We start from the raw sequence: 103,937 nt of genomic DNA on the forward strand, positions 1-103,937 counted from the left end.
TCTACCACGTCGTTGGTGGTGCCCGTCTTGCCATACAGGTCGGGCCGTTTGAGCGTGGCCTGGGCGCGCGCGGCGGTGCCTACGCGCGTCACATCCTGGAGCAAGCTGGACACCAGAAACGTGTTGCGCTGCGGTACGGTGCGCAAGGACTCGTCCAGCGCCTGTGCAGGGGCCTCAAACACCACCTCTCCATTGGCGCGGGTGATGCGTTTCACAAACTGCGGGGAGATGCGGTAGCCGCCATTGGCTAACACGGCATAGGCACCGGCCAACTGCAGCGGGTTGGTCGACCCGGTACCCAGGGCCTGCGTGAGGTCGGCAGGTTGGCGGTCTACATCGAAACCGAAACGGCTGGTCCAGTCCCGCGCGCTCTGGGGCGAGAGAAATTGCATGAGGCGGATGGACACCAGATTTTTGGAGCGGGCCAGCGCGGTGCGCAGGGTGATGGGGCCATCGGTGCTGCCATCGTCGTTTTCCGGCGCCCAGTCGCCCACATTCTCCAGGGGGGCGTCATTGACCAGGGTGTCGGGCTGCACACCGTTTTCGATGGCACCGGAATAGATGAAAGGCTTGTAGCTGGAACCCGGCTGACGCCAACCCTGGGTCACGTGGTTGAACTGGTTGCGGTGAAAGTCAAAGCCACCCACCAGCGCACGCACCTCGCCGTTGAGGGGGTCCATCGCCACGAAGGCCCCTTCGGTCTCGGGCCACTGCACCAGGGCCCAGGTCTTGCCCTGCTGCACCACACGCACCACCGCACCGCGGCGCACCTTCAGCTTGTTGGAAGCAGATTCCGCCAGACCACTCTGCGCAGCACGCAGACCCGACCCCTCCACCTGGACGGCCTCGCCGGAAGCCAGCACCACGGTCACGGCCTTGGGCGTGGCACGGGTGACGATGGCCAGGCGCAGGTCATCGTCGTCGTCAAAGTCGGCCAGGGCCTGGGCCACCGCAGGGTCATCGTCCTTGAGTGCCGGGGCCAAGGCCTCAAAGCCCTCGGGACCACGCCACGCCTGGCGCAGCGAGTGTTCTACCAGCGTGCGGCGCAGCGCCTTGTAGGCCGCCTGCTGCTCAGTCGCACGCAAGGTGGTGGTGACATTCAGGCCTGTGGTGTAGCTCAGCTCACCGAACTGGGCGTAGACCTGCTGGCGCACCATTTCGGCCACGTACTCGGCATGCACCTCCACATCATTGAGCTTGCGCACCACCAGCTTCTCCAGCAGCGCCGCAGCGTACTGGCCACCGTCAATCACGCCTTGCGAGCGCATGCGTCCCAAGGCCACCAGCTGACGCGCGCGAGCCCGCTCCAGGTTGTGGATGGGGTTGGCGAAATAGGGGTTTTGCGGCAAGCCCGCCAACATGGCGCACTCGGCCGCTGTGAGGGCCGACAGGGTTTTTCCAAAGTAGGTTTGCGCCGCGGCTTCAAAGCCATAGGAACGCGCGCCCAAGTAGATCTGGTTCATGTAGAGCTCCAGGATCTGGTCTTTGCTGAGCTGCGACTCGATCTTGAAAGCCAGCATGGCTTCCTTGAGCTTGCGCTCCACCGTGCGGGAACGGCTCAGGAAGAAGGTGCGCGCCACCTGCTGCGTGATGGTGGATGCGCCCTGCATGCGCCCACCAGTCACGATGGCCAGCGCCGCGCGGGCCATGCCCACGGGGTCCAGGCCATGGTGCGAGTAGAAGCGCGAGTCTTCCACCGCCAGCAGGCTGTCCTTCATCAGCTGCGGGATCTGGTCGACGCGCTGGTAGACCCGTTTCTCGGAACCAAAGCCACCAATCTCCACGCCATCGGCCGTGAGCACGCGCAGCGGCTGCTTGGGCTGGTAGTTGGACAGCGAGGAGGTGTCTGGCAACTGCGGGTACAAAAACGCGATGGCCGACAGCAGGAACGCTGCAGCGAGCACGGCAAGCACCAGGCTGATTTTCAGGACACGCATGGGCCAGGGGCCCCAGGGAATGGTTGGCATAGAGATGAGAAAGGTGAGGCCGCATTATGGGCAGGAGCCACCGCGGCCTTGTATGCAGGCTGCTGAAGCACCACCTGCGCTACGCGGGCGTCGTCAGATTTTCCAAGGTCGGCTGCAAGTCGGGGTAGGCAAACCGGTAGCCCGCATCCACCAAACGCTGGGGCACGACCCGTTGCCCATCCAGCAGCAGCTCGGCCATTTCGCCAGCAGCCCAGCGCAAGGGGGCCGCTGGCAAATGCAGCCAAACCGGCCGGTGCAGCACTTTGCCGGCCGTGCGGGCGAACTCGGCTTGGTTGACTGCACCAGGCGCCACCGTGTTGTAGACACCCTGCATGCCAGTGTCCACCAGGGCCCGGGCCATGATGTGCAGCACATCGTCGCGGTGGATCCAGCTCATCACCTGCTGCCCATCGCCCAGGCGGCCACCCAGACCCAAGCGGTGGGGCAGCAGGAGAGGCGGCAGTGCGCCACCCGGCCCCAACACCACCCCGAGACGCAGCACCACGAGGCGCACGCCCTGGTCCGCAACGGGTCCGGCCGAGGCTTCCCACTCCTGGCACAAGGTCGACATAAAGCCCCGCCCCGGCGCGCTGGCTTCGGTCAAGCGCTCGTCCCCACTGCGCACGCCGTAATAGCCAATCGCTGACGCCTGTATCCAAGTGGTGGGCTTGTGCTCGGTACGGTTCAGCCATTGCAGCAGCGACTGCGTCACGCCGACGCGGCTGGCCAGCAGCAGCGCCTGGCGCTTGGGGCTCCACCGTGGCCCAAGCACCGGGGCGCCGGCCAGGTTGACGACGGTGTCAAAGGCATCTTCCGCACCCAGCGCTGCGATGGAAGGCACACACCGGACACGCGCTTGAAATTGCTTGGTAGCGCGGGCAGGGTTGCGGGCCAGCAGGGTGACCGCGTGGCCCGCGTCCAGCAGCTGGTTCACCAATGCAGAGCCAATGAATCCGGTGCCACCGGTGACCAGCACGCGCTGGGCAGGCAAGGCCTGGAAGGGGTTGGGGGACGATGTCATGCGCGGTCCAGTCTCCAAAGCCACACCAGCGGCGGCACCATGATCAGCAAGGCAAAGCTGTCCACCGCCACATGGATCCACACTTGCGCCTGCAGCGAAAAACCGATGTCCTGCGGCGCCCACAGGGCCAGCCCGGCCAGCAGCCATGCCCAGGCCGCCGCACTGCGCTGGCGGTTGCCAATGTGCACCAGCGCCAGCATCCACAGCGCGGTGCTCTGCATGGTCGCGGCGAACAGCGAGATCCACCAGACCTGCTGGGCCCGCGCCGCTGCGGGTGCGGCGCCCGACCAGAAATACTGCTCGATGCCCAGGTGGTAGCTCTCCAGCAACGGCAACCGGGCTATCCACGGCAGCAGCACCGCCACCACCACGTGGCCAACTGCCACCGCGTACATCCAGCGGACCAGCCATGGGCGTGTGGAAGAGGGATCGTGGGTACGCATGGAAGGTCTCGAAAAAGTAACCGGGCTAGTCTTTGAAGAAGGGGTTGCCAATGGCACACGAGCCGCCGTCGCACGCGGGCGCCCGGCGGTAGCCGAGCCAGCGCGAGAAGCGGTAGCGGTTGCGCGCAAAGCCGCGGTACAGCAGGGCCAGCAGCTGGCGCAAGCCCGGCACCCGCAGCGGCCACACCAGCCAGCCCCGGCCGACCAGCGTGTAGGCAGCCAGCAGGCTGTCGATGCCCACCAACACGACGCCTTCACGGGTTTGGCTGTGCATTTCGCGGTTCAGGGCCGCCATGTCCACGCCCAGCGGGCGGGGGTCGAAGCCCGGTGCCGCGATGTCGACAAAGCCCAGAATCCCAAGGCGGTCCCAACGGCTCAGGCGCTGCATTTCTGCGGCACAGAATGGGCATTGCCCGTCGAAGTACAGCACCAGCGCGGGCGTTGTCATGCTTTGGCGTCCTTGTCAGGTCCCAGAAACTGGGCGATCTTGCCGCCGGTCTTGAGCAGGCGCTTCAAGGTGGGCGTGGGCAGGCGCTTGAAGTCGTCGTAGGCGCCCATGAAGAGTTCCATGAACTCCAGCATGCCGTCCATCTTGGCCCGGGTGCCGGCGTCCAGCAGCGCGTCGGCCTGCGACTGGGCCGCACATTCCCGCAGCACCAGCAGCGTGGGGTCCAGCTCGCGCTTCTTGCGCTCGTCCATCACCACGCGAAAGATCTCCCAGATGTCCTGGTGCGCCACATAGTGGTCGCGCCGGTCGCCGGCGATATGGGTCACGCGCAGCAGGCCCCAGCCCTGCAGTTCCTTCAGGCTGTTGCTGACGTTGGAACGTGCCACGTCCAGCGTGTCGGCAATGTCTTCGGCATGGAGGGGTTGGGCGCTGCAAAACACCAGCGCATGGATCTGCGCCACCGTGCGGTTCACCCCCCAGCGCGAACCCATTTCGCCCCAGTGCAGAACGAATTTTTGGGTGGTGGGGCTGAGGTCCATTGATTTCTCTAATTTCTGTCGTTGCAGAAATTAGAGAACGAAACGCGCCATCCGTCAAGCGGCGTTATGCGCCCGCCAGATGGCCCAAGGTGAACGCCTCTTCGAAGATGGAATAGCCCGCCCAGTCGCTATGGGCGAAGCGCAGACGATCTTGGGCAAGCGTGAATTGCTCTTTTTTTGATAGCTGCTTGCGCATATTCGACGGGGGCTGGAAGCCAATTTGGCCTGCAACCGATGGCGCCGGGATGGCCATGGCGTGGCCATAGCGGGTCAGCTCCATGCGCGTGGTCTTGGCGGGCAGGTCCGGGTGGGCCGTGGCCAGTTCGGCCAGGATGGTGTCACGCCAATGGGTCCACGGCTGCTCCAGCAGTTGTTTGCGTCCGGCACTGGGGCCACCGGCCACATCGCCCAGCGCGCGGTAGTGGGTAAGCACGGTGGCTGCAGGTACCGGGTGCAGGCTCTGGTGCATGGCATCCACATAGCCCAGTCCGCCACCGGCTTCGGTGTAAATCACGTTGTCCCAGCTAGGCGCCGCACCGGGCCGGTCGTGCAGCGGTTCGCGGATATGGATGTTGGCCACCAGCCAGGGCGCGTAAACCACGCGCTGTGCGGCCTGGCGTAGAAAGTCGGGCGCACCTTCCACCACGCGCGCCGCCGCAAAAATGGGCAGCGCCACGATGGCCTGCTGCGCCTGCCAGCGTTCCACCTGCTGCGTGGCGGTGTTGAAGGCGTCCACCTCCACGCCGTGCCGGCCCTGCGCCACGCGCAGCACCACACAGCCCGTGCGCAAGCGCTCGCCCAATGGTGCAGCCATACGGCGCGTGAGCCAAGCGTTGCCCTCGGGCCAGGTGAGCAGGCCCTCACGCTCGGCCAACTCGGCCCCCGGCGCATGGAAGCCGTGGCGGCTGGCGAAGTAGTGGATGCCCGCCCAGGCCGACACCGTCGCGATGCCAGCGCCGTAGTCATCGCGGCAGCAGTAGTCCAGGTACCAACGCAGGTGTGGGTCGGTCAGGCCGTTCTGTTCCAGGTACGCTATGAAAGTTATAGCTGCCAGCGCACGTTTCACGGGGGCTGGCGGCTTGTTTTGTATGGGAATCGTCCACGAGACCGCCTGGCGCAGCTGCTCCACCAGCGCCGAGAACCTGCGGTATTGGGCCAGCGTGGACTCGCCCACGCCTTGCACCGGCAGCAGTCCGTCCTGCCAGGCGCCGTGGAAGAACAAGCGCTCCTGCGGGCTGTGACAGAGGTGGCGTTCGTCGTACTGCCAGCGCCCCGCCACGCGCTGGCGCAGGCCCAGTTCTTCCAACAAGTCTTGCACGGCGGGCGCATCGTCGCCGGGCAAGGGCAGGTAGTGCGCGCCCAGTGGACAGGCGATACCGTTTACCGCGCCGCCGCGCGCATTGCCGCCCGCGCTGTCTTCCAGCTCCAGCAACGCAAAGTCGTCTTGCCCGCGCAGGCGCAATGCGCGCGCGGCCGCCAGCCCCGCCACGCCACCACCGGCAATGACGGTGTGCGTGCGGCGCGTGACGGCGGGCGCCGGCCAGGCCGTGGTGTCACGCAGTTGGTGGCCGCGGGCGTGGGCTATGCCAGTGAAGCCACCAGTGATGTCTGTTTGCGCGGAACAGGCCACCAGCGGCACGGCGGCCGACGCCAAAAAGTGGCGGCGTTGCATCACTTCGCCACCCTGCCCCATTCTTCTTCGTACGTCGTCACCAGCACCTGGTTCGACAGGCGGTTCACCTCGGTGGGCACGCGGCCCATGTCCTGCGGAAAGTCGAACAACAGCGGCAGGCTGGGCACGTTCAGAAAGCGCAAGCCTGCGGGCAGGGCCGTGGGCATGCGCCAAGGGCGCCGGCTGGCGAGCACAAAGCCCCACTCGCCGAAGCTGGGCACATGGGCGTGGTAGGGCGTGGCGGTCAGGCCTACGGACTCGATGGTGGTGACCACGGTCCAGAAACTCTTGCGCGCGATGAGCGGCGAGGTGGTCTGCACCACCGCGTAGCCACTGGCGGCCAAGTGCTTGTCCAGCAGGGCGTAGAAGGCGTTGGTGAACAGCTTGCCAACCGAGAAGTTGGTGGGGTCGGGAAAGTCGACCACGATGACGTCGAACACCGCGTCGGTGCCCTGCAGCCAGGTGAAGGCGTCGGTGTTGATGACTTTGACTTTGGGCGAGCGCAGCGACTCGCCATTGAGCGCGGCCAGCTCGGGCGTCTGGGTGAACAGCGTAGTCATGGCCGGGTCCAGCTCCACCAGCGTGACCTGCTCCACGCCCGGGTATTTCAGAATTTCGCGCACGGCCATACCGTCGCCGCCGCCCAGCACAGCGACCTTCTTGGGCGCCGCGCCGCTGGCCGAGAACGCGGCCATGGCGGGGTGAACCAGGGCCTCGTGGTAGCGGTATTCGTCGCGCTGGGCAAACTGCAGGTTGCCGTTGAGAAACAGGCGGTAGCCCATGCGGCCCTCACCGGGCGCGTAGGTCACCACGATGCGCTGGTAAGGCGTGGTCTGCGCGATGACGGCTTTGTCCTGGTACAGCTTGTCTTCGGCCCAGGTGGTGATGTGGTCGGCCACCACCATGCCCGCACCCAGCAGGGCCAGCGTGGCGGCGCAGGCCCAGGCATGGGCGGCAAAGCGGCGCAGCTCATGGCGGAACAGCCACAGGGCCCACAGCGCCACCACCGCATTTAGCAGCCCAAACAGCAAGCCCGTGCGCACCAGCCCCAGCTTGGGCACCAGCAGCAGCGGAAACGCCACCGACACCACCAGCGCGCCCAGGTAGTCAAACGTGAGTACCTGCGAGACCAGATCCTTGAGCGCCACGTTGCGCTTGAGGATGCGCATGACCAACGGAATCTCCAGCCCCACCAGAATGCCCACCAGCAGCACCATGGCGTAGAGCACGAAGCGAAACGACCCAGGCAGCATGGCATGCGCTACAAAAAGAGTAGCCGGCAAAGCACCACCGGCAAGGGCCACCATCAGTTCTATGCGCAAAAAGTGGGCGCTGAGCTGGCGCTCGAAGAAGCGCGACAGCCAGGAACCAATGCCCATAGCAAACAGGTAGGCGCCGATGACGGTGCTGAACTGCAGCACCGAATCGCCCAGCAGGTACGAGGCCAGCGCACCGGCGGCCAGCTCGTACACCAGCCCGCAGGCCGCCACCACAAACACCGAGGCGAGCAGGGCCACCTCCACAGGGCGCGGCCCGGCAGCGTGAGAAGACACAGGTTTCACCGCCGGGCCGCCCCAAGGTGTGGACTTGGGGTTTTGCCAAACGCGCCCCTTCGGGGGGCAGCGACCCGCGCAGCGGTGGAGCGTGGGGGCATCAATGAATAGCAGCCGCCACGATGATGCAGATGCCCAGCGACATGGCCGCCACCACCAGCGCCAGCGCCTTGTTTTGCTTTTCCACAATCTCCAGCCACAGGTTGTAGGGCGTGATCTTGTCGATGATGATGAAGCTGATCCAGAAGATCAGCACCCCCATCACCGCATACAGCACCGAGCCCAACACAACATCCGGTTTCAGCCAATCCATGGTCATCTCCTTGAAAATTCCAACATCTATTTGTGCCCACCGCCCGACGAGAACCCGCCGAACGAGCCACCCGAGGTACGGTAGCTGCTGCTGGTGCAGTTCTCCACATTCGGGTCGCAATCCGATGAGCAGCGCGACATGGCCAGGAAGATCAGCACCACCACGATGAAGATCCAGAACTCCTGGCGCATAAGCGGGTTGTTGGTCGACACCAGCGGCCCCACGTCCGTGCGCTTGAGCAGGTCCTGCTTGTCTTTCAACTTGAAGGCCATCGCCACCGTTGCACTGTCAATGGTGCTGCCCACCGACCAGGTCAGCTCGTTGGCCGACTGTTCCAGCGACAGCAGGTTTCTGCCGCTGCTGTAGTCGCGGTTCTCGGTCACCTGGTCGCGCCGCACCTGCCAGTAGAACTCACCCACCACATAGTTGGTGCGCGCGGTGTAGCGCTCCTTGAGCTGGTAGTTGGTGCCCAGGTACTTGGCGGTGAGCTGGTTGCTGCTGACCTCCGGCGCCCCGGTGGCAGGGCGCACCAGGCTCCAGCCTTCGGTGGAATCCACCAGAAAGATGAAGCCGCGCTTGGCGTTGTACAGCAGGTACTCTTCCCAGCCAAAGTGTTCGTCCGGGTCGCTGGGGTCGGTACCCATGCGGTGCTGAAAGCCCACCACTTGCCACTGTGCCCCCTGCAACATGCCCGTGGTGCCCAGCGGGATCAGCGGCTGCACCGGTTCGTCCTGGATGGCGTGTTTGAGCTCGCCACCAATGCCTTGCGACAGGTCGATGATGCTGTTGCATGAGCTGCAGCTCATGCTTTGGCTACCCGCCAGCTTCACGGTCAGCGTGGCGCCGCAGTTCGGGCAGGCAAACTGCCTGCCTTTCTCATCCTTGGCCGATTCGTCTTTGAGGCCCGTGAGCTTCAGATCCTCCAGCAGCACCGACTTGCCCATGCTCACGCTGGGTGGCTGGCTGCTGTAGTCCACACTGAGCACCTCACCCACGCCCTTGGCATCCACCGCCTGGCTGCGCAGCTCCACCATCGCGAAACTGGTGCCCAGCGCGGGCAGGCGCGGCAGCTCGCCCTGCGCAGCAATCAGAGCGACCGATTGGTTGGAGGCGACGGTGAACGATTTGCCATTGATGGCCGTGGTAGCGCCCACGCGGAAGCGCTCGGCCGGCGGCATCTCGCGCTGCACAGCCTGCGCCGTGGTGAACACATAGGCGCCGTTGTCTTCGCTCAGGTACGCACTACTGCCGTCACCCAGCACCGCATGCCACTCGGTCCAGGTACCTTCGCCGTATTTGTACTGCAGCCGACCCAGCAGCGTGAAGCTTTGGCCGCTCCAGGTACCACCGGCCTGCAGTTGCAACGGACTGTGGTCATCGAACAGCTCGGCCATCTTGCCGATGCGCTGCAGCACATCACCATTGCGCACCACCGTGCTCTGGCAAAACGCACAGACCGCATGCGTGCTCTGCGCACTCAGGAAACTGACGGGCGCGCCACACCCCGGGCACGGTGCCCGGTAGGCGCGCTGCGGGGATTCAACCGCCATGCTTTGGGCGGCTTAGACGAGCTTCTTGAGCAATTCCGCCTTCTTGGCGTCGAACTCTTCCTGCGTCAGGATGCCTTTGGATTTGAGGTCCCCCAGTTTCTCCAGCGTGGCCATCACGTCTTCGGGCTTCACCCCGGCCACCTGTACCGCAGCAGCAGGCGCCGCGTTGCCTTGCAAACCAGCGGCCAGGTTCTGCGCCAGCACCTGACCCAAGGCCACACCGGCCCCCAGGCCCATGGCATCGCCCGCCACGCCGCCGCCAGAACCCGCGCCCTCGGCGAATTTGGGGATGGCCTGTGCGGTCTGGTACTGCATGAACTTGCCCATGTCGTTGCCGACCATGCCCATACCGATCTTCTGGTCCAGGATCTTCTGCAGCTCTTCGGGCAGCGAGACGTTTTGCACCGTCATGCCTTCGAGCTTCAGACCGATCTTCTCGAACTCGGGCGCGAGCTGGCGGGTCAGTGCCTGCGCAAAACTCAGCTGGTTGGCTGCCAGGTCCAGAAACGCAATGCCGCTGCCAGCCACCGCGTTGCTGATGTTCTGCAGCACCAGGCCACGCAACTGGCCATCGATGTCGGCCGTGGTGTAGCGCTCACGCGTGCCCGAGATTTCGGTGTGGAAGAGCTTGGGGTCCGCAATGCGGAAGTTGTAATTGCCAAAGGCACGCAGGCGCACGGCGCCAAAGTCTGCATCGCGGATGGTGATGGGCTGGGGCGTGCCCCACTTCTGGTCGATCTGTTGGCGCGTGCTGAAGAAGTACACATCGCTCTTGAAGGGGGACTCGAACAGCTTGTCCCAGTTCTTCAGGTAGGTCAGCACCGGCAGCGTCTGTGTGGTCAGCTTGTGGGTGCCGGGGCCAAACACGTCGGCGACTTTGCCCTCGTTGACGAAGACCGCCACCTGCGACTCGCGCACGATGAGCACACCACCATTCTGAATTTCCATGCCCGCCATGGGGAAGCGCCAGGCCAGCGTGCCGTCGTCTTCCTCAGTCCATTGAATAACGTCAATAAACTGTTTCTTGATGAAGTCCATCAGTCCCATGGCCCGCTCCCGTTGGTAATTTGGAGCGGAAATGATACTTCTCGTGCGTGGCAACACCAAACCAACCACTTGGCACCTCAAAGCAAGAGGTCAATCCGTCAACCAGGCCCTGGCGAACTCTTCCTGCGCTGCGGGGAAGTACTCGATCTGGAACGGCACCATGGTGTTGAACAGGAACAGCAGCGCGTTGTCGCGCCAGCGCAGGTCCCCCACCACGGCCAGGCGAATGATGTGGCGCTTGATGTAGTGGTCCACATCAATGTCATCCCAACGAACGAAGGCCTCCAGATTGGAGAAGCCCGGCTCCAGCCGGATGGTTGCCAGACAGGGCCCATGCTGCTGCATGAGGTCGTGCACCTGGCGCTTGCTGGCATCGACTTCGGCACGGCGCATGGTGCCACTGACCCGGATGGTGACCAGGTTGGGCGCTTCAAATTCGACGAGAACAGTCATCGCGAGTTTCCAACGTTGTGGGTATCGGCAAAACGCCAAGCGCCCATTCTCACGCATCGCCCTGCACTGGGCTATGCTTTGAAGCCCCTAACAATGGACCCACGCCTTTGTCTGCCCCAACTCCCTCCCCGCTCGCGCACCCGGCCCCTGCCATCGTGCTGGCCGCCGGCCGCGGCGAGCGCATGCGCCCGCTGACCGACACCTGCCCCAAACCCCTGCTCGAAGTGCAGGGCAAGCCCTTGATGCAGTACCACCTGGAGGCGTTGGCGCAAGGCGGCTTTGGCAGCGCGGTGGTGAACACCGCCTGGCTGGGGGAGCAGATTGAAACACGCTTTGGTGATGTTTTAGACCTGCAGCCCGCGTCAAATATAACCAATCAGCTATTAAAAACAGAGCAAATTGCCTTGTACTACTCGCACGAAGGGCGCGACTTTGGCGGCGCACTGGAGACCGCGGGTGGCATTGCGCGTGCGCTGCCGCGGCTCAACACGGTGTTTTGGTCCATGGCAGGCGACGTGTATGCGCCCGACTTCGCGTTCACCCAGGCCGCAGTGGACCGCTTTGCGGCCAGCGGCAAGCTGGCGCACCTGTGGCTGGTGCCCAACCCGGCCCACCACCGCAAGGGCGACTTTGGGCTGGAGCAGGTGGACGCCCACGGCGTGGGCTTGTGCACCGACCCGCCCGCCGACAGCAGCACCCAGCGCTACACCTACAGCACCTTCGCGCTGTTCCGCCACGCGTTGTTTGCCGCGCCCTGGTGCGACATTCCCGCCGGCAACCCGCAGGGCATCAAGGCCCCGCTGGCCCCGCTGCTGCGCAAAGCCATGGCGCAAGCACAGGTGAGCGCCGAGATTTACACTGGTCGCTGGACCGATGTCGGCACGCCCGAGCGGCTGGCAGAACTCAACACCTGACACCATGACACACCCACTGACTGCAGACTACGCCCAACGCCGCGCCACGCTGGCCGCCCGCATTGGCAAGCACGGCGTGGCCGTGCTGCCCACCGCACCCGAGCAGCAGCGCAACCGCGACGCGGACTTTCTGTTCCGCCACGACAGCTACTTTTACTACCTGACCGGCTTCACCGAGCCCAAGGCCTGGCTGGTCATCACCGGCGACGGCAAGACCACACTGTTTTGCCAACCCAAAGACCTGGAGCGCGAGATCTGGGACGGCTTTCGCCTGGGGCCCGATGCTGCGCCGGAACTGTTGGGCGTGGACGCCGCCTACTCGGTGGACGAGCTGGACCAGCGCATGCCAGCGCTGCTCGATGGTGCCGATGCCGTCTGGTACCCCTTTGCCACGCACAAGGGCCTGGAAACGCGCGTGGACGGCTGGCTCAGCGGCCTGCGCGCCCGCGTGCGCTTTGGCGCGCTGACGCCCGAGCAGACGCGTGACCTGTGCGGCCCGCTGGACGAGATGCGCCTGGTGAAGGACGCTTACGAGCAGGACACCATGCGCCGCGCCGCGCAGATCAGCGCGGGCGCCCACATCCGCGCCATGCAGCTCAGTGCCCGCATGCTGCGCGAAGGCAAGGACGTGCGTGAGTACCACCTGGACGCCGAGCTGTTGCACGAATTCCGCCAGCACGGCTCGCAGTACCCGGCCTATGGCTCCATCGTCGCCGCGGGTGCCAACGCCTGCGTGCTGCACTACCGTGCTGATGCCGGCGCCGTGCGCGATGGCGAGCTGGTGCTGATCGACGCGGGCTGCGAGCTGGACGGCTACGCCAGCGACATCACGCGCACCTTCCCGGCCAACGGCAAGTACAGCGGCCCGCAGCGCGCGCTGTACGACCTGGTGCTGGCCTCGCAGATCGCCGCGGTGAACGCGACCAAGGCCGGCGCCCGCTTTACCGACCCACACGAGGCCACCGTCAAGGTTCTGGCGCAGGGCATGTTGGACCTGGGCCTGCTGAACAAGAACACCGTGGGCAGCCTGGACGATGTGATCGAAAGCCGCGCCTACTTCCAGTTCTATATGCACCGCACCGGCCACTGGCTGGGCATGGATGTGCACGACTGCGGCAGCTACACCGAACCCAGCGAGCTCGGCCAGGGCAGTATGCGCAAGGATGCGCTGACCGGCGCAGAGATCATCAATCGCCCGGCACGCGTACTGCGCAGCGGCATGGTGCTGACGATTGAGCCCGGCATCTACGTGCGCCCGGCGCCCGGCGTGCCAGAGCAGTTCCACAACATCGGCATTCGCATCGAGGACGACGCCATCGTCACCGACACCGGCTGCGAACTCATCAGCCGCGGCGTGCCGGTGGAGCCGGACGCAATTGAAGCGCTGATGCGCGGCTAGTCCGCCGGGGCTTATTGCGCGGACGCGTCACCCGCCTCGGCGGCGCGGTGCACTTCTTCCCAGTGGCGTTTGGGCAGGTGGCCCAACAGGCGCTCCACGACGGTCTCGACGACCTCGGCCGTGATCTCATGACCCAAGAACGGGATCACATCGGCCGTTACATCCGCGCCCAGACTGATCAGGTGCTCGGCGGCCGACACGGTGTAGCCATAGTGCATGACCGCGTCGCTCTTGCCATGCACCATGTGCAGCGTGGTGTGGGCATGGGGCAACTGTGGCAGCTGGGCAAAGCGGCCGGACAAGGCCACCACACGACCTGCCAGGTGCTGGGCCAATTGGGTGGCTTCCAGCGACATGATGGCGCCCTGCGAAAAGCCCACCAGGGCCGTGGCCTCGGCGGCAACGCCGCTCTGGGCCTGCCAGCGCTGCACCATCTTCACAAATTCGGGCATGGCCTCCGCCACGCGGGCGGGGCGGTTTTCTTCGGTAATCTCGCGCACCGAAAACCACTGGTAACCCTGGCCAAAGTCGGACACATGGGGCGCCTGGATGCTGACGATGAGCGCATCCGGAAAGGCGGCTGCCAGCTGCTGGCCCAGTGGCACCAGGCCCTGGGGTGTGGCGCCCACGCCGTGGTTGAGCAGAAACAGTTGTTTGGCAGGGCCTGCAGGTTGTTGGACGACGATATCAGCCATGGTGTGCCTCCTGGGTGTGGCCGTGGCCGCGCAGGGTGATGCGCGCGAACACAAACGCCACGATAGCCGATCCCGCAATGCCGGCAACCATGGGGCGCGCGGTGCCGTCCGCCAGCACGCCGGTCACCGCCATCACCACAGCGCCCGTGACGAACTGCAAGGTACCCATCAGCGCGGAGGCCGTACCGGCAATCTCGCCATGCTCGTCCAGCGCCAGCACGGCCGTGGTCGGCACCACCAGCCCCAAAAAGCCGTAGCCGATGAACATCATGACAATCATCACGTCCAGCCGATCGATACCGGCGAGGTTCACCGCCAGCAGCAGCGTCATCATGGCGGCATAGCCCACCACCGCAAACTTCACCAGGCGCACCAGGCCAAAGCGGGCGCTGAGCTTGCCGGTGAACTGCGAAATGCCGATGAACGAGGCCGCATTGGCCGCAAACGCGATGCTGTACTGGCGCGGCGTCAGGCCATAGTGGTCGATCAGCACAAAAGACGAATTGGCCAGATAGGCAAAGAAACTGGAGATGCCGAAGGCACCGATGAACACCAGCCCCAGGAAGTGCTTGTCGCGCAACAGCACGCCGTACGCAGCCAGGGCGCTGCCCACGCTGCTGTTCACGCGTTCCTCGGCAGGGCGGGTTTCGGGCAGGCTGGTGGCCAGTAGGATCAGGCCCAGCACGGCGGCTACGGTCACGGCCCAGAAAACGCTGCGCCAGCCCACGGTCTCGATGAGCACACTGCCGGCCAGCGGCGCCAGGATGGGCGACACGCTGAACACAAGCATGAGCAGCGACATCAGGCGCGCGGCGTCATGGCCAGTGTGCAGGTCGCGCACCACGGCGCGCGGCACCACCATACCGGCGCAGGCACCCAGGCCCTGGATGAAGCGCAGCACCACCAGGGTATGGATATCGGGTGCCAATGCGCAGCCCACGCTGGCCACGGCAAACAGCACCAAGCCAAAGTACAGCGGCGCCTTGCGGCCCACCATGTCGGACACCGGGCCATAAATGATCTGGCCAATGCCCAGCGCGATGAAGAAGGCCATGAGGCTGGCCTGCACCGCGCCCATGGAAGCGCCCAGGCTCTGCCCAATGGAGGGCAGGGCGGGGAGGTACATGTCGATGGCGAAGGGGCCGATGGCCGACAGCAGGCCAAGCACCAGGGCGGTGCCGAGGAAGGAAGTTTTCATAGGGGCGAGAGCATACCCCCGCCCCTCCAACCTGCGGGGGCCTGGGGGTACTGCAGCACAGGCCTTAGTTGGCTTTCAGGAAATCGCCCACTTCCAGGAGGATGAGCTCGTTGTCGTCGGCCTTGTTGGGCTCACGGCTACTAGAGAAGGGCAGGTTGTTGTCGTTGCCCACGATGATGTGGGTGGCGTCCACCACGTCCACGTTCTCGATGGTGAAGAAAGGGAAGGCCAGCACGCCATTGGTGAGCGGCTTGCGCGCCAGCGCCTTCGGATCGGCAATGGCCATGAGGTCGATGTAGCCCACTTTGCGCAGCGGGCCGCCCACATTGGCCTCGTTCAGCTCCACCTTGTAGACGCGCTTGAACTTGGCGATGTCATGGAAGCAGTCAGTGCGCTTCTGGCCTTCGGGGCAGGCCTTGTCGGCCGTACCTTCGCCGTTGTCGCGCTCGATGATGAGGCCCATGCTGTCGTTGACCATGTTGAAGTCGCCAATGGCATTGCTGTTGGCTTCCAGCAGGTACTTCCAGTGGCGGCCGGTCCAGCGCTCGGCCTTCACATCAAATTCCAGCACGCGCAGGTACTGCTTGCCATCCAGCGCCTCATAGGCCTTGGTCGCGTCGTCCCACACGGCGCCTTCCAGCAGCGCATAGAGCTTGCTGCCATCGGGCGAAGAAGCCATGCCCTCAAAGCCCTTGGAGCGGCGCACCTGAAATTTCACCTCGCCACCGGGCGCGCCGGGCGTGGTCACTGCGGGGTGGTCGGGGGAGCGCACCACCTTGCCGTCCACTAAGGTCTCGAAAACGGCCTGCACCTTGCCCTTTAGGTCGGCCTTGATGAGGTAGGGGCCAAACTCGTCGCCAATCCACAGCGCGCCACCGGCGAACTGAAAGCTCTCGGTGTCAAAGTCCGAGCCGGTCAGGTAGCGCTGCTTGGTGCCTTCGTGGACGATGCGAAACGGCACTTTCTTGTCCGGGTCGTGCAAAAAGATGGTGCCCAGGTGTTTGAAGTGGCCGGTCTTGAAGTCCACCGTGTAGTGGTTCAGGTAGAGCATGGCATCGGGCGAATTGGCCTTGGTGCCAAAGCCGTTGTCGGTGATCAGCCAGTAACTGCCGTCGTGCATGCGCTTGATGCCGGAATGGCCCTGCAGTGGCTGGCCCTTGAACGGCAGTGACACACCCGTGGGGCGCCCGCCGGACAGGCCTTCCACGCTGCCCAGTTTGTCCACGCGCTGGCCAGTGGTGAACTTGCCGCTGATTTGCAGATCTGCCGGTGCGTCCTTGGGCGCAGGGATGAAGCTGTAGGCGGGCAGCACGGCGTGGCCGGCCAGAGTGGCGGGGTAGGCCTGCTGGGCCTGGGCCGGCAGCACCAGCGTGCTGAACACTGCAGCCGCCAGGGCAAAGGGATAGCGCATGGGAAAGTCCTCCGTGGAAAAAGGAGGCAGTGTTCCCGCGCCATGTGACAAACCGGTGAAGGCGGCACGTCGCATGATAGCTACTATCAATGTATTAGTAAAAGTCGATTTGTATTTTCGTGTGGCTGTCCCTACCATTGCGTCCATGGCTGCAGAAATGGTTTCTGTAGCACCCAATAACCAGGAGAGCACCATGTCCATCGCCAGCCGCCCCGAGATCAAAACCTTCGCCAACCTCGAATCCGCCTTTGCCGGCGAGTCCATGGCACATATCAAGTACCGCTACTTCGCCAAGCTGTCGCGGGAGATGGGCGACGAGGCCACGGCCCGCGCCTTTGAGGAAACCGCCGACCAGGAAGTCATGCACGCCTTTGGCCACCTGGACCTGCTCTACCCCAAGGCCAGCATGACACCGGCCAAGGCACTGCAGATCGCCATCGACGGCGAGACCTACGAGTACACCGAGATGTACCCCGGCTTTCGCGCTACAGCCGAGGCGGAAGGCAACGCCGCCGCCGTGGCCGAGATGAACGAGCAGATCGAGGAAAGCAAGGTGCACGCGGCACAATTCAAGGCCACGCTGGAGAAAGCCCAAAAGCGCTTTGCCGCTCTGGCCCGTGTGGAAGAGCGCCACGCCGCCCACTACAAGGCCCAGTTGGCCAGCCTGAGCACCTGAGTCACACCGTCATCACTATAAATTTGATAGCTACTCGCGCATATTTTGCGCGGGCTAGCGCCTTATTTAACCCATAACTTGAATCGAGAACCCCATGAACACCTACATTTGCATCGTTTGCGGCTTTGTGTACGACGAGGCCGCCGGCCGTCCCGAAGACGGCATTGCCCCCGGCACCGCCTGGGCCAGCGTGCCCGACAGCTGGGAGTGCCCGGACTGTGGCGTGGCCAAGGCCGACTTCGAGATGGTGGCGCTCTGATCTAGACTCGCTGCTTCCTTCCACCTGAACGCCTCTGAGCCCACCGCATGAGTGACCTGACCCCTTCCCAGCCCGCCACTTCCGCCCCCCTCCTCATCATCGGCGCGGGCTTGGCCGGCTGGACCACGGTGCGCGAGTTCCGCAAACTGGACACCACCACCCCCGTGGTGCTGGTCACTGCGGACAGCGGCGACTTCTACGCCAAACCCACACTCTCCAACGCCTACGCCCAGAAGCGCACGCCGGCCCAGCTGGTGAGCACACCTGCGGCCAAGATGGTGGAGACACTCAATGTCACGTTGCTGGCCCAGCACCGCGTGGAGTCGCTGGACACGGTGGCGCGCAGCGTGGTGCTGTCCCACGGCGGCCAGATGCAGACCCTGCACTACAGCCGCCTGGTGCTCGCCACAGGCGCCCAGCCCATCCGCATTCCCGTGGGCGGTACAGCGGCAGACCAAGTCAAGTCGATCAACAACCTGGACGACTTCGGCGCCTTCCACCAGGCCCTGGGCCTGGACCCCAGTGCCGCGGAACCTGCAGCGCCCAAGACCGTGCTCATCATGGGTGCGGGCCTGATCGGCTGCGAGTTTGCCAACGACCTGGTGCACGCCGGCGCCACCGTACATGTGGTGGACCCCGCCGCGCGCCCGCTCTCGCTGCTGCTGCCCGCAGAAGCGGGTGAGCAACTCAAGGCGGCCCTGGAAGCACTGGGGGTGGTCTGGCACTTTGGTACAACGGTCACCGCGGTGGACACGGCAGATGTCGGCCTGCAGGTGCAGCTGGCCGACGGAAGCCAGGTCGCCGTGGACATGGTACTTAGTGCCATCGGCCTGCGCGCCGACACCATGCTGGCAGCTGCAGCAGGCTTGGCTTGCGAGCGCGGCATTGTGGTGGACGACCTGCTGCAGACCTCAGCCCCCGGCGTCTACGCGCTGGGTGACTGCGCGCAGTACGCATCGGCCGGGCAGCGCACGCTGCCCTACGTGATGCCGATCATGAATGCGGCCAAGGCCCTGGCCGCGACACTGGCCGGCACGCCCACCACCCTGGTGTTTCCGCTCATGCCCGTCAGCATCAAAACCCCCGCACTGCCCATCGTGGTGGCTGCGGCACACCCAGCCTCGGCGGGCGCATGGACGGCAGGCGACGGCGAGGGCATCTGGCAGTTCATGGGTGCCGACGGCACCCAGCGGGGCTTTGTGCTCACCGGCAAAAGCACAGCCCGCCGCATGGAACAAAGCAAAGCGACGCTGCCCTGAACAGCTGGGAATAACCCCATTCTTTATTCGCATAAAGTTAGCCTTCTCTGCAGCCGTGCTGCTGCGGTCGAGGTCTACAATCCAAAGCCCATGACCGAGCCGGGGGACATGCGCGTTTGCTAGAGCCCCTCGCCGCAGAGGACCTTTAATGCCCCAGCAACCCGCGCCCCTCGTCCCCCATCCCCCTGTTTCCAATTCGGCCGAAAAGAAGGCCCAGCTGCGCCAGGCAGCTCTGGAGTACCACGAGTTCCCCACGCCCGGCAAAGTGGCCATCTGTGCGACCAAGCAGCTGATCAATCAGCATGACCTGGCGCTGGCCTATTCGCCCGGTGTGGCAGCGCCCTGCGAGGAAATCGTCAAGGACCCCAACAACGCCTTCAAGTACACCAGCCGCGGCAACCTGGTGGCCGTCATCAGCAACGGCACGGCCGTGCTGGGCCTGGGAGACATCGGCCCGCTGGCCTCCAAGCCGGTGATGGAAGGCAAGGGCGTACTGTTCAAGAAGTTTGCCGGCATCGATGTGTTTGATCTGGAGATCGACGAGAAGCACGACCTGGACAAGCTGGTCGACATCATTGCCTCGCTGGAGCCCACCTTTGGCGGCATCAACCTCGAAGACATCAAGGCGCCCGACTGCTTTTACGTCGAACGCAAGCTGCGCGAGCGCATGAAGATCCCGGTCTTCCACGATGACCAGCACGGCACCGCCATCTGCGTGGGTGCTGCCATGCTCAACGGCCTCAAGGTGGTCGGCAAAGACCCCAAGAATGTCAAGCTGGTGACCTCGGGCGCCGGTGCGGCTGCGCTGGCCTGCCTGGGCCTGTTGGTCAAGCTGGGCATTCCGCGTGAAAACATCTATGTGACCGATCTGGCCGGCGTGGTCTATGAAGGCCGCACCGAACTGATGGACGAGGACAAGGCCCAGTTCGCCCAGAAGACCGACGCACGCACGCTGCGCGAAGTGATTGCCGGCGCCGACATCTTCCTGGGCCTGTCCGCCGGCGGCGTGCTCAAGCCCGACATGGTGGCCTCCATGGCGGCCAAGCCACTGATCTTTGCGCTTGCCAACCCTACGCCCGAAATCCTGCCCGAGGAAGTAAAGGCGGTGCGCGACGACGCCATCATGGCCACCGGCCGCACCGATTACCCCAACCAGGTCAACAACGTCTTGTGCTTCCCCTACATCTTCCGCGGTGCGCTGGATGCTGGGGCCTCTACCATCACGCTGGAGATGGAGATTGCCGCGGTACACGCCATTGCCGAGCTGGCCCAGGCCGAGCAGAGCGAAGTAGTGGCCGCGGCCTATGTAGGCGAGCAACTGGCCTTTGGCCCCGAGTACCTGATCCCCAAGCCGTTTGACCCGCGCCTGATGATGAAGATCGCGCCGGCCGTAGCCCAGGCCGCAGCCGACAGTGGCGTGGCCCTGCGCCCCATTCAGGACATGGATGCCTACCGCGAAAAGCTGCAAAGCTTTGTCTACGCGTCCGGCACCACCATGAAGCCCATCTTCACGGCCGCCAAAAAGGCGCTCAAAAAGCGGGTGGCCTATGCCGAGGGAGAGGACGAACGCGTGTTGCGCGCTGCCCAGATCGTGGTGGACGAAGGCTTGGCGCTGCCCACGCTGATTGGCCGCCCCAAGGTGATTGCCGAACGCGTAGAGAAATTCGGTCTGCGTCTCAAGGAAAACGTGGACTACAACGTGGTCAACGTGGAGCAGGACCACCGTTACCGTGACTTCTGGCAGACCTACCACCGGATGACCGAGCGCAAGGGCATCACCGTCCAGGTGGCCAAGATCGAAATGCGCCGCCGCCTGACTCTGATCGGCTCCATGCTGCTGCACAAAGGTGACGTGGATGGCCTGATCTGTGGCACTTGGGGCACCACGGCCCTGCACCTGCACTACATCGACCAGGTGATCGGCAAGCGCGCTGGTGGTGGAGGCCGCACGGCGCCACATGTGCCCATCTATGCCTGCATGAACGGCCTGATGTTGCCCAACCGCCAGGTGTTTCTGGTGGATACGCATGTGAACTACGACCCCACGGCCGAAGAGCTCTGCGAGATCACGGTCATGGCGGCCGAGGAAATGATGCGCTTTGGCTTCAAGCCCAAGGCCGCCCTGTTGTCCCATTCCAACTTTGGTAGCAGCAACGAACCCAGCGCCATCAAGATGCGCACAACCCTGGCACTGCTACAACAGCGCGCGCCATGGCTAGAGGTGGACGGCGAAATGCACGGGGACGTGGCGCTGGACGGAGCCGCCCGCAAGGTGCTGATGCCCAACAGCAATCTGCACGGCGATGCCAACCTGCTGGTGCTGCCCAACATCGACGCGGCCAATATTGCCTACAACCTGCTCAAGACTGCGGCCGGTGGCAACATTGCCATTGGACCCGTGCTGCTGGGGGCCTCCAAACCGGTGCATGTTTTGACGGCCAGCACCACGGTGCGCCGCATTGTGAACATGACGGCACTGACCGTGGCTGACGCAAATGCCACCCGTTAAAGGTTTTGGTAACAGTTAGCACACACTTTACTTTGTAAAGACCCCGCAGGCCTTGCTCATTTCTTGAGCAAGGCCTTGCTTTTTTGTGCTGAATCCACGACACTACATCCTTGCTTTTCGGGGTTTACCCGCGGTAGTCACATAAGGATTCAGGGTGCGCAAGGGTGTATTCAAGTTAGTACTTACTGGCTTGGTTTTGTCTGCCGCGGTATGTGCAGACCTCACCTTCGCCAAAGACGCACCTTGGCCATCAACCACTTCCACCGTGGAAGTGGGCAGCCTTCCAGCCCCTGCCCGCGCAACCTATGCGCTGGTCCGGCAAGGCGGTCCATTTCCCTACGCCAAGGATGGCGTGGTCTTCGGCAACCGGGAGCGTTTGTTGCCCTTGCAAAAGCGTGGCTACTACCGGGAATACACCGTGAATACACCGGGATCTTCGGACCGGGGAGCACGACGAATTGTGTGCGGAGGCCCAGCCACCGTACCAGATGCCTGTTACTACACGGCCGATCACTATGCGAGTTTTCGCAAGATCGTGCCCTGAATTGAATTTTGTACTTTGAGAAAGAGAATCGGGGATGGATACGCCACTTCGAACTGTCAGAACGAATATCGTTCAATCAATCCGTGCGTTCCGCGTGTCGGATTTGCAGGAAGCCGCCCAAGGTTTGGGACATCACTTTCTGTACGCCAACCTGGCTAACGCGCAGACCAAGCAGGATGTGCTGGACATGATTGGCCAGCAATTCATGTTGCCGGCTACCGTCAGCAAGAATTTTGACGCGCTGTACGATAGCATGACCGACCCGGTGCACAAGTCGGGCCCACAGCCTGGCTTCATCGCCGTGCTGGAACACATTCCGGCGAACGTGAAGTTCGACAAGGAAGCGCGCGAGCAGCTGCTGGATATTTTCCGCGACACCGCTGACTACTGGGGAGACCGGAAGATACCGTTCCGATGCTTCTATTCTTTTCTGTAGCCCGTTCTGCACACACCAGCCAAGCAGAACGGGCGAACGAGGCAAGCAGCGAGGCCGTGTCCACCGAGGTGGTCGGCGTCGAAGTGACTACCGAAGCCGGCGAGAAGATGCCCACCGACAAGTTGTTGGACGTCTCTCCCCTGGCGCTGCGCATGAGCAGCCCCTTCAACGCAGGGTACTGGCTGGCAGCCGCGTAAGCGGGAAGCCCCCACATTCCTGCCGGGCGGTTCGCCGCCCAAAACCAAGCCTGTCCTCGCGACAGGCTTTTTTTTGGACGCTGTACTATTGCGGCAAACAAAGAGACACTCGTTGGCATGGGCATCCTGGCAAGGCTTTTACCCAAGGCGCTGAAGCGCAGGCTTTTGGCCGCCTTGTCTGATGGGGATGACAAGTTCTCCCGGGTGTTCAACACCAGTGCAGAGTGGATTGTCATCACCCGGCTGGACGACAGCACGATTGCCGATGCGAACACCGGGTTTGAAACCATTAGCGGCTACCGGCGGGAAGAAGTGATAGGGCACCGCATGGCGGACTTCAACGTTTGGGCCCAGCCGGCCCAACGCACGGTACTGGTGGCCGAAATGCTGCAAAACGGTTCGGCCCGCAATCACTTGGTGACCTTGCGACGGCGCGACGGCGCGCTGCGCGACTGCATGGTCAACTGTGCGCTGATTGCGCTGGACGGCACGGACCCCTCCCACGCCGTGTGGATAGCGCGGGATATCACTGAACACAACGTGGTCTACGAGCAGTTCAAGGCGGCTTTTCGGCTAACCCCGGATTTCATGTCCATTTCGCGCATGGACGACGGCAAGTATGTGGAAGTGAATGCCGCATTCGAGCGCATCACGGGCATCAGCCGTGCCGATGCAATCGGCAAGACCTCCACCGAACTGCGTATCTGGGCCGAACCCGAAAAGCGACGCGACCTCACGCACCTGCTGCGGGCCGAAGGGGCCGTGAGCGACTACGCCATGGCGCTGAACGTGCGCGATGGCCAGGTGCGCGAGGCTTTGCTCGATGCTGCCTCGTTCGAGTCGCGCGGCGAACGCTACATCATCGCCCTGCTGCGCGATGTGACCGACGAACGTCGTGCGGCGCGTGCCTTGCAAGAGAGCGAGTCCCGCTTTGCGCGGCTGTTTGAGCAGTCGCCGCTACCCATGTGCTACTCCAGCACGCAGAACAACTTTCAGACCACGCAATGGAACCTGGCCTGGTTCGATGCTTTCGGCTTCGATCCGGTACAAGACCAAGGCAAGTCTGGCCTGACATTGGGAGTCTGGGTCAACCCGGAGGACCGCGCGCGCTTGCTGGACATGACAGTGCAGGGCACGGCCTCTACCGACGTGGAGGTGCAGATGCGACGCCGCGACGGCGAACTGCGCTGGATCTCGCTCTCCACCCGGCTGTTTGAGGAAATGAACCGCACCATGGTGCTCTTCACCTACTTTGACATCACTGAGCGGCGACGCGCGCAGCAAGACATTCTTGAACTCAACACCCAGCTCGAAGCCCGCGTCGCGCGGCGCACCGCCGAACTGCAAGGCGCCAACCATGAGCTGTCCGAGACGCTGGACACCCTGAAGGTGGCACAGGATCACTTGGTCCAATCGGAAAAACTGGCCGCGTTGGGTGCCTTGGTTGCCGGCGTGGCGCATGAACTCAACACCCCCATCGGCAACGGCTTGACGGTGGCCAGCTCGCTGGAGCACCGCATCCGCGACTTCCGCCATCTGGCTGCCACCGGGCTGCGCAAGTCAGACCTGCAGGGCTTTCTGGACGACATGCAGCTGGCCTCGGACATCATGGTGCGCAACCTGGGCCGCTCCGCTGCGCTGGTAGCCAGCTTCAAGCAAGTCGCTGTGGACCAGACCAGCTCACAGCGGCGCAAATTTGACCTGGCCGCGGTGGTGGGTGAAATTCTGGTCACGCTCAACCCGGCAATCCGCAAGACGGCCTGTACCGTGAGCACCCGGATTGATGCGGCGCTAACCATGGACAGCTACCCTGGTCCGCTGGGCCAGGTGCTCACCAACCTGATCAACAACGCGGTGTTGCATGGCTTTGAGCCCGCGGAGGAAGGCAAGATTGAAGTACAGGCCTGGGCCAAAGACAGCCAGCATGTGGTGATTGAAGTGCGTGACAGTGGACACGGCATCCAGAGCGAAGACTTGCACCGGGTGTTCGACCCCTTCTTCACCACGCGACTGGGCCAAGGTGGATCGGGGCTGGGGCTGCACATCGTGCACAACCTGGTGGGGAGCGTACTGGGTGGGCGCATTGAAGTACAAAGCCGGCCGGAAGCCGGTGCCACCTTCACGATCACCCTGCCGATGACTGCACCCGAGCGGGTGGACGCGACGGCCGCGCCTATCAGCGACGGCTAGCCCAGCTGCTGTACCAGGCCCACGTATTCGTCCACTGGCACTTCCTGGGCACGGCGCTGCATGTCAAAGGTGCCCGCAAAACCCTTGTCTTCCAACCAGCGACCCAGCGTGTGGCGCAGCAGCTTGCGGCGCTGGCTGAAGGCCACCTGCACCATCTCGGAAAACAGGGCCTGATGGATCGCCGGCGGCTGCGCCAAGGGCACCATGCGCACCACGGCACTGTCCACGCGCGGCGGTGGATCGAAACTTTCGGGCGGCACAAACAGCACATCTTCCATGGCGTAGCGCCACTGCAGCATCACACTGAGGCGGCTGAAGTCCGAGGTGTCGGGCTGCGCCACCATGCGGTCGATGACCTCTTTTTGCAACATGAAGTGCTGGTCTTCAATCACGTCCACATGGCCCAGCAGGTGGAACAGGATGGGCGTGGAAATGTTGTAGGGCAGATTGCCCACCACGCGCAGCTTCCGTTTGGATACGGGAGCATCCGAAGGCGCTATGCTTTTGGTAGCTACTGGAGCAATATCAATGCGGGCAAAGTCCACATTCAGCACATCAGACTCAATCACCGTCAGTTGGCCATGACTGCGCAGGCGCTTGGCCAGATCGCGGTCCAGCTCGATCACGGTGAGGTGCCCTAACCGCTCCACCAGAGGCTGGGTCAACGCCGCCAAACCGGGACCGATTTCCACCATGGGGTCGCCCGGCTTGGGGTCGATCGCACGCACGATGGCATCGATGATGCCGCCATCAGACAGGAAATGCTGGCCGAAGCGCTTGCGGGCGATGTGTTGGGTCATTGCGGTGGCTCGCGCATCTCGACAAAGGCGCGGGCGCGCACGTCCTGGGCCCACGTGGTGTAGGCCTCGTCATAGCGGCTGCGGCGAAGCTGGTTGCGCACCGACTCACGCACTTGCTGTGGGCTCAACTCCACCTTGCGGCGCTCCATGAGCTGGATCAGGTGCACGCCGAAACGCGAAATCAGCGGTGCACTGATCTGGCGCTCGCTCAGGCGGTCCATGGCCTCTTCGAATTCGGGCACAAACATGCCCGGCGAAGCCCAGCCCAAGTCGCCGCCTTGCTCCGCCGTCGAATCCTGGGACAGCTTGCGCGCCTCGGTGGCGAAATCAGTCTTGCCAGCAACAATGCGCTCGCGCACTTCGGCCAACTGGGCCACGGCCTTGGCTGGCGGCAACTGGGGCGTGACGCGCAGCAGAATGTGGCGGGCACGGCTTTGGGTGATGGTTTGCACCAAGCGGTTAGGAGCCCGCTTCTCCACGACTTTGAGGATGTGAAAACCCGCGCCAGAACGCACGATGTCAGACACCTCGCCCACCTTCAGTTTCTGCGTGGCCTGCACAAACAGGGGTGGGTAGCGATCGGCACGCCGCAGGCCCAGCTGGCCACCGTTGCTGCGGTCGGCTGCAGACGCCTCTTTTACCAGGCGGTCAAAGTCTTCCCCATCACGGATGCGCTGCAACAACTTCTGCGCCTGTACAAACAGGGCGGCAGCCTGTTCTGCCGTCGCCTTTTCAGGTACCGCCACCAAAATCTGCGCCAGGTTGATGTCAAAAGTAAAGGGGTCGGTGTTGGCCGCCTGCTGCTCCAGCATCGCGCGGTCAACATCCACGTCGGACACCTTGATGGTGGCTTCCACGTCACGCTCGTGCAGACGGTTCAGCATCAGCTGGTCACGCAAACCATCGCGGAACGTGGCAACTGACACACCGTCCTTGGCCAGGCGCTGGTAAAGACCCGCCACGTCCACCTGGTTCTGGCTGGCCACGGCTTGCTCGGCACGGTCGATGGCAGCGGGGTCGATGCGGATGCCGGTGTCACGTGCCAACTGCAGCTGCGCACGGTCGTTGATCATGCGCTCCAGCACCAGCCTGCGCAACTCGGCGGGCGCCGGGGCAGGCTTGGCCTGCTGGGCCAGTTGCAGGGCCACGCGCTTGACCTCCAGCTGCACTTCCTGGTTGGTAATGGGATCGGAATTCACCACCGCCACGATGTAGTCCAGCGGTTGCGGGGTTTGCGCCCGCAGTGGCAACACCGCGACGCTGCACAAACAGACCAGGGCCCAGGCCCACACGCGAAATTTCATGGTGTTCAATCGTAGTTACTGAAGCGGCTGTTGGTGCCGCCCGTTTCACGCAAGTTCTGGTAACGCGAAATATTGGATTTCAGGGTTTGCAACGGGCTCACACCCAGACGGGTAAAACCGACAAACTCCAGCTCGAATTTGATGCTCTCGGTGGCCGAAGAGGTGCTGGTCTGCACCCGGCCCACCACCACCCGCGCCAGCCAGCAGCCCGCATCGTACTCGACACCCAACAGGGTGTCGACCAGACGGCGCTCGTCCAAGCTGTAGTTCATGCGGCCCACAGCGTAGTAGCGACCCTCGCCCATGCCACGCCCAGCGCCGAGGTCTTGGCCGCGATCGCCCCACAGGTCGTTGAGCGGCCACTGCCAGCTCACATCCACCTGCTCGCTCACATCGCGCTGGAAGCGGTAGGCTGCGTTGACCACGCGGTAATTGCTGGGGCTGTAACGGGTACCAATGGTGGAGCGCTCCGACTTGTCCGTACGCGGGTTGTACTGCACCGTGGAGTCCAGCGCCCAGCGCTCATTCACATTCACTGCGGCGCCGAACAGCACATCGCTGAAACCGGGCTGGGCCGTGGCCGTGGAGGGCGTCAGCGTGACCTGCTGCTCTTCAAACCTGAAACGCTGGGCCACACCGAAGCGCGCCAGTTGGGCACCGGAATCGGCATCCAGCAGGCGCGTGGTGACCCCCAGGGTCAGCAGGTTGTTGTCCGAGATCTTGTCGTGGCCACCGAAGGCGTTCTCGGTGTAAATGCTGGCGAAGTTGAAGTCATTCGCAGCGGTGTCGTAGTTGGGCAGCAGGCTCTGATTGTGGTACGGCGTGCGCACATAGAACGCGCGTGGCTCCAGGGTCTGTACCAAGGCGCGGCCAAAGTAACTGGTGTCGCGCTCGAAGACCAGGCCCGCGTCCAGGCTGAAGGTGGGCACCGTGCTGTCCGCGTAACGCTCGCCATTGGCGATCGGGTTGTCAAACTGGTAGGCCGCCGTATGCAACTGCAGCTTGGGCACGACAAAGCCCGCTGCGCCCACCCAGGGCCGGCTGACCTGGGCCAGGCCATAGACCCGCTGCGCATTGGGCTGCAAGGTCAGGCTGCGGTCTGCCTGGAACTGGGTGAAATCACCTTCCAGCGACCAGTCAAATCCACCCTGGTTGGTCTGCGTATAGCGTGCCGTGAGCTGCGGGACCCGGTCATAGGGCGGAACAATCGGGGCGGTGGGGTCCTGCAGGGTTTGCCATTGCAGCACGCTGGCGGTCAGGGCCACCGGGCCCTGGGCCCAGCTGACCGCGGCATTGTTGGGCAGCAGGCGCTGCGTCAGCGAGCCACTGGAGCGCGTGAAGTCACGCCAGTAGTTGTCGTCACTCACCCGGTTCAGGTTCAGCAGGTAAGACACATTGCCAATGCCCTGCAGGCCGGTGTCGTAGGTACCCGTCTGGTTGAGCGTGGCGCCCCAGCGATCCGCGCTGCGCAGCTTGTCGCTGGGCATGTAGTTGGCGCGCAGCACCCCCGAATACGTGGGCTCCAGGTAACGGAACTCGACCCCCAGGTCCATGCCACGCGCGGCCATCACCGTGGGGGTCAGCGTGGCATCGCGGTTGGGCGCGATGTTCCAGTAATAGGGCACGCTGAGTTCGGCACCGTTGACGTTGTCGAACCCGACCGTGGGCGGCAGCAAACCGGACTTGCGCTTGTCGCTGAGCGGAAAACTGATGGCCGGAACGGGAAGAATGGGCACGTTCTTGAAGCTCAGGTACGCACCATGGGCGATCCCCACGTCTTCGTCGCTGTCAAAGGTGATATTGGCCGCCTTCAGCACCCAGTCGGGCATCCAGTCCGGACCGGGCTTGCGCCGGCAGGTGGTGTAGGTCGCGTTGTGCACGACCGTGGTACTGGCGTCCACAAAGTCTGCGCGGCTGGCGTCGCCATGGGCATCGCCCTGCAAAAACTGGTAACGCGGCTGTAAAAAGAAACCCTCAAAGGCTTCGAGCTTGAGCTCCAACTGCGGGCCCTCGAAGACGTTGCCACCCCGGTTGATGCGCACATTGCCAGTCGCCTTGGCTTGGTCGTCGGGGGCGTTGTACTCCAGCTTGTCCGCCTTGATCACCGTGCCGGGCTTGCGCAACTCGGCCTGCCCCTCAACCACCGTTTCCAGGTCCGGGCGACCCGTGATGCGCTCGCCAAACAAAAACATGGGCGCCGATTCGCGCTGGGCGGGGGACAGGGATTCTTGCAGGCGCGGGCTGGGCTTCAGCGTGGCCGGCGCGGCCTCCACCGGCTCGGCTGCGGGCGCCACTTCCTGCGCCTGCGCCGCCATCTGCACGCACGCCACCGCCACCATAGCCACAAGGCGGGTCAGGGGTGGCGGGCAGTGGGGCGGCCGGCTGGGCAGGTCGCGCGGGGGAAAACGCATGGGGCGGGATGCAGGGTCAACAAATCAGGGTCGGACAGGGTCGCCAACCAGGGCGGTGCGCACAGTGGCGCGGCCATGGGGCTTTGTAGAATGGATTATCCATGAGCCCAAGCCCCTCCCTTTCCCCGTCTTCCCCCACAGCGCCCGCCGTGCCCGCCTCCACCGACATCCACTGGGGTGACCCCACGCGCCAAGCGCAGTTCGCGACCTGGTTTGCCCGCGTGCAGGCCAGCCATGGGCTGGACGCCAGTACCCTGGGCCTCGCCTCGGCCGATGCCAGCTTTCGCCGCTATTTTCGGGTGCAGGGCCCCAACGGCACGCTGGTCATCATGGACGCGCCGCCTGACAAGGAAAACAGCCAGCCCTTTGTGCATATTGCCGGCCTGCTGACCCAGGCCGGGTTGCGCGCGCCCGACATCCTGGACTGGGACCAGCCCCACGGTTTCATGCTGCTGACCGACCTGGGCCAGCTCACCATGATGCAGACCATGGACCCGGCCGCCCCGCCACCGCTGAACCTGTACCTAGGCGCGGTGGACACGCTGGTGCAATGGCAGTTGGCGTCCAAGCCGGAGGTGCTGCCGCCCTACGACCAGGCGCTGCTGCTGCGCGAGCTGGAACTATTCCCCCAGTGGTACATCGCGGGGCACCGCCAGGTGACGCTGGATGCAGCCCAGCGCAAGGTGTTGGACGACACCTTTGCCTTGCTTATTAAGGACAACCTGGCCTGGCCCAGCGTCTATGTGCACCGCGACTTCATGCCACGCAACCTGATGGTGCCCCTGGACGGCCTGCCGCCCAAACTGGACGCCACCACGCTCGGCGTGCTCGATTTCCAGGATGCGGTCTACGGCCCCATCACCTACGACATCGCCAGCCTGATGCGCGACGCCTTCCTGACTTGGGAAGAAGACTTCTGCCTCGACGTGACCATCCGCTACTGGCAAAAAGCGCGCAAGGCGGGCCTGCCCGTGGGTGATGACTTTGGCGAGTTCTACCGCGCGGTGGAGTGGATGGGCCTGCAGCGCCACCTGAAGATTGCCGGCATCTTTGCCCGCCTGACGCTGCGCGACGGCAAGCCCAAGTACCTGGCCGACACACCACGCTTCATCCACTACATCCGCAGCACCTGCAACCGCTACATCCAGCTCAAACCGCTGCTGCGCCTGGTGGACCAGGTGGAAGGCATTGCCGCCTCCGACGTCTTTGTCATCGGACGTTAAGAGCCGCTTAGACCTCTAGCCCCCGCAAATATTGCGCAAGTAGCTCCTGATTTAATAGCAAATCGCTCCACATGCCCCGCTTCTACTGCCCCACGCCGCTGATGACGGACGCCTTGCTGGAGCTGCCAGCAGGTGCAGCGCGGCACGTGCAGGTGCTGCGCCTGCAGCCCGGAGACGCCATCACACTGTTCAATGGGGACGATGACCGCGAGTTCGACGCCACCGTCACCCGCATGGGCCGCAGCGATGTGCAGGTGCAGGTGGGCACCCCGCGCAGCACCGCGCGTGAAGCCTCCCGCCGCGTGCACCTGGCCGTGGGCATGCCGGCCAACGACCGCATGGACTGGCTGGTAGAAAAAGCCACCGAACTCGGCGTGGCCAGCATCCAGCCGTTGATGACCGAACGCAGCGTGCTGCGCCTGAGTGGCGAGCGCGCCGAGAAGAAAGTGGCGCACTGGCAGAGCGTGGCAGTGTCGGCCTGCGAACAATGTGGCGGCAACCGCGTGCCCACGGTGCATCCGGTGCAGACCCTGGCCCAGTGGCTCAAAGCCCTGCCCGCCACGACACGCCAGCAGCGCCTGCTACTGTCGCTGCGCGAAGGCAGCGTGGCACTGCATGGCGTAGCACCAGCGCAGGACGCCGTGTTCCTCTCTGGCCCCGAAGGCGGCCTGGGAATGGCCGAAGAAGACCTGGCACTCGCCCAGGGCTTTGTCCCCGTGTCACTGGGCCCGCGCGTACTGCGTGCCGAGACCGCGGCGCTGGCCGCCCTCACTACTCTGGCTCTTCAGCCTTAACCCCCCTCACCACGCCTGCGGGCGCTACCCCATGAACCGCAACCTCTGGCTGCTGGCCTTGTGCCAGGGACTGTTCCTCACCAACAACGTCACCTTCATCGCCATCAATGGTCTGGTGGGTTTGAGCATGGCGCCGTATGGCTGGATGGCTACGCTGCCCGTCATGGGCTACGTGGTGGGTGGGGCGTTGGCCACGCCGCTGGTGGCGCGTACGCAATCGCGCTATGGGCGGCGCATCTCGTTCCAGATTGGTCTTGCTGTGGCGGTGGCGTCAGCGCTGTTGGGCGCTTGGGCCGTGGCCGAGAAGCAGTTTTGGTGGCTGGTCGCCGCCACCGTGGTGGCGGGTTATTACAGCGCCAATGGCCAGCTGTACCGCTTTGCCGCGGCCGAACTGGCCCTGCCCGCATTCCGTGAAAAAGCCGTCTCGCTGGTACTCGCAGGCGGACTGATCGGCGCCGTGGCCGGCCCCAACCTCGCGGCCCGCACTCGCACCCTGCTGGAGGTGCCGTTTGCCGGCGCCTATGTGGTGCTGGCCGGTGTGGCCCTGCTGGCTATGCTGCTGATGGGCTTGGTGCAATTCCCCGCGCACCAAGCGCCCACGGCGCAAACCGTGCGCGGCCGGCCGTTGCGGGACATCGTGCGCCAGCCCGCGTTTCTGGTGGCCTGCCTGAGTGCTGCGCTGGGTTACGGCGTGATGAACCTGCTGATGGCCGCCACGCCCCTGGCCATGCAGCAGTGCGGCCTGGGCTTTGACGACGCTGCCTTTGTACTGGAATGGCATGTGATTGGCATGTTCGCGCCGGGCTTTTTTACCGGCCATCTGATCAAGCACTTCGGCACACTGCCCATCATGGGCGCGGGCGTGCTCCTGAACCTGCTGTGCATCGCGATTGCACTCAGTGGCGTGGAGCTGCACCAGTTCGCCATCGCGCTGTTCTTGCTGGGCGTGGGGTGGAACTTCCTGTTTACCGGCAGTACCACGCTGTCGTTGACGGCGTACCGGCCCGAAGAAAAAGACCGGGCCCAGGCCGCGATCAACTTCAGCGTGTTTGCAGTCATGGCGCTTACCTCGCTGGCCTCAGGCGCCCTGGTCGTAACCCATGGCTGGACCTGGCTCAACCTGGGCTCGCTGCCGCCTGTGCTGCTGACCGCTGCAGCGCTGCTGTGGCTGGCGGCACGCCAGCGCAGCCCGCGCGCCGCTTAGGCCTTACTGGGCCAGCAGGGCGTCCTTGAGTTTGAAGTCCGCGGGCACTGGGCCCACCCAGATGCGCAGCACCATATTGAAAAACTCGGCGTCCCCTACCGGTGCGCCCTGCGGCTGACCCTGAATGTAGAAGGTGGTGCCCTTGCCGGGCACATATTCCATCGCAAAGGTATCGCCCGGCACCAGTTTGGGTTTGCCCGAAAAGATCTCAATCAGGCGGGTGCTCGAGGCCGCGTGTTTTTGTACCTGCTCTGGTGACGAGTTGCTATTCAGCCCCTTGATAAAGGCCACCCCGAGGTCGGTGCCTGGCAGCTCGCGCAACGCCACAAAGTTCAGCCGCTTGGGGCCGGGCAAAGCCAGTAGCGCCTCGGTCGTTGCCACTTTGCTGGTCGTGTACAACGCCATGTCATACACCTTGAAGATGGCCTTGTAGCGCGTACCCATGCCATTGACCGACAGGGTGCTGCCCTGCACCACCTGGGTGGGTGGGAACACGCTGGAGACGGTGTTGGCCAGCGCACCTTGGAAGCCGCTGAAGGCGCCGACCACGGAGAGCGCCAGCAAGGCGCGTCGCAGCCGAAATTGAAATGAATGCATGCGTAAATCTCCCATTGTTTTTTTATAGGGTGGGTCGCGCGGCCATCCAGGCCTCCAGAGCCTCCACCGCCAAGGGTCGTGCGATGTAGTAGCCCTGCAGGGTATGGCAGCCGCTCTCTTGCAAAAATGCCTGTTGCTCCACGGTTTCCACGCCCTCGGCCACCACGTTCAGGCCCAGCGCATTGGCCAGGCCCACCACACCGCGCACGATGGCGCGCGAGTCGCTGTCGGTGTCCGCGTCATTAACGAAGGATTGGTCGATCTTGAGCTGGTTGGGCCGCAGCCGCTTGAGATAGGCCAACGAGGAATACCCGGTACCGAAATCATCGATGGCAATCCCGACACCCAGCTGACGCAGGCGTTCGATGATGCGCTGGCTGGTTTCGGTCTCGGCCATCAGCACGCTCTCAGTAATCTCGATTTCCAGCTCATTGGGCGCAATGCCGCTGGCTTCCAGCGCGACCTGCAGGCTGTCGAGCAGGCGGTGGTCGCGAAACTCCAACGCTGACACGTTGACGGCCATATTGCCCACGCGGATACCGCGCGCCTTCCAGTCGGCCAGTTGGCGGCAGGCCTCCCGCAGGGTCCACACGCCCATCTCCGCAATCTTGCCGGACTCCTCGGCCAGCCCGATGAACTGGCCTGGAAACAACAGGCCACGGGTGGGGTGCTGCCAGCGCACCAGCGCCTCCACCGCCACCACGGCGCCGCTCATGGCGTCTACCTGGGGCTGGTAGTGCAGCACCAGTTCGCCATGGGTGATGGCGTGGGCCAGCTGTTGCTCCAGCTCCAGGCTGGCCTGCAGGCGGAAATTGAGCTCGGAATGGAAAAAACTGTAGCGCGCGCGGCCCAGGGTCTTGGCCTGGTAAACGGCAATGTCGGCGTGCTTCACCAGCGTTTCAAAGTCTTGCGCATCTTCAGGGAACAACGAAATACCAATACTGGCCGACACGCGCACCGTGGTGTTGGCCAGTTGCACGGGCTCTTCCACCACACGCAAGATGCGCTCGGCCATTTCGCCCAACGACTCCCAGTGGTCAATGTCACGCACCATCACCAGGAATTCGTCGCCGCTCTGGCGGCACACCACGTCTACCTCGCGCAGGGTGTCGCGCAGGCGGCGCGCGACCTCCATCAGCAGCTCGTCACCGGCCGCATGGCCCATGGAGTCGTTGACGGCCTTGAATCGGTCCAGGTCGATGAAGAAAATGCCGAACTGCTGCTGGCTGCGGTGCGCCTGCAGCATTTCGCGTTGCACCAGGTCGATGAACAGCGCACGGTTGGGCAAGCCTGTGAGCTGGTCGTAAAAGGCCATCTGCTGCAGCTGGGCATTTTTGGCGCCCAGCTGGCCAAACAACTCGCGCAGCTCGCGTTGCACCAGGCTTAGGTGGCGACCCAGCAGGCCCAACTCATCCTGGCGGCGCCAGACAAAGCGGCTGCCCTCAGCATCGGCATGGTTGTGGTCCAGCAGGGCCGTGGCCTGTTCCTTCAGGCGTTCGATGGGTTTGAGCACGCGGGACACCAGCACCGGCATCAGTACCGCCAGAATCGCCAGCACCTGCAAGGCCACCAACGACAACATCTGGCTGCGCCGCGCCTGCAGCAGGCCCTGGCCGTAGGACGCGTCAAACCACACCACCAGCGTGCCCAGCTCTTCGCCGGAGCGCATCACCTTTTGCACGCGCCGGGTCAGGCGGCCAGCCTGGGCGTCGTCGTGCAGGGTGCGGGCGAACTCGGGCCGCACGCGCTCCAGTTCAGGCGTGTTGGCCAAGCCGTCTTCGATGCGCACAGCCACCACTTGTGGGCTCTCCAAAAGACGCACAGCAGCGGCGTCCAGCGCCACCCGGTCCACCACCCACATGGGCTCGGCGATCGACACGCTGCCGATCTTCATGAGTGCGGATTCGCTCTGGGCCAACAAGGCTTTTTGGGATTTTTCGGCCAGCTCCTGCTCCAGGGTCAGCAGCAGCAGGGCTGGCAGGCTCACGCCCAGGACCACCACGAGCATCATGGTGTAACGCAGCGGCAAGCCGGCGCGCCAGCGGGCGCGCACATTGGCGAAGCTCAGGGAGAAGCGCTGCATAGGCGGCAAGAGGGCTTTCAAGGAAACACGTTAAGCAAGGCCGATGCCGGGTTCAAAACCGTTGCGCCAGCCACTGGTGCAGGGTATCAAAGACCTCCGTCGCATCCAGTTCGTTGAAAATTTCATGGTACAGGCTCTCAAAGCACTTGTTGGTCACCACGCCAGCGGGCGCGGCAGCGGCAAAGTCGCGGCTGCCTTGGGGGTTCACCAGGTGGTCCGCACCCGCATACATCAAGAGCGTAGGCACCTTCCACTGCGAGGCCAGCGCCACGGTAGCGGGGCCCGCGGCGGCAATGAACTGCGCCAGACGCGCGGAAATGCGGTCGTGCACCAGCTTGTCCGCCTGGTAGGCCGCCACGACAGCAGGGTCGTGCGAGATGTAGCTGGCGTTCAGGCCATTGCCCACGCGCAGATTGGGCACGAGCTTGGGCAGCACCGCCACCAGGAGCTTCTGGAACGCATTCAGACCCGGGTTCAAAGCGGGGGATGACATGACCAGGGCCTCGACCGGGCGTATGCCCAGCGACACAAAACGCCCCGCCACCAGGCCGCCCATGCTGTGGCCCAGCAGGATCAGCGGCGTGCCCGGCGCCATGCGGGCGCGGGTGCTGTCCACAATGTCGGCCAGGTCGTCCAGCAGGCGCGTGTCAGTGGGCAGGCTGCCCGGCGCACCGCCCGATTCACCGTGGCCGCACTGGTCGTAGCCGCGCGCCGCAAAGCCCCAGCTGTTGAGCTGACGCGCCACATGGTCGTAGCGGCCGGCATGTTCGCCCAGGCCGTGCACGATGATGACGGTACCGCGTGCGGCCACGCCGTGGTCCAGCGGCCAGTCCTGGATGACCACGTTGTCGCCATCACTGGCCACAAAGGTGGTGAGGGTGGTTTCAGAGCTCATGAAGGGCAGAACAGAGTCAGGGAAAACGGGAGATTACCTGGGCCACAGCAGCAGTGAGCTTCTTGGCGTAGGGCACATGCAGGAATTCGTTGGGGCCATGGGCGTTGCTCTTGGGGCCCAGTACGCCGCAGACCATCATCTGCGCCTTGGGGAAACCTTTGGACAGCATGTTCATGAGCGGGATGGTCCCACCCTGGCCGATGTGGCCACAGGGCGCACCAAAGTGGGCCCGGGATGCTTCGTCCAGCGCGACGTCCAGCCAGGGCGCGGTGTCGGGGGCATTCCAACCCGTGGCACTCGCAGCCCCCTCAAACGTTACCCGCGCCTGGTAGGGTGCGTTGTCTTGCAGCAAGGCTTTGAGTTCCTGCACCGCCGTATCGGCCTCCACCAGCGGCGGCAGGCGCAGGCTGAGCTTGAACGCGGTGTAGGGCCGCAGCACATTGCCGGCGTTCTTCAGTTCTGGCAGACCATCGGCCCCGGTCACGCTGAGCGTGGGCTGCCAGGTGCGCTTGAGCAGGGCCTCCAGCGGGTCGGTGGTGGTGGGCAGCGCAAAGGTGGTGGCACCACCGCAGTCGTAGTGCGCCCAGGGGAAGCGCTTGAACAGCTCGTCCCCCAGGATGGCTGCCGTGGCCTGGGCCTGCTGCAGGCGGGCGGCGGGCACTTCGCAATGGAAGCTGGCCGGCAGCAGGCGGCCGGTCTTGCTGTCTTCCAGCCGGTCCAGCACTTGGCGCATGATGCGAAAGCTCGACGGCACAAGGCCGCTGGCGTCGCCCGAGTGGATGCCTTCGGTGAGGATCTCCACCTTGAGCACACCGCTGGCCATACCACGCAGGCTGTTGGTGAGCCAGAGCTGGTCGTAGTTGCCGGCGCCCGAGTCCAGGCACACCACCAGTCCCACGTCGCCCAGACGGGACTTGAGGATGTCGATGTAGGGCAGCAGGTCGTACGAGCCGCTTTCCTCGCAGGTTTCGATGAGGCCCACCACGCGCGGATGCGCCACGTTCTGGCTCTTGAGGGCCTGCAGTGCGGCAATGGCGGCATAGGCGGCGTAACCATCGTCGGCACCGCCACGGCCATAGAGCTTGCCGTCTTCGTATTTGGGGGTCCAGGGGCCCAGGTCGTTGCGCCAGCCGGAAAACTCGGGTTGCTTGTCCAGGTGGCCGTACATCAGCACGGTCTGTGCGGACGTGTTCCCGCTGGCGGCCACCTCAAAAAACAGCACGGGGGTACGGCCTTCCAGGCGCACGACTTCCAGTGTCAAGCCCGGCACCTTTTGCGCCTCGATCCACTGGGCGGTGTTGCGCACCACGGTGTCGATGTAGCCCCCTGCCACCCAGTCCGCATCGAACATGGGCGATTTGGCGGGAATGCGGATGTAGTCTTCCAGACGGTGAACAATGTCACGGTCCCAAGCTTGGCTGACCTGCTCCAACGCTTGTGGCGCATTCAAGGCAGCGGACGGTACGCGGGCGTTCATGGCGAACTCCTGAAACAACAGAGTGGGTGGTGCGCCATCATGCCATGCGCCAACCGCAATCCGGCTGTGGCAAACCCTCAGCGCAACGTCACATCTCGCCAGCCCAACCCTGCGCGGGTGGCACCGGGCTGGGCACCCAGCCGGGGCCGGTATTCACAACCCACCCAACCGGCGTAACCGAGCTCATCGAGCAGCGCCAGCAGGTACGGGTAGTGCAGCTCGCCCTGCGAAGGCTCTTGGCGCTCTGGCACACCAGCAATCTGGATATGGCCCACCGTGCCCATGGGCAGGTACTGGCGCAGCTTGCTGGCCACGTCGCCCTCTGTGACCTGGCAGTGGTACAGGTCCATCTGCACCTGCAAGTGGGACGAGCCCACCTCAGCCACCACGGCATGCGCCTGGGCCTGGTGGACCAGAAAGTAGCCCGGCATGTCGCGCGGGTTGATGGGCTCAATCAGCAGCGTGCAACCCTGGGCGGTAGCCTGCTCGGCGGCCCAGCGCAGATTGCGCACATAGGTGGCGCGCAGGGCAGCGTGGTCCGCGCCCTGCGGCACCAACCCCGCCATGACGTGGATGCGCGGGCACTGCAGCACCATGGCGTAGTACAGCGCCGTGGTGATACCCGCCTGGAACTCGGCCTCTCGCCCCGGCAGGCAAGCGGTGCCACGCTCGCCACGGTCCCACGCGCTGGCCATGGCGGCTGTCTCGTTGCCGCCAGGCGGGGCATTGAACAGCACCTGCTGCAAGCCGGCCGCATGCAGCGGCGCGGCCAACGCGTCGGGCGTCCAGGCATAAGGAAACAGAAACTCCACGCCCGCAAAACCATCCGCCGCCGCCGCCGCGAAGCGCTCCAGCAACGGATGCTCGTTGTACAGAAAGCTCAGATTGGCGGCAAAGCGAGGCATGGGCGGCGCGAAACCTGGGCCGTCAGCGGGCCAGTTTGTAGACCGAGGTGCCGGCGCGCAAATTGGGCGCAAAGCGCACGGTGCGGCCCTCCTGCAGACCGAAGCTGTCGAGCACGCGCAGGCCGTTGCGCTGCGCCAGCTCGGCCAGGTCGGCGTGGGTGCCGACCCGGATATTGGGCGTGTCGTACCACTGGTAGGGCAGGCGCCGCGTGACGGGCATGCGGCCCTGCAGGATGCTCAGGCGGTTGGGCCAATGCGCAAAGTTGGGAAAAGCCACGATGCCCACCCGGCCCACGCGCGCCGTCTCCTTGAGCATGGTCTCGGCATTGCGCAGATGCTGCAGCGTGTCGATCTGCAGCACCACGTCAAAGCTCGCGTCCTCGAACATGCTCAGGCCCTGGTCCAGGTTCAGTTGCAGCACGTTCACGCCGCGTTGCACGCAGGCCAGCACATTGGCATCGTCCAGCTCCACGCCGTAGCCGGAGCAACCGCGGTGGCGTTGCAGGTGGTCCAGCAAGGCGCCGTCGCCACAGCCCAGATCGAGCACACGGGCGCCCTGGGGCACCAGGCTGGCAATTGCATGCAGGGTGCTCATGTCGGTCATGCTGCCACCTCCAAGGTACGCGCAATGCTATTGAAATAGGAGCCAACCACGCCCATGTAACGGGGGTCATCGAGCAAAAAGGCATCATGACCGTGCGGCGCGTCGATCTCCGCGTAGCTGACGTCCCGCTTGTTGTCGAGCAGCGCCTTGACAATTTCCCGGCTGCGCTTGGGGCTGAAACGCCAATCGGTGGTGAAGCTCACCAGCAGAAACTTGGCTTGGGTACGGGCCAGGGCTTTGCTCAGGTCACCACCAAAAGCGCGCGCTGGGTCAAAGTAGTCCAGCGCGCGCGTGATCAGCAGGTAGGTATTGGCGTCAAAGTACTCGGCGAACTTGTCGCCCTGGTAGCGCAGGTAGCTCTCGATCTGGAACTCCACGTCCTGTGTCGAGTATTTGTAGCCACTGGCGTGCTCCAGCAGCGCTTCCTTCAGCTGGCGGCCGAACTTTTCGTTCATCACGTCGTCGCTCAGGTAGGTGATGTGGCCAATCATGCGGGCGATGCGCAAGCCACGCTTGGGGACCACGCCATGCTCGTAGAAATGCCCGCCGTGGAAATCCGGGTCGGTCACGATGGCGCGGCGCGCCACCTCGTTGAACGCAATGTTCTCGGCCGTCAGGTTGGGCGCGCTTGCCACCACCACGGCATGCGCCACACGCTCGGGGTACTGCAGCGTCCAGCTCAGCGCCTGCATGCCGCCCAACGATCCGCCCAGCACCGCGGCCAGTGTCTGGATGCCCAGCGCGTCCAACAGGCGGGCCTGTGCGTTCACCCAGTCCTCCACCGTCACCACGGGAAAGTCCGCGCCGTACACCTTGCCAGTACGGGGGTCGGTGTGCATGGGGCCAGTGGAGCCAAAGCAGGAGCCCAGGTTGTTCACGCCGATGACAAAGAACTTGTTGGTGTCCACCGACTTGCCGGGGCCAATCATGTTGTCCCACCAGCCTTCGCTTTTATCCTGCCCCGCGTAAACGCCCGCCACGTGGTGTGAGGCATTAAGCGCATGGCACACCAGCACGGCGTTGGACTTGTCGGCGTTCAGCGTGCCGTAGGTCTCATAGGCGAGGGAATAGCCTTGCAGCGAAGCGCCGCTTTGCAGGGGCAAAGGCGCATCGAACGACAGGGACTGGGGCGTGGCAATCAGCATAAAAACAAAACCCGGCAACGCTAAACGCGGGCCGGGTTGCAATGCCAAAAGGCGGGTCCGTGTTTAGCTGAATTTATTAAGCGCCCGCAAGCTGGAGCAAATTGGCGCTGTGAGTGCAAAGTATATCAAGCACGGCGTTTGGGGCAGAAATCCTTTCAGACGCACCACTTTGGATTGTCTGGCGTGGTTTTTGCTTTAATTTGGTGCATTTTGAAGAATTTCACTTTATTTGCACCAAACACAAGCATTTATTCAAAGAGGGTTTGTATGGAAGCACTAAAACAGGGCGCAGATGCCCTGTTCATTTTGTTGGGCGCAGTCATGGTGTTGGCCATGCATGCGGGGTTTGCGTTTCTGGAGCTGGGCACCGTGCGCCGCAAGAACCAGGTGAACGCGCTGGTCAAAATCCTGGTGGACTTCTCCGTTTCCACCGTCGTCTATTTCCTGGTGGGCTATGGCGTGGCCTATGGCACGCACTTCTTTGTAGGGGCCGAGCAGCTGGCCGTGCAAAGCGGCTATGCGCTGGTGAAGTTCTTCTTCCTGCTGACCTTTGCCGCCGCCATTCCGGCCATCATCTCGGGCGGCATTGCCGAGCGCGCCAAGTTCTGGCCCCAGCTGATCGCCACCGCCGTCATCGTGGGCGTGATTTACCCCTTCTTCGAGGGCATTGCCTGGAACCAGCACTTTGGCGTGCAGGCCTGGATCAAGAACCTGACCGGCGCTGAATTTCATGACTTTGCGGGCAGCGTGGTGGTGCATGCCGTGGGCGGCTGGATCGCGCTCGGCGCTGTGGTGCTCTTGGGCGCGCGCAGCAACCGCTACCGCAAGGACGGCGCCATGTCAGCCCACCCACCCAGCAGCATTCCGTTTCTGGCGCTGGGCGCCTGGATTCTGATCGTAGGCTGGTTCGGCTTCAACGTGATGAGCGCGCAGGTGCTGGACAAAATGTCCGGGCTGGTCGCAGTGAACTCGCTGATGGCCATGGTGGGTGGCACGCTGGTGGCACTGCTGCTGGGCAAGAACGACCCCGGCTTTGTGCACAACGGCCCGCTCGCCGGCCTGGTGGCCGTATGCGCGGGCTCGGACCTGATGCACCCGCTGGGCGCGTTGGTGGTAGGCGGCGTGGCCGGCGCCATTTTTGTGGTGATGTTCACGCTAACGCAGAACAAATGGAAGATCGACGACGTGCTGGGCGTCTGGCCGCTGCACGGCCTGTGCGGTACCTGGGGCGGCATTGCGGCGGGCATCTTCGGCAGCCAAACCTTTGGCGGGCTGGGCGGTGTGAGCCTGGGTGCGCAACTCATCGGCACCGCCATGGGCGTGGCCTGGGCCGCGCTGGGCGGCGTGATTGTCTACGGTGCACTCAAGGCCACCATGGGCCTACGGCTGAGCCAGGAAGAAGAATTTGACGGCGCTGACTTGAGCGTGCACAAGATCAGCGCCACGCCGGAGCGCGAGGCCAACTGGTAAGCCATCGCGATTGCTCTCTATTTGAGAGCAAATTGTTCAATAAATACGTGGGCTAGAGGCCTATTTTGCAGTCAATGCAGGTGCCATGACCACGCTGTCCAGCCAAGCCTGCAGCGCCGCCCCGTGCAGCGGCCGACTGCCCAGGTAGCCCTGCATCACATCGCAGCCCAGCTGGGCGATGGTGGCGCGTTCGGCCTCGGTCTCCACGCCTTCGGCGGTCACAAACAGGTCCATGCCATGGCCCATTTCGATCATGGCCTTGACCAGCTTCTGGGTGCCGGGCGCCTTGTCGATGCCATCAATGAAACTGCGGTCGATCTTGAGTTCGCTGACCGGGAGCTTTTGCAGGTAGGCCAGTGACGAATAGCCGGTGCCAAAGTCGTCAATCGACAGCGGAATGCCCACGGCGCGCAGCGCCTGCAGCAGCTCCACACTCTTCTGCGCATCTTCCATCAGCCCGCTTTCGGTGATTTCCAGGCGCAGGCGCTGCGGGTTGATGCCACTGGTAGCAACCTTGTGGCCCACACGCTGGGCAAAGCCTGCATCCTGCAAATCGCGCGTGCTCACGTTCACAGCAATGCTCAGCGTAGGGTGCGTGGTCTGCCACGCCTGCAGCGTACGCAGGGCCTGGTCCAGCATCCAGTCGGTGACCATGGTGATGTAGCCGGTCTGCTCCGCAAACGGCACAAACTCGGCGGGTGACACAAAGCCGCGTTGGGGGTGCACCCAGCGCACCAGGGCCTCGGCACCCACGGGTCGGCCGTCGGCCAGCGCGAACTTGGGCTGCAGCCACATTTGCAGTTGCGACTGGGCCACAGCGGCGCGCAGGTCGGACACCAGCCCGAGGTGGTCCAGCCGCGCGGCCTCTTGGGCTGCGCTGTACCAGGCGTGGCCCAGCGCCGCGCGCTTGGCGCTGTGCAGGGCTACTTCGGCGTTGCGCAGCAAGGTCCCCACCGCCACAGAGCCGGAGTCCGTGGCATCGGCAAAGCCACAAGTCAGGTTCAGGTCCACGCTGTGGCCGCTGCAGGCCACCGCGGCAGTGGTGGCCCCCTCCAGGTCGGCGCGCAATTGCTCCACGGCGCTGCGCTGGTCGGCGTGAAATGCCGCCGCAAACGTCCCGCCCGACAGGCGCGCCACCACCCACTGGGGCCCAATCACGCCACGCCGAGCCGCCGCCGCCAACACCAGGCTGGCACGCGCACCCAGCTCCTTGATCAAGGTGTCGCCGGTGGTGTAGCCCAGGGTTTCGTTAATGATTTTCAGACGCGCCAAATCCATCAGCACCAGGGTGTTGAAACCCTCGGGAGCGGGATGCTGGGGATTGAGCAGTGCCGTGCGGTTGGGCAGACCGGTCAGGCTGTCCTGGTAGGCCAGGCGCACGATCTGCTGCTCGCGCTGGGACACCGCGTCCGACATGGTGTTCAGGGCCTGGCCCACGCGGTCCACCTCTTGGGTGCCGGTGGCTGGCACCTGGTGCGCATAGTCGCCCTGGGCAATGTGGCGTGCGGCCCGCTCCAGGCGGGCCAGCGGGGCCACCACGCTGCGCGTGGTGCGCCAGGCCACGTAGGTGGCCAGGGCAATTGCCAGCAACGACAGCAGGCCCACCCACATGGCCACGCGCCCAAGCAGCGCATGCGCATCACTGAGCTGCGCCTCCACACGCTGGCGTTCGCGCTGCAGCAGCGCGCTGGATTCGCGCAACATGGCCGTCAGGGACGGGTTTACCTGGTCGTTCAAGGCACGGGCCGCGGCCTGCATGTTGTCGGCCTCGATCTCATCCACCGTGGCGATGAAAGCCTGGGCATACATTGCACGGCACGCGACCAGGCGGCGCAGTGTGGCCTCCTGCTCGGGATCTTTGAGTTCGACGGACAGCGATTCGATGATGCCGTCGATGCTGCGGTTGCGCGCATCCACATCGGCATATTCCTTCACCCGGTCCGCGCGCGGTGCGTGCACCAGGCGCACCAAGGCGCTGCCCACGCCCTCCGTCTGCAGCGATAGCGCCTGTACGCGCAGCAAGCGCTGCATATCGCCAGTTGCAAAACGTTGCGTTACATCAGACACCAGGCGCAACTGCCACGCGGTTTGCGCCAGCGCCAGCAACACCATGAGTACCAGCACGCCCAGCCCCAAGGTCAGACGCCAGGCAATCCGCTTGGGCCACAACCGGGCCAAGCCGGTGGTGGCGTTGGAAAAAGACACGTCAGAAACCATGAACGAAGGTTACCCCTTGCGCAGCCACCAGTCACGCAGCCAGGGGCCCAACGCCCAGTTGCCCGGGCCAAACAACGCCAGCGCGGCCAACAAGATCCCCCAGGTGATGTGCTGCTGCAGCGCAGCGGGCGCGACCTCGGTGAGCGACACCACGGCCACCGCATTCACCACACTCAGACCCAGCGCGGCAAACCGCCCGCCCAGACCCAGAACCAGCAGCACCGGCAGCGCCAGCTCTCCTGTAGTCCCCATGACGGCAGCCAGTTCTGGCGGCAGCAGCGGCACTTTGTATTCGTCCATGAAGAGCGCGATGGTGATGTCCCAGTCGCGCAGCTTGGTCAGGCCCGACGCGAAAAACACCTGCGCCACGTACACGCGGGCCAACAGAGCGGCGAGCGGCTGCAGGGCCTCCAGGCCACGCTCCAGCCAGCCCCAGGCCAGCAGGGCGCGGGTGATCAAGGAGGGCGAGTGCAACAGTGGCTGTGGCATAGGCGTAGGTTTCATGGGTCAAGTGAGAGAAAAGTAGGCGGTATCTGCACCACCGAAAGCAACAAACCGGTTTGCACCGCCAGCGGCAGCCAGGCCCCCACATCCAGGCCGGGGGCTGCATCCAGCGCTTGGGCCAGCGTACCGTCGGCCAGCAGTACCGTCAGCGCATCGGCCTCGCCTACCAGCGCTGCGCGCGCGCGCGGGCGCAGGCCTTGGCGCCAGACCACAGCGTCTTGCGCCACGCGGTCGCGGATCTGCGCGCCCACTTCGGCCAGACTGGGGCTGTGTTCCAGATGGGCGCCGACGATGCTGGCGGCGGGCCAAGGGCTGCGCAGCACGCGGCAGCCTGGGGCCAGGGTGAGCCGCAAGGTGGCGGGGTCTTCTGCGGTGAGCAGCGCCAGGGTAGACAAGTCCGGCGCCTGGTCGGCGGCGGTGGCAGCCGTGTGCAGCGCCCACTCCACGCGGGCCACGTCCGCCAGGTAGGGCTCATCGGCCAACTGCGTACTGGCCTGCACGAACGCAGGCAGGGCATCGCCCCATTGGGCCAGGTCGCCACGCTGTGGCGGCTGAGCGTGCCAGAAAGCCCGGGCGAGATCGCCAAAACTCTCGTCGCCCACGAGCTGTGCCAGCACCGGGTAGGCGCCTCGCAGAGCGCGTTCCGCCAGCTCGTGGCCATTGGACTGATAAGCTTTTAGACCTCTAGCCCCCGTATCCATTGTGCCAGCGGCTACTTTTTTCATAGCGCTCTCGGCGGGCCAGGCAAACAAGGCTTCCACCAGCGCCTGCTGTTGCGCGGCCAGTGTGCTCATGCGGCCAACGGCTCAAAGACGCTGGCGCAGACAGCACGGGCGTGCTGCGCTTCGTCCAGCAGCACGTCCAGCACGGGCACATCGGTGTCCCACTCGATGAGGGTGGGCACGCAGCCAAAACGCGTCACGGCATGCGCGTACAGCGCCCAGACCTCGGGGCACACGCGGCTGCCATGGTCGTCGATGACGATGTCGCCATGCAGGTCCGATACATGGCAATGCCCAGCCAGGTGCAGCTCGCCCACCACCTCTGGGGGTATCGCATCCAGCCAGTCGCGGCAGGCCTGCAGGGGGTTGGCCACCAGCCCGTCGCGTTGCGCGTTTAGGGCATTCACATAAATATTGTTCACGTCCACCAGCAGCTGGCAGCCGGTACGCCGGGCCAGGGCAGTCAAAAATTCGGTCTCGCTCCACGCCTCATCTGCAGGTGTATTCCAGCGCAGGTAGGCTGAGAGGTTTTCCACCATGAAGCGGCGCTGCAGGCGGTCCTGCACCTGGTGCACATGGCTGCACATCAGGTCCAGTGCCTCGGCGGTGAAGGGGATGGGCAGCAGGTCCGACGCATGCACAGTCTGGCCGTTGAACACACCGCGCGCAAAGCTCGCGTGGTCACTCACCCGAACGGGGTCAATGCGTTGCACCAGCGCGGCCAGCTGGTCCAGGTGCCAGGGGTCCAGCCCCACGGCCGAGCCCAGCGACAGGCCCACGCCATGCAGGCTGATAGGGTAGTGCGCGCGGCCCTGCTCCAGCACGGCCAGCGCGGCACCGCCTTGGCCAAAAAAATTCTCGGAATGGACTTCGAGGAAGTCCAGTGCGGGCTGCCGCTGCAGCAGCTCCGCGTAATGGGGGTGCCGCCACCCCACGCCCACCACCGCATCGGTGGCTAAGGGCGCGGGCACTGCAGAGGACAGCATGGTGGCGAGCAAAACGTTATGGCAAATTAGCTCTTCATCTTCTTGGCATCGTCCATGGACAGGCCCTTCATGTCTTTGCAGGTGCCCTTGGCCACGTACTTCCAGTCGTCCTTGCTCATGTCGACCTTGGCCTGGCCCGCGCAGGAATGGCTGCCCGACAGGTTGGCACAGTCGTTTTGGCCAGCCTTGGCAATGCCAAAGCACTTTTCTTTTTCCTGGGCAGCCACAGGGGCAGAGGCCAAAGCCAGGGTCATCAGGGTGGCTGCAGTGGCAGCAAGCATTGCGCGTTGGTTCATTTGGAAACTCCTAGAGAGAAAGTAAAAACAGGTGACACATCAACCAGGACTGGCCTGTGCACATCGGCACCATTGCACTGGTTGACGTTTAGTCTGGGGCCGCGTGTCTTTCTTACAGTACGGCCGTAGAAAATTTGCGGGGCAAGGGTTTTCCCGCGTTTCTGTGCAGGAAAACACGTGGCGAAAACGTACACTGCGCGCAGCCCAACACCATCCACCACCCATGCCAAGCTTCGAACATCAAATCGTCGAACTGCGCGACTACTTGCTGAAGTTCGCCCGGCTCCAGCTGCGCAACGAAACTTGGGCCGAAGACGCGGTCTCGGAGACCGTGTTGGCTGCGCTGGCCAAGCCCCAGGCTTTCGGCAACCGCTCCCAGCTCAAGACCTGGCTGGTGGGCATCCTCAAGCACAAGGTGATTGATGCACTGCGCCACCACAGTCGCGAGGTGGGCGGACTGGACACGGGTGAAGACGGCGAGGGCGACCCCATGGACTACATTGCCTTTCAGGCCGACGGTCACTTCGCCGAGGCGCCCGCCGACTGGGGCAACCCCGAGCAGCAAATCAGCAGTCGACAGTTCTTTGAGATCCTGGAAGCCTGCACGACCAAGCTCCCGGCAGGCCAGGGGCGACTATTCCTGATGCGCGAATGGCTGGAGCTGTCCAGCGAGGAAATTTGTAAGGAACTGCAGCTCACGCCGACCAACCTGTATGTCCAATTGCACCGGGCCCGTCTGCGTTTGCGCGAGTGCCTTGAAATGAACTGGTTTGCGAAGGCCCTGACACCATGATGCCGCTGCGAAGAACCTGCCGTGAAGCCGCGGCCTTGATGGTCAGCCGGGAAGACCGTGCTTTGGGCCTGGCGGACCGTGTTGCGCTACGCCTGCATTTGATGGCCTGCGGCGCCTGCCCCAAGTTTGAACGGCAGATGCTGGCCATGCGCAACGGTCTGCGCCAATGGCGCAGTTACACCGAAAACGACGATTCCGCTGGGGTTTTCCCGGAAAAGTTCAAAAATTAGCTTGCTTTTTAAAAAACAGGCGCATAATGGTCTTGCATTGCTGTAAATACGACGGTGCAAGTTTGCGGTGATTAGTCAGTTTCGCGTCTGCTTTAAGTCTTCATTGGTTTGTTGATTGCGGTTAAGGACTCCATCGCGTTTTGAGTTATTTTGAGGAGTCCTTTCATGGGCAACAAACTTTACGTAGGCAACCTGCCTTATTCTTTCCGTGACGAAGACCTGCAACAAGCTTTTGCAGCACACGGTTCCGTTTCCAGCGCCAAAGTCATGATGGAACGCGACACCGGTCGCTCCAAGGGTTTTGGCTTTGTGGAAATGGGCAGCGACGCTGAAGCGCAAGCCGCTATCAACGCCATGAACGGTCAACAATTTGGTGGTCGCGGCCTCGTGGTGAACGAAGCCCGTCCCATGGAACCCCGTCCTCCCCGCTCCGGCGGCTTCGGCGGTGGTGCTGGCGGTGGCGGCTACGGCGGCGGCGCTGGTGGTGGCCGTTCCGGTGGCGGCGGCTACGGTGGCGGCGGTGACCGCTCCGGTGGTGGCGGCTACGGCGGCGGTGGCCGTTCCGGCGGTGGCGGCGGTGGTTACGGCGGTGGCCGTAGCAGCTACTAAGCACTGAACTGCTTGCAGCACAAACAAAAAGGGACCCGAGGGTCCCTTTTTGTTGCCTGGCAATTGCAGCAGGTCAGGTTCCGTCCACGCGCCGCTTGCGCGGACGCCCTGCAAGTACCTTGTCATACACCGCATTGGGCAAACTGCGCATGAGCTTGGCCACCCACCCCATTTGCCAGGGAATCACGCGGTAAGACGCACCCGCAGCGATGGCGGCAAAAGCCTTGTCTGCAAACACGTCCGGTTTCATCAGAAATGGCATGGAATACCGATTGGCCTGGGTCAGCGGTGTATCGATGTAGCCAGGGCAAATCGTCACCACTTTCACGCCACTGCTGCGCAGCTCACCCCGCAGGGACTCACAGTAGTTGATGACAGCAGCCTTGCTCGCACAGTAAGCACCATGGCCTGGCAGACCGCGAATACCGGCCACACTGCCGATCCCCACCAATGCTCCGCTGCCGCGCTGCTCCATGGCCCGCACAAAGGGATGGAAGGTAGCCGCTAGACCCAGATTGTTGGTGGCAAAGGTGCGCGCCATAACGTCCATATCTCCTCGCACCGCGGTGTCCATACCAATGCTGATGCCCGCATTGGCAATCACTACATCGGGCACACCCTGTTGGCGCAGGCAAGCTTGGCCGGCCGCCACAATGCTGTCTACATCCGCCACGTCCGCACCGTAGATGCGGAACCGCGCAGGGTCCAACTGTTGGGCTTCTGCCCAGTCTTGTATCTCCTGCGTACGCCGCGCTACCAAGGCCAGCGCATACCCCGACTTGTAGAAACGCCAAGCCAGCGCCTGGCCGATGCCACTGGAGGCGCCTGTGATGAATATCAATGGGGACATGGACGGCTTTCGGACAGGGGTTATTTGGTTTCCGGCACCAGCGTGCCACGTACCCGGCCACGCAACTGCATGACCTGGTCCACATTGTCAAACTCCAGGGCGTCGGCAGTGAACCGATCCTTGCCACGCAACAGCTCTACGGGCTTGTGCGATTTGACTTGCTCGGTGTCCATGAAGGCGTGCAGAAATTCGCCGCGGTATTCCATGCGGGGCGTGGGTTTGGCTGCACTGGTGTCGGCCTCCCGCACCACCACGGCATTGCCGATCAGCTGCACTTCCGTGCCACCTTCATTGGTCAACCCGCGCCGGGCAGTGGCGGTGGTCAACCGGCCTTGCACGTCAAAAGAGCGGATGCGAATACCGTCGATCTCCAGCCACTGGGTATCCGGGTAGTGGCGCGCCACGTCACCCTGCACTTCGGAGCGCATACGCCCCGCTGTGTCAAAGGTCTTGATGGAGAAACCGTGCATGAAGTAGTCGGGCTCATGGCCGCGCACGCGCTCTGCCTGGGCCACTTCCTCCGCCGGTGTGCTGCGCACCAGCCAGTAGGTGCCCAAAGCCAACACCCCCATGATGGCAATAGGCAGGTACAAAAGCGCCCGGTCCCAGGCTTCGTGCAGAAAACGGTTCACTGGGTATAGGCTTCCAGCAAGCTGGCGTAGCGGCCACTGGCCACCATCAACAGATCACACAGCTCACGCACTGCACCGTGACCACCTTGGGCACGGGTGATGTAGTGGGCCATGCCGGCCACTTCCACATGGGCATTGGCCGGCGCGCAGGCAAATGCGGCGCGGCGCATCATGGGCAAATCGGGCCAGTCATCCCCCATGGCAGCCGCTTGCGACCAGTCCAGCCCCAGCGCTTGCAGCGTTTGCTCGGCGGCGGGGCGTTTGTCTTCGGTACCAAAATGGGCATGCTCCACACCCAGCGCCTGCAAGCGCACGCGCAAGGGTTGCGAATCGCGGCCCGTAATCACCGCCGGCGTAATGCCGGCCTTTTGTAGCAGCTTCAGACCATGGCCATCCAGGGTGTTGAAGCGCTTGATGGTTTCTCCTGCCTCCGAAAAATACAAACCGCCGTCGGTCAACACACCGTCCACATCGAGAAACACCACTTTGATGCCCTGGGCCTGGAGCAGGAGTGCCGGGGGAAATTGGAGGTGGGGGTGCATCAGATTACCTTCGCCCGCATCAGGTCGTTGCTGTTGAGCGCGCCGCACAGGGCGCCGGCATCATCGAGCACCAGCACGCTGGTGATGCGTCGCGCCTCCATGAGGTCAGCCGCATCCACCGCCAGGGCGTGAACGTTGATGGTGCAAGGCGATGCATGCATGACCTCTTGCGCGGTCTTGGCCCGCAGGTCCACGCCTTGCTCCACCCAGCGCCGCAAGTCGCCATCGGTAAAGATACCCAGCACCTGGCCTTGTGCATCGATCACCGAGGTGGCTCCAAGCCCTTTGGCACTCATCTCACGCATCAGCTCGCTGAAACTCGCCATGGGCCCTACCTTGGGCACAGCATCACCACTGCGCATCACATCGCTCACCAGCGTCAAGAGCTTGCGGCCCAAGGCGCCACCGGGGTGAGAACGGGCAAAGTCTTCGGCGCGAAAGCCCCGGGCATCCAACAGTGCCACGGCCAGGGCGTCACCCATGGCCAACTGCGCCGTCGTGCTGGCCGTGGGGGCCAGATTCAGGGGGCAGGCTTCCTTGGCCACTGCGGAGTCAATCCACAAATCGGCGTGCTGGGCCATGGTGCTGTTGCCATTGCCCGTCATGGCCACCAGTGGCACGCCCAGGCGCTTGAGTACGGGCAGGATGGCCGCGACTTCCTGCGATTCACCGCTGTTGGAGATCATGAGCACCAGGTCGGTCTGGGTCACCATGCCCAGGTCGCCATGGCTGGCCTCTGCGGGATGCACAAACATGGCAGGGGTGCCGGTAGAAGCCAGGGTGGCGGCAATCTTGCGCCCCACGTGGCCACTCTTGCCCATGCCCATCACCACGACGCGGCCCTGCAGAGCAAGAACCAATTCGACCGTTTGGGCAAACGCCTCTCCGACACGGTCTTTCAGACCCAGCACAGCGGCGGCTTCGATGTCAAAAGTTTCTCTGGCCAGTGCCAATGCGCGGTCGGTGCGCGAGGCCCCACCGGGGTGTGCGTGTGCTGTCATGCAGGCATTTTATAGACCCGTACTTCTCTTGCTAGTATGGCGCCATGACCGCTCTGGAAATCACCCTGCTTTACTTGCTGGCTGCTGTGCTGGGCGTGGTCGCCTGCCGCTCGCTCAAGCTGCCACCCATGCTGGGGTATTTGGCCGTGGGCGTGGTGATCGGCCCCAATGCACTGGCCTTGTCCAAAAATTCCGAGGCCGTGCGGCACCTCGGTGAATTTGGTGTGGTGTTCCTGATGTTTGTGATTGGCCTCGAGTTCAACCTGTCGCGCCTGCGGGCCATGCGCCAGCATGTGTTTGGCCTGGGATTGTTGCAAGTCGTGGTAACGATGGTGCTGGCCACCGGCGCCACACTGGGCTTGGCCGTGGTCCTGCCCCGATTTTGGGCCATGGAATGGCAAACTGCACTGGCTCTTTCCAGCGCACTGGCCATGAGCAGCACCGCAATCGTGGTCAAGCTCATGGTGGAGCGCCTGGAACTGGAGTCCGAACACGGCAAGCGGGTAATGGGTGTTTTGCTGTTCCAGGACTTGGCGGTGGTGCCACTGCTGGTCCTGATCCCCGCGCTCGGAGCGTCGGGCGAACGCTTATTTGAATCCCTGGCCGTGGCAGGTTTCAAAGCCGTGGTGCTGGTCACCGTGCTGCTGGTGGGCGGGCAGCATGTGATGCGACGCTGGCTCACCTTGGTGGCCCGTCGCAAGAGCGACGAGCTCTTCATGCTGAACCTGCTGTTCATTGCGCTGGGGCTGGCATGGCTCACGGAGCTGGCGGGGCTCAGCCTGGCGCTGGGTGCCTTCATCGCTGGCATGCTGATCTCTGAAACCGAATACAAGCACCAGGTGGAAACCGACATACGGCCTTTCCACGACGTGTTGCTGGGGTTGTTTTTCATCAGTATTGGCATGCTGCTGGACTGGCGGCTGGTGCTCGAACGCTGGCCGCTGGTGTTGCTGCTGGTGGCCGTCCCCACCGTGTTCAAGGCCGCGCTGGTGGCCGGCCTGGCAAAAGCACTGGGGGCCACCTCGGGCGTGGCACTGCGCACCGGCTTGTACCTGGCACAGGCCGGTGAATTCGGGTTTGTGCTGCTGACGTTGGCGCAGGAGAACGCCCTCATTCCCCCCAGCTTGCTCAATCCCATTCTGGCCAGCATGGTGCTGTCGATGCTGGCCACGCCTTTCATCCTCATGTACAGCAACCGCATCGTGCTGAAACTGGTGAGCAGCGAGTGGTTGCAACAGTCCCTGCAGATGACCACCATTGCACGCAAGTCCATCAACGCCAACCGCCACGTCATCATCTGCGGATATGGCCGTTGCGGCCAGAACCTCGGGCGCATGTTGGAAGCAGAAGGCATCCCCTACATGGCACTGGACCTGGACCCTGACCGTGTGCGGCAGGCCGCGGCGGCTGGCCATTCGGTCGTGTTTGGCGATGCGGCCCGGTTGCAGGCCCTGATGGCTGCCGGCTTGGCACGTGCCAGCGCGGTGGTCATCACCTACCTGGACGAGGGCGGCGCCCTCAAAGTGCTGGGCAACACGCGTGCCCATGCGCCGCAGGTACCCGTGATTGTGCGCACCCAGGACGACCACAGCCTGGAGAAACTGCAGGCTGCAGGAGCGACCGAGGTCGTGCCCGAAGCCATCGAAGGTTCGCTGATGCTGGCCAGCCACGCGCTGGCGCTGGTGGGCGTCCCCATGCGACGCGTGATCCGCATCGTGCAAGACCAGCGCGACGCACGCTACAACCTGCTGCGTGGCTTCTTCCACGGAGCCGATGACGACTCGGTGGACGAGTTGCAACACGAACGCCTGGTGACCCTGAACTTGCCATTGGGCTCCAAAGCCAGCGGCAGAGCCCTGGCAGACTTTGATTTGCTGGCTCTGGGCATCCGTTTGGTGAGCCTGCGCCGCGCCAATGGCAAACCGGCAACGACCGATGACACCATATTGCTCGAAGGCGGCGACACCCTGGTGCTGTCCGGCAAAGCCGGGGCGCTGGCTGTGGCCGAGCAAAAGCTGCTCAAAGGTTAGGCCCCGGCGGCGCACTCTGCAGGCACAATAGCGCCTGCCCCGCACCCCGTGTGCCTTACTGCCTCGCGTCCATGCAACACCTCAGCGTCAACCAATACCTCCGAGACCACATCCGCACCGTGCCTGATTGGCCCGCGCCCGGTGTGCAGTTTCGCGACATCACACCCCTGCTACAGGATGCCAAGGTGTTCCGCGTGTTGATCGACGCGTTTGTGCACCGCTACATGGACCCCGCCATGCGACCCGATGTGGTGGCGGGCCTGGACGCACGCGGGTTCATTCTGGGTGCCGTGGTGGCGTATGAGCTCAATATCGGCTTTGTACCGATCCGCAAAAAAGGCAAGCTACCGTTCACCACGGTGGAAGAAACTTACGAGCTGGAATACGGCAGTGCCACGGTGGAGCTGCACACCGATGCCGTGAAGCCGGGTGATCGCGTGTTGCTCATTGACGACCTGATTGCCACAGGTGGCACCATGATGGCGGGCAAGAAACTTCTGGAGCGCCTCGGTGCCCACGTCATGGAAGGCGCAGCCATTGTCGACCTGCCTGAACTGGGTGGTTCCGCGCGCCTGAAGCAATCCGGTCTGCCGCTGTTTACCCTGCTGGACTTCGCTGGCCACTGACCCGCAGCCCGTCAGCGGGCCTTAGTTCAGCTCGCCATACTGGGTGCCACTCAGAGGCGACTGTCGGTCGTCCATCTCCGTGTCCTGAAAGCTGGGAGGCGCAGGATTGCGGCGGCCCGAACGCACAATTTCTCCTGGCGCGGACAAGCCCGCTGGGGCGGGAATCGAAGCCAGGGCCTGCTTGAAGGCAGCAACTTCATCCGCCTGCAGTGGTTCAAAACGCGGCGTTACCGGCATGGCAGGCTTACCCGCTGGAACAGCACGTGCAACGGGCTCAGGCGCCGTACGCGCCAGACCCGCCGTCACATGCTCGTTGACACGCCAGTACACCGCGGTCACCAGGATGTCGTGACGGGTCTTCGCGATTTTGGCAATGTGGCTTTCCATGTCAGCCAGGCGAGCGGTATCGCCCACATTCTGGCGCGCCATGTCCATCATGATGAGGTACTGGCGCCCGCGGGAGTCCAGCGAGAGCACCTTGAACTTGTAGCTGGTGGAGAGCAATCCCGCGCGGGTCATGGACTCACGTACCACGGCGTAGAGCAATTCGCGGCGCTCCAAGCGCTCACTTTTCCGGTTGGCGGCGCTGCCGGGCACCGACACCGGCGCCTTCATGCGGCCTTTGCCGCCTGGCAGGTAGGGCACGGTCGCATCCACATGGCCGAGGCCGGAGCTTTCGGCCGCAGGCGCTTGCTCATGTGGCTTTCTGGAAAACCAACCAAACAGGGACATTCTTCTTGCTTTCGGATTCGACGAGTTGCCGAGTGTAGTGCAGCTATTTGCCAATGCAAAACTTGGAAAAGATCACGCCCAGCAAGTCGTCCGAGCTGAACTCGCCCGTGATCGCGTTCAGGGCGTTCTGGCCCAAGCGCAGCTCTTCGGCCAGCAAGTCCAGCGTCCCGGCACCTGCGCTCAGGTGAACCCATGCCTCCGCCAAATGCTGATCCACCTTCTGCAGGGCATGAAGATGGCGCTGCCGGGCGATGAACATGCCGCCAGCGGGCGGCTGCCAGCCGGCGGCCTCCAGCAGGCGGCGGCGTAAGACCTCCAGGCCTTGCCCGGTCTTGGCGGACAGCACCACGCCCTCGTGTGGCGTAATCGTCGTTATCGCATCCGCCTTGTTCCAGATGTCGATCACCGGGACATCTTTGGCAAGTTTTTGGGCCAAAGCCCCCGCTATTTCTGCATCAGCAGCTATATATTCGATAGCATTGCTGCGTGTGAGGTCATGCAGAAACAGTACGGCATCAGCGCCCTCGATGGCCTGCCAGGCGCGTTCGATGCCCATTTTCTCCACCGTGTCATCGCTGGCACGCAAGCCGGCCGTGTCCACAATATGGATGGGCACGCCTTCAATCTGGATGGTTTCCTGCACCTTGTCCCGGGTGGTCCCGGCAATTGGGGTGACGATCGCCAGTTCAGCGCCTGCCAGCGCATTGAGCAGTGAGGACTTGCCCGCATTCGGCTGCCCGGCGATCACCACCTGGATGCCTTCACGCAACAGTGCGCCTTGCGAGGCACGCTGCAGTACTTCCTGCAAGGCGGCCTGCAGGCGCTGCAACTGGCCCAAGGCGTCGGCCTTTTGCAGAAAATCAATCTCTTCCTCGGGAAAATCCAGCGTCGCCTCTACCAGCATGCGCAGATGGATAAGCGCGTCGCGCAGAGTGGCCACCTCCTTGGAGAAAGCGCCCGACAAGGACTGGGTGGCACTGCGCGCCGCGGCTTCCGTGCTTGCATCGATCAGGTCGGCGATCGCTTCGGCCTGGGCCAGATCGATCTTGTCATTCAGAAAAGCCCGCTGGGTAAATTCGCCGGGTTCGGCGATCCGCAATCCGGGCAGGGGCGCTGGCGCGCCAAGGTGAACGGCACTTGCCAGCTCCAAGCAACGCGCCAGCAAGAGCTGGAGCACCACAGGGCCGCCGTGGGCCTGAAGTTCCAGCACGTCTTCGCCAGTGAATGAATGCGGCCCCGGAAAGTACAACGCTAACCCCTGATCCAGCGGCTGGCCTTGGGCGTCGGGGAAGGGGAGGTAAGTGGCCTCCCGGGGGCGCAAGTCGCGCCCCAGCAAGGCTGTAACAAACGCCGCCAGGTGCTTGGCACTGACACGGACGATGCCTACGGCGCCTCGACCGGGGGCCGTGGCGATCGCGACAATGGGGTCAGCATGGCGTGGCAGCATGGAACCTGCCGGCTAGAGGCTTAGAAAAACTTGGGCAGGTTGAACTGGGGCGGCACACCCATACGGGTGTTGATGATCCACTGCTGCGCGATGGACAGGACGTTATTGGTGATCCAGTACAGCACCAAGCCCGCCGGGAATGCGAAGAACATGACGCTGAATGCCAACGGCATGATCCACATCATCTTGGCTTGCATGGGATCAGGCGGCGCAGGGTTGAGCGCAGTCTGCAGCAAGGTGGTCATGGTCATCAGGACCGGCAAGATGTACATCGGATCCTTGGACGACAGGTCATGGATCCAGAAAATCCATGGCGCATCACGCATTTCGATAGTGGACAACAGCACGGTGTAGAGCGCAATGAACACTGGAATCTGGATCACGATGGGGAAGCAGCCACCCAGCGGGTTGACCTTTTCCTCGCGGTAGATCTTCATCATTTCCTGCTGCATTTGCTGTGGGTTGTCCTTCAGGCGCTCGCGCATTTCCATGATCTTGGGGTTGATGGCCTTCATCTTGGCCATGCTGGAGTAGGCCTTGGCATTGAGCCAGTAGAACGCGATCTTCAGCAACAGCACCAGGGCCACGATGGACCAACCCCAGTTCTGGATGATGCTGTGCAGTTGGTTCAGCAACCAGTACAGCGGCTTGGCCAGAATGGTCAGGCGCCCATAGTCCTTGAGCAGCTCCATGCCGGGTGCCAGTGCTTCGAGCATTTTTTCTTCCAGCGGGCCCACGAAGAGCTTGGCGTCAACCGTCTTGCTGGCACCAGGCGCAATCGACCCGACAGGCGAAACCATCACCACGCGGTAGCAGCAGTCCGCCACTGGCGAATCCAGGGTGACGGGCAGCATGGACAAATTGCGCTGCACGCCATCGGGCAGCAGCCACGCACTGGCAAAGTAGTGCTGCACCATGGCGATGTAGCCATTGCTACTGGTCTTTTCAAAGTCAGCCTTGTTCTTCTTGATGTCCGAGAAGTCCACTTTCTGGAATTTCTTGGCCTCGGTATAGACCGCGGGACCCGTGAAGGTGGAGTAGAAAGACGAGCCGCCTGGGGGGCTGGTGCCATCGCGCTCCAGTTGCAGGTAAAGCTGGGGAGCAATGGGTGCACCGGAGGTATTGACCAACTCATGCTTGACCGCAATGTCATAGGCGCCGCGGCGCAGGGTGTAGGTTTTGACCAGCTTGATGCCGCCCACTTCCGGCGAAGTGAACTTGATCGAGATTTCGTTCTCGCCTTCGGCCAGTACGCGTGGACCGGACACCGACATCACGGTCTTGTGGGTGGGGAACGCTCCACCCGCCTCGCTCGCCACCACACCGGTCTGGGCACGGTAGACACGGTCCTTGCTGTCGTCCAGCAGCACGATGTTCTTGGACTTGTCGCCCGTTTCTGCGTACTTGAGCAACTCGGAGCGCACCAGCGAACCACCTTCGGTATCCAGCGTCAGCTTGAGCACATCGGTGCTCACCTCAAATCGTTCTTTCGGGGTGGCGGGCTCTGCCACTGGTGCCGCGGCAACCGTAGCAGTGCCAGCTGTGGTTGCGGCCACAGGTGCCGCAGGTTTGGCGCCGTCGGAGGTTACCGCTTTTTGTTGCACAGGGCTTGGGAAGAAGGTGGCCTTCTTGCCGTTATGCACTTGCCATTGGTCCCATAGCAACACCATGGAAAAACCAAAGATCACCCACAAAATGGTGCGGCGAATATCGTTCATGAAGGTTTCTTTTCAGAAGAAGGAGGAATCAGACGGCCGAACAGCCGGGGACGTTGCGCTGGCACGGGGTCATGACCACCCTCGCACCAAGGGTGGCAGCGCGCCAGTCGCGCCACCGTGAGATACGAGCCGGCGGCCGCACCATGGGTCTGCAGCGATTCAAGGGCGTAAGCGGAACAGGTGGGCTCGAACCGGCAGGCCGAGCCCAACCAAGGACTCAGCAAAAAGCGGTAGGCCTTGACGACGCCCACCAGCAGTGCCCGCATCATGGGAGCACCTCCGCGTTCGTCGCAACGGGCAACCCCTGAACCCGCGGGAGGGGGGCAATGCGGGCGAACAGCTGCAGCAATTCATGGCGAACGGCCTTTTTGAGCGCTGTCGACGTGGCGCTGACGTACTCTGCACGGTCGAATCCAGCGCGAAGGCGCACCAGATGGGCGCGCGCCTGCAGCGCCGGAGCAAACTCGGCGCCAATGCTGTAAATCTGGCGTTTGATGGTGTTGCGGGTCACAGCACGTTTGGCCCAGCGTTTGGGCACCATTCCACCCAGCCACACAGAGGCAACCGGGAATACCGCATCAGGGGATGCGGCTGGAGAAGGGGGCGTCACTGGGCAGCAATGGAGCGCAAAGTGGGCTGTTTTGGAAACAGTGGACCCACCCAGCACTGCCTGGAACTGCGCGCGCGTCTGAAGACGTCGCACTGCGGCCTTGCCAGCACCTTGCGAATGTGCAATGTCCAAAAGCTGTTCAGCCCTGGATTGCAGAATTCGCGCAGATTAGACGGCCAGACGCTTGCGGCCCTTGGCGCGGCGTGCGTTGATCACGGCGCGGCCACCGCGGGTCTTCATGCGAACCAGAAAACCGTGGGTACGTGCGCGGCGGATTTTGGAGGGTTGGTACGTGCGTTTCATGTGAAATTCCTAACGGGCTCAGTGGGTATCCGTACCCACTCCACAAGGAGAGCAAGGCACGAATGTCGGTCTAATCGCCCCGAACACAATCAGGGGAACCCGCGATTATCGCAAATATTCTGAATGCCGGCAACACCTTAGACCGCATACAGTGTGCAACGCTGGAACTTTCCGCTTGTCCACAAAAAATGTGGATAAAGGTTTGATAAATTACAATCCAGCTCGCAGCAAACAATAACTATCCACAGAAGCTGACCACCCAATGACCCAGGGACACTCCCACACTTCTTCCGATTCCAGCGGCCTAGAACTCGGCCAAAGCCTGTGGCAAAGCTGCATCGATCAGCTCGCACAGGAATTGCCTGAACAACAGTTCAACACCTGGATCAAGCCTCTCACCGCACAGGTGCAGGACGATATCTCCAAGGTCACTATTTTTGTGGCTAACCGCTTCAAGCTGGACTGGGTCCGGGCGCAATACAGCGGTCGCATCGCTGGCTTGTTGGAGAAGCTGTATGGCCAGTCCGTTCAGGTTGAGTTAGCGATCACTCCCAGAGAATCTCCCGCTAAATCTAGTTTTGTTCCACGCACGGCGGAACCCGCTGCAGTCGTCGAAGAGGCGTATGTTGGTGAAGACCGTATGGCGGGCGGACCGAAAAACCGGCTCAACAGCTTGCTGACTTTTGAAAGCCTGGTTGAGGGAACTGCCAACCGCATGGCACGCGCAGCGGCCATGCATGTCGCTACCATGCCGGGCCATTTGTACAACCCCCTATTCATCTATGGCGGTGTAGGTTTGGGCAAGACCCACCTGATGCATGCGGTGGGTAACCGACTGCTGGCGGACAAGCAGGGCGCCAAAGTTCTCTACATCCATGCGGAACAATTTGTTTCTGATGTGGTTAAGGCCTACCAGCGCAAAACTTTCGATGAATTCAAGGAGCGCTACCACTCCCTGGATTTGCTGTTGATCGACGATGTGCAGTTCTTTGCCAACAAGGACCGCACCCAGGAAGAGTTTTTCAACGCCTTTGAGGCGCTGCTAGCCAAAAAGTCGCACATCGTGATGACCAGCGACACCTATCCCAAGGGCCTGACGGACATTCACGAGCGTCTGGTGTCCCGCTTTGACTCGGGCCTGACAGTGGCGATTGAGCCGCCAGAGCTGGAAATGCGGGTGGCGATTCTGATCAACAAGGCGCGCTCTGAGGGTTCAGACATGCCCGAGGAGGTGGCGTTCTTTGTTGCCAAAAACGTGCGTTCCAACGTGCGTGAGCTGGAAGGAGCGCTGCGCAAGATCCTCGCCTATTCGCGCTTCAACCAGAAAGAAATTTCCATCCAACTGGCCCGGGAAGCCCTGCGTGACCTGCTCTCCATCCAGAACCGGCAGATTTCTGTGGAAAACATCCAGAAAACCGTGGCGGACTATTACAAGATCAAGGTCGCGGACATGTATTCCAAGAAGCGTCCCGCCAGCATTGCCCGGCCGCGCCAGATTGCCATGTACCTGGCCAAGGAACTGACCCAGAAGAGCCTGCCCGAGATTGGCGAGCTGTTTGGCGGGCGCGACCACACGACGGTGCTGCATGCGGTGCGGAAAATTGGTGGCGAGCGTCAACAACTCACCGAGCTGAACCAGCAGCTCCATGTGCTGGAGCAAACCCTGAAGGGTTGATACAAAAACATGTGCCTACTCACGGCGAGTCACTGTGAAAAAAGGTGAAAATGGTGGGATTGTTCGTAAATGCCGTGCTTTTTTGACATGGCATACATGACTAAGTTTAAAAAGAGGTTGACATGATCGTATTGAAGGCAACGCAAGACAAGGTTCTATCGGTTCTCCAATCCGTGGCCGGTATTGTCGAGCGCCGCCATACGCTGCCCATCCTGGCCAATGTGCTGCTGCGCAAGACCGGCACCTCCATCCAGCTGACCACCAGCGACCTGGAAATCCAGATCCGCACCACAGCCGACCTGGGTGGCGACACCGGCAACTTCACCACCACCATCGGCGCGCGAAAGCTCATCGACATCCTGCGCACCATGCCGGGCGATCAGACCGTGTCGCTGGAGTCCAGCCAGAGCAAGATCATCCTCAAGGGCGGCAAAAGCAAGTTCACGCTGCAGACCATGCAGGCCGAAGACTTCCCGCTGGTGCAGGAGAGCGCCAGCTTCGGCCCCGTGTTCAGCGTGCCGCAAAAGACCCTGAAGGACCTGCTGAGCCAGGTGTCCTTCGCCATGGCAGTGCATGACATCCGCTACTACCTCAACGGCATTCTGTTTGTCGCCGAAGGCAAGCAGCTCAGCCTGGTGGCTACCGATGGCCACCGCCTGGCATTTGCATCCGCCACACTGGATGTGGAGGTTCCCAAGCAGGAAGTGATCCTGCCGCGCAAGACCGTGATCGAACTGCAACGCCTGCTGAGCGACGCTGAAGGCGCGATCGAAATGCAATTCGCCAACAACCAGGCCAAGTTCACCTTTGACGGCATGGAGTTCGTGACCAAACTGGTCGAAGGCAAGTTCCCCGACTACAACCGCGTCATCCCCAAGAACCACAAGAACGGCATCACGCTGGGCCGCACGGCCCTGCTGGCCACGCTGCAACGCACCGCGATTTTGACCAGCGACAAGTTCAAGGGCGTGCGCCTGAACATCGACCCCGGCAGCCTGCGTGTAGCGTCCAACAACGCCGAGCAGGAAGAGGCCGTGGACGAGTTGGACATCGACTACGGCGGAGACAGCATTGAGATCGGCTTCAACGTCACCTACCTGATCGATGCCCTGAGCAACATGAGCCAGGACATGGTGAAAGTGGAGCTGTCGGACGGCAACAGCTCAGCGCTGATCACCATCCCCGACAACGCGACCTTCAAGTACGTCGTGATGCCCATGAGAATCTGACGCTATAAAAACAGTAGCTGCCCGCACAACCAAACCCCCGGCCTTCGGGGGTTTGGTCATTAAAGAATCGTGAGAAAGTTAGCCATGACCGAAGAAAACAAGTCTGCCCCCAGCCCCGAAAACAACGATGGCCTGGTCCATACGGGCGATGCCGGCACAGACAGTTCCAACTTCCAGCCCACCATTGACACCAACCAGGCCGGCGCGACCGAGGCCTATGGCGAAGGCTCGATCCAGATTCTGGAAGGCCTGGAAGCCGTGCGCAAGCGTCCTGGCATGTACATCGGCGACACGTCGGACGGCACCGGTTTGCACCACCTGGTGTTCGAGGTGGTGGACAACTCGATCGACGAATCGCTGGCCGGCCATTGCGATGACATCCTGGTCACCATCCACTCCGACAACTCGATCAGCGTGGTCGACAACGGCCGCGGCATCCCGACCGGCATCAAGCTGGACGACAAGCACGAGCCCAAGCGCTCGGCCGCCGAAATCGCGTTGACCGAACTGCACGCCGGCGGCAAGTTCAACCAGAACAGCTACAAGGTATCCGGCGGTCTGCACGGCGTGGGTGTGTCCTGCGTGAATGCGCTGTCCAAGATGCTGCGCCTGACCATCCGCCGCGATGGCAAGGTGCACACGCTGGAATTCTCCAAGGGCTTTGTGCAAGGCCGCCTGATCGAAACGCAAAACGGCGTGGAAGTCTCGCCGATGAAGGTGATTGGCGATACCGAGAAGCGCGGTACCGAGGTGCACTTCCTGCCCGACACCGAGATCTTCAAAGAGAACAACGATTTCCACTACGAAATCCTCTCCAAGCGCCTGCGCGAGCTGTCCTTCCTGAACAACGGCGTGCGCATTCGCCTCAAGGACGAGCGCAGCGGCAAGGAAGACGACTTTGCCGGCGCCGGTGGCGTGCAGGGCTTTGTGAACTACGTGAACAAAGGCAAAACCGTCCTGCACCCCAATGTGTTCCATGCCATGGGCGACCGCCAGAGCGACCAGGGCACCAACATTGGTGTCGAAGTAGCCATGCAGTGGAACAGCGGCTTCAACGAACAAGTGCTGTGCTTCACCAACAACATTCCGCAGCGCGACGGCGGCACCCACCTGACCGGACTGCGTGCCGCGATGACCCGCGTCATCAGCAAGTACATCGAACAGAACGAACTGGCCAAGAAAGCCAAGGTCGAAGTGACCGGTGATGACATGCGCGAAGGCCTGTGCTGCGTGTTGTCGGTCAAGGTGCCCGAACCCAAGTTCTCCAGCCAGACCAAAGACAAGCTGGTATCCAGCGAAGTGCGCGGCCCTGTGGAAGACATCGTGGGCAAGCTGCTGGCCGACTACCTGGAAGAGCGCCCCAACGATGCCAAGATCATCGTCGGCAAGATCATCGAAGCGGCCCGTGCCCGTGAAGCGGCGCGCAAGGCCCGCGACATGACACGCCGCAAGGGTGTGCTGGACGGCATGGGCCTGCCCGGCAAGCTGGCCGATTGCCAGGAGAAGGACCCTGCGATGTGCGAGATCTACATCGTCGAGGGTGACTCCGCCGGTGGCTCCGCCAAGCAGGGGCGCGACCGTAAATTCCAGGCCATCCTGCCCTTGCGCGGCAAGATTCTGAACGTGGAAAAAGCCCGCTACGAAAAGCTGCTGACCAGCAACGAAATTTTGACGCTGATCACCGCACTCGGAACCGGCATCGGCAAGGCGGGTGGTAGCACCGGCAACGACGACTTCAATGTCGCCAAGCTGCGCTACCACCGCATCATCATCATGACCGACGCCGACGTTGATGGCGCGCACATCCGCACGCTGCTGTTGACCTTCTTCTACCGCCAGATGCCCGAACTGGTGGAGCGCGGCCACATCTACATCGCCCAGCCTCCGCTGTACAAGGTGAAGAGCGGCAAGGAAGAGCTGTACCTGCAAGGCCCGAGCGAGCTCGACAGCTTCCTGCTGCGCGTGGCGCTGGTCAATGCGTCTGTCTATACCGGCGGCCCCAATGGCACCACCATCAGCGGCGACACGCTAGCCGAACTGGCGCGCAAGCACCAGATCGCACAAGCCGTGATCGCGCGCCTGAAAAACTTCATGGATGCCGAGGCCCTGCGCTCCGTGGCCGACGGCGTGGCACTGAACCTGGACACCGTGGCCGATGCCGAAGTATCTGCCGCTGCACTGCAAGCCAAGCTGCCCGATGCCGAAGTGGCGGGCGAGTTTGATGCGCGCACCGACAAGCCGATTCTGCGCATCAGCCGCCGCCACCACGGCAACGTGAAGAGCAGTGTGCTGACACAGGACTTTGTGCACGGCGCTGACTACGCTGCGCTGGCAGAAGCCGCCAACACCTTCAAGGGACTGCTGTCCGAAGGCGCGCGTGTGATGCGCGGCGAAGGCGAGCGCCAGAAGGAAGAGAAGGTTTCCGACTTCCGCGAAGCCATGGGCTGGCTGATCGGCGAAGCCGAACGGACCAGCAGCCGCCAGCGCTACAAGGGACTGGGCGAGATGAACCCATCCCAACTGTGGGAAACCACCATGGACCCCACCGTGCGTCGCCTGCTCAAGGTGCAGATCGACGACGCCATCGAAGCCGACCGCGTGTTCACCATGCTGATGGGCGATGAGGTGGAGCCCCGTCGTGACTTCATTGAAACCAACGCCCTGCGCGCTGGCAATATCGACGTCTGACAATCAAAGTCCGAGTCAAAACAGTCTTTAGCCCCCGTGGAATATGGGCAAACAGCTTCTGTTTTGATAGCAAATTGACGGCTAACCCGCCCGTACCGGCCCCGTAGACGCACGCACCACCAGCACCGGGTCCGGCACCTGCACGATGGTGGGCTCGTGGGCCGGGTTTTCGATCAGGTCCAGCAGCAGGTTGATGGAGATGGTGGCCACCTGCTCAATGCCCAGGGCCACGGTGGTGAGCGCGGGGCGCATGTCCCTGGCCATCTGGATGTCCGTCACGCCGATGAGCGAAATATCTTGCGGAATGCGGATGCCGCGATCGGCCAGCGCCTGGGAGGCACCGTAGGCCATCAGGTCATTGGTGCAGAAGATGGCGGTGAGGTCGGGGTGCTCTGCCAGCAGCGAGTCGGTCGCTTCGTGTCCACCGGCCACGGTGTCGCTGACATTGCGAACCCTGGAATCTTCCAGGGTGATGCCGACGGCATCGAGTGCACTCTTGAAACCGTTCAGCCGCCCCAACTGCATGCCCTCCAGGCCACAGCCCACGATGGCGCCGATGCGCGTGTGTCCCAGCGCCAGCAGGTGCTGGCCGGCGATCTCACCCGCACGGTGGAAGTTCACCACCACGTGGGGGATGTTGTCGCCCAGGTCCACTTTCTCCTCCGACGCCAGCACGATGGGGGAACGGCGCGTTTTCAACTCATTGATGTCGTCCGCGCTGATACCCGTGTGCAGCACCAGCACTCCGTCGGCCAAAGTTCCTGCAATCTGGTGCAGGTAGGCGCGGCCGATGTCGGGGCGCTCGTCGGTGTTGCAGACCATGAGGAAGTAGTTGCGGTGCCGCGCCACGCGCTCGGCCACACGCACGAACTCGGGGTAGAACGGGTTGTTGATGTCCGGCAGCACCAGCGCCACCATGGACGACTTGCCCTCGGCCAGCGCGCGGGCCATGAGGTTGGGGCGGTAGCCGGTGGCAGCAATGGCCTCCTGCACCTTTTGCACCGTGGCGGGCTTCACCTTCTGCGTGTTGCGCAACACGTTGGAAACGGTAGCGGTGGTAACACCGGCCAGGCGGGCGACTTCACTCAAGGTGGCCATGTGCGCTGCAACTTCCTGTGAATTGGCATCGATTGATACGTTTTTTGAATCCTAGGACTTACCCTAGGACCCGACTAATTTGCGAACACCCATAGGTATACTCCAAAAATTGCTGAATTTAACCGCTTAAATTTTAATTTTCGAGGTGTTCAAGGGCATGACGGAAAGCGCCATGCCCTTGGTAAGTCAGCGAACGGGGGTTTGAAGTCGACCCGAAAATTTAACCGCTTAAATTTTTGAAAGGATGCCAGTCGCAGCACCGTCATTACACGCTTACCGGAGACAACAAGCCACGCGCACCAGAGTTTTACTGAGCGCCCCTTGCCATCACATTCATTGACACAGAGACAGGAAAACACACCATGAATTTCGCCAAACGCAGCACCCTCAGCGCCATGATCGGCCTGGCCCTCAGCACCACCGGCCTGATGGCCAGCCACGCCGCCCACGCGGGTGAAGTCACCATCTGGGCCTGGGACCCCAACTTCAACATCGCCATCATGCAAGAGGCGGCCAAGCGCTACACCGCGAAGCACCCCGGCGTGACATTCAAGATCGTCGACATGGCCAAGGGCGACCTGGAGCAGAAGCTGCAGACCACGCTGGCCTCCGGCGTGACCAAGACCCTGCCGGACATCGTGCTGGTGGAAGACTACAACGCGCCCAAGTACCTGCGCTCCTTCCCCGGCGCCTTCGAGTCCTTGAGCGGCAAGGTGGACTACAAGGGTTTTGCCAACTACAAGGTCAACCTCATGACCCTGGGCGGCAAGGTCTACGGTGTGCCTTTTGATACGGGCGTTTCCGGCATGTACTACCGCAGCGACCTGATCAAGCAGGCCGGCTTCAGCGACAAAGACATGCAGAACATCACCTGGGACCGCTACATCGAGATCGGCAAGCAGGTCGAAGCCAAGACCGGCAAAAAGATGTTTGCCATGGATCCCCAGGACATCGCCAGCATCCGCATCATGATGCAGTCGGCCGGCCGCTGGTACTTCGACAAGGAAGGCAAGCTCGACATCAAGAACAACCCCGCCCTGAAGGCAGCCTTGCAGGTGCAGGCCAAGTTCATGTCCAGCGGCATCTACAAGCCCACCTCCGGCTGGGGCGAGTGGACCGGCGCGCTGAACAAGGGTGATGTGGCCTCCGTCATCACCGGTGTGTGGATCACCGGCTCGGTGAAGGCCGAAGCCAGCCAGGCCGGCAAGTGGGCGGTAGCGGCCACACCGCGCCTGGAGGTGCCCGGCGCCGTGAACGCGTCTAACCTGGGTGGTTCCAGCTGGTACGTGCTCTCCAGCGGCAAGGAAAAGGCTGCAGCAGCGGACTTCCTGAACGAGATCTACGCCAAGGATGTGGACTTTTACCAGACCATCCTGCAGTCGCGCGGTGCCGTGGGCTCCCTGCTGGCCTCGCGCAATGGCAAGGCCTACTCCGAAGCCGACCCGTTCTTCGGTGGCGCCAAGGTGTGGCAACAGTTCAGCGACTGGATGGGCAAGGTGCCTAGCGTGAATTACGGCATCTACACCGCCGAAGGTGACGCTGCCGTGGCCGCCCAACTGCCTGCTTTGGCACAAGGTCTGCCGGTGGAGAAGGCGCTGGAAAACATCCACAACCAGCTCGCATCGCAAATCAAGTAACTGGACCAGAGGAACACCATGGGGCCCACGCCTACGACCAGCTACCGGCGTTTTTACGACGTCAACGGTTGGCTATTTGTTTCCATTGCACTGGGGCTGATCGGGGTCTTCATGGCCTATCCGATTCTCCAGTCGCTGTGGATGTCCCTGCACGCCGGGCAAGGGACGGTAGTTGAATTCGTAGGCGCGGGCAACGTGGAACGTCTGGTCCGCGACCCGGTGTTCCTCAAAGCCCTGCAAAACACCTGCATCTTCCTGGTGATCCAGGTGCCCATCATGCTCTTGCTGGCGCTGGTCATGGCCAGCTGCCTGAACATGCCCAACCTTCGCTTTCGCGGGCTGTTGCGCACGGCGGTGTTCCTGCCCTGCGTGACCTCGCTGGTGGCGTACTCGGTCGTCTTCAAGAGCATGTTTTCGTATGACGGCCTGGTCAACCATGGCCTGGCCTGGCTGGGTCTGATCAGCGAGCCGATTCCCTGGCTCAATGACGCGTTCTGGTCCAAGGTGGTCATCATCATCGCCATCACCTGGCGCTGGACGGGCTACAACATGATCTTCTACTTGGCGGCCATGCAGAACATCGACAAGTCGATTTACGAGGCCGCCCGCATCGATGGCATCTCGGCCTACCGCCGCTTTGTCTCCATCACCATACCCTCGCTCAAACCGGTGATCCTGTTCACCACGGTCACGTCCACCATCGGAACGCTGCAGCTGTTTGACGAGCCCATGAACATCACCACCGTGGGCACCGTGTTCTCGGACAACACGCTCACGCTGTCCATGTACATCTACAACCTGTCGTTCAAGTTTGTGCCCAACTTCGGCTACGCCGCCACGGTGTCCTACGTCATCGTGGCGCTGGTGGCTGCGCTGGCGTGCATCCAGTTCTACGCAGCCCGGGAGCGCAACTGACATGACCAACTGGACCGAAAAACTCCGCATGGGCGGCGTCTACCTGTTCCTGGGGCTCATGGCTCTGGTGTCGCTGTTCCCGTTTGCCTGGATGGTCATAGGTGCCACCAACGCGTCAGTGGACGTGACCAAGGGCAAGCTGGCCCTGGGCGGCGCGCTGCTGGACAACCTGGCCAAGCTGAACAAGAGTTTTGACATTGCCCAGGTGTTCTGGAACTCCAGCAAGATTGCCATCATCGGCGGCCTCTTCACGCTGGTGATCTCGTCCATGGCCGGCTATGGCTTCGAGGTGTTCAGCTCCAAGGCCCGCGAGCGCGTCTACAACGGCCTGCTGCTCACGCTGATGGTGCCGTTTGCCGCGCTGATGATCCCGCTGTTCATCCTGATGGCGCAGTTTGATCTGTTGGACACGCACCTGGGCGTGATCCTGCCTGCGCTGGCTTCGGCCTACATCGTCTTCTACTTCCGCCAGAGCACCAAGGCTTTCCCGTCCGAGCTGCGCGAGGCCGCACGCCTGGATGGCCTCAAGGAATGGCAGATCTTCCTCTTCGTCTACATGCCGGTGATGCGCTCCACCTACGCGGCGGCCTTCGTCATCATCTTCATGGCGGCGTGGAACAACTTCCTCTGGCCCCTCATCGTGCTGCAGTCGCCCGAACTCAAGACCATCACGCTGGTGCTGTCCTCACTGGGCTCGGCCTATTTCCCCGACTTTGGCGTGATCATGGCCGCCGCCGTGCTCGCCACCCTTCCCACCCTTGTGGTGTTCTTCGCAATGCAACGGCAGTTCGTACAGGGCATGCTGGGCTCCGTCAAATAAGGTTTTTCACATGCGTACCGTCAGCAAGCTCGTCTCGGGCTGGACTTTCCACACCTCTTTTTCGTCTGCACTCGTCAACACAGCCGCCGCAGGCACCGCCGTGCGCCTGCCGCACAATGCGGTGGACCTGGACCTGACTTACCTGGACGAACGCAGCTACCAGAAGGAATTTGGCTACCAGTACACCCTGGCCTGGAAGCCCGAGTTCGCCAAGCGCGAAGTCAGCCTGCGCTTTGATGCCGCCATGGCCAACAGCGTGGTCTGGGTCAACGGCCAGCAGGTGGTCGCACACAAGGATGGCTACACGCCTTTCACCGCCCGCCTTACCGGATTGCTGAAAGAAGGTGACAACCTCATCACCGTAAAGGTGGACGGCAGCGAGAACCCCGAGATCCCACCCTTCGGCGGCCAGATCGACTACCTGACCTACGCCGGCATCTACCGCGACGTCTGGTTGCAGGTGACCGACCCGGTCTCCATTGCCAACCTCAAGGTCGAAACTTCAAATGAACTGAGCGATGCCAAGGGCGTTCTGGTGAAAGGCTTCATTGCCAATCCCGGCAAGGCCGCCGTCAGCGGCACTGCACTCGTAGAGCTCTGCACCGTGGACGGCATGGTGCTGAACCAGCAGACCGTGGACGTGTCGGGCGAAAACTTTGAGGCCCGCTTTGACAAGCTCTCCGGCCTGCACCTCTGGGAACTGGACGCACCACAGCTCTACGTCGTCCGCGCCACGCTGTCCAACCAGGACCAGCTCAGCACCCGCTTTGGCTTCCGCACCGCACGCTTCACCACCGAAGGCTTTTTCCTCAATGGCAAGCACGTCAAGATCCGCGGCCTGAACCGCCACCAGAGCTTCCCCTACGTGGGTTACGCCATGGGCCAGCGCGCCCAGGCCAAAGATGCCGACGTGATGAAGGACGTGCTGAAGTGCAACCTGGTGCGCACCTCGCACTACCCGCAGTCCACCTATTTCCTGGATCGCTGCGACGAAATTGGCCTCCTGGTGTTTGAAGAAATCCCGGGCTGGCAGCACATCGGTGGCCAGGCCTGGCAGGACGAGTCGGTCGAGAACGTGCGCCGCATGGTGGAACGGGACTGGAACCACCCCTCCATCATCATCTGGGGTGTGCGCATCAACGAATCGCAGGACAACCACGACTTCTACACCCGCACCAACGCCATGGCACGCAGCCTGGACACAACACGCCAGACCGGCGGCGTGCGCTACATCGAAAACAGCGAGCTGCTCGAAGACGTGTACACCGTCAACGACTTCTGCCATGTGGCCACGCCTGAGTGGATGAAGGGCATCGCTCCCACACCGCTGCGCCAGCCGCGCCAGGTGACCGGCCTGGACCACGAGGTGCCCTACCTGGTGACCGAATTCAACGGCCACATGTACCCCACCAAGCGCATCGACCCCGAAGACCGCCAGGCAGAGCATGTGAGCCGGCATCTGGATGTGCTGAATAAGGCCTATGAGAACCCCGTCATCAGCGGCGCCATTGGCTGGTGCATGTACGACTACAACACGCACAAGGACTTTGGTGCGGGCGACCGCATCTGCCACCACGGCGTGATGGACATCTTCCGCGAACCCAAGTTCGCCGCCTGGGGCTACACCAGCCAGTGCAGCCCCACCGAGCAGGTGGTGCTGGAGCCGGTGACCTACTGGGCGCGTGGCGAGAAAGACCGCTGCGAGGTGCTGCCCCTCATCGTGCTGACCAACTGCGACTATGTGGAACTGAAGGTGGGCGACTTTGCCGCCAAGCGCGCCGAGCCCGACCGCGAGCGCTACCCTCACCTGCCGCACGCCCCCGTCATCTTCGACAGCCGCCATGTCAACATGAACGACCTGGGCGCCTGGGGCATGCTGTGGCGCGATGCCACCGTCACCGGCTACATCAACGGAAAGGCCGTCTCCACGGTCAAGCTCTCGGGCAATCCGCTGCCCACCACGCTGCAGGTGCAGGTGGACGACACGGTGCTACACGCCCATGAGAAGGACGCCACCCGCGTCATCATCCGCACGCTGGACCAGGCGGGCCGCCTGCTGCCCTTCTTGGACGACGTGATCCACGTGGAAGTGACCGGTGCCGCCAAGCTGCTGGGGCCCGACACCATCACGCTCAAGGGCGGGGTCACCGGCTTCTGGGTGGAGACCACAGGGACAGTGGGTGAGATTACCGTGCGCGTGTCCACTCGCCGCATGGGTGAACAGGTGCTGGCGCTGCGCGCAGAATAAAACGAGGAGAACACAGCATGGCAGACGTCAAACTCACCCAGGTTCGCAAGTCCTTCGGCGACATTGAAATCATCCGCGGCGTGGACCTGGACATCAAACACGGCGAGTTCGTGGTCTTCGTGGGCCCCTCGGGTTGCGGCAAGTCCACCCTCCTGCGCGCCATCTCGGGCTTGGAAGACATCAGCAGCGGCGAGCTGCGCATTGGCGACCAGGTGATGAACCATGTGGACCCGTCCAAGCGTGGCATTGCCATGGTGTTCCAGAGCTACGCGCTCTACCCCCACATGACGGTGCGCGAGAACATGGGCTTTGCGCTCAAGCACGCCGGTGTGCCCAAAGCCGAGGTGGCCAGCAAGGTCGATGCCGCGGCCAAGATCCTGGGCCTGGACCCGCTGATGGAGCGCAAGCCCAAGGCCCTGTCGGGCGGGCAGCGCCAGCGCGTGGCGATTGGCCGCGCCATCGTGCGCGACCCGCAGGTATTTTTGTTTGACGAACCGCTCTCCAACCTGGACGCCGAGCTGCGCGTACACATGCGCATCGAGATTGCGCGCCTGCACCGCGAGTTGGGCAGCACCATCATCTACGTGACGCACGACCAGGTGGAGGCCATGACCCTGGCCGACAAGATCGTGGTGCTGCGTGCCGGTGTGGTGGAGCAGGTGGGTGCGCCGCTGGAGCTGTACGACAACCCGGCCAACACCTTTGTGGCGGGCTTCATCGGCTCGCCGCGCATGAACTTCTTTGACGGCACCGTCACCGGCCACAACCGCTTCAACGGCGTGAACCAGTGCCAGGTGACGCTTGCAGGTTTTGACAACGCGGTGGTGAACCTGCCCCTGGACGGCAACCTGCCGTCGGTAGGGACCGAGGTGTCGGTCGGCGTGCGGCCCGAGCATTTCGCCGAAGATGGCAGCGCCACGTTGCCCGTCACTATCGACATGCTGGAGCACCTGGGTGGCGAGACCTTTGTCTATGGCCGATCGGCCAGTGGTGTGATGGTGGTGATGGAGAGCAAGCACGGCCGCAGCCTGCGTTCGGGCCAGGCGCTGGAAGCGCGCTTTGATGCCGCGAAAGCCTTGCTGTTCGACAAGAGCGGCGCGCGCATTTACTGCAACTAAACTGCCCCATGCCCACCCACGCGCCCGAGGCCTTTGCCGACTTCATCACCCTGCACGGCACCCATACCAGCGTAGTGCTGGAAACGCGCCCGCAGGAGGCCCCGCTGTGGCGCTACTGGGGCCCGCGCCTGCCGGATAACTGCGTGCCGCTGGCCCCGCTGCGCGATGGCCGCGCCATCCCGCCCAGCAGCATGGAGTTTGACCAGCCGCTGACCGTGGCGCCCACCTTTGGCGTGGGTTGGTACATGCAGAGCGCGCTGCTGGCGCACCGTGGTGGGCAGCAGTTTGCACAACAGTTCACCGCCTGCCGCATCGAGGCGCTGGAGACTAGCCAACGCATTGCCATCCATCTGACTGACAGCGTGGCGCAGCTGCGCCTGGTGTTGCATATGGCGCTGGACGCGCACGATGTGCTGCAATTGCACAGCGAGTTTTTCAACGACGGCAGTGATGTGCTGGACGTGCAGTGGCTGGCCGCAGGCACCGTACCGCTGCCGGGTGATGCGCAAGGCGTGCGCTCCTACACGGGCCAGTGGGCCAACGAATTTCAACTGCAGGAAGACGCGCTCTCGCGCAGCCTGTGGCAGCGCGAGAACCGGCGCGGCCGCACCTCGCACGACAGTTTTCCGGGCGCCGTGGTCACCACGCCGGGCAGCACGCAACACACCGGCACCGTGTATGGCGCGCACCTGGCCTGGTCGGGCAACCACCGCCAGGCTATCGAGTGGCTGCACGATGGGCAGTACCAATGGCAAATGGGCGAGTGGCTGGCACCGGGCGAAGTGCGCTTGGCCCCTGGTGAGTCGCTGCAAACGCCCACGCTGTTCGCCAGCTGCGCCACCACGGGCCTGAACGGCCTGGCGGCCAACTTCCACGCCACGGTGCGCAGCCGTTTGCCCTGGCCCGGCGGCCGCATGCGCCCGCGCCCCGTGCACCTGAACACCTGGGAGGCGGTCTACTTCGACCACCGCACCGACGACATTCGCGCGCTGGCTGCAGCGGCGGCCAGCGTAGGCGTGGAGCGCTTTGTGCTTGACGACGGCTGGTTCCAGGGCCGCCACAGCGACCAGGCCGCCCTGGGTGACTGGTGGCCCGATGCCGGCAAATACCCGCATGGCCTGCAGCCACTCGCCAACTATGTGAACGAACTCGGCATGGAGTTTGGCCTGTGGGTGGAGCCCGAGATGGTGAACCCCGACAGCCAGCTCTTCCGCGCCCACCCCGACTGGGCGCTGCAGCTCGAAGGCCGCCCGCTGCTCACCATGCGCAACCAGCTGGTGCTGGACGTGGCCCGCCCCGAGGTGGCCGACTACCTGTTCACCAAGCTCGACACCCTGCTGCAGAACGTGCCCATTGCCTACCTGAAATGGGACATGAACCGCGACCTCACCACGGCCGGCAACGCACTGGGCCGGCCCGCCTACCGCAGCTTTGTGCACGCGCTGTATGCGCTGCTGGACCGCGTGCGCGCCGCCCACCCGCAGCTGGAGATTGAAAGCTGTGCCTCCGGCGGTGCCCGGCTCGACATGGGCGTACTGGCCCACACCCACCGCGTGTGGACCAGCGACTGCAACGATGCGCTATCGCGCGTGACCATCCAGCGCGGCGCGCTGCAGTTTTTGCCACCCGAGATTCTGGGTGCCCACATTGGCCCCGCACCTGCGCACACCACGGGCCGCAGCCAGAGCCTGAACTTCCGCGCTGGTGTAGCGCTCAGCGGCCACCTCGGCATTGAGGCCGATGTGCGCCACATGAGCGACACCGAACGCATGGCACTGAGCCGTTGGGTCGGCCTGTACAAACAGCTGCGCAACCGCCTGCACACCGGCCAGGTGTGGCTCGGCGAGGCCGGCGACGGCGTGCTGTGGCAAGCCCATGGCGATGCCAATGCCAGCGAAGTGCTGCTGCTGGTCTACCGCACGGCGCCCACCAGCCACCGCAACACACCGCCACTGCGCCTGCCCATGCTGCGCCCGGCCGCGCACTACACCATCGAACGCCTGGACCCCACGCCCCCCGACTGGACCAGCAGCCCGCTGAACGACGCAGCCCTGGCCGCCGTAGGCCTGCCCCCCACGGCGCACGGCGCCTGGCTGGCCGCGGTGGGCCTGCCCCTGCCGCGCATGAATGCGGAGAGTGCGCTGATCTACCGGCTGCGGTTTATCCCGCAGTAACCCGCGTCACTCGCCCACCAGCTTCTTCTCAATCCGCCGGTCCGGAATGAACCAGATGCAGGCCACGACGGCGAGCAGGATGCCGGACACCCAGGGGTAGCCGAGCAGCGCTAGCGGGATGGAAAGCACGTAGCTGGCTACCGAGATCTTGCCCTTGCGGTCATTGCCCACGGCCACATGCAGCAGCGACTCAGGCCCCTGCGACTTGATGATCTGTGCCTGCAGCAGCGTGTAGCTGATGGCGCACATCAACAGGTCCACCGCGTACACCGCGACCGGCACCGCGCCAAAATGGTTCTCCCCCATCCAGGCCGTGGCAAAAGGCATCAGCGACAGCCAAAACAACAGGTTCAGGTTGGACCACAGAATGGCCCCATTCACCTGCTTCACCGCGTGCAGCATGTGGTGGTGGTTGTTCCAGTAGATGCCCACGTTGGCAAAGCTCAGCACATAGCTCAGGAAGACGGGCCACAGCGGCAACAGGTCGGCCAGCTCCTGGCCATGCGGCACCTTGAACTCCAGCACCATGATGGTGATGATGATGGCGATCACGCCGTCGCTAAAGGCCTCAAGTCGGTTTTTGTTCATCGCGGGGCTCCGGTTGGCAGGGGTTTTGGCAATTGTCCACAATGGCGGTTTGCCGTTGGTGCATTTTGAAAAAAGGAAATCGTATGAAAACACTGCTTGCAAGCTGCGTGCTCGCCCTGCTCAGCCTGGCCGCCCAGGCCAAGGACGTCATCGTGGACGTGCGCACCCCGCAGGAATATGCGGCGGGCCATATCGACGGCGCCATCAACATCGAGCTTGGCAGCATCGCCCAGGGCGTGGCCAAGGCCGGCATTGGCAAGGACGACACCATCAAGCTGTACTGCCAGTCGGGCGTGCTGAGTGGCCGGGCGCTCACCACGCTGAAAGACCTGGGCTACAGCAAGGCCGAGAACGCGGGCGGCATCGAGCAAGCGCGCAAGGCGCTGGCCAAGAAATAAGGCGCCATGGACGCCGCACCGCAGGTCGGGCTGGCGCCCATGGTGTCACCCGCCACACGGGTGCTGATTCTGGGCAGCTTCCCGGGCGTGCGCTCGCTGCAGACGCAGCAGTACTACGCCCACCCGCAAAACCAGTTCTGGAAGATATTGCAAGCCATTTGGCCCTCTAGCCCCCATGAAATATGCGCTAGCAGCTATGAAAAACGTAGCGCCTGGCTGCTGGAGCGCGGCCTGGGCGTGTGGGATGTGTACGCCAGTTGCGAGCGCGAAGGCAGCCTGGACACCGCCATCCGCAACGCCGTGGTCAACGACATTGCCGGCCTGCGGCTACCGCAGCTGCAGGCCATTGCCCACAACGGGGGCGAGAGCCACAAGCACGCGCGCCACACCCAAACCCTCGGTGTGCCCGTATACAAGCTGCCCAGCACCAGCCCGGCCAACGCCAGCTGGACGTTTGAGCGCAAGCTGGCGGCGTGGCGCGAGGTGATGGAGCGGCACGGGCTGGTGTAACGCCGGGCGTGGGTGCGCGCTAGCGCGCTTTGGGCCTCAGCGTCATCTGCTTGTCGGCCAGCGTGATCTCGAACTGGTTCAGAAAGCTCTGGCCCAGCAGGGCTTCATCGGGCTCTCCACCCACCAGCCCCACGCCAACGCGCACTGCCGAGACCTGCGCCGGGCCCAAAGACACCGGCACATCAGTCAGCACCCGCCCCTGCAAGTCTCCATTGGCCGTTCTGAACACGGTGGGCGAGCCACCCGCCAACCCGGCCTGCTGCGCAAACGCTTCGCTCACCGTCACCATGGACGCGCCCGTATCCACCAGAAACTGCGCCGGCTTGCCACCGACCGTGCCCGTGGCATAGAAGTGCCCATCGGGCGCCATCGGAATCACCAGCACCCCGCCCGGCAGCACCGCCACCGGCTTGGGCTTGAGGTACTGCGCCGACAGCAAGTACAGCACGCCCATGATGGCCAGCCAGACGGCGACGATGCCCAGCGGGCCCCATTTGAGGCTGGTGGGCAGGTCGTTGGAGTTTTCGGGTTCGTTTGTGCGCATGGAGACAGGATTTTTAGCGAAATAGGGCGCTAGCCCCCGTGAAATATGCGCTAGCAGCTATGGAATTCATAGTGATTTTTACGCCGCTTGCTAACCCAAAAAGCCAAACCGATGCGCGTGCCATTCCAGAAAAGCGGGTGCAGGGGCAAAGCGCTCAGGCAGACGGATGGACTGACGATCAAAACGCAACAGGCTCTCCACCATGAACGGATCGGATGTCTGGACTTGCACCGCGGGTGCGACGCGCACGGTGTAGTCCGGCATTACCGTGATCAGGCCTTGGTCATAAGCCCGGTCGTGCAGCGCTGACAAGCACAAACCATTCTGGGGATTGAGGCGATTGTGGGTGTCCTCGCTCCACGGAACGATGTGACTGGCAATCAGGAGCTTGTGGTGCTGCAGCCCGCTGATGCAACAGGTGCTGTTGTAGCTGGCCAATACTGCCGCACGAAAGCGCGCCTGGTTAACCCGCACTTGAACGGTGGCACTGCGTGTCCTGCCTTCTTCCTGAGCAGGCATGTCCTCGAGAAGATCTGCATCGGCTTGCACACCGTAGCCCAACGCGAGTTGCCCATAGGCTGCTGCCGCTTCCAATGCAACAGTGTCCCAATGTGCCTGTAGTTCAGACCAGATCGCTTTGTCTTGACTCGATGCGTTGGCCATTCCGCTGCGTCCACTGGCAACGATGACAGGGTCCAAGCTCGCGAGATTCACCAGCTTCAAAGCGATAGAGCTGGGTGTACGACCTATCCACAGCGCCAGTTGCTTGATCTTCGAATTGCGCTGGTGCAACTGACCAAAGGGTAGTTGCAAGTAGAGATGCAAGGCCGCTAGCGTTTGCGACCGGGTCCAGTTGATGCGTGGCGTGGCTACGTTGGCCATGGTGCTCCCTCAAAAACGAGAGGTCAGTATGCCAGGCGTGGCCTTGGCCTAAAATCGTCGTCTGTTAGGCCTCTAGCCCCCGTCCAATCTGCGCAAGCAGCTATCAATTTCATAGTATGACCAGCTCCACAACCGCCGCCCTCACCACCCACGACACCACGCGCATTGACGATGTGCGCATTGGGGCGGTGCGTCCGCTGATCACGCCGGCGCTGCTGGAGGAAAAACTGCCCGTGCCCGACGCGGCGCAGGCGCTGGTGGAGAGCAGCCGCACGGCCATCTCCAAGGTGCTGCATGGGCAGGATGACCGGCTCGTCGTCGTCGTGGGGCCCTGCTCTATCCACGACCATGACCAGGCCATGGAATATGCGCGGCAACTGAAGGTGCAAGCGGATGCGCTGAAGGACGACCTGCTGGTGGTGATGCGCGTGTACTTCGAGAAGCCGCGCACCACCGTGGGCTGGAAGGGCTATATCAACGACCCGCACCTGGACGACAGCTTTGCCATCAACGAAGGCCTGGAGATGGCGCGCCGCCTGCTGCTGGATGTGCTGGCGCTGGGCCTGCCCGCGGGCACGGAGTTTCTGGACCTGTTGTCGCCGCAGTTCATCAGCGAGCTGGTGAGCTGGGGTGCCATTGGCGCGCGCACCACCGAGAGCCAGAGCCACCGCCAGTTGGCCAGCGGCCTCTCCTGCCCCGTGGGCTTCAAGAACGGAACGGACGGCGGCATCAAGGTGGCGACCGACGCCATCCAGGCCGCACGCGGCGCCCACGCTTTCATGGGCATGACCAAGATGGGCCAGGCCGCGATTTTTGAAACCCGCGGTAATGACGACTGCCACGTGATCCTGCGCGGCGGCAAGCAGCCCAACTACTCGGCTGCCGATGTGGATGCCGCGTGTGCGCTGCTGAAGGCGGCTGGCCTGCGTGAGCAGGTGATGATTGACGTGAGCCACGCCAACAGCAGCAAGCAGCACGCGCGCCAGATCGTGGTGGCCGCCGATGTGGCGCAGCAAATTACAGCGGGCGACACGCGCATCACCGGCATCATGATCGAGAGCCATTTGAATGAAGGCCGGCAGGACATCGTGCCCGGCAAGCCGCTGCAACATGGTGTGTCCGTCACCGATGCCTGCATCAGCATGGTGCAGACGGTGCCCGTTTTGGAGCAGCTGGCCGCGGCCGTGCGCACGCGTCGTAGTCTTTAGGAAAACCTCCTTGTGTGGGGCAACGCGTTGACTTATAACTGTCACCTTGCTGTCTTAATCTTTGAAGCGCACAGCCAATTTCGGCTGGAACTTCAATCCACCTCAAGGACTTTTCCATGACATTCAAACGCGCCACTATTGCTGCTGTTGTTGCTACCCTGGGACTCACGGGTACGGCCTTCGCCCAAGAGAAAGTATTGCGTCTGCTGACCTGGGCCGACTACGCGCCCGCCGCCGTGGTGGAGCAGTTTGAGAAGGAGTCTGGCTACAAGGTCGAGCTGACCCTGTCCAACAACGAAGAAATGATTTCCAAACTGCGCGCCACCGGTGGCGCCGGCTTTGACTTGGCCCAGCCGTCGCAGGACCGCATTGCCGGTCCGCAAAAGGAATTCGGCATCTACAAGCCGCTGGACCTGAGCAAGCTCAAGAGCGAGCTGTTCATCCCCTCCATGCTGGACGCCACCAAGGTCAACACCACGGTGGATGGCAAGGTCTATGGCCTGCCCCACATCTGGGGCACTGACGGCCTGGTGGTGAACACCAAGCTGGCCGCCATGGGGGACTACACCGACCTCTGCAAGGCCGACTTCAAAGGCAAGGTGGCCTACCGCCTGAAGCGCCCCACCCTGCTGGCCTTTGCCTTTGCCTCCGGCAAAAACCCGTTTGCGCTGTACAACGACCCCAAAGCCTATGGCGCACTGATGGACGAAGTGGGCAAGACCCTGACGGCCTGCAAGCCCAACGTGAAGTTCTACTGGGACAACAAGGACCAGTTGCTCAACGGCATGCGCACCGGTGAAATCGTGGGCGCCATGATGTGGGACACAGGCGGCTGGAAGCTCAACAACGAAAAGGCTGAAGTGCAGTTTGTGGCCCCCAAGGCTGGCGCCATGGGGTGGATTGATACCTTCGCGATTCCGGCCAAGGGCAAGAACGACGCGGCCGCCTACGCCTGGATCAACTTCAACATGCGCCCCGAGATTGCAGCCAAGGTGGCTGGCTCCGCTGGCAACTTCACCGCATCAAAGGGTGCGGACCAGCTGATGGACGCCAAGCTCAAGGCCCAGTTTGCCGCCAGCTTCCCCGAAGCTGCGCTGAAGAACATCAAGTGGTACCCCGCTGTGCCCGCTGGCATTGAAGAAATCGAAGGTCGCGTGCTCGACCGTATCAAGGCTGCCAACTAAGCGGCTGCGTTGAGCACCGCACTGCCGGACCTCGAAGCCGTAGGCGTTGCCAAACGCTACGGCGCGTTTGCCGCGGTGGACGACCTGTCGTTCACCGTGCAGCGCGGGTCGTTCTTCTCCATCCTGGGCCCGTCCGGCTGTGGCAAGACCACGCTCTTGCGCATGGTGGCGGGCTTTATCCAGCCCGATGCGGGCGAGATCCGCATAGGCGGCAAACCCATGAACGGCGTGCCGCCCAACCAGCGGCCCGTGAACATGGTGTTCCAGCACCTGGCGCTGTTCCCCATGATGACCGTGGGAGAGAACGTGGGCTACGGCCTGGCGCGTCGCGGTGTGGCGGCCGACGAAATCAAGCGGCGCGTGGGCGAGATGCTGGAGCGCGTAAGCCTGCCCGGCGCGCAGGCCAAGCGCGTGGACCAGCTCTCGGGCGGCCAAAAGCAGCGCGTAGCCATTGCGCGCAGCCTGGTGCTGGAGCCCACACTGCTGCTGCTGGACGAGCCGCTGGGCGCGCTGGACCTGAAGCTGCGCGAGCACATGAAGATCGAGCTCAAGCAGCTGCAGGCTGCGTTTGGCACCACCTTTGTCTACATCACGCACGACCAGTCCGAAGCGCTGGTGCTGTCCGACCATGTGGCGGTAATGAACCATGGCCGCTTTGAGCAGTTGGGTACGCCCCAGTCGCTGTACTACGAGCCGCAGACGCCCTTTGTGGCGGGCTTTGTGGGTGCCAACAACCGTTTGGTAGGCAAGGCGGTGAGTGTGCAGGGCGATGTGGTGCAAGTGGCCACGCCGGATGGGCTGGCCTTGCATGCTCGCGCTGCGCACGGCCATGCGCACATCAAGGCCGGCGACGCCGTAGAGGCCTTTGTACGCCCCGAGGTGGCCCGGCTGGCGCGTAGCGGCACCGAGTTCATCGCCACCGGCATGCCGCACTTCACGGGTGTGGTGGACAGCCTGCTGTTTGACGGTGCCAACTCCGCGGTGCTGCTGCGCGAGAAGCACAGCGGCACCGAGTTCCGCATTGCCCTGCCGCAGACCGGCCAGTTTGCCGACCTGCGGGCGGGTGAGGATGTGGTGTTTGGTTTTGACCCGCAGCGCGCCGTGTGCTTTGCCGCACCGGCCCAGGCCCATGCAGGCTGAGGGCCCATCGCGCAGCAGCATGGCCCGGCTGCTGGGCATGCTGCTGCTGGCACCCGCGCTGCTGTGGCTGCTGGGGCTCATCGTTCTGCCGCATGCGGAGCTGGCGGTGCTGTCGCTGCGCGCACGCGTGGCCCCCAAGGTGTACGAGCCCAGCCTGGCGCAGTACCTGACCTTCATTGACGAGCCGCTGTACTGGCGCACCTTTGTGCGCACGGCGCTGATGTCCATCATTGCCACGGGCATCACGCTGCTGATGGCGTTTCCGATTGCCTGGACGATTGCCAAGATTGCGCGGGGCCGTGCCAAGGCGCTGCTGTTTGTGCTGTGCCTCATACCCTTCTGGGTGAGCGAAACCGTGCGCACACTGGGCTGGATGATTCTGCTGCGCGAATCGGGTGTGCTGCCAGGCATTCTGGTGTGGCTGGGCATCACGCCCGCACCGGTGGAAATGCTGTACCACGACGCCACCATTCTGGTCGGCCTGGTCTACACCAGCATGCTGTTCATGGTGATACCGCTGATCAGCGCGCTGGAGAGCCTGGACGATTCACTGATTGAGGCCGCGTATGACCTGGGTGGCAATGGCTGGTCCATCCTGCGCCACATCATCATTCCGCACGCCGCACCGGGCATGGTGGCCGGCTGCATTGTGGTGTTCATGCTCACGCTGGGCAACTACCTCACGCCCACACTGCTGGGTGGCAAAAACTCGCTGTGGTTCACCGAGCAGATCTACACCCAGTTCATCACCCGCTTCAACTGGGAGCAGGGCGCGGCATTTGGTTTCCTGTTACTGGCGCTGAGCACGGCGCTGGTGTGGCTGGGGCTCAAGCTCTCGGGCCAAAAGTTTGGTGAAGCGATGCAACGCTCATGATCCCATCCCTCCCCCGCCCCGCCTGGCTGCGCGCCAGCACCGTGGTCTACGGTGTGCTGTTCTTTGCCTTTTTGTTTTTGCCACTGGCTGTGGTGGCGGTGTTTGCGTTCAACAACGCGCCCTACCCCGCACCGCCGTGGAATGGCTTTACGCTGGACTGGTTTTTGGGCGGCGCCGACAGTCCGCGCCGCGGCCTGTTTGCCGACAAGGCGCTGTTGGGTAGCCTGTGGACCAGCGTGGTGGTGGCCTGCTGGGTCACGTTGCTGTCCGTCGCGGTGGGCACGGCCAACGCCTTTCTCATTGAGCGCACGCAGTTCCGTGGCAAGCAGGCGCTGAGCATGCTGATGCTGGCGCCGCTGGTGATTCCCGGCGTGATTCTGGGTATTTCCATCCTGGCGCTGGCCAGCCGCGTGGCTAACCTGGCGGACGACCTGTGGGGCCTGGAGCTGGAGTTTTTGCGGCCCGGCCTGCCCCTGGTGGTACTGGGACAGTTTGCCTACATTGCCTCCATTGCCACGCTCACCATTTCGGCACGGCTCAAGCGCTTTGACATCACGCTGGAAGAGGCTGCCTACAACCTGGGTGCTTCGCGCCTTGCGGTGCTCACCACCATTACGCTGCCTTACCTGCAGCCGGCACTCATTGGTGCTGCTGCCATTTCCTTCCTCATGTCGTTTGAGAACTTCAACACCACGCTGATGCTGGTGGGATCAGACGCCCCCCTGACGGTGATGATGTACGGCCGCATGCGCGAGGGCGCCACCCCGGTGCTCAATGCCGTAAGCCTGTTCCTCATGGTGGCCTCGGCCATTCTGGCGCTGACACTGTTGCGCAAGCCTGAAACGAATGAAGCGCGCTGAACCTTGCGGCCCAACGCGCTCCACCGGCGACAGCAAACTCGAATAATTACTTCACAGCGGGCGGACCCTTGAAGCGGTTGCGCTCACCAAAGCCCCACCAGAACACGGCGAGAAACACCACCAGCGCAACGATCAGGTAGAGCACCTTTTCATTCGGTGGCTGGATGCCCACGAAGATCAGCACCAGACCGCCCAGCACCGCAAGCACGGCAATGGGCTTGGACAGACCACCCAGGTTGAACGGGCCTTTGCGGGTCCAGGTCTTGCCTTCGGCCAAGATGCCGGCAGCGGTGGGCATGACATACGAGATGTACAGGAACACAGCGCAAGCGGTGGACAGCACGGCGAACGCATCGGCGTACAGCGTCGCGATGACGGAGGCCACGCACGACACCCAGATAGCAACGCCTGGGGTCTTGTTCACGGGGTCAATGGACTTGAGCGCATTCGACAGGGGCAGGCCGCCGTCCCGTGCGAAGGCATACATCATGCGCGAGGTGGACATCAGGCAAGCCAAGGCGCACAGGTAGTTAGCCACAAAAATGCCGATACCCAGAATGGCTTTCAGCGCGGGGGGCAAGCTGTCCAGCAGTGCGGAGAAAAAGCCCATGCCTTGCTTGACGGCCTCGGGAATGCTGGGCATCACCAGCACGAAGGTGCAGATCATGGCGAAGCCAAACAGTGCCGACCACAGCACGCTGGAAACGATGCCCTTGGGCACGTTTTCCGCAGCATTGTGGGTTTCTTCCGAGGTGTGGGCAGAAGCGTCAAAACCGGTGATGGTGTAGACGGTGAGCAGCAGACCGGCCAGGAACACCATCACGGAGCTGCCGGACTGGGGCCACATGCTGCCCTCTTGACCGGTGAAGTTGGTGAAGGTGGTCAAGCGGGACAAGTCAATAGGAGTCTTGTTGAAGATCCACAGCGACAGAGTCAGGATAGTGGCGATCGCGAAGATCAGGTAGCCCGAGATATCGAGCAGCTTGGTTGTCAAAGCTGCTGCCTTGTGATTCAGGATGGCCTGGGTGACGGTGATCAGGGTGATGAAGCCCACTTGCTCGGTCAGGCCCCAGTTGGTCGTGTCCAACCCCAGTAGCGGCGCAATCAACGTCTTGAAGAACGGGTCGTACACACCGAAGTTCACCGACGCCACGACGAGCACCAGGCCCAGCAGGTTGAACCAGGCGGTGACCCAGCCATAGCCCTTGTTGCCTAGGATAGAGCCCCAGTGGTAGAGCCCGCCCGCGGTGGGATAGGCCGATGCAATTTGCGCCATGGCCAGGGCCACCACGGTGGCAAAGGCAGCGCCCACGATCCAGCCCAGGCTGATAGACAAGCCACCGCCCGCGCCCAGCGCGCTGGGGAAGGCGGTGATGCCGCCGGCCAGGATACAAATGATGGAGAAGGAAACGGCAAAGTTCGAAAACTTGCTCATCCGTCGGTGCAGATCCTGCTTGTAGCCCATGCTTTCCAGCAGTATTGCATCCGCGTCGTGCGGCTCGCGCGTAACGCTTTGAGTGCTCATTGGTCTGTCCTTTACGTTGAAAACTGTCGTGAAAGTCCACTTGCATACCGCGGCCTCGCGCGCAGCCCGATTTGGTGCTGCCGCGCAAATTCGCTGTATCGGTTACGCCTTACGCAAATGCCATGCCTTGGGCCGCGTGAAGGTCTGAATGCCATAGGTTGAAAGCGTGAGACCCACCCCCGAGTCACCATGCCCGCTCCAGGGCAGGCGGGGGCTCACGCGGTCGCAGCAGTTCCAGTACACAGTGCCGGCGTGCACCTGCTCCAGCACTGCCTTGGCACGTGCCTCGTTGGGGGTGAACACCCCCGCAGTCAGGCCGTAGCGCGTGTCGTTCATGAGCTTCACGGCCTCGGCATCGCTGCCCACTTTTTGAATACCGATGATGGGACCGAAGCTCTCTTCGCGCATCAGCTCCATGCTGTGGTTCACATGGGAGAACACCGTGGGTTCGAACCAGTTGCCTTCGCCGGTGCCGCGTGCACCGCCCGTGAGCAGCGTGGCGCCCTTGGCTTGTGCATCAGCCACCTGGGCTTCCAGCACCTCGAGCTGGGGTGCACGGGTCAGTGGACCGATGTAGGTGTCCTCGGCCACGGGATCACCGGCCTTGAAGGTCTTGACCGTGTTGACGAAGGCCTGCACGAATTGGTCATAAATTTTTTCGTGCACGTAGACACGCTCCACCGAGCAGCAGCTTTGGCCAGTGTTGTACATGGCACCATCGGCCAGGCTCTCGGCGGCCACTTGCACATTGGCGTCGTCGCACACATAGGTGGGGTCCTTGCCGCCCAGCTCCAGCTGCAGCTTCACCAGCTTGGTGCCCACAGCCTGCGCGATGCGTGCACCGGTGGCGTACGAGCCCGTAAAGAACACGCCATCCACCTTCTGCTCCAGCAGCGCGGCACCCACTGCGCCCGCACCCACCAGGCAAATCATCACGTTCTCGGGCACACCGGCCTTGTGCAACAAGCGCGTGATTTCAAGTCCGGTCAGCGTGGCGTATTCCGAGGGCTTGTAGACCACGGTGTTGCCGGTGAGCAGCGCGGGCAGGATGACGTTGCAGCCCACAAACCAGGGGTAGTTCCAGGCCGAAATATTGGCCACCACGCCCAGCGGGGTGTGCTGGATTTGTTCTGTCATGCCGCCTTCGGCATACACGGTTTCGGTGGCCAGTGTGGCATCGGCCTCGGCCAAGAAGAAGTCAATGCGGCCCAGCAGACCGTTGAGTTCGTTGCGCGACATCTTGATGGGCTTGCCGGTCTCGCGTGTCATGGTGAGGGCCAGCGATTCCAGGTCGTGCACCACCCCGGCGCGGAACGCGCTGATGCAGGCCTTGCGCTCGGCCAGCGAGGTGGCAGCCCAGGCGGGCTGGGCGTGGCGGGCCAGTGCCACTTTGGCCTCGACGGAGACGGCGTCGTCTGCCGGCAAGGTCGTAATCAGGTGGCCGTTGGCCGGGTTGTGGATGGCGAGTTGGCTCATGGTCATGCTCAAAGGTCAGGAAAAAGGGTGTGCTGGCCCGCCGCACGCACAGCGTGCGCCTGGGCCAGAAAGTCGTGCAGCAGCGGCGTGTCGTCCAGCGTGCCGTGTTCGGGTTTGTGGAATTCGGGGTGCCACTGCACCGCGGCAATCCAGTCGGCGCCCGTGGCGCGTATAGCTTCGATGGTGCCGTCATCCGGGCAACGTGCTTCCACTTCAAAACCGGGCGCCAGGTCCTTGATGCACTGGTGGTGCACGCTATTGATTTTGTAGCTGCTCGCGCCCTGCAGCAGGGAGCTGAGGCGGGTTTCTGGCACCAACTCCAGGCTGTGGAAGTTCTGGTCGTAGCGCTCCGCGTCGCGGTGCTGCAGTGCATCGGGGCGCTGGGTGGGAATGTCTTGTACGAGCGTGCCGCCAAAGGTGGCGTTGATGAGCTGCAGTCCGCGACAGATGCCAAACACGGGCTTGCCCGCGGCCACAAAGGCCTCCACCAGCGCCATCTCATACGCATCGCGCAGCTTGTCGCCCTGCCAGCGCGCGTCGATCGGTGCTTCTCCATAACTGCCGGGCCACAGGTCGGCACCACCATGCAGCACCAAGCCGTCCAACCAGGCGGCGTAGTCGTCCAGCGTGATGTTGCCCGGTGCAGTGTCGCCCGTGACGGAGGGCACCATGACCGGCAGCGCACCGCCCGACATGAGCCAGTGCGGCACCGACAGCTCCACGTAGTTCAGCGTCTTCTTGCCAAACGCCGCGCGCGCCGGGTCCGGGTGCATGAAGCATGCACTCACGGCAATCTTGAGGCGGTCCCCGGCGCTGTGCATCACATGGCGGCCTTGAACAGGCGCTCAAAGTCAGCGGCCGTGCAGGGGCGCGGGTTGGTCTGGTGACAGATGTCCGCCGTGGCCACCTCCACCAGGCGTGGCAGGTGTTCGGGCTTCACGCCGTGGCTGGACAGTGTTCCGGTGATGCCCACCAGGGCCTTGATGCCCTGCAGCCAGGCCACAAAGGCCTTGCCACCGCCCTGCACGCCGCACACATGGGCCAGCTCGTCGAACTTGGCGGGCACGGCCTCCAGGTTCCAGGCCATCACGGTGTCAATCATCAGCGCATTGGCCAGGCCGTGGTGCAGGTCGCACACCGCGCCTAGCGCGTGCGCGCAGGAGTGCACGGCGCCCAGGTCTTTCTGGAAGGCGATGGCGCCCATCATGGACGACATCATCATGTCGGAGCGGGCCTGCAAGTTGGCCGGGTCTTTCACCGCCGTGACCAGCGCAGCTGCGGCAATGCGCGTGCCCTCCAGCGCGATGCCATCGCACAGCGGGTGGTAGGCGGGCGAGAGGTAGCTCTCCACGTTGTGCGTGAGTGCATCCATGCCCGTGGCGGCGGTCACATGGGGCGGTAGGCCCAACGTGAGCTCGGGGTCGGCGAACACGGTCTTGGCCAGAATCTTGGGGCTGAAGACCACGCGCTTCAGGTGCGTGTCGTTCTCGCTCACCACGCTGGAACGGCCCACTTCCGAGCCTGTACCCGAGGTGGTGGGCAGCGCCACGAAGTAGGGTAGCTCGTTGACGATGGGGCGCACCTGCGGGTGGTCCCACACGTATTCCAGAATGTCGCCCTCGTGCGTGGCGGCCAGGCCCACGACCTTGGCCACATCGAGTGCGGCACCGCCGCCAAAGCCGATCACGCAGTCCGCCTTGTGGGCTTTGTACGCAGCCGCACCGTCCATCACCTGGCTGCAGGTGGGATTGCCAAACACGCCGGAGAACACCGCCACATCCAGCCCTGCCAGGTGGGTCTGGAACTCGGCCAGCACGGGGAGGGCGCCCAGGGCTTTGTCGGTGACGATGAGAGGGCGTTGGAGGCCGAGGTCACGCAGGTGCTGCGCCACCAGCTTGCGTGCGCCGGCACCGAACTTGATGGGAGTGGGGAAGGAGAAGGAGGTAATGCTCATGGTGGGGTGTCAGATGATTTCGAAGTAGCGTTTCATTTCCCAGTCGGTCACGGCGTCCAGCCACTGGCGCCACTCCCATTCGCGGGTGGCGGCAAAGTGGTCGACAAAGGTGTCGCCCAACCAGTCGCGTGCAATCGCGGACTGCTGGAAGTTGCGCGTGGTCTCGATCAGCGTGCGCGGCGCGCGTGGGATATGGTCGGCCCCCTGGTTGGTGCCGGTGATGGGCGGGGCGGTGAGCTTGAGGCCCTTTTCCACGCCATCCAGGCCGGCCGCAATGACCGCCGCCATGGCCAGGTAGGGGTTCACATCGGCGCCAGGGCAGCGTGTCTCCAGGCGCGTGGCCTTGGGGCTGCCTGCAATCACGCGGAAGCTGGCCGTGCGGTTGTCCATGCCCCAAGTGGGTTTGACGGGGGCCCAGAAGCCATCCACCAGGCGCTTGTAGCTGTTGATGGTGGGCCAGATCAGCGCGCCAAATTCCATCAGGCAATTCACCTGGCCGGCCAGGTAACTCTCGAACACCTTGCTCATCTTGCGCGGGCTTTTCGCGTCAAAAAACAGGTTGTTCTTGCCGTCGCTCAGGCTTTGGTGGATGTGGCCGCTGCAGCCCGGCAGCGGCTGGTGCGGCTTGGCCATGAAGCTGGGCATGATGCCGAAGCGCGCGCCAATTTCCTTGGCACCGGTCTTGAACAACACGGCGCGGTCGGCCTGTTCCAGCGCTTCCGAAAAGCCAATGGCTGCCTCGAACACGCCGGGGCCCGTCTCCGTATGCAGGCCTTCGATGGGCACCTTGAACGCGAGCATGTCATCCATGATGGCGTTGAAGAATTCGCGATTCTGGTTGGCGCGCAGCAGTGAATAGCCGAACATGCCAGGCGTGAGCGGCGTGGCACCTACACCTTTTTTGTCGGCCCAGCTTTGCGGAGTTTCGAGAAAGTTGTACCACTCGAATTCCATGCCGGTCATGACCTGGAACCCCATCTTCTCTGCGCGCTTCAGGACTTTCTTCAGCGTCTGGCGCGGGCACAGCGGGTGGGGCGTGCCATCAGCATTCACAAACTCACCCAGGAAGAATGGCACACCGTCGTCCCAGGGCACGTGGCGTGCGGTGTTCAGGTCCAACCGCGCCAGTGCATCCGGAAAGCCGTGCTGCCAACCCGTCACCGTGGTGTTGTCGTAGCAGTTGTCCATCATGTCCCAGCCAAGGACCACATCACAGAAACCGAAGCCACCCGCGGGGTAGGGCTCGGCAGCGCCCAGAAACTTGTCGCGGTGCAAATACTTGCCACGAAGCACCCCGTCGATGTCGGTCACCGCAACCTTGACCTTGGGTGCACCAGACTGGCGCAGTGCTGCTACGGCGGCATGCTCTTTCGGGCCTGCCGAGGGTTTGCGCACTGTGGTGGGCGCTTGCTTGCGTGATGCCATCGATGCCTCTCCGTATGGGTTGTCTCTCACTTGTGCATTCATTCTGCGGAGCGGGTCCGCTTGGGGCTATCCCATTTCGGCACCCCGGCGATGCTCTCCGGGGCTTGGCGTAAACACCTAGCAAACCTGTGGCATGTTTTTTGCAAAATCTTTGGCTTATGTCCCAACATCCCATTTCGGCAACTGCGGCACCTGCAAGCCCCCCGGCAGCGGTGCCCCACGGCTTTGCCAATGCGGTGTTTTCAGACGTGGATGAGCAAGCAGCCGCGCTGACCGGGTGGAACCAGTCGTACCTGCAGCTCTCGGGCGGCGGCTTTCATGGCGCCATCCAGCGCGTGGACTTGGGGCCAGCGCGCCTGTTCATGGAGGGACTGGGGTCCACCGTCTACCAGACCGGCTACCTGCAGTCCGGTGTATTGGCACTGGGCGTGCCCTTGCGTTGCGATGGAAGCAGTGTGTTTTGCGGAACGCCCTCGCACCGTGACGCACTGCACGTGTTCTCAGGACGGTCAGGCTTTGAATTCCGCACCGGCAGTGACCACGTGATGATGGGTATAGAACTGGAACCCGAGCTGGCCAACACCCTCTACCCCTGGGGCAATGGTGCCTTGTCAGGCCAGGAGTCAGGGCTGCTGTCGACAGACCAGCTGGCACTGGACAACCTGCGCCAGGTCATGCTGATGTTGTTTGAGACCGCGCACACAACGCCCGCCCTGTTTGAATTGCCGGCGCTGCGCGCGGGCATGGTCGATACGCTTGTGGAAAAGGTGACGGCGCTGAATATTGCCGCGCCGCTCTCGGAAGCGCCCCACGATGTGCATTGGCACCTGGTACAGCAAACACGCAGCTTGGTGCAAAACCATCTGCAACAGCCCCCCACAGTAGGGGAGCTATGCACCCATCTGGGTGTGAGCAGGCGCACGCTGCAGAACGCGTTTCAGCGCATTCTGGGCATTAGCCCGTTGGCGTATTTGCGGGCCATCCGCCTGGGTGCCGTGCGACAGGCCTTGAAAACCGCGCCGTCAGTCACTGATGCAGCCACCGACCTGGGCTTCTGGCACTTTGGCCACTTTGCCAAAGACTACCAGGCCATGTTTGGCGAGCTGCCCTCGCAAACCCACAAACGCTACGCGCCACAGCTGCAATAGCAAGACCGGTTTAACGGAACTGGTCTGCCTTGTAGTAGCCCGAAGTGACCAGTGTGGCACGCCAGTTGGTCACATCCACGATGACGGGTTTGAGCAGGAACGATGGCACCACTTTTTGCCCGTTGTTGTAGGTCTTCTCGTCATTGATGGTGGGCTTTTTGCCCGACAGGATGGCGTCCACCATGGTGGTCACCACCTGAGCCAACTCGCGGTTGTCCTTGAACACGGTGGAGGTCTGCTCACCCCGGATGATGGAGCGTACCGACGGCATTTCGGCGTCCTGGCCTGTGACCACGGGCAGAGGCTGACCGCCCTGGCCGTAGTTGGCCTTCTTCATGGCCGTGATCAGCTCCATGCTGATGCCGTCGTAGGGGGACAGCAGGGCATCGAGCCGCTGTTTGCTGTAGTGTTTGTCAAGTATCTGTGTCAGGCGCGCGCGCGCCACCGAACCACTCCAGCGCAGCGTGGACACCTTGTCCATCCCCATCTGGCCCGACCCCACCACGAGCTTGCCCTTGTCGATATAGGGCTTGAGCACGGACATGGCGCCGTCATAAAAAAAGAAGGCGTTGTTGTCATCGGCTGAGCCGCCAAACAGCTCAATGGTGAACGGCCCTTTGCCCTTATCCAATCCGAGTTTCTGGATGATGTCGGTACCCTGCAGTACACCTACCTGGAAGTTGTCGAAGGTGGCGTAGTAGTCAACATTGGGCGTGTCACGAATCAGGCGGTCATAGGCAATGACCTTGATCTTGCGCTCTGCCGCTTTTTGCAATACGGGTGCCAACTTAGTGCCATCAATGGCGCCAATGATCAGCACCTTCATATCGCTGCTTTTGACCATCTCCTCAGTTTGTGCAATTTGCGTCGCGATGTCGTCGTTTGCGTACTTGAGATCTGGGCGGTAGCCTCGCTTGTCCAGGTCACGCACCATGGCCAGTCCATCCACCACCCAGCGCTGCGAGGTGACAGTGGGCATGAGGATGCCCACACCGCCCTTGCTGTCGCTTTGCGCCTGGGCCCACGGCAGGGACACCAACAAGACAGTACCAAGAAAGATTCGTCGAATGGTGCGCATGGTGTGGGCCCTAAGAGGTTTATGCCAGGGTGTAAGCCGTCTTCACGGTGGTGAAGAATTCGGCTGCGTATTTGCCTTGCTCGCGAGAGCCATAGCTGGAGCCCTTACGGCCTCCAAATGGCACATGGTAATCGACCCCTGCCGTGGGCAAATTCACCATCACCATGCCGGCCTGGCTGTGGCGTTTGAAGTGGGTGGCGTACTTGAGCGATGTGGTAGCAATGCCTGCGGACAGGCCAAATGGCGTGTCATTGGCAGTGAACAGTGCCTCTTCATAGTCCTTCACGCGAATGACGCTGGCCACGGGGCCAAAAATTTCTTCGCGGTTAATGCGCATGGCAGCAGTGCTGTCCACCAGCAGAGCGGGGGCCATGTAGAAGCCATCCGTCGCGCGTGCCACACGCTCGCCACCAGCCAACAAGGTGGCGCCTTCGGCCTTGCCGATTTCCACATACGACAAGTCTTGCTCCAGCTGTGCCTGCGAAGAAACCGGGCCGATGTCGATACCAGCTTCGAGCGCATCTCCCACCTTGATGGCGGCCATGCGTTTTTGCATGGCTTCGATGAAAGCGGGGTAGATCTTGTCGGTGACGATGAGGCGGCTGGACGCCGTGCAGCGCTGGCCAGTGGAGTAGAAGGCGCTTTGCACGCTGAGTTCGACGGCCACATTCAGGTCGGCATCGTCCAGCACAACTTGTGGGTTCTTGCCGCCCATTTCCAGCTGCACCTTCTTCATATGGCCGGCACAGGTGGCGGCAATGCGCTGGCCCACACCCACCGAGCCCGTGAAGCTGATGGCGGTGATGCCAGGGTGATTGACCAAAGCCTCGCCGATCACGCGGCCCGAGCCCATGACCAGATTGAACACACCGGCAGGAATACCACTGCGGTGGATGATATCGGCCAGCGCCCAAGCGCAACCGGGCACCAGATCCGCTGGCTTGATCACCACACAGTTGCCATAGGCGAGCGCGGGAGCAATCTTCCAAGCGGGAATAGCAATTGGGAAGTTCCAGGGCGTGATGAGGCCGATGACGCCCAAGGGCTCACGGGTTACCTCGACACCGATGCCGGGGCGCACGGAAGGCACGGTTTCACCGGCCAAGCGCAGGCATTCACCCGCGAAGAACTTGAAGATGTTGCCAGCGCGTGCGGCTTCACCAATACCCTCGGCGCGGGTCTTGCCCTCTTCACGGGCCAACAGCGTGCCGAGTTCTTCTTTGCGGGCCAGAATTTCAGAACCGATTTTGTCCAGCGCGTCCGCGCGGGCCTGGATGCCGCTGGTAGACCAAGCAGGAAAGGCTTTTTGGGCAGCAGCCACGGCAGCGTTGAGTTGGGCCACATCGGCCTGGGCGTATTCACCGATCACGTCACCCAGGTTGCTGGGGTTGAGGTTGGGCGCGTAGCTGGTGCCGGCGACCCATTCGCCGTTGATCAGATTGTTATGTTGGGAGATGGTCATGGTGGTGTTCAAAAGTTAAAGGGATGTCCAGGCACCTTGCTGGTTACTGGAGGCCACGGCAGCAGCCACAAAGCGGATGCCTTGCAGGCCATCCGTGGCGTTGGGAAAATGGAGGGACAGCGGATCGGCAGCCTGACCGGAGCGGCGTGCGGCAATCGCGTCGGCGGCGTCGGTGTACAGGTTGGCAAAGGCTTCGTGGAAACCTTCGGGATGGCCCGCCACAATGCGCGAGGCACGCGCCGACAGGGGCAAGGTGCCGGGGCCATTGGGCGTGCGCACCTGGGCAGGAGCGTCCAACGGCTTGAACTGCAGCACTTGCGGATGCTCTTGGTGCCATTCCAGGCTGCCCAATGAACCGCTCACGCGGATGCGCAGGCCGTTTTCCACACCGGCTGCGGCTTGGGTCACCCAGAAGCTGCCGCGCGCGCCATTGGATAGACGCAGCATGGCGCCTGCGTAGTCGTGGGTGATGCGGTCGGGCACGATGCTTCCAACTTCGGCAGCGACCTCGGCCACTTCGAGTCCTGTGATAAAGCGCAAGAGATTGTGCGCATGGGTGCCAATGTCTCCCAGCACCAACGAGGGACCGCCGCGCGCGGGGTCTTCCTTCCATGCCTTGCGGCCCGGGCCGCTCTTGGCGCGACCGCCCTGGACATACTCGACCTGCACGAGGCGGATGTCACCCAGCTGGCCGCCCATCACCATGGCTTTCGCTTGGCGCACCATGGGGTAGCCCGTGTAGTTGTGCGTCAGGCAAAACACCAAGCCGGTGGCCTGCACGCGCGCATGCAGTGCCTCGGCCTCTGCCAGCGTGTTGGTCATGGGTTTGTCGCAGATCACGTCCATGCCGCGTTCCAGCGCCTGCATGGCGAACTGGTAATGGCTGTCATTGGGCGTCATGATGGCAACGACCTCTGCACCATCGGGGCGCTGGGCTTCGGCATCGATCAACGCCTGTCCACTGGGGTAGCAGCGGTCTTGCGGCACGCCAATGCCTTGGCCCGTAATGCGAGAACGTTCGGGGTCCGACGACAACGCGGCAGCCACCAGCTCATAGCGGTCGTCCAGGCGGGCGGCCTGGCGGTGCATGGCGCCGATGAAGGAGCCCGGGCCACCCCCAATAACTGCCAGTCGCAGGCGGCGGCCCAGGAGCTTGAAGACGGTGTTGTCGGACATGCGGGGTTCCTCGGCTTACTTGCCCCAGCGCAGGACCAGGGGGTCTAGCCGCTTGGCGGTTTCAATCAGACCGGCCCGCGTGTCAGGGTGCATGGGCGGGAAGGGGTGGCGGCCCGCTTCGCAGGCAATGACGCCTCCTTCTTTCATCAAGGCTTTGGCGGTCAAGATGCCGCCCTGGCGGTTCTCGTAATTGATCAAAGGCAGCCATTGCTGGTACTGCGCTACAGCCTCCTCACGGCGACCCGCCGCATAGGCATCCACAATCTTGCGGATACCGTCCGGGAAGCCGCCGCCAGTCATGGCGCCGGTGGCGCCGGCGTCCAGATCGGGCATCAGCGTGATGGCTTCTTCGCCATCCCAAGGGCCTTCGATGGCGTTACCACCCACACGAATGAGTTCACGCAGTTTGGACGCCGCACCGGCCGTCTCGATCTTGAAGTAGGACACCTGCTTGATCTCTTGCGCCATGCGAACGAGGAACGGAACCGACAATGGCGTGCCGCTGACGGGCGCGTCCTGAATCATGATGGGGATGTTGATGGCATCCGAGAGCCGCGCGAAGTACTCGTAAATCTGCGCGTCTGGCACGCGAAAGGTGGCGCCGTGGTAGGGCGGCATCACCATCACCATGGCGGCACCCCACTGCTGCGCCTGCAGGCTGCGCGCGATGGTGATCTGGGTGCTGAAGTGAGTAGTGGTCACGATCACCGGCACACGGCCCTTGACGTGCTCCAGAATGGTCTTGGTCAAGGTTTCGCGTTCGGCGTCGGAGAGGACAAACTGTTCCGAGAAGTTGGCAAGGATGCACAGACCGGTCGAGCCGGCGTCGATCATGAAGTCAACGCAGCGTTTTTGGCTCTCCAAGTCCAGGTCACCGCTCTCGGTGAATGTCGTAGGGACGACCGGAAACACGCCCTTGTAGCGGGCATTGGTAGCGGAGTACATGGAGAATCCTTATTTGTTCTTGTTGTAGACGTCGAAGCAGACGGCGGCCAGTAGCACCAGGCCCTTGATAACCTGCTGGTAGTCAATGCCAATGCCCATGATGGACATGCCGTTGTTCATGACGCCCATGATGAAAGCGCCAATCACAGCGCCCAGCACCTTGCCTACACCACCAGAGGCGGAGGCGCCACCGATGAAACAAGCGGCAATCACGTCCAGCTCGAAGCCCAGACCGGCTTTGGGTGTGGCGGTGTTCAGTCGTGCAGCAAAGATCAAACCCGCCAGCGCGGCCAGCACCCCCATGTTGATGAAGGTGTAGAAGGTTAGTCGCTCGGTGCGGATGCCCGAGAGACGTGCGGCTTTCTCATTGCCACCGAGCGCGTAGATGCGGCGACCAATCGTGGTCTTGGAGGCCACAAAGTCGTAGGCCAGCATCAGCAACAGCATGACCACCAGCACATTGGGCAATCCCTTGTAAGTGGACAGCATGTAGCTGAAGGCCACGATCATGCCCACAAACACCAAATTCTTGATGGCAAAAAGGGCCATGGGCTCGTTTTCCATGCCATGCAGGTTGCGGCCGGCACGATCACGCACTTTGGCCACCAGCATTGCCAGTGCAATCAGCAAGCCGATCACGAGGGACGCGATGCGCAGGCTTTCTCCCGAGAAGGGGTCGGGGATAAAGCCGGTGCTCAGCAGTTGGAATTCGGGCGGGAATGGGCCCACAGACGCGCCCTCCAGCACCGCCAGCGCCAAGCCTTTGAAGACCAGCATGCCGGCCAAGGTGACGATGAACGAGGGAATCTTGTAGAAGGCCACCCAGTACCCTTGAGCAGCGCCAATGACGCCTCCCAGCACCAAGCAAACAATGGTGGTAGGCACATAGTGCCAGTTGTAGTTCACCATCAGCACGGCAGCTACCGCACCGATGAACCCGCAGACAGAGCCCACAGACAGATCAATGTGGCCTGCCACAATGACCAGCAGCATGCCCAGCGCCATCACGATGATGTAGCTGTTTTGCAGAATCAGGTTGGTCAGGTTGAGGGGTTGAAACAGGGTGCCATGGGTCATGGCCTGGAAGAACACCATGATGACCACAAGGGCCATGAGCAAACCATATTCGCGCAAGTTGTTTTTCAGGAAGGCCGCGCCGCCAGTGGTCTTCGGGGTTGCGCCTGTATTGGGGGTTGCCATGTCAATTCACTCCTGATGTCACGATAGATCGCATAATTTTTTCCTGGGTAGCTTCGGCGGCGGAAAACTCCGCCACGAACGCACCCTCGTTGAGGACACAGATTCGGTCACACATGCCCAGCAGCTCCGGCATTTCGCTGGAAATCATCAGCACGCATTTGCCCTCGGCAGCCAGCTGGGCAATGATGGTGTAGATCTCGTACTTGGCGCCCACATCAATGCCACGCGTGGGCTCATCGAGGATCAGCACCTCAGGTTCGGAGAACAGCCATTTGCTGAGCACCACCTTCTGCTGGTTGCCGCCCGACAGGTTGACGGTGCGGGCAAACACATTGGGGCTGCGTATATTGAGTTTCTTGCGGAAGTCCTGGGCCACACCGAACTCGCGCCCCTCGTTCACGACCGAATGTTTGGCCACAGCCGGCAAGTTGGCCAGGGTGGTGTTCCAGGCAATGGTTTCATCCAACACCAAGCCATAGCCCTTGCGGTCTTCGGTGACGTAGGCAATGCCTTGGTTGATGGCTTTTTGCACGGTGCTGGTATCCACCTCTTTGCCATGCAAGAGCACCTGGCCACTGATGTTCTGACCATAAGTGCGGCCGAAGATGCTCATGGCCAGCTCGGTACGGCCCGCGCCCATCAGACCGGCGATGCCGACGATCTCGCCGCGCTTGACGTGCAAGTCCACGCCCTTGATGACACGGCGATCCGCGTGCTCACCATGGTGCACGGTCCAGTTCTTGACCTCGAACACCTTCTCGCCGATGTTGGGAGTACGCCGCGGATAGCGATCGGCCATCTCACGGCCCACCATGTTGCGGATGATGATGTCCTCGTTGGCCGGGCCTTCGCTGCAATCCAGCGTGGCCACACTGGCGCCATCGCGCAATACGGTGATGGCGTCGGCCACCTTGGAAATTTCATTGAGCTTGTGCGAAATCAGGATGCAGGCAATGCCCTGGCGTTTGAGCTCCAGCAACAGTTCCAGCAAGGCATCGCTGTCTTTCTCGTTCAGACTGGCTGTAGGCTCGTCCAGAATCAGCAGCTTGACTTCTTTAGACAAGGCCTTTGCAATCTCGATGAGTTGCTGTTTGCCCACACCGAGATTGGTGATCAGTGTGTTGGGGGACTCTTTGAGTCCGACCTTTTGCAGAAGCGCTTGGGTCTTGACGTACGAGGTGTTCCAGTCGATCACGCCCGCCTTGGCCTGCTCATTGCCCAGAAAAATGTTCTCGGTAATCGAGAGCAGAGGCACCAGGGCCAGTTCCTGGTGAATGATGATGATGCCCACGGATTCGCTGTCGTGGATGCCCTTGAACTTGCATTCCTGCCCTTGGTAGTAAATCTCGCCTTCGTATTCACCATAGGGGTAGACACCGCTGAGTACCTTCATCAGCGTGGACTTGCCAGCGCCATTTTCTCCAACGATGGCGTGGATCTGACCTGGCAGCACTGTGAGATTCACATTGCTGAGCGCCGTCACGCCATGGAATGTTTTGCGCATCCCACGCATTTCTAGTATTGGTTCGACCATGTTGCCTCAACTATCGTTCTCTTGAACCCGAAAGAATGTAAAAAGCCCTGTGCTTTGGGGCACAGGGCCTCTTTCGCTTATTGCCGAGGTTACTTCAGTTGCTCTTCCTTGATGTAACCGCTGCCGACCAACACCTGCTTGTAGTTGGACAAATCAACCGCCACAGGCTTCAGCAGGTAGGAAGGAACGACCTTGACCTTGTTGTTGTAGGTCTTGGTGTCGTTGATTTCAGGCTGCTTGCCGCTCATCACAGCGTCGACCATGTTGGCAGTGACCTTGGCCAGTTCGCGGGTGTCTTTGAAGATGGTGGAGTACTGTTCCTTGCGGATGATGGACTTCACGGAAGGCACTTCAGCGTCTTGACCGCTCACGAAAGGCATGGGTTGTGCAGCAGTGCCGTAGCCCACACCCTTCAGTGCGGACAGGATACCGATGGACAGGCCGTCATACGGAGACAGAACTGCGTTCACTTTGTCCTTGCCGTAGTAGGCGCTCAACAAATTTTCCATACGGGCTTGGGCCACTTGACCATCCCAACGCAGGGTTGCCACTTTTTGCATGCCGGTTTGCTTGCTTTGAACGACCAGCTTGCCGGACTTGATGTAGGGGTCCAGCACGGACATGGCGCCGTCGTAGAAGAAGAACGCGTTGTTGTCGTCAGCAGAGCCACCGAACAATTCGATGTTGAAAGGACCCTTGCCTTCTTTCAGACCCAGGGCTTTTTCCAGAGATTGGGCTTGCAACACGCCAACTTGGAAGTTGTCGAAAGTCGCGTAGTAGTCCACGTTCTTGGAACCCACGATCAGGCGGTCATAGGAGATGACCTTGATGCCCTTGTCAGCGGCTTTTTGCAGCACGTTGGTCAGGGTGGTGCCGTCGATCGCAGCAATCACCAACACCTTCACACCCTTGGTGATCATGTTTTCGATCTGTGCCAACTGGTTAGGGATGTCGTCTTCTGCGTATTGCAGGTCGGCCTTGTAGCCTTTGGCAGCCAAAGCGGCGACCATGCTGTTGCCGTCGCTGATCCAACGGGTAGAGCTCTTGGTAGGCATTGCCACGCCAACCAGACCTTTGTCTTGGGCGTTGGCCACGGTGCTACCAAATGCCAGGCCGAGGGCCAAGCTGGCGACCAGCGCCTTCAAAGTCGTTCTACGTGCATTCATGGGTTGTCTCCTGTTTAATGAACTTCAATCACACTAAGGTCTTTGCCGGGGTCGGCGCAGGCTTTGAATGATAAGGATGTGAGCGATTAATTTCTAATATAGTTTGTTGCGAATTTGATATTCAATTACAGATTGGTAATAACCCTAATATGACTAACTACACCCATTGGTTTCTTCGCGCAAGGCTGAAAACCCGACAACTTTTGTTGCTGGTCGCCTTGTCCGAGGAGGGCAACATCCACCGGGCGGCACAAGTGCTCAACATGACGCAGCCCGCGGCGTCCAAATTGCTCAAGGACCTGGAGGATGTGCTGGGCGTGTCGCTGTTTGAGCGCCTGCCACGCGGCATGCGCCCCACTTGGTACGGCGACACCATGATTCGCCATGCCCGTGCAGCGCTGGCCAGCCTGAACCAGGCGCACGAGGAACTGCAAGCGGCCAAAAATGGGCAGTTCGGGCAGGTCAACCTGGGCTCCATCACGGCGCCGGGTCTGGCACTGCTGCCGCCCACTGTGGCCGCGGTCAAACAGGCCCACCCCAATCTGCACATCACCATCCAGATCGAGCCCAGCAACGTGCTGATCGAGCGCCTGAACCGGGGTACGCTGGACATTTTGGTCGGGCGACTCTCCCCGGAGCACGACAAGGCTGCCTTGCGTTATGAAGAAGTGAGCGATGAACCTATATGCGCCGTGGCCCGCCCGGGTCATCCGCTACTAACGGCCATCAAGCCAAGTCTGGAGGATGTGTTCCAGTACGGCTGGATCGTGCCGCCCAACGGCAGCATGCTGCGCCATCGCTTTGATTTAATGATCCAGGAGTTGGGCCTGCAGCAGCCTTCCAACAGCGTGGAAACCAGCGCCATGCTGTTCATCAGCAAGATGATGCAGCAAAGCGACATGGTGAGCGTAATGGCGGTGGACGTGGCGCGGTATTACTCCAACCACGGGCTGATGTCCATCCTGCCCGTGGCGCTGCCGTGCGAACTGGAACCCTTTGGCTTCATCACCCGCCGCGACCGCCTGCTCTCCCCCGCTGGTGAGGTGGTGCTGCGCGCCCTCAAGGCCTCCGCCATGACGGTCTACGGCAAGGAATTTGCCGCGACCGAGCCGGCTTAAGCCCAGCCGGCGTCCACCTTGAACTCTTGTGCGGTGCACATGGCGCCGTCGTCCGACGCCAGGAACAGCACCATGCGAGCCACATCGGAGGGCTTGAGCTTGTCGGGCAGGCATTGGTTGCGCTGGATTTCCGCCTCGCCAGCCGCATCCAGCCACATGGTGATCTGGCGCTCGGTCATCACCCAGCCCGGCGACACGGTGTTGATACGGATGCGGTCCGCCCCTAGGCTGTCAGCCAGGCCACGGGTCAGGCCATTCACGGACGATTTGGCCACCGCGTAGCAGGGATAGCCGCTGCCTTTGGTCTGCCAGCCTGTGGAGCCGAGGTTGATCACCGAACCTCCACCCAAGCGCCGCATGCCGGGCACAATGGCCTGGATGGCAAAGAATGCAGGGCGCTGGTTCACGGCCATGCGCTCATCCCAGTATTCCGGAGTAACAGATTCCAACGTGTGGCGGTCATCGCGGGCCACGTTGTTAACCAAGGTTGAAAAGTCCCCTAGTGCCCCCTGAGCCTGTGCAATCGCTTGCTGCAACGCAGCAACGTCGCGCACATCGCAGGTCTGCCACCACACAGTACCGCCTTGGGCGGTCAATTGCGCGGCCAAAGCCGCGCTTTCCGTCGCCGCCACGTCCACAAACGCCACCCGAGCGCCCTGCTCGACAAAGGCGCTGACCATGGCCGCGCCAATCCCGGTGCCCCCCCCTGTGATGAACACGTTTTTGCCACGCAAACTGGTGTACTGGGCCAACTGTGAAACGACCGACATGCTTTTTCCTTATAAACATTGCAAATTAGATATATGAATCGCTACGAAATTCATTTTCTATTATCACTGTGCATTGTTACCATGCCTGTTGTCAAGAACCGGAGGCCCTCCTCCACCCAAAAACGAGGCATACATCCATGGACTCCCCTAAGCCCCCATTCCGCCGCAGCCAAGCCTGGTTCGGCCGCCAGGACCGCGATGGTTTTGTTCACCGCAGCTGGCTCAAAAACCAAGGCTACCCCCACGACCTGCTGGACGGGCGTCCCGTCATCGGCATCTGCAACACCTGGAGCGAGCTGACACCCTGCAACGGCCACTTCCGTGAGCTGGCCGAGTTCGTCAAGCGCGGTGTGTACGAAGCCGGCGGTTTCCCGCTCGAATTTCCCGTCATGTCGCTGGGCGAAACCCAGCTGCGCCCCACGGCCATGCTGTTTCGCAACCTTGCATCGATGGATGTGGAAGAAAGCATCCGTGGTAACCCCATCGACGGCGTTGTGCTACTCATGGGCTGCGACAAGACCACCCCCTCCTTGATGATGGGCGCAGCCAGCTGCGACCTGCCCACCATCGGCCTGTCCGGTGGCCCCATGCTCAACGGCAAGTTCCGCGGCAAGGACGTCGGCTCCGGCACCGGCGTGTGGCAAATGTCTGAAATGGTGCGCGCGGGTGAAATGACCATGCAGGAGTTTTCCTCCTGCGAGAGCGACATGCACCGCTCCAGTGGCACTTGCATGACCATGGGCACCGCCTCCACCATGGCCAGCATGGTAGAAGCCTTGGGCATGGCCTTCCCGGAAAACGCGGCCATTCCTGCGGCCGACACACGCCGCAAGCGCCTGGCCCAACTGACAGGCCGCCGCATTGTGGAAATGGTCAAGCAAGACATCAAGATGTCGCAGATCATGACGCGCAAAGCCTTCGAGAACGCCATTCGTACCAACGCGGCCATCGGCGGCTCCACCAATGCGGTGATTCACCTCTTGGCCATCGCCGGCCGCCTAGGCGTAGACCTGAAGCTGGAAGACTTTGACAAGCTGGGTTCGGAAGTGAACAACATCCTGAACCTGCAACCCTCGGGCAAGTACCTGATGGAAGACTTTTGCTACGCCGGGGGCCTGCCCGCGGTGATGCGCGAGATCCTGCCCATGCTGCACAGCGACTGCCTGACGGTGAACGGCAAAACCGTCCGCGAGAACGTGGAAAACGCGCCTTGCTACAACCGCGAAGTCATCAAAACCGTGGAAGAGCCCTTCATGCCCGCGGCCGGCATTGCCGTAGTGCGTGGCAATCTGGCCCCCAACGGCGCCGTCATCAAGCCGTCTGCCGCCTCCAAGCACCTGCTACACCACCGCGGCCCGGCTGTGGTATTCGAGTCGATTGAAGAGTTCCACGCCAAGATTGACGATCCGGATCTGGACATCGACGAAAACAGCGTGATGGTGCTGAAGAACTGTGGTCCCCGCGGCTACCCCGGCATGGCCGAAGTGGGCAATATGCCCCTGCCGCCCAAGGTGCTGAAGAAAGGCATTACCGACATGGTGCGCATCTCGGACGCGCGCATGAGCGGCACCGCCTATGGCACTACCGTGCTGCACACCAGCCCCGAAGCCGCCGCCGGTGGCCCTCTGGCAGTGGTGCAAAACGGCGACATGATTGAACTTAATGTAGCTGAGCGCAAGTTGCACCTGGAGATTTCGGACGAAGAACTGGCGCGCCGCCTGGCCGCCTGGCAAGCGCCTGAAAAGCCAAAGCGCGGCTGGTACAAGCTGTACGTGGAAACCGTGCAGCAGGCCCACCTGGGCGCCGACCTCGACTTTTTGGTCGGTGGCAGTGGAGCTGGGGTGCCGCGCGACTCTCACTGATGTCCGCGTTAGCCATGGCGGTCTCTCCCCCCTGTCCACTGCCCGTGGTACGGGGGGAGGCGCACAGTGTCTGGAGCGCACAAGCCCTCCTGGGCGAAGGGACCGTTTGGTCGGTACGCGAGCAGGCCCTGTACTGGGTGGACATTCTGGGCCACCAATTGCACCGATTCAGCCCAGCGCACAAAGTGCGCGACAGCTGGGAATTTGCAGAAGAAATTACGGCAGTCGCCGAGCGTGCCAATGGGCCTGGCCTGTTGGTCACGCTGCGGCGTGACCTCGCGTTTTTTGACACCGATACCGGGCGCCTGGAGCGCCTGCATCAGCCGGAACCCGCCCAACCCGGCAACCGCTTCAACGACGGCAAATGCGACGCCAAGGGGCGATTTTGGGTGGGCACCATGGACGCGGCGTGCCAGACCCCCAGCGGCGCTTGGTACCGCTACCTGGGTGGCTCACAATGCACGCGCATGCAGACGGGCATCAGTGTCACCAACGGTCCCACCTGGTCACTGGACCAGCGCACACTGTACGCAAACGACACCGTTCGGGGACGCGTCGTGGCCTACCCGTTTGACCCGGTTTCGGGAGCACTGGGGGCCGGGACCGTCTGGCTGCAAATGGGCCCGGAGGACGGACTGCCGGATGGCATGACCACTGACGCCACGGGGCGCATCTGGATCGCCCATTGGGGAGGCGCGTGCGTCACCTGCCATGACCCGGACACCGCGCAGGAATTGTTGCGCATTCCGCTGCCCGCAAGCCAGATCACCAACTGCGCATTTGGTGGCAAGGACTTGAAAACCCTGTTTATTTCCAGCGCTTGCACGGGGCTGACCGAGTCACAATTGCTCCATCAACCGTTGGCAGGCGCACTTTTTTCTGTGGAGGTTGATAGCCCTGGATTGCCAGCGCACCTGTTTGCGGGTTAAATGAAGTTGCCCTATTAAAAATACGAGGAGACGCGGGCTATGGAATTCAAGAATCTCAAGATCTCAACACGCTTGATCAGCGCAATGGGTTTATTGACAGCATTGCTGGTGGGAGTGGTGGTCGTTGCCATCCTGCAAATGCAAGCGATGCGTGGGAACACGCAAGACATCACGGGCAACTGGCTGCCGAGCATTGAAGTGGTGGGTAGCCTGCAGTCCGCCATTGCAGAACTGCGAGCCCTTGAAAGCCAGCACGTGCAAAACAGCGATGAGACCGCGATGGAGCGCATCGACAAGGTCATGGTAGAGGCGCTGGCTTCGATTGAAAAAGTGCGGAGCGAATACACCAAGTACATTGACAGCCCCGAAGAAAAGGCGCTCTACACTAGCTTCGAAGCTGATTGGAAAAAATACCTGGAACAGCATGCACAGCTGGTGGACATGTCTACCAAGCGCGACAAGTTCCCGGCACGCAAGATGCTCGAGAACGAGTCCAAGGCCACTTACGATAGCCTCAAAGCCACCGTCAAGAAGCTCACCGACCTGAACCATAACGGGGCGGTGACCGCAAGCAACAACAGCGACAGCAGCTTCACCACTGCGCGCAGCGTCATGCTTGTGGCACTGCTGGTCGCCGTGGTCGCCGCGGCCGCCGCGGCACTATGGCTGATCCGTTCCATCACGAGCCCTATCAACACCGTGGTGAACGTGGCCAGCCGGATTGCCGAGGGTGATTTGTCACAAGCCATCCATGTGCACTCCACCAATGAAACCGGGCAGCTGCTGATGGCGCTGGAGCGCATGCAGACGAACCTGGCCAGTGTGGTGGGACAAGTCCGCCAAGGCTCTGAATCGGTCGCCACGGCCAGCGCCGAGATCGCCCAAGGCAACCATGATCTGAGTGCCCGCACTGAACAACAAGCCAG

96 protein-coding genes (1 of these 96 cut by a window edge) are annotated in these 103,937 nt (G+C 62.5%); 40 read left to right on the forward strand and 56 right to left on the reverse strand.

The features are described 5' to 3' along the window. The 11 genes from AC07OE_RS15665 to AC07OE_RS15715 form a co-directional block, all read right to left on the reverse strand. Window positions 1-1,967 carry the 5' portion of a penicillin-binding protein 1A gene (locus AC07OE_RS15665; RefSeq protein ID WP_495071505.1) on the reverse strand. It extends 337 nt beyond the left edge of the window, so 1,967 of the gene's 2,304 nt are visible here — the first part of the coding sequence; the start codon lies at window positions 1,965-1,967; the stop codon falls past the left edge of the window. Window positions 1,968-2,046: 79 nt separating this feature from the next. After that, window positions 2,047-2,988 carry a TIGR01777 family oxidoreductase gene (locus tag AC07OE_RS15670; RefSeq protein WP_495071506.1) on the reverse strand — a complete coding sequence of 314 codons (942 nt, stop codon included), beginning with the start codon at window positions 2,986-2,988 and terminating at the stop codon, window positions 2,047-2,049. Next, window positions 2,985-3,431 (reverse strand): cell division protein, encoded by a 447-nt coding sequence (locus AC07OE_RS15675; protein ID WP_495071507.1) that lies wholly within the window; start codon window positions 3,429-3,431, stop codon window positions 2,985-2,987. The genes AC07OE_RS15670 and AC07OE_RS15675 overlap by 4 nt, the downstream gene beginning before the upstream one ends. Before the next feature lie 25 nt (window positions 3,432-3,456). After that, complete coding sequence (locus AC07OE_RS15680) at window positions 3,457-3,879, reverse strand: thiol-disulfide oxidoreductase DCC family protein (protein WP_495071508.1); 423 nt, start codon at window positions 3,877-3,879, stop codon at window positions 3,457-3,459. Further along, window positions 3,876-4,418, reverse strand: a complete 543-nt coding sequence (locus AC07OE_RS15685) for a GbsR/MarR family transcriptional regulator (RefSeq protein WP_495071509.1) — start codon at window positions 4,416-4,418, stop codon at window positions 3,876-3,878. The genes AC07OE_RS15680 and AC07OE_RS15685 overlap by 4 nt, the downstream gene beginning before the upstream one ends. A gap of 64 nt (window positions 4,419-4,482) precedes the next feature. Next, entirely contained in the window at window positions 4,483-6,090 is a 1,608-nt protein-coding gene (locus tag AC07OE_RS15690) for an FAD-dependent oxidoreductase (RefSeq protein WP_495071510.1), read from the reverse strand. After that, a complete protein-coding gene (locus AC07OE_RS15695) occupies window positions 6,090-7,643 on the reverse strand; it encodes a polyamine aminopropyltransferase (protein WP_495071511.1) in 1,554 nt (517 codons plus the stop codon). Before AC07OE_RS15695 ends, AC07OE_RS15690 begins: the two co-directional genes overlap by 1 nt. 100 nt (window positions 7,644-7,743) lie before the next feature. Beyond that, on the reverse strand, window positions 7,744-7,962 hold the full coding sequence (locus AC07OE_RS15700; protein ID WP_479595996.1) for a DUF350 domain-containing protein: 219 nt from the start codon (window positions 7,960-7,962) through the stop codon (window positions 7,744-7,746). A gap of 20 nt (window positions 7,963-7,982) precedes the next feature. Further along, window positions 7,983-9,506: a DUF4178 domain-containing protein gene (locus AC07OE_RS15705; protein ID WP_495071512.1), complete on the reverse strand. Its 1,524-nt coding sequence runs from the start codon at window positions 9,504-9,506 to the stop codon at window positions 7,983-7,985. A gap of 12 nt (window positions 9,507-9,518) precedes the next feature. Continuing rightward, window positions 9,519-10,553 carry an SPFH domain-containing protein gene (locus AC07OE_RS15710; protein WP_495071513.1) on the reverse strand — a complete coding sequence of 345 codons (1,035 nt, stop codon included), beginning with the start codon at window positions 10,551-10,553 and terminating at the stop codon, window positions 9,519-9,521. Window positions 10,554-10,643: 90 nt separating this feature from the next. Continuing rightward, the gene (locus AC07OE_RS15715; RefSeq protein WP_495071514.1) at window positions 10,644-11,006 is read right to left on the reverse strand and encodes a SpoIIAA family protein; all 363 of its coding nucleotides are present in this window, start codon (window positions 11,004-11,006) and stop codon (window positions 10,644-10,646) included. Window positions 11,007-11,158: 152 nt separating this feature from the next. Between AC07OE_RS15715 and AC07OE_RS15720 the strand changes: the two genes are divergently transcribed. After that, complete coding sequence (locus AC07OE_RS15720; RefSeq protein ID WP_495071599.1) at window positions 11,159-11,920, forward strand: nucleotidyltransferase family protein; 762 nt, start codon at window positions 11,159-11,161, stop codon at window positions 11,918-11,920. A gap of 4 nt (window positions 11,921-11,924) precedes the next feature. Beyond that, entirely contained in the window at window positions 11,925-13,319 is a 1,395-nt protein-coding gene (locus AC07OE_RS15725) for an aminopeptidase P N-terminal domain-containing protein (protein WP_495071515.1), read from the forward strand. An 11-nt stretch (window positions 13,320-13,330) separates the two neighbouring features. Here the strand turns inward: AC07OE_RS15725 and ypfH are convergent, their stop codons facing one another. From ypfH to AC07OE_RS15740, 3 genes are all read right to left on the reverse strand, one after another. Then, window positions 13,331-14,014 carry an esterase gene (gene ypfH / locus AC07OE_RS15730; RefSeq protein ID WP_495071516.1) on the reverse strand — a complete coding sequence of 228 codons (684 nt, stop codon included), beginning with the start codon at window positions 14,012-14,014 and terminating at the stop codon, window positions 13,331-13,333. Next, entirely contained in the window at window positions 14,007-15,212 is a 1,206-nt protein-coding gene (locus AC07OE_RS15735) for a multidrug effflux MFS transporter (RefSeq protein ID WP_495071517.1), read from the reverse strand. Before AC07OE_RS15735 ends, ypfH begins: the two co-directional genes overlap by 8 nt. A gap of 64 nt (window positions 15,213-15,276) precedes the next feature. Then, complete coding sequence (locus tag AC07OE_RS15740) at window positions 15,277-16,623, reverse strand: esterase-like activity of phytase family protein (RefSeq protein WP_495071518.1); 1,347 nt, start codon at window positions 16,621-16,623, stop codon at window positions 15,277-15,279. A gap of 193 nt (window positions 16,624-16,816) precedes the next feature. Between AC07OE_RS15740 and AC07OE_RS15745 the strand changes: the two genes are divergently transcribed. From AC07OE_RS15745 to AC07OE_RS15780, 8 genes are all read left to right on the forward strand, one after another. Beyond that, window positions 16,817-17,299: a rubrerythrin family protein gene (locus AC07OE_RS15745; RefSeq protein ID WP_495071519.1), complete on the forward strand. Its 483-nt coding sequence runs from the start codon at window positions 16,817-16,819 to the stop codon at window positions 17,297-17,299. A 94-nt stretch (window positions 17,300-17,393) separates the two neighbouring features. Further along, window positions 17,394-17,558, forward strand: coding sequence for a rubredoxin (locus AC07OE_RS15750; protein ID WP_495071520.1), 165 nt, complete (start codon window positions 17,394-17,396; stop codon window positions 17,556-17,558). 47 nt (window positions 17,559-17,605) lie between these two features. Continuing rightward, window positions 17,606-18,817, forward strand: a complete 1,212-nt coding sequence (locus tag AC07OE_RS15755; RefSeq protein ID WP_495071521.1) for an NAD(P)/FAD-dependent oxidoreductase — start codon at window positions 17,606-17,608, stop codon at window positions 18,815-18,817. A 148-nt stretch (window positions 18,818-18,965) separates the two neighbouring features. Continuing rightward, window positions 18,966-21,326 carry an NADP-dependent malic enzyme gene (locus tag AC07OE_RS15760; protein ID WP_495071522.1) on the forward strand — a complete coding sequence of 787 codons (2,361 nt, stop codon included), beginning with the start codon at window positions 18,966-18,968 and terminating at the stop codon, window positions 21,324-21,326. 190 nt (window positions 21,327-21,516) lie between these two features. Continuing rightward, a complete protein-coding gene (locus AC07OE_RS15765) occupies window positions 21,517-21,870 on the forward strand; it encodes a guanyl-specific ribonuclease (RefSeq protein ID WP_495071523.1) in 354 nt (117 codons plus the stop codon). A gap of 34 nt (window positions 21,871-21,904) precedes the next feature. Further along, window positions 21,905-22,306 carry a barstar family protein gene (locus tag AC07OE_RS15770; protein ID WP_310343533.1) on the forward strand — a complete coding sequence of 134 codons (402 nt, stop codon included), beginning with the start codon at window positions 21,905-21,907 and terminating at the stop codon, window positions 22,304-22,306. Then, window positions 22,285-22,503: a hypothetical protein gene (locus AC07OE_RS15775; RefSeq protein WP_495071524.1), complete on the forward strand. Its 219-nt coding sequence runs from the start codon at window positions 22,285-22,287 to the stop codon at window positions 22,501-22,503. The genes AC07OE_RS15770 and AC07OE_RS15775 overlap by 22 nt, the downstream gene beginning before the upstream one ends. 165 nt (window positions 22,504-22,668) lie before the next feature. Next, entirely contained in the window at window positions 22,669-24,693 is a 2,025-nt protein-coding gene (locus AC07OE_RS15780; protein ID WP_495071525.1) for a PAS domain-containing sensor histidine kinase, read from the forward strand. Here the strand turns inward: AC07OE_RS15780 and rsmA are convergent. Genes rsmA through AC07OE_RS15795 form a run of 3 tightly spaced genes read right to left on the reverse strand, consistent with a single transcriptional unit; the run spans window position 24,690 to window position 29,208 of the window. Then, on the reverse strand, window positions 24,690-25,493 hold the full coding sequence (rsmA, locus tag AC07OE_RS15785) for a 16S rRNA (adenine(1518)-N(6)/adenine(1519)-N(6))-dimethyltransferase RsmA (protein WP_495071526.1): 804 nt from the start codon (window positions 25,491-25,493) through the stop codon (window positions 24,690-24,692). The two genes, AC07OE_RS15780 and rsmA, sit on opposite strands and share 4 nt — an antisense overlap. Next, window positions 25,490-26,797, reverse strand: coding sequence for a peptidylprolyl isomerase (locus AC07OE_RS15790; protein WP_495071527.1), 1,308 nt, complete (start codon window positions 26,795-26,797; stop codon window positions 25,490-25,492). The genes rsmA and AC07OE_RS15790 overlap by 4 nt, the downstream gene beginning before the upstream one ends. 5 nt (window positions 26,798-26,802) lie before the next feature. Beyond that, on the reverse strand, window positions 26,803-29,208 hold the full coding sequence (locus AC07OE_RS15795; protein WP_495071528.1) for an LPS-assembly protein LptD: 2,406 nt from the start codon (window positions 29,206-29,208) through the stop codon (window positions 26,803-26,805). A gap of 101 nt (window positions 29,209-29,309) precedes the next feature. On the opposite strand from AC07OE_RS15795, the gene AC07OE_RS15800 reads away from it, so the two are divergent. The 3 genes from AC07OE_RS15800 to AC07OE_RS15810 all read left to right on the forward strand — a co-directional run bounded on the left by AC07OE_RS15800 (window position 29,310) and on the right by AC07OE_RS15810 (window position 32,429). Further along, window positions 29,310-30,431: an aminoglycoside phosphotransferase family protein gene (locus AC07OE_RS15800; protein WP_495071529.1), complete on the forward strand. Its 1,122-nt coding sequence runs from the start codon at window positions 29,310-29,312 to the stop codon at window positions 30,429-30,431. Window positions 30,432-30,502: 71 nt separating this feature from the next. Continuing rightward, complete coding sequence (locus AC07OE_RS15805; RefSeq protein ID WP_495071530.1) at window positions 30,503-31,225, forward strand: 16S rRNA (uracil(1498)-N(3))-methyltransferase; 723 nt, start codon at window positions 30,503-30,505, stop codon at window positions 31,223-31,225. A gap of 31 nt (window positions 31,226-31,256) precedes the next feature. Then, window positions 31,257-32,429: an MFS transporter gene (locus AC07OE_RS15810; protein WP_495071531.1), complete on the forward strand. Its 1,173-nt coding sequence runs from the start codon at window positions 31,257-31,259 to the stop codon at window positions 32,427-32,429. Window positions 32,430-32,432: 3 nt separating this feature from the next. Here AC07OE_RS15810 and AC07OE_RS15815 read toward each other — a convergent pair whose 3' ends face one another. From AC07OE_RS15815 to metX, 7 genes are all read right to left on the reverse strand, one after another. Next, window positions 32,433-33,026: a chalcone isomerase family protein gene (locus AC07OE_RS15815; protein ID WP_495071532.1), complete on the reverse strand. Its 594-nt coding sequence runs from the start codon at window positions 33,024-33,026 to the stop codon at window positions 32,433-32,435. A 22-nt stretch (window positions 33,027-33,048) separates the two neighbouring features. Further along, the gene (locus AC07OE_RS15820; protein ID WP_495071533.1) at window positions 33,049-35,130 is read right to left on the reverse strand and encodes a putative bifunctional diguanylate cyclase/phosphodiesterase; all 2,082 of its coding nucleotides are present in this window, start codon (window positions 35,128-35,130) and stop codon (window positions 33,049-33,051) included. Window positions 35,131-35,161: 31 nt separating this feature from the next. Further along, the gene (locus tag AC07OE_RS15825) at window positions 35,162-36,004 is read right to left on the reverse strand and encodes an alpha/beta hydrolase (protein WP_495071534.1); all 843 of its coding nucleotides are present in this window, start codon (window positions 36,002-36,004) and stop codon (window positions 35,162-35,164) included. Between the two features lie 16 nt (window positions 36,005-36,020). Next, on the reverse strand, window positions 36,021-37,481 hold the full coding sequence (locus tag AC07OE_RS15830) for a M20/M25/M40 family metallo-hydrolase (RefSeq protein ID WP_495071535.1): 1,461 nt from the start codon (window positions 37,479-37,481) through the stop codon (window positions 36,021-36,023). A gap of 77 nt (window positions 37,482-37,558) precedes the next feature. Continuing rightward, window positions 37,559-38,386 carry a 2-oxo-tetronate isomerase gene (gene otnI / locus AC07OE_RS15835; protein WP_495071536.1) on the reverse strand — a complete coding sequence of 276 codons (828 nt, stop codon included), beginning with the start codon at window positions 38,384-38,386 and terminating at the stop codon, window positions 37,559-37,561. A 22-nt stretch (window positions 38,387-38,408) separates the two neighbouring features. Next, complete coding sequence (gene metW, locus AC07OE_RS15840; RefSeq protein WP_495071537.1) at window positions 38,409-38,990, reverse strand: methionine biosynthesis protein MetW; 582 nt, start codon at window positions 38,988-38,990, stop codon at window positions 38,409-38,411. Then, complete coding sequence (metX, locus tag AC07OE_RS15845; protein WP_495071538.1) at window positions 38,987-40,135, reverse strand: homoserine O-succinyltransferase MetX; 1,149 nt, start codon at window positions 40,133-40,135, stop codon at window positions 38,987-38,989. The genes metW and metX overlap by 4 nt, the downstream gene beginning before the upstream one ends. A gap of 267 nt (window positions 40,136-40,402) precedes the next feature. Between metX and AC07OE_RS15850 the strand changes: the two genes are divergently transcribed. After that, on the forward strand, window positions 40,403-41,605 hold the full coding sequence (locus AC07OE_RS15850) for an ammonium transporter (protein WP_495071539.1): 1,203 nt from the start codon (window positions 40,403-40,405) through the stop codon (window positions 41,603-41,605). 60 nt (window positions 41,606-41,665) lie between these two features. Here AC07OE_RS15850 and AC07OE_RS15855 read toward each other — a convergent pair whose 3' ends face one another. From AC07OE_RS15855 to AC07OE_RS15875, 5 genes are read right to left on the reverse strand one after another with little or no spacing between them, the layout of a single operon-like run. Further along, entirely contained in the window at window positions 41,666-43,810 is a 2,145-nt protein-coding gene (locus AC07OE_RS15855) for a putative bifunctional diguanylate cyclase/phosphodiesterase (RefSeq protein WP_495071540.1), read from the reverse strand. A 21-nt stretch (window positions 43,811-43,831) separates the two neighbouring features. Continuing rightward, window positions 43,832-44,326, reverse strand: a complete 495-nt coding sequence (locus AC07OE_RS15860) for a DoxX family protein (RefSeq protein WP_495071541.1) — start codon at window positions 44,324-44,326, stop codon at window positions 43,832-43,834. Then, entirely contained in the window at window positions 44,323-45,120 is a 798-nt protein-coding gene (locus AC07OE_RS15865; RefSeq protein WP_495071542.1) for an HvfC/BufC family peptide modification chaperone, read from the reverse strand. The genes AC07OE_RS15860 and AC07OE_RS15865 overlap by 4 nt, the downstream gene beginning before the upstream one ends. Then, window positions 45,117-46,034, reverse strand: a complete 918-nt coding sequence (gene bufB, locus AC07OE_RS15870) for an MNIO family bufferin maturase (protein ID WP_495071543.1) — start codon at window positions 46,032-46,034, stop codon at window positions 45,117-45,119. The genes AC07OE_RS15865 and bufB overlap by 4 nt, the downstream gene beginning before the upstream one ends. 26 nt (window positions 46,035-46,060) lie before the next feature. After that, window positions 46,061-46,330, reverse strand: a complete 270-nt coding sequence (locus AC07OE_RS15875) for a BufA1 family periplasmic bufferin-type metallophore (protein WP_310343563.1) — start codon at window positions 46,328-46,330, stop codon at window positions 46,061-46,063. 223 nt (window positions 46,331-46,553) lie between these two features. On the opposite strand from AC07OE_RS15875, the gene AC07OE_RS15880 reads away from it, so the two are divergent. From AC07OE_RS15880 to rbp, 3 genes are all read left to right on the forward strand, one after another. Beyond that, the gene (locus tag AC07OE_RS15880) at window positions 46,554-47,123 is read left to right on the forward strand and encodes a sigma-70 family RNA polymerase sigma factor (RefSeq protein ID WP_495071544.1); all 570 of its coding nucleotides are present in this window, start codon (window positions 46,554-46,556) and stop codon (window positions 47,121-47,123) included. Then, window positions 47,120-47,353, forward strand: a complete 234-nt coding sequence (locus AC07OE_RS15885) for a zf-HC2 domain-containing protein (RefSeq protein WP_495071545.1) — start codon at window positions 47,120-47,122, stop codon at window positions 47,351-47,353. The genes AC07OE_RS15880 and AC07OE_RS15885 overlap by 4 nt, the downstream gene beginning before the upstream one ends. 165 nt (window positions 47,354-47,518) lie before the next feature. Continuing rightward, a complete protein-coding gene (rbp, locus tag AC07OE_RS15890; RefSeq protein WP_495071546.1) occupies window positions 47,519-47,962 on the forward strand; it encodes an RNA-binding regulator in 444 nt (147 codons plus the stop codon). Window positions 47,963-48,035: 73 nt separating this feature from the next. On the opposite strand, the gene AC07OE_RS15895 is transcribed toward rbp, so the two are convergent. The 4 genes from AC07OE_RS15895 to AC07OE_RS15910 are packed head-to-tail and all read right to left on the reverse strand — an operon-like array spanning window position 48,036 to window position 50,987. After that, window positions 48,036-48,812 (reverse strand): SDR family oxidoreductase, encoded by a 777-nt coding sequence (locus AC07OE_RS15895; protein ID WP_495071547.1) that lies wholly within the window; start codon window positions 48,810-48,812, stop codon window positions 48,036-48,038. Window positions 48,813-48,832: 20 nt separating this feature from the next. Then, window positions 48,833-49,444 (reverse strand): LPS export ABC transporter periplasmic protein LptC, encoded by a 612-nt coding sequence (lptC, locus tag AC07OE_RS15900; protein WP_495071548.1) that lies wholly within the window; start codon window positions 49,442-49,444, stop codon window positions 48,833-48,835. Further along, the gene (locus AC07OE_RS15905) at window positions 49,441-49,986 is read right to left on the reverse strand and encodes a KdsC family phosphatase (protein ID WP_495071549.1); all 546 of its coding nucleotides are present in this window, start codon (window positions 49,984-49,986) and stop codon (window positions 49,441-49,443) included. Before AC07OE_RS15905 ends, lptC begins: the two co-directional genes overlap by 4 nt. Beyond that, window positions 49,986-50,987, reverse strand: coding sequence for a KpsF/GutQ family sugar-phosphate isomerase (locus AC07OE_RS15910; RefSeq protein ID WP_495071550.1), 1,002 nt, complete (start codon window positions 50,985-50,987; stop codon window positions 49,986-49,988). The genes AC07OE_RS15905 and AC07OE_RS15910 overlap by 1 nt, the downstream gene beginning before the upstream one ends. Window positions 50,988-51,031: 44 nt before the next feature. Here AC07OE_RS15910 and AC07OE_RS15915 point away from each other — a divergent pair, with 44 nt between their 5' ends. Beyond that, window positions 51,032-53,017 carry a monovalent cation:proton antiporter-2 (CPA2) family protein gene (locus AC07OE_RS15915; protein WP_495071551.1) on the forward strand — a complete coding sequence of 662 codons (1,986 nt, stop codon included), beginning with the start codon at window positions 51,032-51,034 and terminating at the stop codon, window positions 53,015-53,017. 71 nt (window positions 53,018-53,088) lie between these two features. Next, the gene (locus tag AC07OE_RS15920) at window positions 53,089-53,643 is read left to right on the forward strand and encodes an adenine phosphoribosyltransferase (RefSeq protein ID WP_495071552.1); all 555 of its coding nucleotides are present in this window, start codon (window positions 53,089-53,091) and stop codon (window positions 53,641-53,643) included. A 21-nt stretch (window positions 53,644-53,664) separates the two neighbouring features. Here AC07OE_RS15920 and AC07OE_RS15925 read toward each other — a convergent pair whose 3' ends face one another. From AC07OE_RS15925 to rpmH, 6 genes are all read right to left on the reverse strand, one after another. Next, window positions 53,665-54,375, reverse strand: coding sequence for a hypothetical protein (locus AC07OE_RS15925; protein WP_495071553.1), 711 nt, complete (start codon window positions 54,373-54,375; stop codon window positions 53,665-53,667). 43 nt (window positions 54,376-54,418) lie between these two features. Next, window positions 54,419-55,822, reverse strand: coding sequence for a tRNA uridine-5-carboxymethylaminomethyl(34) synthesis GTPase MnmE (mnmE, locus tag AC07OE_RS15930; protein ID WP_495071554.1), 1,404 nt, complete (start codon window positions 55,820-55,822; stop codon window positions 54,419-54,421). A 20-nt stretch (window positions 55,823-55,842) separates the two neighbouring features. After that, window positions 55,843-57,540, reverse strand: a complete 1,698-nt coding sequence (yidC, locus tag AC07OE_RS15935; protein WP_495071555.1) for a membrane protein insertase YidC — start codon at window positions 57,538-57,540, stop codon at window positions 55,843-55,845. Continuing rightward, window positions 57,537-57,809: a membrane protein insertion efficiency factor YidD gene (gene yidD / locus AC07OE_RS15940; RefSeq protein ID WP_495071556.1), complete on the reverse strand. Its 273-nt coding sequence runs from the start codon at window positions 57,807-57,809 to the stop codon at window positions 57,537-57,539. The genes yidC and yidD overlap by 4 nt, the downstream gene beginning before the upstream one ends. Continuing rightward, window positions 57,806-58,243: a ribonuclease P protein component gene (locus AC07OE_RS15945; RefSeq protein WP_495071600.1), complete on the reverse strand. Its 438-nt coding sequence runs from the start codon at window positions 58,241-58,243 to the stop codon at window positions 57,806-57,808. The genes yidD and AC07OE_RS15945 overlap by 4 nt, the downstream gene beginning before the upstream one ends. Before the next feature lie 75 nt (window positions 58,244-58,318). After that, window positions 58,319-58,453, reverse strand: coding sequence for a 50S ribosomal protein L34 (gene rpmH / locus AC07OE_RS15950; RefSeq protein ID WP_006299042.1), 135 nt, complete (start codon window positions 58,451-58,453; stop codon window positions 58,319-58,321). A gap of 262 nt (window positions 58,454-58,715) precedes the next feature. Between rpmH and dnaA the strand changes: the two genes are divergently transcribed. From dnaA to gyrB, 3 genes are all read left to right on the forward strand, one after another. Next, window positions 58,716-60,128, forward strand: a complete 1,413-nt coding sequence (gene dnaA / locus AC07OE_RS15955) for a chromosomal replication initiator protein DnaA (protein ID WP_495071557.1) — start codon at window positions 58,716-58,718, stop codon at window positions 60,126-60,128. Between the two features lie 122 nt (window positions 60,129-60,250). Continuing rightward, on the forward strand, window positions 60,251-61,357 hold the full coding sequence (gene dnaN, locus AC07OE_RS15960; RefSeq protein WP_477886311.1) for a DNA polymerase III subunit beta: 1,107 nt from the start codon (window positions 60,251-60,253) through the stop codon (window positions 61,355-61,357). An 84-nt stretch (window positions 61,358-61,441) separates the two neighbouring features. Beyond that, the gene (gene gyrB, locus AC07OE_RS15965; RefSeq protein WP_495071558.1) at window positions 61,442-64,045 is read left to right on the forward strand and encodes a DNA topoisomerase (ATP-hydrolyzing) subunit B; all 2,604 of its coding nucleotides are present in this window, start codon (window positions 61,442-61,444) and stop codon (window positions 64,043-64,045) included. A gap of 81 nt (window positions 64,046-64,126) precedes the next feature. On the opposite strand, the gene AC07OE_RS15970 is transcribed toward gyrB, so the two are convergent. After that, window positions 64,127-65,143 (reverse strand): LacI family DNA-binding transcriptional regulator, encoded by a 1,017-nt coding sequence (locus AC07OE_RS15970; RefSeq protein ID WP_495071559.1) that lies wholly within the window; start codon window positions 65,141-65,143, stop codon window positions 64,127-64,129. Between the two features lie 362 nt (window positions 65,144-65,505). On the opposite strand from AC07OE_RS15970, the gene AC07OE_RS15975 reads away from it, so the two are divergent. Genes AC07OE_RS15975 through AC07OE_RS16000 form a run of 6 tightly spaced genes read left to right on the forward strand, consistent with a single transcriptional unit; the run spans window position 65,506 to window position 74,055 of the window. Beyond that, a complete protein-coding gene (locus AC07OE_RS15975; RefSeq protein ID WP_495071560.1) occupies window positions 65,506-66,780 on the forward strand; it encodes an ABC transporter substrate-binding protein in 1,275 nt (424 codons plus the stop codon). Window positions 66,781-66,798: 18 nt separating this feature from the next. Next, window positions 66,799-67,695 (forward strand): carbohydrate ABC transporter permease, encoded by an 897-nt coding sequence (locus AC07OE_RS15980; RefSeq protein WP_495071561.1) that lies wholly within the window; start codon window positions 66,799-66,801, stop codon window positions 67,693-67,695. A 1-nt stretch (window position 67,696) separates the two neighbouring features. Next, on the forward strand, window positions 67,697-68,515 hold the full coding sequence (locus AC07OE_RS15985) for a carbohydrate ABC transporter permease (protein ID WP_495071562.1): 819 nt from the start codon (window positions 67,697-67,699) through the stop codon (window positions 68,513-68,515). A 10-nt stretch (window positions 68,516-68,525) separates the two neighbouring features. After that, on the forward strand, window positions 68,526-70,763 hold the full coding sequence (locus AC07OE_RS15990; protein ID WP_495071563.1) for a glycoside hydrolase family 2 protein: 2,238 nt from the start codon (window positions 68,526-68,528) through the stop codon (window positions 70,761-70,763). A 17-nt stretch (window positions 70,764-70,780) separates the two neighbouring features. After that, on the forward strand, window positions 70,781-71,881 hold the full coding sequence (locus tag AC07OE_RS15995) for an ABC transporter ATP-binding protein (RefSeq protein ID WP_495071564.1): 1,101 nt from the start codon (window positions 70,781-70,783) through the stop codon (window positions 71,879-71,881). 8 nt (window positions 71,882-71,889) lie between these two features. Beyond that, window positions 71,890-74,055, forward strand: coding sequence for an alpha-galactosidase (locus tag AC07OE_RS16000; RefSeq protein WP_495071565.1), 2,166 nt, complete (start codon window positions 71,890-71,892; stop codon window positions 74,053-74,055). A 6-nt stretch (window positions 74,056-74,061) separates the two neighbouring features. On the opposite strand, the gene AC07OE_RS16005 is transcribed toward AC07OE_RS16000, so the two are convergent. Beyond that, window positions 74,062-74,643, reverse strand: a complete 582-nt coding sequence (locus AC07OE_RS16005) for a TMEM175 family protein (protein WP_495071566.1) — start codon at window positions 74,641-74,643, stop codon at window positions 74,062-74,064. Between the two features lie 83 nt (window positions 74,644-74,726). On the opposite strand from AC07OE_RS16005, the gene AC07OE_RS16010 reads away from it, so the two are divergent. Beyond that, window positions 74,727-75,041 (forward strand): rhodanese-like domain-containing protein, encoded by a 315-nt coding sequence (locus AC07OE_RS16010; protein ID WP_495071567.1) that lies wholly within the window; start codon window positions 74,727-74,729, stop codon window positions 75,039-75,041. A gap of 6 nt (window positions 75,042-75,047) precedes the next feature. Continuing rightward, window positions 75,048-75,551 carry a DNA-deoxyinosine glycosylase gene (locus tag AC07OE_RS16015; RefSeq protein ID WP_495071568.1) on the forward strand — a complete coding sequence of 168 codons (504 nt, stop codon included), beginning with the start codon at window positions 75,048-75,050 and terminating at the stop codon, window positions 75,549-75,551. Window positions 75,552-75,570: 19 nt separating this feature from the next. Here AC07OE_RS16015 and AC07OE_RS16020 read toward each other — a convergent pair whose 3' ends face one another. Then, on the reverse strand, window positions 75,571-76,095 hold the full coding sequence (locus tag AC07OE_RS16020) for a retropepsin-like aspartic protease family protein (RefSeq protein ID WP_495071569.1): 525 nt from the start codon (window positions 76,093-76,095) through the stop codon (window positions 75,571-75,573). Between the two features lie 90 nt (window positions 76,096-76,185). Then, window positions 76,186-76,977, reverse strand: a complete 792-nt coding sequence (locus AC07OE_RS16025; protein ID WP_495071570.1) for an HNH endonuclease — start codon at window positions 76,975-76,977, stop codon at window positions 76,186-76,188. A 116-nt stretch (window positions 76,978-77,093) separates the two neighbouring features. On the opposite strand from AC07OE_RS16025, the gene AC07OE_RS16030 reads away from it, so the two are divergent. The 5 genes from AC07OE_RS16030 to AC07OE_RS16050 all read left to right on the forward strand — a co-directional run bounded on the left by AC07OE_RS16030 (window position 77,094) and on the right by AC07OE_RS16050 (window position 82,243). Next, window positions 77,094-78,185, forward strand: coding sequence for a 3-deoxy-7-phosphoheptulonate synthase (locus tag AC07OE_RS16030; protein ID WP_495071571.1), 1,092 nt, complete (start codon window positions 77,094-77,096; stop codon window positions 78,183-78,185). A 116-nt stretch (window positions 78,186-78,301) separates the two neighbouring features. Continuing rightward, complete coding sequence (locus AC07OE_RS16035; protein ID WP_495071572.1) at window positions 78,302-79,369, forward strand: extracellular solute-binding protein; 1,068 nt, start codon at window positions 78,302-78,304, stop codon at window positions 79,367-79,369. Window positions 79,370-79,378: 9 nt separating this feature from the next. Next, window positions 79,379-80,509 (forward strand): ABC transporter ATP-binding protein, encoded by a 1,131-nt coding sequence (locus AC07OE_RS16040; RefSeq protein ID WP_495071573.1) that lies wholly within the window; start codon window positions 79,379-79,381, stop codon window positions 80,507-80,509. Beyond that, window positions 80,499-81,383, forward strand: coding sequence for an ABC transporter permease (locus AC07OE_RS16045; protein WP_495071574.1), 885 nt, complete (start codon window positions 80,499-80,501; stop codon window positions 81,381-81,383). The genes AC07OE_RS16040 and AC07OE_RS16045 overlap by 11 nt, the downstream gene beginning before the upstream one ends. Continuing rightward, window positions 81,380-82,243 (forward strand): ABC transporter permease, encoded by an 864-nt coding sequence (locus tag AC07OE_RS16050; protein WP_495071575.1) that lies wholly within the window; start codon window positions 81,380-81,382, stop codon window positions 82,241-82,243. Before AC07OE_RS16045 ends, AC07OE_RS16050 begins: the two co-directional genes overlap by 4 nt. A gap of 46 nt (window positions 82,244-82,289) precedes the next feature. On the opposite strand, the gene AC07OE_RS16055 is transcribed toward AC07OE_RS16050, so the two are convergent. From AC07OE_RS16055 to AC07OE_RS16075, 5 genes are all read right to left on the reverse strand, one after another. Next, entirely contained in the window at window positions 82,290-83,768 is a 1,479-nt protein-coding gene (locus AC07OE_RS16055) for an amino acid permease (RefSeq protein ID WP_495071576.1), read from the reverse strand. Between the two features lie 102 nt (window positions 83,769-83,870). Then, window positions 83,871-85,244, reverse strand: coding sequence for an aldehyde dehydrogenase family protein (locus tag AC07OE_RS16060; protein WP_495071577.1), 1,374 nt, complete (start codon window positions 85,242-85,244; stop codon window positions 83,871-83,873). 8 nt (window positions 85,245-85,252) lie between these two features. Continuing rightward, window positions 85,253-86,065, reverse strand: a complete 813-nt coding sequence (locus AC07OE_RS16065; RefSeq protein ID WP_495071578.1) for a gamma-glutamyl-gamma-aminobutyrate hydrolase family protein — start codon at window positions 86,063-86,065, stop codon at window positions 85,253-85,255. After that, window positions 86,065-87,198, reverse strand: a complete 1,134-nt coding sequence (locus tag AC07OE_RS16070) for an iron-containing alcohol dehydrogenase (RefSeq protein ID WP_495071579.1) — start codon at window positions 87,196-87,198, stop codon at window positions 86,065-86,067. The genes AC07OE_RS16065 and AC07OE_RS16070 overlap by 1 nt, the downstream gene beginning before the upstream one ends. A gap of 9 nt (window positions 87,199-87,207) precedes the next feature. After that, window positions 87,208-88,623 (reverse strand): glutamine synthetase family protein, encoded by a 1,416-nt coding sequence (locus AC07OE_RS16075; protein ID WP_495071580.1) that lies wholly within the window; start codon window positions 88,621-88,623, stop codon window positions 87,208-87,210. Window positions 88,624-88,781: 158 nt separating this feature from the next. Here AC07OE_RS16075 and AC07OE_RS16080 point away from each other — a divergent pair, with 158 nt between their 5' ends. Further along, window positions 88,782-89,771 (forward strand): helix-turn-helix domain-containing protein, encoded by a 990-nt coding sequence (locus tag AC07OE_RS16080; protein WP_495071581.1) that lies wholly within the window; start codon window positions 88,782-88,784, stop codon window positions 89,769-89,771. Window positions 89,772-89,781: 10 nt separating this feature from the next. Here AC07OE_RS16080 and chvE (AC07OE_RS16085) read toward each other — a convergent pair whose 3' ends face one another. The 7 genes from chvE (AC07OE_RS16085) to chvE (AC07OE_RS16115) all read right to left on the reverse strand — a co-directional run bounded on the left by chvE (AC07OE_RS16085) (window position 89,782) and on the right by chvE (AC07OE_RS16115) (window position 98,332). Continuing rightward, window positions 89,782-90,849 carry a multiple monosaccharide ABC transporter substrate-binding protein gene (chvE, locus tag AC07OE_RS16085; RefSeq protein WP_495071582.1) on the reverse strand — a complete coding sequence of 356 codons (1,068 nt, stop codon included), beginning with the start codon at window positions 90,847-90,849 and terminating at the stop codon, window positions 89,782-89,784. Between the two features lie 19 nt (window positions 90,850-90,868). Further along, window positions 90,869-92,311: an aldehyde dehydrogenase family protein gene (locus AC07OE_RS16090; RefSeq protein ID WP_495071583.1), complete on the reverse strand. Its 1,443-nt coding sequence runs from the start codon at window positions 92,309-92,311 to the stop codon at window positions 90,869-90,871. 15 nt (window positions 92,312-92,326) lie between these two features. Beyond that, window positions 92,327-93,487: a Gfo/Idh/MocA family protein gene (locus AC07OE_RS16095; protein WP_495071584.1), complete on the reverse strand. Its 1,161-nt coding sequence runs from the start codon at window positions 93,485-93,487 to the stop codon at window positions 92,327-92,329. 15 nt (window positions 93,488-93,502) lie between these two features. After that, window positions 93,503-94,432, reverse strand: a complete 930-nt coding sequence (locus tag AC07OE_RS16100) for a dihydrodipicolinate synthase family protein (protein WP_495071585.1) — start codon at window positions 94,430-94,432, stop codon at window positions 93,503-93,505. Window positions 94,433-94,441: 9 nt separating this feature from the next. Beyond that, window positions 94,442-95,632 carry a multiple monosaccharide ABC transporter permease gene (mmsB, locus tag AC07OE_RS16105; RefSeq protein ID WP_495071586.1) on the reverse strand — a complete coding sequence of 397 codons (1,191 nt, stop codon included), beginning with the start codon at window positions 95,630-95,632 and terminating at the stop codon, window positions 94,442-94,444. 1 nt (window position 95,633) lies between these two features. Then, window positions 95,634-97,166: a multiple monosaccharide ABC transporter ATP-binding protein gene (mmsA, locus tag AC07OE_RS16110; RefSeq protein WP_495071587.1), complete on the reverse strand. Its 1,533-nt coding sequence runs from the start codon at window positions 97,164-97,166 to the stop codon at window positions 95,634-95,636. Between the two features lie 89 nt (window positions 97,167-97,255). Beyond that, window positions 97,256-98,332 carry a multiple monosaccharide ABC transporter substrate-binding protein gene (gene chvE / locus AC07OE_RS16115; protein WP_495071588.1) on the reverse strand — a complete coding sequence of 359 codons (1,077 nt, stop codon included), beginning with the start codon at window positions 98,330-98,332 and terminating at the stop codon, window positions 97,256-97,258. 149 nt (window positions 98,333-98,481) lie between these two features. On the opposite strand from chvE (AC07OE_RS16115), the gene AC07OE_RS16120 reads away from it, so the two are divergent. Continuing rightward, window positions 98,482-99,450 (forward strand): LysR family transcriptional regulator, encoded by a 969-nt coding sequence (locus tag AC07OE_RS16120; RefSeq protein WP_495071589.1) that lies wholly within the window; start codon window positions 98,482-98,484, stop codon window positions 99,448-99,450. On the opposite strand, the gene AC07OE_RS16125 is transcribed toward AC07OE_RS16120, so the two are convergent. Then, window positions 99,447-100,220 carry an SDR family NAD(P)-dependent oxidoreductase gene (locus AC07OE_RS16125; protein WP_495071590.1) on the reverse strand — a complete coding sequence of 258 codons (774 nt, stop codon included), beginning with the start codon at window positions 100,218-100,220 and terminating at the stop codon, window positions 99,447-99,449. The two genes, AC07OE_RS16120 and AC07OE_RS16125, sit on opposite strands and share 4 nt — an antisense overlap. 137 nt (window positions 100,221-100,357) lie before the next feature. On the opposite strand from AC07OE_RS16125, the gene AC07OE_RS16130 reads away from it, so the two are divergent. From AC07OE_RS16130 to AC07OE_RS16140, 3 genes are all read left to right on the forward strand, one after another. Next, the gene (locus tag AC07OE_RS16130; RefSeq protein ID WP_495071591.1) at window positions 100,358-102,082 is read left to right on the forward strand and encodes an IlvD/Edd family dehydratase; all 1,725 of its coding nucleotides are present in this window, start codon (window positions 100,358-100,360) and stop codon (window positions 102,080-102,082) included. Window positions 102,083-102,096: 14 nt separating this feature from the next. Then, window positions 102,097-103,011 (forward strand): SMP-30/gluconolactonase/LRE family protein, encoded by a 915-nt coding sequence (locus tag AC07OE_RS16135; RefSeq protein WP_495071592.1) that lies wholly within the window; start codon window positions 102,097-102,099, stop codon window positions 103,009-103,011. An 84-nt stretch (window positions 103,012-103,095) separates the two neighbouring features. Next, window positions 103,096-103,937 (forward strand): MCP four helix bundle domain-containing protein (locus AC07OE_RS16140; RefSeq protein WP_495071593.1); only part of this gene is annotated, 842 nt, incomplete at its 3' end.

The organism is Rhodoferax sp. GW821-FHT09E07 (assembly GCF_059416145.1).

Bases quoted from the DNA above. Each gene is read 5' to 3' on its own strand.
- AC07OE_RS15670 (WP_495071506.1), bottom strand. From the start codon at position 2,988: ATGACATCGTCCCCCAACCCCTTCCAGGCCTTGCCTGCCCAGCGCGTG.
- AC07OE_RS15675 (WP_495071507.1), bottom strand. From the start codon at position 3,431: ATGCGTACCCACGATCCCTCTTCCACACGCCCATGGCTGGTCCGCTGG.
- AC07OE_RS15680 (WP_495071508.1), bottom strand. From the start codon at position 3,879: ATGACAACGCCCGCGCTGGTGCTGTACTTCGACGGGCAATGCCCATTC.
- AC07OE_RS15685 (WP_495071509.1), bottom strand. From the start codon at position 4,418: ATGGACCTCAGCCCCACCACCCAAAAATTCGTTCTGCACTGGGGCGAA.
- AC07OE_RS15690 (WP_495071510.1), bottom strand. From the start codon at position 6,090: ATGCAACGCCGCCACTTTTTGGCGTCGGCCGCCGTGCCGCTGGTGGCC.
- AC07OE_RS15700 (WP_479595996.1), bottom strand. From the start codon at position 7,962: ATGACCATGGATTGGCTGAAACCGGATGTTGTGTTGGGCTCGGTGCTG.
- AC07OE_RS15705 (WP_495071512.1), bottom strand. From the start codon at position 9,506: ATGGCGGTTGAATCCCCGCAGCGCGCCTACCGGGCACCGTGCCCGGGG.
- AC07OE_RS15710 (WP_495071513.1), bottom strand. From the start codon at position 10,553: ATGGGACTGATGGACTTCATCAAGAAACAGTTTATTGACGTTATTCAA.
- AC07OE_RS15715 (WP_495071514.1), bottom strand. From the start codon at position 11,006: ATGACTGTTCTCGTCGAATTTGAAGCGCCCAACCTGGTCACCATCCGG.
- AC07OE_RS15725 (WP_495071515.1), top strand. From the start codon at position 11,925: ATGACACACCCACTGACTGCAGACTACGCCCAACGCCGCGCCACGCTG.
- ypfH (WP_495071516.1), bottom strand. From the start codon at position 14,014: ATGGCTGATATCGTCGTCCAACAACCTGCAGGCCCTGCCAAACAACTG.
- AC07OE_RS15735 (WP_495071517.1), bottom strand. From the start codon at position 15,212: ATGAAAACTTCCTTCCTCGGCACCGCCCTGGTGCTTGGCCTGCTGTCG.
- AC07OE_RS15740 (WP_495071518.1), bottom strand. From the start codon at position 16,623: ATGCGCTATCCCTTTGCCCTGGCGGCTGCAGTGTTCAGCACGCTGGTG.
- AC07OE_RS15745 (WP_495071519.1), top strand. From the start codon at position 16,817: ATGTCCATCGCCAGCCGCCCCGAGATCAAAACCTTCGCCAACCTCGAA.
- AC07OE_RS15750 (WP_495071520.1), top strand. From the start codon at position 17,394: ATGAACACCTACATTTGCATCGTTTGCGGCTTTGTGTACGACGAGGCC.
- AC07OE_RS15755 (WP_495071521.1), top strand. From the start codon at position 17,606: ATGAGTGACCTGACCCCTTCCCAGCCCGCCACTTCCGCCCCCCTCCTC.
- AC07OE_RS15760 (WP_495071522.1), top strand. From the start codon at position 18,966: ATGCCCCAGCAACCCGCGCCCCTCGTCCCCCATCCCCCTGTTTCCAAT.
- AC07OE_RS15770 (WP_310343533.1), top strand. From the start codon at position 21,905: ATGGATACGCCACTTCGAACTGTCAGAACGAATATCGTTCAATCAATC.
- AC07OE_RS15775 (WP_495071524.1), top strand. From the start codon at position 22,285: ATGCTTCTATTCTTTTCTGTAGCCCGTTCTGCACACACCAGCCAAGCA.
- rsmA (WP_495071526.1), bottom strand. From the start codon at position 25,493: ATGACCCAACACATCGCCCGCAAGCGCTTCGGCCAGCATTTCCTGTCT.
- AC07OE_RS15790 (WP_495071527.1), bottom strand. From the start codon at position 26,797: ATGAAATTTCGCGTGTGGGCCTGGGCCCTGGTCTGTTTGTGCAGCGTC.
- AC07OE_RS15795 (WP_495071528.1), bottom strand. From the start codon at position 29,208: ATGCGTTTTCCCCCGCGCGACCTGCCCAGCCGGCCGCCCCACTGCCCG.
- AC07OE_RS15800 (WP_495071529.1), top strand. From the start codon at position 29,310: ATGAGCCCAAGCCCCTCCCTTTCCCCGTCTTCCCCCACAGCGCCCGCC.
- AC07OE_RS15805 (WP_495071530.1), top strand. From the start codon at position 30,503: ATGCCCCGCTTCTACTGCCCCACGCCGCTGATGACGGACGCCTTGCTG.
- AC07OE_RS15810 (WP_495071531.1), top strand. From the start codon at position 31,257: ATGAACCGCAACCTCTGGCTGCTGGCCTTGTGCCAGGGACTGTTCCTC.
- AC07OE_RS15815 (WP_495071532.1), bottom strand. From the start codon at position 33,026: ATGCATTCATTTCAATTTCGGCTGCGACGCGCCTTGCTGGCGCTCTCC.
- AC07OE_RS15825 (WP_495071534.1), bottom strand. From the start codon at position 36,004: ATGAGCTCTGAAACCACCCTCACCACCTTTGTGGCCAGTGATGGCGAC.
- AC07OE_RS15830 (WP_495071535.1), bottom strand. From the start codon at position 37,481: ATGAACGCCCGCGTACCGTCCGCTGCCTTGAATGCGCCACAAGCGTTG.
- otnI (WP_495071536.1), bottom strand. From the start codon at position 38,386: ATGCCTCGCTTTGCCGCCAATCTGAGCTTTCTGTACAACGAGCATCCG.
- metW (WP_495071537.1), bottom strand. From the start codon at position 38,990: ATGACCGACATGAGCACCCTGCATGCAATTGCCAGCCTGGTGCCCCAG.
- metX (WP_495071538.1), bottom strand. From the start codon at position 40,135: ATGCTGATTGCCACGCCCCAGTCCCTGTCGTTCGATGCGCCTTTGCCC.
- AC07OE_RS15850 (WP_495071539.1), top strand. From the start codon at position 40,403: ATGGAAGCACTAAAACAGGGCGCAGATGCCCTGTTCATTTTGTTGGGC.
- AC07OE_RS15860 (WP_495071541.1), bottom strand. From the start codon at position 44,326: ATGAAACCTACGCCTATGCCACAGCCACTGTTGCACTCGCCCTCCTTG.
- AC07OE_RS15865 (WP_495071542.1), bottom strand. From the start codon at position 45,120: ATGAGCACACTGGCCGCGCAACAGCAGGCGCTGGTGGAAGCCTTGTTT.
- bufB (WP_495071543.1), bottom strand. From the start codon at position 46,034: ATGCTGTCCTCTGCAGTGCCCGCGCCCTTAGCCACCGATGCGGTGGTG.
- AC07OE_RS15875 (WP_310343563.1), bottom strand. From the start codon at position 46,330: ATGAACCAACGCGCAATGCTTGCTGCCACTGCAGCCACCCTGATGACC.
- AC07OE_RS15880 (WP_495071544.1), top strand. From the start codon at position 46,554: ATGCCAAGCTTCGAACATCAAATCGTCGAACTGCGCGACTACTTGCTG.
- AC07OE_RS15885 (WP_495071545.1), top strand. From the start codon at position 47,120: ATGATGCCGCTGCGAAGAACCTGCCGTGAAGCCGCGGCCTTGATGGTC.
- rbp (WP_495071546.1), top strand. From the start codon at position 47,519: ATGGGCAACAAACTTTACGTAGGCAACCTGCCTTATTCTTTCCGTGAC.
- AC07OE_RS15895 (WP_495071547.1), bottom strand. From the start codon at position 48,812: ATGTCCCCATTGATATTCATCACAGGCGCCTCCAGTGGCATCGGCCAG.
- AC07OE_RS15905 (WP_495071549.1), bottom strand. From the start codon at position 49,986: ATGCACCCCCACCTCCAATTTCCCCCGGCACTCCTGCTCCAGGCCCAG.
- AC07OE_RS15910 (WP_495071550.1), bottom strand. From the start codon at position 50,987: ATGACAGCACACGCACACCCCGGTGGGGCCTCGCGCACCGACCGCGCA.
- AC07OE_RS15915 (WP_495071551.1), top strand. From the start codon at position 51,032: ATGACCGCTCTGGAAATCACCCTGCTTTACTTGCTGGCTGCTGTGCTG.
- AC07OE_RS15920 (WP_495071552.1), top strand. From the start codon at position 53,089: ATGCAACACCTCAGCGTCAACCAATACCTCCGAGACCACATCCGCACC.
- AC07OE_RS15925 (WP_495071553.1), bottom strand. From the start codon at position 54,375: ATGTCCCTGTTTGGTTGGTTTTCCAGAAAGCCACATGAGCAAGCGCCT.
- mnmE (WP_495071554.1), bottom strand. From the start codon at position 55,822: ATGCTGCCACGCCATGCTGACCCCATTGTCGCGATCGCCACGGCCCCC.
- yidC (WP_495071555.1), bottom strand. From the start codon at position 57,540: ATGAACGATATTCGCCGCACCATTTTGTGGGTGATCTTTGGTTTTTCC.
- yidD (WP_495071556.1), bottom strand. From the start codon at position 57,809: ATGATGCGGGCACTGCTGGTGGGCGTCGTCAAGGCCTACCGCTTTTTG.
- rpmH (WP_006299042.1), bottom strand. From the start codon at position 58,453: ATGAAACGCACGTACCAACCCTCCAAAATCCGCCGCGCACGTACCCAC.
- dnaA (WP_495071557.1), top strand. From the start codon at position 58,716: ATGACCCAGGGACACTCCCACACTTCTTCCGATTCCAGCGGCCTAGAA.
- dnaN (WP_477886311.1), top strand. From the start codon at position 60,251: ATGATCGTATTGAAGGCAACGCAAGACAAGGTTCTATCGGTTCTCCAA.
- gyrB (WP_495071558.1), top strand. From the start codon at position 61,442: ATGACCGAAGAAAACAAGTCTGCCCCCAGCCCCGAAAACAACGATGGC.
- AC07OE_RS15970 (WP_495071559.1), bottom strand. From the start codon at position 65,143: ATGGCCACCTTGAGTGAAGTCGCCCGCCTGGCCGGTGTTACCACCGCT.
- AC07OE_RS15975 (WP_495071560.1), top strand. From the start codon at position 65,506: ATGAATTTCGCCAAACGCAGCACCCTCAGCGCCATGATCGGCCTGGCC.
- AC07OE_RS15980 (WP_495071561.1), top strand. From the start codon at position 66,799: ATGGGGCCCACGCCTACGACCAGCTACCGGCGTTTTTACGACGTCAAC.
- AC07OE_RS15985 (WP_495071562.1), top strand. From the start codon at position 67,697: ATGACCAACTGGACCGAAAAACTCCGCATGGGCGGCGTCTACCTGTTC.
- AC07OE_RS15990 (WP_495071563.1), top strand. From the start codon at position 68,526: ATGCGTACCGTCAGCAAGCTCGTCTCGGGCTGGACTTTCCACACCTCT.
- AC07OE_RS15995 (WP_495071564.1), top strand. From the start codon at position 70,781: ATGGCAGACGTCAAACTCACCCAGGTTCGCAAGTCCTTCGGCGACATT.
- AC07OE_RS16000 (WP_495071565.1), top strand. From the start codon at position 71,890: ATGCCCACCCACGCGCCCGAGGCCTTTGCCGACTTCATCACCCTGCAC.
- AC07OE_RS16005 (WP_495071566.1), bottom strand. From the start codon at position 74,643: ATGAACAAAAACCGACTTGAGGCCTTTAGCGACGGCGTGATCGCCATC.
- AC07OE_RS16010 (WP_495071567.1), top strand. From the start codon at position 74,727: ATGAAAACACTGCTTGCAAGCTGCGTGCTCGCCCTGCTCAGCCTGGCC.
- AC07OE_RS16015 (WP_495071568.1), top strand. From the start codon at position 75,048: ATGGACGCCGCACCGCAGGTCGGGCTGGCGCCCATGGTGTCACCCGCC.
- AC07OE_RS16020 (WP_495071569.1), bottom strand. From the start codon at position 76,095: ATGCGCACAAACGAACCCGAAAACTCCAACGACCTGCCCACCAGCCTC.
- AC07OE_RS16025 (WP_495071570.1), bottom strand. From the start codon at position 76,977: ATGGCCAACGTAGCCACGCCACGCATCAACTGGACCCGGTCGCAAACG.
- AC07OE_RS16030 (WP_495071571.1), top strand. From the start codon at position 77,094: ATGACCAGCTCCACAACCGCCGCCCTCACCACCCACGACACCACGCGC.
- AC07OE_RS16035 (WP_495071572.1), top strand. From the start codon at position 78,302: ATGACATTCAAACGCGCCACTATTGCTGCTGTTGTTGCTACCCTGGGA.
- AC07OE_RS16045 (WP_495071574.1), top strand. From the start codon at position 80,499: ATGCAGGCTGAGGGCCCATCGCGCAGCAGCATGGCCCGGCTGCTGGGC.
- AC07OE_RS16050 (WP_495071575.1), top strand. From the start codon at position 81,380: ATGATCCCATCCCTCCCCCGCCCCGCCTGGCTGCGCGCCAGCACCGTG.
- AC07OE_RS16055 (WP_495071576.1), bottom strand. From the start codon at position 83,768: ATGAGCACTCAAAGCGTTACGCGCGAGCCGCACGACGCGGATGCAATA.
- AC07OE_RS16060 (WP_495071577.1), bottom strand. From the start codon at position 85,244: ATGAGCCAACTCGCCATCCACAACCCGGCCAACGGCCACCTGATTACG.
- AC07OE_RS16065 (WP_495071578.1), bottom strand. From the start codon at position 86,065: ATGCACAGCGCCGGGGACCGCCTCAAGATTGCCGTGAGTGCATGCTTC.
- AC07OE_RS16070 (WP_495071579.1), bottom strand. From the start codon at position 87,198: ATGAGCATTACCTCCTTCTCCTTCCCCACTCCCATCAAGTTCGGTGCC.
- AC07OE_RS16075 (WP_495071580.1), bottom strand. From the start codon at position 88,623: ATGGCATCACGCAAGCAAGCGCCCACCACAGTGCGCAAACCCTCGGCA.
- AC07OE_RS16080 (WP_495071581.1), top strand. From the start codon at position 88,782: ATGTCCCAACATCCCATTTCGGCAACTGCGGCACCTGCAAGCCCCCCG.
- chvE (WP_495071582.1), bottom strand. From the start codon at position 90,849: ATGCGCACCATTCGACGAATCTTTCTTGGTACTGTCTTGTTGGTGTCC.
- AC07OE_RS16090 (WP_495071583.1), bottom strand. From the start codon at position 92,311: ATGACCATCTCCCAACATAACAATCTGATCAACGGCGAATGGGTCGCC.
- AC07OE_RS16095 (WP_495071584.1), bottom strand. From the start codon at position 93,487: ATGTCCGACAACACCGTCTTCAAGCTCCTGGGCCGCCGCCTGCGACTG.
- AC07OE_RS16100 (WP_495071585.1), bottom strand. From the start codon at position 94,432: ATGTACTCCGCTACCAATGCCCGCTACAAGGGCGTGTTTCCGGTCGTC.
- mmsB (WP_495071586.1), bottom strand. From the start codon at position 95,632: ATGGCAACCCCCAATACAGGCGCAACCCCGAAGACCACTGGCGGCGCG.
- mmsA (WP_495071587.1), bottom strand. From the start codon at position 97,166: ATGGTCGAACCAATACTAGAAATGCGTGGGATGCGCAAAACATTCCAT.
- chvE (WP_495071588.1), bottom strand. From the start codon at position 98,332: ATGAATGCACGTAGAACGACTTTGAAGGCGCTGGTCGCCAGCTTGGCC.
- AC07OE_RS16120 (WP_495071589.1), top strand. From the start codon at position 98,482: ATGACTAACTACACCCATTGGTTTCTTCGCGCAAGGCTGAAAACCCGA.
- AC07OE_RS16125 (WP_495071590.1), bottom strand. From the start codon at position 100,220: ATGTCGGTCGTTTCACAGTTGGCCCAGTACACCAGTTTGCGTGGCAAA.
- AC07OE_RS16130 (WP_495071591.1), top strand. From the start codon at position 100,358: ATGGACTCCCCTAAGCCCCCATTCCGCCGCAGCCAAGCCTGGTTCGGC.
- AC07OE_RS16135 (WP_495071592.1), top strand. From the start codon at position 102,097: ATGGCGGTCTCTCCCCCCTGTCCACTGCCCGTGGTACGGGGGGAGGCG.